99 protein-coding genes and 1 other RNA gene (2 of these 100 cut by a window edge) are annotated in these 115,343 nt (G+C 61.3%); 34 read left to right on the forward strand and 66 right to left on the reverse strand.

Features of this window, described 5'->3' with window-relative positions:
- A protein-coding gene (locus FHT70_RS12830) for a LysR family transcriptional regulator (protein ID WP_183701624.1) crosses the window boundary here: on the forward strand, positions 1-204 show its final stretch. The gene continues 702 nt to the left of window position 1, outside the view; the window shows 204 of its 906 coding nt (coding positions 703-906); its start codon lies beyond the left edge, outside the window; the stop codon is at positions 202-204.
- A 208-nt stretch (positions 205-412) separates the two neighbouring features.
- A complete protein-coding gene (locus FHT70_RS12835) occupies positions 413-1,507 on the forward strand; it encodes an AbrB family transcriptional regulator (RefSeq protein WP_183701626.1) in 1,095 nt (364 codons plus the stop codon).
- Here FHT70_RS12835 and FHT70_RS12840 read toward each other — a convergent pair.
- Positions 1,467-2,405, reverse strand: a complete 939-nt coding sequence (locus FHT70_RS12840) for an AraC family transcriptional regulator (RefSeq protein WP_183701628.1) — start codon at positions 2,403-2,405, stop codon at positions 1,467-1,469. The two genes, FHT70_RS12835 and FHT70_RS12840, sit on opposite strands and share 41 nt — an antisense overlap.
- Before the next feature lie 32 nt (positions 2,406-2,437).
- On the opposite strand from FHT70_RS12840, the gene FHT70_RS12845 reads away from it, so the two are divergent.
- Positions 2,438-2,845: a DUF2000 family protein gene (locus tag FHT70_RS12845; RefSeq protein ID WP_183701631.1), complete on the forward strand. Its 408-nt coding sequence runs from the start codon at positions 2,438-2,440 to the stop codon at positions 2,843-2,845.
- A 66-nt stretch (positions 2,846-2,911) separates the two neighbouring features.
- On the opposite strand, the gene FHT70_RS12850 is transcribed toward FHT70_RS12845, so the two are convergent.
- The 9 genes from FHT70_RS12850 to FHT70_RS12890 all read right to left on the reverse strand — a co-directional run bounded on the left by FHT70_RS12850 (position 2,912) and on the right by FHT70_RS12890 (position 16,520).
- Positions 2,912-3,577, reverse strand: coding sequence for an OmpA family protein (locus FHT70_RS12850; RefSeq protein ID WP_085778750.1), 666 nt, complete (start codon positions 3,575-3,577; stop codon positions 2,912-2,914).
- A 295-nt stretch (positions 3,578-3,872) separates the two neighbouring features.
- Positions 3,873-4,871 (reverse strand): flagellin, encoded by a 999-nt coding sequence (locus FHT70_RS12855; protein ID WP_097597983.1) that lies wholly within the window; start codon positions 4,869-4,871, stop codon positions 3,873-3,875.
- Between the two features lie 268 nt (positions 4,872-5,139).
- Positions 5,140-8,295, reverse strand: a complete 3,156-nt coding sequence (locus FHT70_RS12860; RefSeq protein ID WP_183701634.1) for an efflux RND transporter permease subunit — start codon at positions 8,293-8,295, stop codon at positions 5,140-5,142.
- On the reverse strand, positions 8,292-9,497 hold the full coding sequence (locus FHT70_RS12865; RefSeq protein WP_183701637.1) for an efflux RND transporter periplasmic adaptor subunit: 1,206 nt from the start codon (positions 9,495-9,497) through the stop codon (positions 8,292-8,294). The genes FHT70_RS12860 and FHT70_RS12865 overlap by 4 nt, the downstream gene beginning before the upstream one ends.
- Before the next feature lie 257 nt (positions 9,498-9,754).
- On the reverse strand, positions 9,755-10,663 hold the full coding sequence (locus FHT70_RS12870) for an adenylate/guanylate cyclase domain-containing protein (RefSeq protein WP_183701639.1): 909 nt from the start codon (positions 10,661-10,663) through the stop codon (positions 9,755-9,757).
- A gap of 202 nt (positions 10,664-10,865) precedes the next feature.
- Positions 10,866-12,416 (reverse strand): SpoVR family protein, encoded by a 1,551-nt coding sequence (locus tag FHT70_RS12875; protein WP_183701642.1) that lies wholly within the window; start codon positions 12,414-12,416, stop codon positions 10,866-10,868.
- Positions 12,413-13,687, reverse strand: a complete 1,275-nt coding sequence (locus tag FHT70_RS12880) for a YeaH/YhbH family protein (RefSeq protein ID WP_097597978.1) — start codon at positions 13,685-13,687, stop codon at positions 12,413-12,415. Before FHT70_RS12880 ends, FHT70_RS12875 begins: the two co-directional genes overlap by 4 nt.
- 12 nt (positions 13,688-13,699) lie before the next feature.
- Positions 13,700-15,643: a PrkA family serine protein kinase gene (locus FHT70_RS12885; protein ID WP_183701645.1), complete on the reverse strand. Its 1,944-nt coding sequence runs from the start codon at positions 15,641-15,643 to the stop codon at positions 13,700-13,702.
- Positions 15,644-16,043: 400 nt separating this feature from the next.
- Complete coding sequence (locus tag FHT70_RS12890) at positions 16,044-16,520, reverse strand: VOC family protein (protein WP_183701648.1); 477 nt, start codon at positions 16,518-16,520, stop codon at positions 16,044-16,046.
- A gap of 210 nt (positions 16,521-16,730) precedes the next feature.
- Here FHT70_RS12890 and FHT70_RS12895 point away from each other — a divergent pair, with 210 nt between their 5' ends.
- Positions 16,731-19,208, forward strand: coding sequence for a UvrD-helicase domain-containing protein (locus FHT70_RS12895; RefSeq protein WP_183701651.1), 2,478 nt, complete (start codon positions 16,731-16,733; stop codon positions 19,206-19,208).
- Between the two features lie 26 nt (positions 19,209-19,234).
- Here the strand turns inward: FHT70_RS12895 and FHT70_RS12900 are convergent, their stop codons facing one another.
- On the reverse strand, positions 19,235-19,582 hold the full coding sequence (locus tag FHT70_RS12900; protein ID WP_097598119.1) for a hypothetical protein: 348 nt from the start codon (positions 19,580-19,582) through the stop codon (positions 19,235-19,237).
- A gap of 363 nt (positions 19,583-19,945) precedes the next feature.
- Here FHT70_RS12900 and pncA point away from each other — a divergent pair, with 363 nt between their 5' ends.
- Positions 19,946-20,572: a bifunctional nicotinamidase/pyrazinamidase gene (gene pncA, locus FHT70_RS12905; protein WP_183701654.1), complete on the forward strand. Its 627-nt coding sequence runs from the start codon at positions 19,946-19,948 to the stop codon at positions 20,570-20,572.
- 15 nt (positions 20,573-20,587) lie between these two features.
- Here pncA and FHT70_RS12910 read toward each other — a convergent pair whose 3' ends face one another.
- Complete coding sequence (locus FHT70_RS12910) at positions 20,588-22,180, reverse strand: hypothetical protein (protein WP_183701656.1); 1,593 nt, start codon at positions 22,178-22,180, stop codon at positions 20,588-20,590.
- An 81-nt stretch (positions 22,181-22,261) separates the two neighbouring features.
- Complete coding sequence (locus tag FHT70_RS12915) at positions 22,262-22,513, reverse strand: DUF2164 domain-containing protein (RefSeq protein WP_183701659.1); 252 nt, start codon at positions 22,511-22,513, stop codon at positions 22,262-22,264.
- Between the two features lie 130 nt (positions 22,514-22,643).
- Between FHT70_RS12915 and FHT70_RS12920 the strand changes: the two genes are divergently transcribed.
- A complete protein-coding gene (locus tag FHT70_RS12920) occupies positions 22,644-23,375 on the forward strand; it encodes an AzlC family ABC transporter permease (RefSeq protein WP_183701662.1) in 732 nt (243 codons plus the stop codon).
- Positions 23,376-23,378: 3 nt separating this feature from the next.
- Positions 23,379-23,687 carry an AzlD family protein gene (locus tag FHT70_RS12925; protein ID WP_183701665.1) on the forward strand — a complete coding sequence of 103 codons (309 nt, stop codon included), beginning with the start codon at positions 23,379-23,381 and terminating at the stop codon, positions 23,685-23,687.
- Positions 23,688-23,753: 66 nt separating this feature from the next.
- Here FHT70_RS12925 and FHT70_RS12930 read toward each other — a convergent pair whose 3' ends face one another.
- Positions 23,754-25,586, reverse strand: coding sequence for an aminopeptidase P family protein (locus tag FHT70_RS12930; protein ID WP_183701668.1), 1,833 nt, complete (start codon positions 25,584-25,586; stop codon positions 23,754-23,756).
- Between the two features lie 278 nt (positions 25,587-25,864).
- Here FHT70_RS12930 and FHT70_RS12935 point away from each other — a divergent pair, with 278 nt between their 5' ends.
- Positions 25,865-26,038 (forward strand): hypothetical protein, encoded by a 174-nt coding sequence (locus tag FHT70_RS12935; protein WP_004668779.1) that lies wholly within the window; start codon positions 25,865-25,867, stop codon positions 26,036-26,038.
- A 266-nt stretch (positions 26,039-26,304) separates the two neighbouring features.
- Here the strand turns inward: FHT70_RS12935 and FHT70_RS12940 are convergent, their stop codons facing one another.
- Positions 26,305-27,183 (reverse strand): 50S ribosomal protein L11 methyltransferase, encoded by an 879-nt coding sequence (locus FHT70_RS12940; protein ID WP_183701671.1) that lies wholly within the window; start codon positions 27,181-27,183, stop codon positions 26,305-26,307.
- Positions 27,184-27,251: 68 nt separating this feature from the next.
- Positions 27,252-27,851 (reverse strand): SCO family protein, encoded by a 600-nt coding sequence (locus FHT70_RS12945; protein WP_183701674.1) that lies wholly within the window; start codon positions 27,849-27,851, stop codon positions 27,252-27,254.
- A gap of 385 nt (positions 27,852-28,236) precedes the next feature.
- On the opposite strand from FHT70_RS12945, the gene FHT70_RS12950 reads away from it, so the two are divergent.
- Both FHT70_RS12950 and FHT70_RS12955 read left to right on the forward strand, forming a co-directional pair.
- The gene (locus FHT70_RS12950; RefSeq protein ID WP_183701677.1) at positions 28,237-30,201 is read left to right on the forward strand and encodes a HAMP domain-containing methyl-accepting chemotaxis protein; all 1,965 of its coding nucleotides are present in this window, start codon (positions 28,237-28,239) and stop codon (positions 30,199-30,201) included.
- A 2-nt stretch (positions 30,202-30,203) separates the two neighbouring features.
- Positions 30,204-30,671, forward strand: a complete 468-nt coding sequence (locus FHT70_RS12955; protein WP_004668786.1) for a chemotaxis protein CheW — start codon at positions 30,204-30,206, stop codon at positions 30,669-30,671.
- A gap of 242 nt (positions 30,672-30,913) precedes the next feature.
- On the opposite strand, the gene FHT70_RS12960 is transcribed toward FHT70_RS12955, so the two are convergent.
- Both FHT70_RS12960 and FHT70_RS12965 read right to left on the reverse strand, forming a co-directional pair.
- Positions 30,914-31,405: a CreA family protein gene (locus FHT70_RS12960; protein ID WP_183701680.1), complete on the reverse strand. Its 492-nt coding sequence runs from the start codon at positions 31,403-31,405 to the stop codon at positions 30,914-30,916.
- A gap of 78 nt (positions 31,406-31,483) precedes the next feature.
- Positions 31,484-32,074, reverse strand: a complete 591-nt coding sequence (locus tag FHT70_RS12965; RefSeq protein WP_183701683.1) for a 3'-5' exonuclease — start codon at positions 32,072-32,074, stop codon at positions 31,484-31,486.
- A 273-nt stretch (positions 32,075-32,347) separates the two neighbouring features.
- On the opposite strand from FHT70_RS12965, the gene FHT70_RS12970 reads away from it, so the two are divergent.
- Positions 32,348-32,884: a GNAT family N-acetyltransferase gene (locus FHT70_RS12970; RefSeq protein ID WP_183701686.1), complete on the forward strand. Its 537-nt coding sequence runs from the start codon at positions 32,348-32,350 to the stop codon at positions 32,882-32,884.
- Between the two features lie 139 nt (positions 32,885-33,023).
- Here FHT70_RS12970 and ligA read toward each other — a convergent pair whose 3' ends face one another.
- The 9 genes from ligA to FHT70_RS13015 form a co-directional block, all read right to left on the reverse strand.
- Entirely contained in the window at positions 33,024-35,180 is a 2,157-nt protein-coding gene (gene ligA, locus FHT70_RS12975) for an NAD-dependent DNA ligase LigA (protein WP_183701689.1), read from the reverse strand.
- 109 nt (positions 35,181-35,289) lie between these two features.
- The gene (locus FHT70_RS12980; RefSeq protein ID WP_183701691.1) at positions 35,290-35,817 is read right to left on the reverse strand and encodes a DUF6886 family protein; all 528 of its coding nucleotides are present in this window, start codon (positions 35,815-35,817) and stop codon (positions 35,290-35,292) included.
- A 76-nt stretch (positions 35,818-35,893) separates the two neighbouring features.
- Positions 35,894-37,567, reverse strand: a complete 1,674-nt coding sequence (gene recN / locus FHT70_RS12985) for a DNA repair protein RecN (RefSeq protein WP_183701694.1) — start codon at positions 37,565-37,567, stop codon at positions 35,894-35,896.
- Between the two features lie 5 nt (positions 37,568-37,572).
- Positions 37,573-38,442, reverse strand: a complete 870-nt coding sequence (locus tag FHT70_RS12990) for an outer membrane protein assembly factor BamD (protein ID WP_170965882.1) — start codon at positions 38,440-38,442, stop codon at positions 37,573-37,575.
- Positions 38,443-38,709: 267 nt separating this feature from the next.
- A complete protein-coding gene (gene lpxC, locus FHT70_RS12995) occupies positions 38,710-39,666 on the reverse strand; it encodes a UDP-3-O-acyl-N-acetylglucosamine deacetylase (RefSeq protein ID WP_183701697.1) in 957 nt (318 codons plus the stop codon).
- A 264-nt stretch (positions 39,667-39,930) separates the two neighbouring features.
- Positions 39,931-41,676 (reverse strand): cell division protein FtsZ, encoded by a 1,746-nt coding sequence (gene ftsZ / locus FHT70_RS13000; protein WP_183701700.1) that lies wholly within the window; start codon positions 41,674-41,676, stop codon positions 39,931-39,933.
- A 56-nt stretch (positions 41,677-41,732) separates the two neighbouring features.
- Positions 41,733-43,064 (reverse strand): cell division protein FtsA, encoded by a 1,332-nt coding sequence (gene ftsA, locus FHT70_RS13005; protein WP_064803798.1) that lies wholly within the window; start codon positions 43,062-43,064, stop codon positions 41,733-41,735.
- A complete protein-coding gene (locus FHT70_RS13010) occupies positions 43,061-43,993 on the reverse strand; it encodes a cell division protein FtsQ/DivIB (RefSeq protein WP_183701704.1) in 933 nt (310 codons plus the stop codon). The genes ftsA and FHT70_RS13010 overlap by 4 nt, the downstream gene beginning before the upstream one ends.
- On the reverse strand, positions 43,981-44,907 hold the full coding sequence (locus tag FHT70_RS13015; RefSeq protein ID WP_183701707.1) for a D-alanine--D-alanine ligase: 927 nt from the start codon (positions 44,905-44,907) through the stop codon (positions 43,981-43,983). Before FHT70_RS13015 ends, FHT70_RS13010 begins: the two co-directional genes overlap by 13 nt.
- 445 nt (positions 44,908-45,352) lie before the next feature.
- Here FHT70_RS13015 and FHT70_RS13020 point away from each other — a divergent pair, with 445 nt between their 5' ends.
- Positions 45,353-46,282: an SDR family oxidoreductase gene (locus FHT70_RS13020; RefSeq protein WP_183701710.1), complete on the forward strand. Its 930-nt coding sequence runs from the start codon at positions 45,353-45,355 to the stop codon at positions 46,280-46,282.
- 1 nt (position 46,283) lies between these two features.
- Here FHT70_RS13020 and murB read toward each other — a convergent pair whose 3' ends face one another.
- From murB to FHT70_RS13110, 18 genes are all read right to left on the reverse strand, one after another.
- A complete protein-coding gene (gene murB, locus FHT70_RS13025; RefSeq protein ID WP_183701713.1) occupies positions 46,284-47,258 on the reverse strand; it encodes a UDP-N-acetylmuramate dehydrogenase in 975 nt (324 codons plus the stop codon).
- A complete protein-coding gene (gene murC / locus FHT70_RS13030) occupies positions 47,255-48,670 on the reverse strand; it encodes a UDP-N-acetylmuramate--L-alanine ligase (protein ID WP_183701716.1) in 1,416 nt (471 codons plus the stop codon). The genes murB and murC overlap by 4 nt, the downstream gene beginning before the upstream one ends.
- Entirely contained in the window at positions 48,667-49,791 is a 1,125-nt protein-coding gene (gene murG / locus FHT70_RS13035; RefSeq protein WP_183701719.1) for an undecaprenyldiphospho-muramoylpentapeptide beta-N-acetylglucosaminyltransferase, read from the reverse strand. The genes murC and murG overlap by 4 nt, the downstream gene beginning before the upstream one ends.
- A 5-nt stretch (positions 49,792-49,796) precedes the next feature.
- Positions 49,797-50,951, reverse strand: a complete 1,155-nt coding sequence (ftsW, locus tag FHT70_RS13040) for a putative lipid II flippase FtsW (RefSeq protein ID WP_085778779.1) — start codon at positions 50,949-50,951, stop codon at positions 49,797-49,799.
- A gap of 1 nt (position 50,952) precedes the next feature.
- The gene (murD, locus tag FHT70_RS13045) at positions 50,953-52,365 is read right to left on the reverse strand and encodes a UDP-N-acetylmuramoyl-L-alanine--D-glutamate ligase (RefSeq protein WP_183701722.1); all 1,413 of its coding nucleotides are present in this window, start codon (positions 52,363-52,365) and stop codon (positions 50,953-50,955) included.
- A 7-nt stretch (positions 52,366-52,372) separates the two neighbouring features.
- Positions 52,373-53,473, reverse strand: coding sequence for a phospho-N-acetylmuramoyl-pentapeptide-transferase (gene mraY / locus FHT70_RS13050; RefSeq protein WP_085778781.1), 1,101 nt, complete (start codon positions 53,471-53,473; stop codon positions 52,373-52,375).
- Between the two features lie 22 nt (positions 53,474-53,495).
- Positions 53,496-54,935, reverse strand: a complete 1,440-nt coding sequence (locus tag FHT70_RS13055; protein ID WP_183701725.1) for a UDP-N-acetylmuramoylalanyl-D-glutamyl-2,6-diaminopimelate--D-alanyl-D-alanine ligase — start codon at positions 54,933-54,935, stop codon at positions 53,496-53,498.
- On the reverse strand, positions 54,932-56,452 hold the full coding sequence (locus FHT70_RS13060) for a UDP-N-acetylmuramoyl-L-alanyl-D-glutamate--2,6-diaminopimelate ligase (RefSeq protein WP_183701728.1): 1,521 nt from the start codon (positions 56,450-56,452) through the stop codon (positions 54,932-54,934). The genes FHT70_RS13055 and FHT70_RS13060 overlap by 4 nt, the downstream gene beginning before the upstream one ends.
- Positions 56,453-56,458: 6 nt before the next feature.
- Positions 56,459-58,216, reverse strand: coding sequence for a penicillin-binding protein 2 (locus tag FHT70_RS13065; protein WP_085778783.1), 1,758 nt, complete (start codon positions 58,214-58,216; stop codon positions 56,459-56,461).
- Positions 58,216-58,704: a hypothetical protein gene (locus FHT70_RS13070; RefSeq protein WP_085778784.1), complete on the reverse strand. Its 489-nt coding sequence runs from the start codon at positions 58,702-58,704 to the stop codon at positions 58,216-58,218. The genes FHT70_RS13065 and FHT70_RS13070 overlap by 1 nt, the downstream gene beginning before the upstream one ends.
- 1 nt (position 58,705) lies before the next feature.
- Entirely contained in the window at positions 58,706-59,731 is a 1,026-nt protein-coding gene (gene rsmH / locus FHT70_RS13075; RefSeq protein WP_085778785.1) for a 16S rRNA (cytosine(1402)-N(4))-methyltransferase RsmH, read from the reverse strand.
- Positions 59,732-59,748: 17 nt separating this feature from the next.
- Complete coding sequence (mraZ, locus tag FHT70_RS13080; RefSeq protein ID WP_246721827.1) at positions 59,749-60,186, reverse strand: division/cell wall cluster transcriptional repressor MraZ; 438 nt, start codon at positions 60,184-60,186, stop codon at positions 59,749-59,751.
- A 411-nt stretch (positions 60,187-60,597) separates the two neighbouring features.
- An RNA gene (gene rnpB, locus FHT70_RS13085) (RNase P RNA component class A) lies at positions 60,598-60,995 on the reverse strand.
- Between the two features lie 56 nt (positions 60,996-61,051).
- The gene (locus tag FHT70_RS13090) at positions 61,052-62,227 is read right to left on the reverse strand and encodes an FAD-dependent oxidoreductase (RefSeq protein WP_183701732.1); all 1,176 of its coding nucleotides are present in this window, start codon (positions 62,225-62,227) and stop codon (positions 61,052-61,054) included.
- Between the two features lie 10 nt (positions 62,228-62,237).
- Positions 62,238-63,425, reverse strand: coding sequence for an FAD-binding oxidoreductase (locus FHT70_RS13095; RefSeq protein ID WP_183701734.1), 1,188 nt, complete (start codon positions 63,423-63,425; stop codon positions 62,238-62,240).
- Between the two features lie 116 nt (positions 63,426-63,541).
- On the reverse strand, positions 63,542-64,162 hold the full coding sequence (locus FHT70_RS13100) for a lytic transglycosylase domain-containing protein (protein WP_183701736.1): 621 nt from the start codon (positions 64,160-64,162) through the stop codon (positions 63,542-63,544).
- 261 nt (positions 64,163-64,423) lie between these two features.
- Complete coding sequence (locus tag FHT70_RS13105; protein WP_183701738.1) at positions 64,424-65,185, reverse strand: N-acetylmuramoyl-L-alanine amidase; 762 nt, start codon at positions 65,183-65,185, stop codon at positions 64,424-64,426.
- Positions 65,182-65,889, reverse strand: coding sequence for a DnaJ family molecular chaperone (locus FHT70_RS13110; RefSeq protein WP_085778791.1), 708 nt, complete (start codon positions 65,887-65,889; stop codon positions 65,182-65,184). Before FHT70_RS13110 ends, FHT70_RS13105 begins: the two co-directional genes overlap by 4 nt.
- 387 nt (positions 65,890-66,276) lie before the next feature.
- Between FHT70_RS13110 and FHT70_RS13115 the strand changes: the two genes are divergently transcribed.
- The 3 genes from FHT70_RS13115 to FHT70_RS13125 all read left to right on the forward strand — a co-directional run bounded on the left by FHT70_RS13115 (position 66,277) and on the right by FHT70_RS13125 (position 69,269).
- Positions 66,277-67,488, forward strand: a complete 1,212-nt coding sequence (locus FHT70_RS13115; RefSeq protein ID WP_183701740.1) for a pyrophosphate--fructose-6-phosphate 1-phosphotransferase — start codon at positions 66,277-66,279, stop codon at positions 67,486-67,488.
- Positions 67,489-67,546: 58 nt separating this feature from the next.
- Positions 67,547-68,182 (forward strand): LysE family translocator, encoded by a 636-nt coding sequence (locus FHT70_RS13120; protein WP_085778793.1) that lies wholly within the window; start codon positions 67,547-67,549, stop codon positions 68,180-68,182.
- A 145-nt stretch (positions 68,183-68,327) separates the two neighbouring features.
- On the forward strand, positions 68,328-69,269 hold the full coding sequence (locus FHT70_RS13125; protein WP_183701742.1) for a lytic transglycosylase domain-containing protein: 942 nt from the start codon (positions 68,328-68,330) through the stop codon (positions 69,267-69,269).
- Positions 69,270-69,315: 46 nt separating this feature from the next.
- Here FHT70_RS13125 and FHT70_RS13130 read toward each other — a convergent pair whose 3' ends face one another.
- Positions 69,316-70,737, reverse strand: coding sequence for a serine hydrolase (locus FHT70_RS13130; RefSeq protein WP_183701744.1), 1,422 nt, complete (start codon positions 70,735-70,737; stop codon positions 69,316-69,318).
- Here FHT70_RS13130 and FHT70_RS13135 point away from each other — a divergent pair.
- From FHT70_RS13135 to FHT70_RS13160, 6 genes are all read left to right on the forward strand, one after another.
- Positions 70,736-70,885 (forward strand): hypothetical protein, encoded by a 150-nt coding sequence (locus FHT70_RS13135; protein ID WP_157131411.1) that lies wholly within the window; start codon positions 70,736-70,738, stop codon positions 70,883-70,885. The two genes, FHT70_RS13130 and FHT70_RS13135, sit on opposite strands and share 2 nt — an antisense overlap.
- 45 nt (positions 70,886-70,930) lie before the next feature.
- On the forward strand, positions 70,931-72,175 hold the full coding sequence (locus tag FHT70_RS13140; RefSeq protein WP_183701746.1) for a DUF3419 family protein: 1,245 nt from the start codon (positions 70,931-70,933) through the stop codon (positions 72,173-72,175).
- Positions 72,172-72,846 carry a class I SAM-dependent methyltransferase gene (locus FHT70_RS13145; protein ID WP_183701748.1) on the forward strand — a complete coding sequence of 225 codons (675 nt, stop codon included), beginning with the start codon at positions 72,172-72,174 and terminating at the stop codon, positions 72,844-72,846. The genes FHT70_RS13140 and FHT70_RS13145 overlap by 4 nt, the downstream gene beginning before the upstream one ends.
- Before the next feature lie 127 nt (positions 72,847-72,973).
- Positions 72,974-73,771, forward strand: coding sequence for a GH25 family lysozyme (locus FHT70_RS13150; protein WP_085778798.1), 798 nt, complete (start codon positions 72,974-72,976; stop codon positions 73,769-73,771).
- An 81-nt stretch (positions 73,772-73,852) separates the two neighbouring features.
- Complete coding sequence (locus FHT70_RS13155) at positions 73,853-75,073, forward strand: lytic murein transglycosylase (RefSeq protein ID WP_085778799.1); 1,221 nt, start codon at positions 73,853-73,855, stop codon at positions 75,071-75,073.
- Between the two features lie 126 nt (positions 75,074-75,199).
- Positions 75,200-76,105 (forward strand): DMT family transporter, encoded by a 906-nt coding sequence (locus FHT70_RS13160; RefSeq protein ID WP_183701750.1) that lies wholly within the window; start codon positions 75,200-75,202, stop codon positions 76,103-76,105.
- Positions 76,106-76,559: 454 nt separating this feature from the next.
- Here FHT70_RS13160 and metF read toward each other — a convergent pair whose 3' ends face one another.
- The 4 genes from metF to FHT70_RS13180 form a co-directional block, all read right to left on the reverse strand.
- A complete protein-coding gene (metF, locus tag FHT70_RS13165) occupies positions 76,560-77,462 on the reverse strand; it encodes a methylenetetrahydrofolate reductase [NAD(P)H] (RefSeq protein WP_183701752.1) in 903 nt (300 codons plus the stop codon).
- A 2-nt stretch (positions 77,463-77,464) separates the two neighbouring features.
- Positions 77,465-78,490 carry a metalloregulator ArsR/SmtB family transcription factor gene (locus FHT70_RS13170; RefSeq protein WP_085780130.1) on the reverse strand — a complete coding sequence of 342 codons (1,026 nt, stop codon included), beginning with the start codon at positions 78,488-78,490 and terminating at the stop codon, positions 77,465-77,467.
- A gap of 163 nt (positions 78,491-78,653) precedes the next feature.
- Positions 78,654-80,303 (reverse strand): energy-dependent translational throttle protein EttA, encoded by a 1,650-nt coding sequence (gene ettA, locus FHT70_RS13175; RefSeq protein WP_011426118.1) that lies wholly within the window; start codon positions 80,301-80,303, stop codon positions 78,654-78,656.
- Between the two features lie 97 nt (positions 80,304-80,400).
- On the reverse strand, positions 80,401-81,141 hold the full coding sequence (locus tag FHT70_RS13180) for a ribonuclease (protein WP_183701754.1): 741 nt from the start codon (positions 81,139-81,141) through the stop codon (positions 80,401-80,403).
- Positions 81,142-81,398: 257 nt separating this feature from the next.
- On the opposite strand from FHT70_RS13180, the gene FHT70_RS13185 reads away from it, so the two are divergent.
- The 4 genes from FHT70_RS13185 to FHT70_RS13200 are packed head-to-tail and all read left to right on the forward strand — an operon-like array spanning position 81,399 to position 86,194.
- Positions 81,399-82,349 (forward strand): alpha/beta hydrolase, encoded by a 951-nt coding sequence (locus tag FHT70_RS13185; RefSeq protein WP_183701756.1) that lies wholly within the window; start codon positions 81,399-81,401, stop codon positions 82,347-82,349.
- On the forward strand, positions 82,346-83,302 hold the full coding sequence (locus tag FHT70_RS13190; protein ID WP_183701758.1) for a DMT family transporter: 957 nt from the start codon (positions 82,346-82,348) through the stop codon (positions 83,300-83,302). Before FHT70_RS13185 ends, FHT70_RS13190 begins: the two co-directional genes overlap by 4 nt.
- Positions 83,303-83,319: 17 nt before the next feature.
- Positions 83,320-84,522, forward strand: coding sequence for a CaiB/BaiF CoA-transferase family protein (locus FHT70_RS13195; protein WP_183701760.1), 1,203 nt, complete (start codon positions 83,320-83,322; stop codon positions 84,520-84,522).
- 13 nt (positions 84,523-84,535) lie between these two features.
- A complete protein-coding gene (locus FHT70_RS13200) occupies positions 84,536-86,194 on the forward strand; it encodes a thiamine pyrophosphate-binding protein (protein WP_183701762.1) in 1,659 nt (552 codons plus the stop codon).
- Positions 86,195-86,235: 41 nt separating this feature from the next.
- On the opposite strand, the gene FHT70_RS13205 is transcribed toward FHT70_RS13200, so the two are convergent.
- From FHT70_RS13205 to FHT70_RS13215, 3 genes are all read right to left on the reverse strand, one after another.
- A complete protein-coding gene (locus FHT70_RS13205; RefSeq protein ID WP_183701765.1) occupies positions 86,236-86,580 on the reverse strand; it encodes a RidA family protein in 345 nt (114 codons plus the stop codon).
- 72 nt (positions 86,581-86,652) lie between these two features.
- Positions 86,653-86,991, reverse strand: coding sequence for a TIGR01244 family sulfur transferase (locus tag FHT70_RS13210; RefSeq protein ID WP_085778809.1), 339 nt, complete (start codon positions 86,989-86,991; stop codon positions 86,653-86,655).
- A gap of 72 nt (positions 86,992-87,063) precedes the next feature.
- Complete coding sequence (locus FHT70_RS13215) at positions 87,064-87,897, reverse strand: DUF4432 family protein (protein ID WP_183701768.1); 834 nt, start codon at positions 87,895-87,897, stop codon at positions 87,064-87,066.
- A 255-nt stretch (positions 87,898-88,152) separates the two neighbouring features.
- Here FHT70_RS13215 and FHT70_RS13220 point away from each other — a divergent pair, with 255 nt between their 5' ends.
- On the forward strand, positions 88,153-89,553 hold the full coding sequence (locus tag FHT70_RS13220; RefSeq protein ID WP_183701770.1) for a L,D-transpeptidase: 1,401 nt from the start codon (positions 88,153-88,155) through the stop codon (positions 89,551-89,553).
- Positions 89,554-89,629: 76 nt separating this feature from the next.
- Here FHT70_RS13220 and FHT70_RS13225 read toward each other — a convergent pair whose 3' ends face one another.
- From FHT70_RS13225 to FHT70_RS13250, 6 genes are all read right to left on the reverse strand, one after another.
- Complete coding sequence (locus tag FHT70_RS13225) at positions 89,630-90,328, reverse strand: ParA family protein (RefSeq protein WP_183701773.1); 699 nt, start codon at positions 90,326-90,328, stop codon at positions 89,630-89,632.
- A gap of 228 nt (positions 90,329-90,556) precedes the next feature.
- Positions 90,557-91,711: an iron-containing alcohol dehydrogenase gene (locus tag FHT70_RS13230; protein ID WP_085778813.1), complete on the reverse strand. Its 1,155-nt coding sequence runs from the start codon at positions 91,709-91,711 to the stop codon at positions 90,557-90,559.
- A complete protein-coding gene (locus FHT70_RS13235; RefSeq protein ID WP_183701776.1) occupies positions 91,708-93,093 on the reverse strand; it encodes an aldehyde dehydrogenase family protein in 1,386 nt (461 codons plus the stop codon). Before FHT70_RS13235 ends, FHT70_RS13230 begins: the two co-directional genes overlap by 4 nt.
- A gap of 204 nt (positions 93,094-93,297) precedes the next feature.
- Entirely contained in the window at positions 93,298-94,665 is a 1,368-nt protein-coding gene (locus tag FHT70_RS13240) for a glutamine synthetase family protein (RefSeq protein WP_183701779.1), read from the reverse strand.
- A gap of 148 nt (positions 94,666-94,813) precedes the next feature.
- A complete protein-coding gene (locus FHT70_RS13245; protein WP_183701782.1) occupies positions 94,814-96,370 on the reverse strand; it encodes an amino acid permease in 1,557 nt (518 codons plus the stop codon).
- Positions 96,371-96,488: 118 nt separating this feature from the next.
- The gene (locus FHT70_RS13250; protein WP_183701786.1) at positions 96,489-97,259 is read right to left on the reverse strand and encodes an N-formylglutamate amidohydrolase; all 771 of its coding nucleotides are present in this window, start codon (positions 97,257-97,259) and stop codon (positions 96,489-96,491) included.
- A gap of 177 nt (positions 97,260-97,436) precedes the next feature.
- Between FHT70_RS13250 and FHT70_RS13255 the strand changes: the two genes are divergently transcribed.
- The 5 genes from FHT70_RS13255 to FHT70_RS13275 all read left to right on the forward strand — a co-directional run bounded on the left by FHT70_RS13255 (position 97,437) and on the right by FHT70_RS13275 (position 102,421).
- The gene (locus FHT70_RS13255) at positions 97,437-98,309 is read left to right on the forward strand and encodes a MurR/RpiR family transcriptional regulator (RefSeq protein WP_085778818.1); all 873 of its coding nucleotides are present in this window, start codon (positions 97,437-97,439) and stop codon (positions 98,307-98,309) included.
- Positions 98,310-98,497: 188 nt separating this feature from the next.
- The gene (locus FHT70_RS13260) at positions 98,498-99,601 is read left to right on the forward strand and encodes an ABC transporter substrate-binding protein (protein ID WP_097597929.1); all 1,104 of its coding nucleotides are present in this window, start codon (positions 98,498-98,500) and stop codon (positions 99,599-99,601) included.
- A gap of 67 nt (positions 99,602-99,668) precedes the next feature.
- Positions 99,669-100,562 (forward strand): ABC transporter permease subunit, encoded by an 894-nt coding sequence (locus tag FHT70_RS13265; RefSeq protein ID WP_183701789.1) that lies wholly within the window; start codon positions 99,669-99,671, stop codon positions 100,560-100,562.
- The gene (locus FHT70_RS13270; RefSeq protein ID WP_085778821.1) at positions 100,559-101,347 is read left to right on the forward strand and encodes an ABC transporter permease; all 789 of its coding nucleotides are present in this window, start codon (positions 100,559-100,561) and stop codon (positions 101,345-101,347) included. The genes FHT70_RS13265 and FHT70_RS13270 overlap by 4 nt, the downstream gene beginning before the upstream one ends.
- A 12-nt stretch (positions 101,348-101,359) precedes the next feature.
- Positions 101,360-102,421 carry an ABC transporter ATP-binding protein gene (locus tag FHT70_RS13275; protein WP_183701793.1) on the forward strand — a complete coding sequence of 354 codons (1,062 nt, stop codon included), beginning with the start codon at positions 101,360-101,362 and terminating at the stop codon, positions 102,419-102,421.
- A gap of 362 nt (positions 102,422-102,783) precedes the next feature.
- Here the strand turns inward: FHT70_RS13275 and FHT70_RS13280 are convergent, their stop codons facing one another.
- The 5 genes from FHT70_RS13280 to FHT70_RS13300 all read right to left on the reverse strand — a co-directional run bounded on the left by FHT70_RS13280 (position 102,784) and on the right by FHT70_RS13300 (position 108,128).
- Positions 102,784-103,785: an ABC transporter ATP-binding protein gene (locus tag FHT70_RS13280; RefSeq protein WP_183701796.1), complete on the reverse strand. Its 1,002-nt coding sequence runs from the start codon at positions 103,783-103,785 to the stop codon at positions 102,784-102,786.
- Between the two features lie 10 nt (positions 103,786-103,795).
- A complete protein-coding gene (locus tag FHT70_RS13285; RefSeq protein WP_183701799.1) occupies positions 103,796-104,857 on the reverse strand; it encodes a Gfo/Idh/MocA family oxidoreductase in 1,062 nt (353 codons plus the stop codon).
- Positions 104,854-105,693: a carbohydrate ABC transporter permease gene (locus tag FHT70_RS13290; RefSeq protein WP_097597924.1), complete on the reverse strand. Its 840-nt coding sequence runs from the start codon at positions 105,691-105,693 to the stop codon at positions 104,854-104,856. Before FHT70_RS13290 ends, FHT70_RS13285 begins: the two co-directional genes overlap by 4 nt.
- Positions 105,694-105,702: 9 nt before the next feature.
- Entirely contained in the window at positions 105,703-106,650 is a 948-nt protein-coding gene (locus FHT70_RS13295; protein WP_097597923.1) for a sugar ABC transporter permease, read from the reverse strand.
- A gap of 218 nt (positions 106,651-106,868) precedes the next feature.
- A complete protein-coding gene (locus FHT70_RS13300; protein ID WP_183701802.1) occupies positions 106,869-108,128 on the reverse strand; it encodes an ABC transporter substrate-binding protein in 1,260 nt (419 codons plus the stop codon).
- Between the two features lie 517 nt (positions 108,129-108,645).
- On the opposite strand from FHT70_RS13300, the gene FHT70_RS13305 reads away from it, so the two are divergent.
- Positions 108,646-109,530 (forward strand): N-acetylglucosamine kinase, encoded by an 885-nt coding sequence (locus FHT70_RS13305; protein WP_183701805.1) that lies wholly within the window; start codon positions 108,646-108,648, stop codon positions 109,528-109,530.
- Positions 109,527-110,291, forward strand: a complete 765-nt coding sequence (locus tag FHT70_RS13310) for a GntR family transcriptional regulator (protein WP_183701808.1) — start codon at positions 109,527-109,529, stop codon at positions 110,289-110,291. Before FHT70_RS13305 ends, FHT70_RS13310 begins: the two co-directional genes overlap by 4 nt.
- Before the next feature lie 73 nt (positions 110,292-110,364).
- On the opposite strand, the gene FHT70_RS13315 is transcribed toward FHT70_RS13310, so the two are convergent.
- Both FHT70_RS13315 and metH read right to left on the reverse strand, forming a co-directional pair.
- Positions 110,365-110,598: a type II toxin-antitoxin system prevent-host-death family antitoxin gene (locus FHT70_RS13315; RefSeq protein WP_183701811.1), complete on the reverse strand. Its 234-nt coding sequence runs from the start codon at positions 110,596-110,598 to the stop codon at positions 110,365-110,367.
- A 182-nt stretch (positions 110,599-110,780) separates the two neighbouring features.
- A complete protein-coding gene (metH, locus tag FHT70_RS13320) occupies positions 110,781-114,554 on the reverse strand; it encodes a methionine synthase (protein WP_183701814.1) in 3,774 nt (1,257 codons plus the stop codon).
- Between the two features lie 168 nt (positions 114,555-114,722).
- On the opposite strand from metH, the gene FHT70_RS13325 reads away from it, so the two are divergent.
- On the forward strand, positions 114,723-115,343 hold the beginning of the coding sequence (locus tag FHT70_RS13325) for an AGE family epimerase/isomerase (RefSeq protein ID WP_183701817.1). Its footprint extends 639 nt past the window's final position; 621 of the gene's 1,260 nt are visible here — the first part of the coding sequence; its start codon is at positions 114,723-114,725; the stop codon falls past the right edge of the window.

The following is a 115,343-nucleotide window of genomic DNA, read 5'->3' on the forward strand; positions in this document are numbered from 1 at the left end:
CTCGCCGGCGCAGGCCTTGCGCGGCTGGCCGCCTTCACCGTGCGCGCCGATATTGCTGCCGGCCGGCTGGTGCCGGTGTTGGAAGCGGCCGATCCCGGCGACATCGAGGAGTTCTACGCTCTTTATATAGGCCAGGGCGGACTGCTGCCGGCGCGTGCGCGCGCCCTGCTCGATTTCCTCGTCCAGCATGTTCGACTCAGATGAGATAACAAGGACTTGATGCGGCGGCTTGAATCAAATTCGCATGCTGCCTCGCCGGAAGCCAGATTTCGCAATTGACCGCGCTCGCGGCGCCCGCCTATACCGAAGCAGCACCGACCGGTCCTTGAGCCGGCCACTCTTCGTCATGCCGGAGCTTCCTCCCATCTTCAGCCTCAGGGCTTGGCACCTGCCGAGAAACATACGGGGATTCATGCCACTCAGCCACGCGCACCGCCTGCTGCGGGATGCCGGCCTGCCGAAATGGGCGTTGCTGCTCGCGCTTTCCACAGCCTTCACCATTTTCCTCGAACTCTTGGCCCTGCCCGCCTCGCTGCTGATCGGGCCGATGGTCGCCGCCATCGTGCTGGCGCTGACCGTCGGCAAGGGAAAGCTTCGCGTGCCGCTTCTGCCGCTGCAGTTCGGCCAAGTCCTCGTCGGCCTGATGATGGCGCGCACCATCACCCCTGATATTCTCGGCACGATGGCGAAGGACGCGCCGATCTTCCTGCTTTTCATCTTCTCGGTCATCGTCATCGCCACCGGCCTCGGCTGGCTCTTGACGCGCTGGCAGGTGCTGCCGGGAACGACCGCCGTCTGGGGCTCCTCGCCGGGCGGCGCTTCCGCCATGGTCATCATGTCCGAAGCCTATGGCGCCGATGCCCGCCTCGTCGCCTTCATGCAATATCTGCGCGTCGTCTTCGTCGCCGTCGGCGCATCGGTGGTATCGCGGCTGTGGGTGGCGGCCGATGGCGGCGAGCCACCGCCGCTCGTCCTCTTTCCCCCGGTAGACTGGGCAGCCTTTGCCGCGACGATCGCCTTTACCGGCTTTTGCGCCTATGGCGTGCGGCGCCTGCGCATACAGGGAGGCATGATCATCGTGCCGCTCTTTCTCGGCGCCTTCCTACAAGGCATCGGCCTTCTGAAGATCGAGCTGCCGATGTGGCTGCTTGCCACCGCCTATGCGCTGGTCGGCTGGAGCATTGGCCTGCGTTTCACCCGCTCGATCATCAGCCATGTGGCGCGGGCCCTGCCGCGGGTCGCGGCCTGCATTGTGCTGCTGATGGCGCTCTGCGGCTGCATGGCAGCGGCACTGCACGTCTTCGCCGGCATCGATCCCCTGACGGCCTATCTCGCCACCAGCCCCGGCGGCGCCGATTCCGTCGCCATCATCGCCGCATCAAGCGATGTCGACGTGCCCTTCGTGATGGCGATGCAGACCGGCCGTTTCCTGGTCATTCTGCTGATCGGGCCGGCGCTCGCCCGCTTCATCGCGCGCCGTTCCGGCCTTGCGGAAAACCCCGCATAGTGTGCCGCGCGGCACTATGCACAAGTGCCGCCCACTGCCCGGGCGTCATGCCGAAGGTCTTCTTGAAATGGCGGTTCAAATGGCTCTGATCGGCAAAGCCTGTTGCTGCCGCGACGCCGGCAAAGCTCTCGCCCTCGGCCATCAGCGCCTTCGCCCGCTGCAGCCGCCGCATCAACAGATAGCGGTGCGGGCTGGTGGCGAACGCGGCTCGGAAATGCCGCGACAGGGCGAAACGGTCGAGCCCGGTAACCGCCTCCAGTTCCAGGGAATGCACGGCCCGCGTCGCATGAGCTTCCAGATAATCCCGCGCCGCCTGCACCTGCCGCCAGGCGACGCCGCCGAGTGGCCGGCGCGGCAAGCGCGCATGCCGGGACAGCCAGCCACTCACCTGGCTGATGAAGTCGTCGACGAAAAGATCGTCCAGCTCGCGGTCGAGTTCGCCGAGCGCGGCAAGGAGCACCGCGGCCAGCGCGGGATCGCCGATAACGGGCTCGTCGACGAAAGGCAGGCCGAGGCCCTCCGCCTCCAGGCATTCGAGAAGCAGCGACGGCTCCAGATAGAGCATGCGGTATTGCAGCCCGTCCTCTGTTCCGGCCCCGCCGTCATGCTCCTCGTCCGGATGCAGCACAATCACCTGCCCCGGCAGGCTAAAGCGCTGTTCGCCGCGATAGGTAAAGGTCTGCACGCCGTGCAGCGTGACGCCGAGCGCATAGGTATCGTGCCGGTGCGGCTCGAAGATATTGCCGGAAAATCGCGCTTCGATACGCTCGATGCCCGGAAAGGCGGGCGCAGTCAGGATGCCGCCTCCGGCGGGCGCGGCCAGCATGCCGCTGCCCACCTGCGGCTCGCACAAACGTTCAAGACCCTCGAAGACCTGCGGCGTTAGATCCTGGCTCAACGCGTTTCGATACCCTGATGAGAGAGACTGGAATGTTTGATACCAAAATTGCGATCGTCCTGCGAAACAATCTTGCCGGCTGGCAGAAGCTGAACGTCACGGCTTTCCTTTCGACAGGCATCGCCGGGCAATATCCCGAGATCATCGGCGAGCCCTACAAGGATCGTGCCGGCAATCTCTACAACCCGCTATCGGTCCAGCCAATCATCGTGCTTTCCGCCGACGAAGCGACGATCTCGAGCATCCACCGCCGCGCGCTGGAGCGCGAGGTGACCTCTTCCATCTTCATCGAGGAAATGTTTGCGACCGGCCATGATGCCGCCAATCGCGCCGTCTTCGCCGAATACGCCCCCGACGACGCAAAGGTCGTCGGCATCGCGCTCAGAGCTGACAAGAAAATCGTCGACAAGATCACCAAGGGCGCGACGATGAAGCATTGAAGCAGGTACACACACAAAAGAGGCCGGGCGATGGCCCGACCTTCTATGTCTGGATGAGCTTCTGACTCAACCCTGCGTGATGGGCGCGATCTGGATCTCGACGCGGCGGTTCTGGGCGCGGCCGGCCTCAGTTGCGTTGGAGGCGACGGGCTGGGACGGGCCGAAGCCGACGGCGGAGACGCGGCGCTGGTCGATGCCCTGGCCGCCGAGATAATCGGCAACCGAAAGCGCGCGGCGCTGTGACAGGTCCTGGTTATGCTGCAGGCTGCCGGTCGAATCCGTATGGCCGTTGACGTCGATCAGGGTGCGGTTGAACTTGCGCAGCACGATCGCCACCGAATTCAGCGTCGGATAGAAGCCCGGCTTCACCGCGTCCTGGTCGACATCGAAAGTGATGTTCGAGGGCATGTTGAGAATGATGTTGTCGCCCTGGCGGGTGACGGAGATGCCGGTACCTTCGAGCTGGGCGCGAAGCTCGGCTTCCTGCTGGTCCATGTAGTTGCCGATCGCGCCGCCGGCCAGCGCGCCGATACCGGCGCCGATCAGCGCTGCGTTGCGCTTGCCATGCCCGCCGCCGCCAACGGCCACACCGACAAGAGCGCCACCGAGCGCGCCGAGCGCAGCACCGCCCGCGGTATTGGAAACCTTCTGCTCACCAGTATAGGGATCGGTCGTCGTGCAGGCGCTGAGATAGCTTGCTGCGACAGCCAGAAGTATGAATTTCTTGATCATGGACAGGACGGTCTCCGTTCAAAACTGATGCGAGCAAATGGCAAGGATTACGGCAAGAAAATGAAGATGTTCCCTTGATAGGGGAATTTCAGGCGCCGAAACAGCAGCCATGTTGCAGCAAGGCACGGATATCACCAGTTTTTACCGGGTCGGCGGGCGCGCTTCGTTCTCCTCCTCATTCCTGTGACGAGCACAGGAATGAGGAGGAGAAGTGGGCGCGCCAAATCTTCCTCCGAGATACTCGGACCTCAAACAACAAACATCGCAGTGCCGCTCCAAGCGACCAATCTCACCCTTAGAAATTCTGGAACAACTGCCTGACCGTGTCGTAGGTCGCATTGGCAATGTTCAGCGATTGGAGGCCGAGCTGCTGCTGCGTCTGCAGCGCCCTCAATCTGCTCGACTCCTCCTCCATGTCGGCATCAACGAGCCGGCCGATGCCGGCGGTGATGTTGTCGTGCAGCTGAGTGGCGAAGTCGTTCTGCAGCTCGATGCGTTTTTCCAGCGCGCCGAAGGCCGATCCGACCGTGGTCAGCTGCGTCAGGGCGGCATCGACCACGCTGATCATTTCGCTGAGCTGACCTTTCGTCGTGCTTGAAGAGACGGAAATCACCACCTGACCGGTGGTGGTGCCGTTCTTGCTGGTCATCAGCACGTAGTCCTGCGAAGCGCCGAGTTCCGTAGCGAAGTAGGCCGAGGTCAACACGCCGTATTCGCCGGAACCAGTGGCCCGGTCGTCGATCAGGTAGCGCGCATCCTTGGACGTGGTCGCCCCCACAGGCGTGTTGTCGATATGGTAGCTCAGCATGCCCACGGAGACCGTGCCGTCGGCATTGCGGATGAAGGAGGCCGGGATTTGGCGCGGCCGCGTCGGCGTCGCATCATTGGTGAGGATCACCCAGTTGTCGCTGTTGAAGGTCGCCGATTCCGAAACGCTGCGCAGTTGCTCCTGCAATTGCTTGAGTTCTTCGTTAATCTTGTTCTTGTCGACCCCGTCCTCGGTGGCGGCGACGAGCTTGGCCTTGATCTCGGAGACAACGTCGATGACGTTCTGGACACCGGTATAGGCCGTGCCCATTGTCGCAGCCGCCATGCCGAGCGCGTCCTGGACCGCCGAAATGGCCTTGTTGTCGGTGCGCGCGGTGGTGGCGATCGACCAGTAAACAGCATTGTCGGCCGCTTTGGCAACACGCATGCCTGTCGTGATGTGGTTCTGCGTGACCGTCATATTGCGATTGATATCACGCAGCACATGGAGCGCCGCATCAACGGAGACGCGCTGATAAATACTCACGGAACTAGACTCCAAAAACACAACAGAACGCAACTGAACAGGGATGAACCTTCCGCACAGACACTCATGTCCGGGGTCGCTGGGTCTCCAGCGCATTGCCTTCAAGAAACGAAGAAGGCCAGTCGGTTCCTGGCCACGATCATTGCGGCTTATGCTTAAAAAACGGCTAATCTTCAGAGGAAATTTATCTTATTCCGCAAGGCTTCATACACCATAAGAAACGCCGCCGAATGGCAATCCGGCGGCGTGTTCAATGCGCATGGAAGGCTTACTCGGCGGCCTGCAGCTGCTCCTCGTCGGGGGCCGGGGGCAGCCTCGTCGCGACCGACATCTCCTCGTGCAGGCGCGCCTCCTCGTGGGCATGCGGCTTGGCGAAGCGGGCAAGCAGGAGATAGGCGACCGGCGTGATGAACAGCGTCACCAGCGTCGCGAAGCCCAGGCCGCCGACGATCACCCAGCCGAGCGCCACGCGCGCTTCCGCACCCGCGCCGTGGGCAAAGACCAGCGGCACGCCGCCGAGGATGGTGGCGATCATCGTCATCATCACGGGGCGAAGGCGCAGCGCGCAGGCCTTCTCAATCGAAGAGCGCACGTTCTCGCCCCTGTCACGCAACTGATTGGCGAATTCGACGATCAGGATGCCGTTCTTAGCCATCACGCCGACGAGCAGCACCAGGCCGATCTGGCTGTAGATGTTCAGGCTGGAACCGGTGATGATCAAAGCGAAGACGGCGCAGGCAAGGCCGAGCGGCACCGTCGACATTATGATTACCGATGAGAGCACGCTTTCGAACTGGGCGGCGAGTACCAGGAAGATGATGACGATGGCAAAGCCGAAGGTCAGCGCCATGCCGCTCGAATTCTCTTCCAGCGTCGCGGCTTCCGCAAGCGGCAGCAAACGTGCGCCGGGCGGCAGCAGGGGCTCGGCAAGTTCCGTCACCTGTCTCACGGCATCGCCGAGCGACATGCCGTTCTTGAGGCCGGCGGTGATCGCGACGGAGGCGAGCTGCTGCTCGCGGTTCAGCTGCGGCGCGACCGATCCTTCCTTCATCGTGGCGATGACGGACATCGGCACGATCTTGCCGTCACCGGTTTTCAGGAACACGTTTTCGAGATCCGTGGGATCATCGATAGGCCGCGTCGTCGAAGTCAAAAGCACGGGATAGGATTCGCCGTCGACGAAGACATCGACCACCGAGCGCCCTTCGAGCAGCGACTGGATCGCCGTCGACAGCCCCGTGATGTCGATGCCGAGATCGGAAGCACGCTCGCGGTCGATCGCCACCGACACCTGCGCTTGACTGGGCTCGTTGGTGAGCCGCGGCGTATCGTATTGGCCGGTGGCGTCGAGCGCCTGCACCAGCTTGGCGGCCGCCGCCGTCAGCGCCTCGTGATCGTTACCAACAAGCGCCATCTGCACACCGCTGCCGGCGCCGCGGATGCGCAGGCTGTTGGAAGATATGGAGTTGCCGCGCAGCGCCGGCACCTTCGCCGCCGCCTGATTGATGTCGCCGACGATCTCGGACTGCGTCCGGTGACGCTCTCCCCAGGGAGCAAGCGTCAGCACCATGAAGCCGCTGTTCAGCGAGCCGCCCTGCCCGGAGATCGAGAAGACGTTGCGGATGTCGCCGCCATCGACCAGCGGCTGCAGATATTCCTCGACGAGCTGCATCTTGTCGCGGGTATATTCGAGGCTCGATCCCTGCGGCGACGTCAGCCGCATCATCACCAGTGACCGGTCTTCTTCCGGCGTGAGCTCGCTCTTGACCGTCGAGAAGGCGATGAGCGCCGCGCCGGCAAACATCACCGAAAACAGGATGACGACGAATGGCGCGTTGAGGCAGCCGTGCAGCGCCCATTTGTAGAGGCTGGCGAAAGCCCCGCCGACGCGGCCGAGCGCGCCGTGATCCTCAATCATCGGCTTCGTCAGCATGCGCGAGGCGAGCATCGGGCAGAGCGTCAGCGCCACGATTGACGATAGTCCGACCGAGAAGGCGAGCACGAAGCCGAATTCGCGGAAGAGACCGCCGACCTGCCCCGGCAGGAACGAAAGCGGGATGAAGACGGCCGCCAGCGTCGCTGTCGTGGCGATAACTGCGAAGAACACTTCGCGCGTGCCGAGCACGGCGGCCGCGCGCGGTCCCATGCCCTCGGCGCGCCGGCGCACGATGTTTTCGAGCACCACAATCGCGTCGTCGACGACGAGGCCGGTCGCCAGCACGATGGCGAGCAGCGTCAGGATGTTGATGGAGAAACCGACCATGTAAATTGCCGCCAGCGTGCCGATCAGCGCCACGGGCATGCTGACGGCCGGGATCAGCGTTGCCCGCCAGTCGCGCAGGAAGAGATAGATAACCGCGGTGACGATGACGGCGGCAAGCACCAGCGCCAGCACCACCTCATGGATCGCGCCCTGGATGAAGACCGCATCGTCGCTGGTGATGGCGATCGTCGTTCCCTCGGGCAGCGTCTTCGATAGTTGCTCGACGGCCGCCTTGATGCCGGTCGAAATATTGAGCGTATTCGACTGCGCCTGACGGATGATGCCAAGGCCGATGCCGGGCTTGCCGTTCGAGCGCAGCGCCGTATCGCCGTCGCGCGGCCCGAGCGTCACCGTCGCGACATCGCCCAGCCGGACGCGGTCTTGCAGCATGACATCGGAAAAATCCGCCGGCGTCTGCAGATTGGCGGTGGCACGCACGACGATATCCTGCGTCGCGCTCTTCAGCGAGCCGGCCGGCACGTCGAGCGCGGCATTGTCGAGCGCCTTGGTAAGGTCGCCAATGGTGAGCCCGCGGCTGGCGAGCGCCCCCTGATCGACATCGACGCGGAAGACCTTCTCCTGGTCGCCATATTCCTCGACATCCGCGACGCCATCGACGGAGGCGAGGCGATCGATCACCTCGTTCTCGACGAGCTGCGTCAGGTCGTCCATGTTGAGCTTGGTGGAGGTGACGGCAAGGCGCATGATCGGCGAAGAATCCGAATCCGCCTTGACGATCTGCGGCGCATCTGCCTCGTCTGGCAGGTTCTGCGTGATGCGGCCGATTGCATCGCGCACGTCGCTGGCGGCGACCGCGAGATCGATCGCATCGGAGAATTCGAGCGTCACCCGGCTCTGGCCGAAGGAAGAGGTCGAGGAGATCGACTTCAGGCCGCTGACGCGGGCGACTGCACCCTCGATCACCTTGGTCAGTTCCTGGTCGATCGTCTGCGGTGAAGCGCCGTCGAAAGTGGTGCGCACGGTGACGACCGGACGGTCGACATCAGGCAGCTCCCGCACCTCGACGCCGACATAGGCTGCAAGGCCGGCGACGACCATCAGCGTATTGAACACCAGCGCCAGGATCGGCCGGCGAACGAAAAGCGCGGTGAAACTCTGCTTGCCCGACGCTCGGTCCTGAGGCAGTTCCGTCACGTTCATTGGGTGGCGACCTCCCCACTCGCGGCAACATCGGCGGAAACACGCACCGCGCCACCCTCACGCACGCGCTGCAGGCCCTGCGTCACGATCTTGTCGCCGTCCTTGAGGTCGGCCTTGACGAGAATGAAGTCGGGATTGCGCTGCACGACACTCACGCGCACCTTGTGCGACTTGTCGTCGATCACGCGCCAGACGAAGGACCCTTGCGAATCCCACTGCACCGACTGCGGATCGACCGCCGGATATTTGTCGCCAGGGAATTTCATGCTGACGCTGAAGGACATGCCGGCGCGCAGCTCGTCGGAGGCATTGTCGATGCGGGCGCGCAGGCGCAGCGTGCGGCTTGCCGCATCAATGCGGTTGTCGACAGCCTCGATCACGCCGGAAAACATCTGCCCCGGTCTTGCCACCGACATCGCCTCAACCGGCTGGCCGACCGCAACCGTGTTGGCAAAGCGCTCCGGCACCCAGAAATCGACGAGGATTTCCGACCGATCGTCCAGTGTGACGATCGGCGTGGTTGTGGTGACATTGTCGCCGATATTGACGGGCACGATGCCGACGATGCCGTCGATCGGGGCCGTGATGTTGCGTCGGGCGAGATTGAGTTCGGCGGCCTGCAACTGCAGTCGCGCGCCCTGCTCGGCGATCTCGGAATCGAAGACGTCCATGCGCGACACGCTGGACTTGATGTTGTGATAGAGATTGGATTTCTCGACCGCGGCCTTCACCGCCACGTCCGCCTGGCCGCGGGCGATCACCTGCTCCTCGCTGTCGAGCTTGGCGAGCACCTGCCCGGCCTTCACCCTGTCGCCCGACTTGATGAGGATTTCGCGGATCGTGCCCGATGCCTGCGGCGTCACCGCGACGGAACGGATCGCATCGCCTGTACCGATGGCATTCAGCCGGTCGTTGATGACGCCCTGGACGACGGCTTCCGTCGCGACGAGAATGGCGCTGTTGCGCCCGCCGCCGCGGCGGTTTTGACCCTGTCCTTGTCCTTCGCGCCGTTGTCCCTCGGCCCCAGCGGAAGCACCGGCATCGGCTGTTTCAGGAGCCTGAGGCGCGATCATGGAAATGAGGCTATCCGGAATGCCTGCATCGCGCATCTTATCGCCGGCGCCGGGCGCAAAGAAAACCCACGCGGCAAAACCGGCAATGATGACGATGAGCGAAAGTATAAACTGCTTCCAAAAGGCCATTCACGTCTCCGGAGGGACTCGAGGTTGGACCAGGGTCGGTCGAAAGAGGCGCTGCGGGATCAAGCTTCCCATCTGATGCGACAATATCGCGCGTTTACAGCTTACCGACAAGCATAAGCGGCCGGCATTACGGATTTGTAATATCAGCGAAGATTGGAAATAACCCGGCCGCTCACTTTTGCTTGAACGAAACTCGAAAGCCTCTTGTCGCCGTCGTTACTGAAGCGAAAAGACCATCAAAACCAGTGAAGAACTAGCTATCGACGCAGCGACCACCGCAGGCCGATGGTCGCTGCGATCCCCAGTATCGGCCAAACCGCCCAGAAGGTCCCGCTCCAGGTGAGGACGTTGATGCCGACGATGCCGAGCGCCACAATCGCGAGCGTGGCCATCCTGCGGTCGAAACGCGTCTGTTCACGATTCCAGGCGAGCGCTGCAACAACGGCTATCGCAAGCAGTGGAAAGCGCGCCCAGAAAACACCCTGCCACGACAGGAGATTGATGAAGATCAGCACGACGGCGATGACGCCAAGCACGGCAAACAGCCTCCGTCCGCCGGACACCGGCCTTGCCTCGGCCGTGACGGCGGCGGCTGGCGGTTGCCGGGCGGTGGGTCGTTCGCCAGGCGGCGTTTCGTCGCCTCCCTCGCCGATCTTGACCGCGTAGCTCGGCACGCCCTCTTCGACGTTCTTCACTGTCAGCGGCCCGAGAAACTCGAAACCAACAGCCACCTTGTTGCGCACCTGATCGTAGACGGTGCTTGATATTACGATGCCTCCGGGCGAAGCCGACGTCTGCAGCCGCGCGGCGATATTGACGCCGTCGCCATAAATGTCATCGCCCTCGACGATCACGTCGCCGAGATTGATGCCGATGCGGAAGAGCATGCGCCCGTCGCTCGGGCGGCCGGCATTGAAGCCGGCAAGTTCGTTCTGGGTATCGACGGCCGCGCGCACGGCTTCGACGACGCTCGGAAACTCGGCGATCAGTCCGTCGCCCCAGGTGTTGACGACGCGGCCGCCATGGCACTCGATCAAATGTGCCATCGCGTCGCGGCAGCGCTTCAGCGTCGCAAGCGTCCCCTCCTCGTCGGCCCCCATCAGCCGTGTGTAGTCTTGCACGTCAGCACAGAAGATCGTCGTCAGCTTCCGCCGCGTTTCACTCATTGTCGCTCGCCTTTGCGCTATCCCGAAAGGTCGCTGCAAGGTGGAATTGGGTTGAGTGGAGACCAATATGAACGATTGCAGCGGCGTTAAATTACGCAGCCTTTGTGTTTGTTGCCATCGATAATTGCCGATCGCCGCCGGATGCAGACAAAGGATGGAGGCGTACGATGCGCTTTAGCCCGACACGTTGCAAAAAACCGGATCATCGAACGATCTTGCGCGGGCTTGCCGTGTGTTCCTTCGCCACGCTGCTCGAACCGTCGATTTCCTGAAGCAGCACATCGTAGCCCCAAAGATCGGCAAGATGTTGCAGGACGAGCTTCGTGTCACCTTCCTGCAGATAGCAGCCGTTCATGACGATATGCTGCAGCAACAGGCGACGGTCGCCGGCGAGATCGACATCGACGATATCGATTGCCGGATCGGTCCAGCCGATATCGTATTCGCGGGAGAGCTGGCGGCGAATGCGCAGATAGCCGCGTTCATTGTGAATTGCCGAAACCAGCACACCTTCGGTCTGTTCCGGGTCGTCGTAGAGATGAAACAGCCGAAACCGCCGGATCAGGTTCGGACTGAGGAACTGGCTGATGAAACTTTCATCGCGGTAATTCGCCCAGATGTCGCGTAGGACCCCCATCGCGTCGCCTCTTCCCGCGATATCGGGAAACCATGCCCGGTCCTCTTCCGTCGGCTTCGTGACGATCCTCTCAATGTCCTGCATCATCGCAAAACCAAGCGCATAGGGATTGAAACCCGAGAACCGCCGATCGTCATAGTTTGGCTGGAAGACGACATTGGCGTGCGACTTCAGGAATTCGAGGAAGTTGCCGTCGCTGATCTGCCCCCGCTCGTGAAGTCGGTTCATGATCTGATAGTGGACGAAGGTGGCGGTTCCCTCGTTCATCACCTTGGTCTGCCGCTGGGGATGGAAATATTGCGCGACGTGGCGCACGATGCGAAGGATCTCTCGCTGCCACGGCTGCAGCCGGGGCGCAGATTTCTCGAGAAAATAGAGGATATTATCCTGCGGGAGACCGAGCGCGGCGCGCCGCTTTTCCAAGCCTATGTCACCCGTCTTCTTCGCCTTCCCGACGGGAACCGTGCGCCACAGATCGTTGAACATCTGCTCCTCGTGGGCGCGACGCTCCTGTTCCCGCTTCTCCTCCTGGCGAAGGTCGATGGTGGTCTTGCCGGCATATCGATGCACCCCATGCGACATGAGCGCATGCGCCGCATCGAGCGTTCTTTCGACCGCCGTCTCGCCGTAGCGCTCTTCGCAGCGGGTAATATAGCCTTTGGCGAAATCGAGATAATCAAGAATTCCCTCGGCATCGGTCCAGAGCTTGAAGAGATAGTTGTTCTTGAAGAAGTGATTGTGGCCGAAGGCCGCATGGGCGGTGACGAGCGTCTGCATCGTCGCCGTGTTTTCCTCCATCAGATAGGAGATGCAGGGAGAGCTGTTGATGACGATCTCGTAGGCAAGATCACGCATCCCGCGGCGGTAGAAGGTCTCGTGATGCGCGAAGTGCTTTCCGAAGGACCAATGACGGTAAAAGAGCGGCATGCCGGTTGAGGAATAGGCATCCAGCATCTGCTCCGAGGTAATGACTTCGATCTGGTTCGGATAGACATCGAGGCCGAGTTCACCGAGCGCGATCTCTTCGCACGCATCGTGGATGCGCTGCAGCGTTGCAAAGTCCCAGTCGGCCCCCTCGAATAGGAGCCGCTCTCTTGGCCTCACCGTCATGGTCATGGCGTCACCTTCGACTGTGCCTCACGTTTCTGGAAGAGATCGTGGAAAACAGGGAATATTTCGCTTCGCCGGCAGACCTTGCGCATTGAAAGCGGCAGCGGTTCGGAACGGATCCCATCATAGAGCATCCACAGCGGCGATCGCGATATTGAAGAATCGCCGCCCTCCTCGCCGACTTCGATATAGGCGAAATACTGGCATAGCGGCAAAATCTCGCGCAGCAACTGCCCGGTCAGATTTCCGTCCGAATGGGCGTTGTCGCCATCCGAGGCCTGGGCACCATAAATATTCCACTCCGCCGGGTCGAAACGCGCTGCGATAATTGCCCGCATTGCGGCAAGCGCACTCGAAACCAGCGTGCCACCCGTCGCCGGGCCGTAGAAGAAGGTTTCCTCATCGACCTCCTCAGCCCTGTCGGTATGACGGATGAAGACGATTTCCACCTTCTTGTAGCGTTTCGACAGGAAAAGGTAGAGCAGCAGATAGAATCGCTTCGCGAGGTCCTTCATGTGCTCCGACATGGAGCCTGACACGTCCATCAGGCAGAACATCACCGCTTTCGCGACTGGCTTCGGCTCGTTTTCGAAGCGGCGATAGCGGACATCCAGCGGATCGATATAGGGAATGCGCCGGCTTTTTTCCGTCAGGGCTTTGAGTTTTGTCTCTAGCGCCAGACGGGTCTCCTCGTCCTCGCATTCCTCGATCTGCCGCTGCAGGGCTTCGATTTCTTCGCGGCGTGGGCGGCCAAGCGCAACGCGGCGCATCATTGCCAGCTTCGTCGTGCGGCCGACGGCAATGTTGGAAGGCGACCCTGATACGGAATAGCCGGCCCGGAACGGAGTTTCCTCCTCGGTTTCGGCTAGACGCCGCTTGGCGAGGTCTGGCAATTCGAGGTCGTCAAGGAACACATCGAGGAACTCCTCCCGCGTCAGTACGAAACGGAAGCCGTCCTCACCGTCGCCCTCGCCTGCATCTTTTGGTTTTCCGCCCTTCCCGCCCGGCGGCCGCGGAATGATGTCCCCCTCGACGAAAGCCCGGTTCCCGGGCAGGATGTGGTCGGCGATGCCGCCTTCACCCCTTCGAAAGCTTGGTTCTGCCATCCCATCTATCGGCAGGCTGATCTCCCCGCCGTCGAGCACGTCTCGAATGTTTCGATTTTGCAGCGAACGTTTCACCGCCTGCTGCACGGCTCCCTTCATGCGTCGAAGGAACCGCTGACGATTTTCCAGACTTTTACCGCGCGGATTTAGCCGCCGGTCGACAATGTGCATAATGGCTCCGCATTAACTTGCCTGTTTGACGCGCATGTACCATTCGACGAGGCGCCGAACCTGCCGTTCCGTGTAACCTCGCGCGGCCATGCGCGAGACGAATTCGCTATGCTTCTTTTCTGTTTCCGAATCCTTCTTCGATCCGAAGGAAATGACCGGCAAGAGATCTTCGACCTGCGAGAACATACGCTTCTCGATGACTTCCCGGATTTTCTCGTAGCTCGTCCATGACGGATTTTTTCCGCCATTCGCTGCCCGCGATCTCAGTGAGAACTTGACGATTTCGTTGCGGAAATCCTTCGGATTGGCGATTCCCGCCGGCTTTTCGATCTTCGTCAGCTCCTGATTGAGGAGCTCGCGGTCGAGAAGCTGACCAGTATCGGGATCCTTGAAGTCCACATCTTCGATCCAGGCATCGGCATAATCTACGTAGCGGTCGAACAGATTCTGTCCGTAGTCCGCATAAGATTCAAGATAGGCCTTCTGTATCTCGTTGCCAATGAACTCTGCGTAGCGTGGCGCAAGATCGGCCTTGATGAACTCCAGATAACGCTTCTCGACATCATCGGGAAACTGCTCGCGACGAATCGCCTGTTCCAGCACATACATCAGATGGACGGGATCAGCGCCAATGTCAGTCGTGTCGTGATTGAAGGTGGAGGCGAGCACTTTGAAGGCGAAGCGGGTCGATATTCCGTCCATGCCTTCGTCGATACCGGCAGCATCCCGGTATTCCTGGACGCTGCGGGCACGCGGATCGCTTTCCTTCAGGCTCTCGCCGTCATAGGTACGCATCTTCGAGAAGAAGGTCGAATTCTCGTGCTTGCGCAGACGCGAAAGAACGGAGAAACGCGCCAGCATTTCGAGCGTTGCCGGGGCGCATGGTGCGTCCACCAGTTCCGATCCCTCGATCAGCTTTTCGTAGATCCTCTGTTCTTCTGTCACCCGCAGGCAATAGGGCACTTTGATCACACAGATACGGTCGATGAAGGCCTCATTGTTCTTGTTGGCCTTGAAAGTCTGCCACTCCGCCTCATTCGAATGAGCAAGGACGATTCCGGAGAAAGGTATGGCGCCGATATTCTCCGAGCCGATATAGTTGCCCTCCTGCGTTGCCGTCAGCAACGGATGCAGCATCTTGATCGGCGCTTTGAACATCTCCACGAATTCGAGCACGCCTTGATTGGCGCGGTTCAGCCCGCCCGAATAGCTGTAGGCATCCGGATCGTTCTGAGAGTAGGTTTCCAATTTGCGGATATCTACCTTGCCGACCAACGAGGAGATGTCCTGGTTGTTCTCATCGCCTGGCTCGGTCTTGGCAATTGCGATCTGGCGCAATCGCGAGGGTTGTATCCTGACGACGCGGAATCGGGAGATATCGCCTCCGAAATCGTCGAGCCGCTTCAGGCACCACGGGCTCATCAATCCGTTCAGCCGCCGCTGCGGGATTCCGTATTGCTCCTGCAGGAGCGGGCCCATCGTCTCCGGATCGAAGAGATTGAGCGGGCTTTCGAACACGGGGCTGATCTCGTCACCCGCCTTCAGCACATAGATCGGATGCACTTCCATCAACTGCTTCAGCCGCTCAGCCAATGACGACTTGCCGCCCCCGACCGGACCGAGCAGATAAAGAATCTGCTTGCGCTCCTCGAGCCCCTGCGCTGCATGCCGAAAGAAGGAGACGATGCGTTCGATTGTCTCTTCCATGCCGTGAAAACCGGCAAAGGCCGGATAAACCCGGATCGTCCTGTTCATGAAGATCCTGCCGAGGCGCGCGTCCTTGGCGGTATCCACCATCTGTGGTTCGCCTATGGCAGCGAGCAGACGCTCGGTGGCGTTGGCATAGGCGATCGGATCGGTCTTGCAGAGATCAAGATATTCCGAGACCGACATGTCGCTTTCGCGACGCGCTTCATAACTGCGGGTAAACGCATCGAATACGGATTCACTCAGCATGGGACCTCCATTAAGGTTATGCCGCAGGCTCTAAGCCGTATAACCATCGAGATGGCCACGGCGTTCCTAAGAATCAATAGTTTCGTAGGTATATTCCACGCTGACCGGCCGTTTGTGACAATGCACAAAATTGTGCATGCACCGGTATTTTTTTACTCTACGAATCTGTTCTTATTGTAGTTGAGAAAAGGGGCGTCGCGATATCAGCACATTTAGCGACGTGACATGAAGGTCAAAAAGGTGTGCAATAGCGCCCGTGATTCGAGCCGTGGAAAATCGGCGATTTCCCGCCGGCAAGAGCAAGCCGGCTCTGATTGCGGGGCAGTGAGCGCGCCCCCGCAGGATGAAACCGGGCGAAGTCACCCCCGCCGGTTTATTGCGATCGTGCGCCTCCCGGCTCTCAGCCGTTGAACGCTTTCTCCAGCGCAGCCACATCGATCTTGACCATCCCGAGCATGACTTCGGTGACGCACCTTGCCCGCTCGCGGTCTTCGTCGGCGATCATCTCCGAGAGAGCGCGCGGCACGATCTGCCAGGACAGGCCCCAGCGGTCTTTCAGCCAGCCGCATGCCTCCGGCGTGCCGCCATTGGCGAGGAAGCCATCCCATATCCGGTCGATCTCCGCCTGGCTATCGAGAAGAACCGCGATCGAGAACGAGTGGTTGAAGCTATCGAGCGGGCCGGCCTTCATCGCCAGGAAAGCTTGGTCGCCGAGCGTGAATTCGATTAGCTCGACGCTGCCGGGAGGCCCACTCGGCGTTTCCGCCGGAAGTATGGTGGTGCGGCCGATCCTGGAATCCGGAATGATCGACACGTAGAATTCGACGGCTTCGCGTGCCTGCTCGGCGAACCAGAGATTTGAAATGACCTTCGGCATAGACAGCCTCCTTGTTGGCGAGTATCCCGGACTTCTGTCCGTGCTTCGAGGACGTCTGGTCGGCGCCGGTTCGACAGGCTGCGATCGGAATTTTTCGCCCGCTCACCCGCGGCAGCCTTGCCACCCGCACCCAGGCAATAGTGGTGGTTCGGGAATGAAAGCAGAACATCTTTTCTGGTCTTTCCTTCCCGAATCACTACATTACGCGCCATGAGCAATAGTTTCGACGATATTCCCTTCTTCGACGAAGAGCCCGGCGAAGTGGCGCGCAAGCCGCAGCCGTCCGTCGCTGCAGTCGGAAGACCCGCCGCTGGCGGCGGCATCGCCGCCCGCGCCATGGCGGCGCGCGACGGCGGCAAGCGGTCGGATTATCTCGCTGGACTGAACCCGGAACAGACTGAAGCCGTCGAAACGCTGGAAGGTCCTGTCCTCGTGCTCGCCGGCGCCGGCACCGGAAAGACACGCGTGCTGACGACCCGCATCGCCCACATCCTCAATACCGGCCGCGCCTTCCCGTCGCAGATCCTCGCCGTCACCTTTACCAACAAGGCCGCGCGCGAGATGAAGGAGCGCATCGCCCTGCTCGTCGGCGGCGCCGTCGAAGGCATGCCCTGGCTCGGCACCTTCCATTCAATCGGCGTCAAGCTTCTGCGCCGCCATGCCGAGTTGGTTGGCCTCAGTTCCGATTTCACCATCCTCGACACCGATGACGTCGTCCGCCTGATCAAGCAGTTGATCCAGGCCGAAGGTCTCGACGACAAGCGCTGGCCGGCAAAGCAGTTCGCCGGCATGATCGACACCTGGAAGAACAAGGGCCTCGGACCGGCCGACATTCCCGAAGGCGATGCCCGCGCCTTCGCCAATGGCCGCGGCCGCGATCTCTATTTCGCCTATCAGGCGCGCTTGTCGACGCTGAACGCCTGCGATTTCGGCGACCTGCTAATGCATCCGATCGCGATCTTCCGCAAGAATCCGGATCTCCTAAAGGAATATCACGGCCGCTTCCGCTATATCCTCGTCGACGAATATCAGGATACCAACACCGCCCAATATATGTGGCTGAGGCTGCTGGCCCAGCGCAGCAAGGGCGAGCCGCAGAATGTCTGCTGCGTCGGTGACGACGACCAGTCGATCTATGGCTGGCGCGGTGCGGAGGTCGACAATATTCTTCGCTTCGAGAAGGATTTCCCGGGCGCCAAAGTGATCAAGCTCGAGCGCAACTACCGATCGACCGAACATATCCTCGGTGCCGCCGCCCATCTGATCGCCCATAATGAAGGGCGCCTGGGCAAGACGCTGTTCACCGATCGCACCGATCCCGATGACGTCAAGGTGCAGGTTCACGCCTCCTGGGACTCCGAGGAGGAAGCCCGCGCCATTGGCGAGGAGATCGAGCAACTCCAGCGCAGCAAGCATCTGCTGAACGACATGGCAATCCTCGTGCGCGCCTCCTTCCAGATGCGCGAATTCGAAGATCGCTTCGTCACCCTTGGCCTCAACTACCGCGTCATTGGCGGCCCGCGCTTCTATGAGCGCCTCGAAATCCGCGATGCCATGGCCTATTTCAGGCTCGTCGCACAACCCGCTGACGACCTCGCCTTCGAGCGCATCATCAACACGCCGAAGCGTGGCCTCGGCGATACGACGGTGCGTGCGCTGCATGATTATGCCCGCGCCCGCGACATCCCGATGCTGGCGGCAGCGGCCGACATCATCGAAACGGACGAGCTGAAGCCAAAGGCGCGCAAAGCCCTCTTCGATGTGATTCAATCCTTCCGCCGATGGCAGGTGCTGCTTGAAAACACACCGCATACCGAACTTGCCGAGCAGATCCTCGAAGAGTCCGGCTATACCGACATGTGGAAGAACGACAAGAGCGCCGAAGCCCCGGGTCGACTGGAAAACCTGAAGGAACTGATCCGCTCGATGGAAAGCTTCGAGTCGATGCGCGGCTTCCTCGAGCACGTATCGCTCGTCATGGACGCCGAGACCAACGAGAACCTCGACGCCGTCTCGATCATGACGCTGCACTCGGCCAAAGGCCTGGAATTCGACACCGTCTTCCTGCCCGGCTGGGAGGAAGGCCTTTTTCCGCACCAGCGCTCGCTCGATGAAAGCGGCCGCGCCGGCCTGGAGGAGGAACGCCGTCTCGCCTATGTCGGCATTACCCGCGCCAAACGCCGCTGCCACATCTGGTTCGTCTCCAACCGCCGCATCCACGGTCTCTGGCAATCGACCCTGCCCTCGCGTTTCCTCGACGAACTGCCGGAGACCCATGTCGAGGTCGCCGAGATGGAACAGAGCTACGGCGCTTACGGCCGCGGCGGTTACGGCCAGTCCCGCTTCGACAAGGCCGAACCTTTCGCCAACTCCTATTCGACCCCCGGCTGGAAACGCGCGCAGGCCAACAGGACCGACGCCACGCGCGACAATTGGGGCACCCGCTCCGGCCACGCTGTCGAACGCATCGGTTACGGCGAAAGCGGCCCGAAGGGGCGCATGATCGACGGCGAGCTGGTGGCGAAGTCCACGTCCTCGGAGCCGTCGCGCTTCACCCTCGGCGACCGCGTGTTTCACCTGAAATTCGGCAACGGCAACATCACCGGCATCGAAGGCAACAAGCTGACGATCGATTTCGATCGCGCCGGCCAGAAACGGGTGCTGGACGGGTTCGTCGAGCGCGTGTGATTTGCGGTGATACCGCGTGGGAACCCTTACCCGAACATCCGCATACTGCTGAGTCCGAGAATATCGTTCAGCAGGGCGATCCCCATTCCGACGGCGACGATCGACAGCCCGATCAGGAACAGTCGCCGAGCCCGGTCATATTTTGCGGCGAGCAGGGAGTCGCGCGCGAGCAGATCGGCAAATACCTTCACCTGAATGGCGATACCGACAGTCAGGAACGACATCGGTAGCAGATCGACGCGGCTCCAGTCATTGGGATTGGACACCCAGAGACTGATGAAATTGAGGGAGAAACCAAGAATGATCCCGGTCGCAGTCAGCGAGCCATTGCGAAAGGTGGCATCGATCTTTTCATCTGCTTGAGGCTCGGACATAGCTTCAATCTCGATTGCTGATGAGCCAAGAAAGGCAGAAATCGCAGCGGCGGGCAAGATCGAGCGGACGTCGCCGTCGAAGACGGTGCTGCAGCACCCCAGCCGGTAAACCGATGAAGGCTGACACCGGGAAAATGAGGCTCTGCCGGGGAGATCCCGTAGCGTAGAACCTTCGCCTCCCGCCATTTCGAGAGGAGAGTCATCGCGACCAATATCCATGGTTGCATTAGCGTGTGCTTTTTCGACCAGCCACTACCGGAGGTACTAGAATTAACACTTGCGCACCCGCGCTGGGAAATCCACTAGTGGTGTGTTCGGTGCATTTGGCATTTGCATTGCAATAACGCGAAGGGATTGGCCTTGATGAAAGCGCTGCTGCTCGTCGATATCCAAAACGGCTTCTGTCCCGGCGGCAATCTGCCCGTGCCGGACGGCGACAAGGTGGTTCCCGTCGCAAACCGGCTGATCGACAGCGGCAAATATGATTTGATCGTCGCCTCGCAGGACTGGCATCCGCCCGGCCACGGCAGTTTCGCCTCCGCCCATCCGGGCGCCGCTCCCTTCGAGATGGGCGAATTGTCTGGCAAGCCACAGATGATGTGGCCCGACCACTGTATCCAGGGTACGCTCGACGCCGAACTGCATCCGGACCTGAGATCCGAAGAGATCGACCTGATCCAGCAGAAGGGCGAGGATCCCAGGATCGATAGCTATTCGGCATTCCGCGACAATGACCGGGATGCTTCGACCGGTCTTTCCAATTTTCTCCAGGAACAGGGTGTCACCGATCTCGACGTCTGCGGGCTGGCAACCGATTACTGTGTCAAGTTCTCGGCGCTCGACGCGCTCGAGATGATGCCTGGGGTGCGCGTGCGCTTCATCGAGGATGCAAGTCGCGGCATTACCCCCGAAGGTGTTGCCGCCGCTATCGACGAGATGCGGGCGCATGGCATCGCTGCGATTAAAAGCGCAGATGCCTTGCGCCAATGAGCTTGCGATCGCCGACTATTTCAACAAATAGGCGTCGAATGTCTCATCGCTGCCGGCAACGGGGCCGAAGCGCTTGACGAGGGTCGTCTCGCTCCGGAATGCGGAAATGTCCTCTGGCGTCAGGGACAGCAGCCAATTGTAACTTTCGCGCAATGAGACCGGCGCGGCAATTCGGTCAAGCCGCTGTGAGAGAAGAATGACGACGGGGGCATGCTCGCTTTGCTGCAACTGCCGCGCCGTCTGCAGAATGTCGGCAAGGCTGAGAGAAAGCCGCGCATTGCGGGTATAATGCACAATGGCACCGAACCGTTCCTCTCTTAGAAGATAGGTGCGATTGGAAACGTAATAGGGCAAGGCTTCAACAAGATAGTCGGGATCCGCCATGATGATCGCATCCTTGAGATCAGGACGAGATTCAATGAACGAGCCGAGATCCTGGGCTCGGCTGAGCGGCATGTCGGTGAAAAGGAATTGATGGACCCTCTCGATGCCGGAAGCGACCTGCAGTGCGAGCAATATCATGAAGCAAAGACGCCCGATCTTCACGACGACGCTGGCAGCTTCGGTGCCGGCAACATCGGCGAGGCCGGCCCGAGGCGGCTGGGTCAAAGCGGTGATTGCGATCATGAACACCAGCCACAGCGCCTGATGCCTGTAGCTACCTGGGTAAACGAGCGTAAAAAGCAGGGAAAGCCCGAGGAGAACCAGTGCTGCTGCGAACATCGCCGGTCGCCGGTTGGCCAGCCCCAACAGACTGCCATAGATGAGCACAGCCATGAGCGACGCGAAAATCCGGGCGAGCGATGGATCAGCCACGACCAGTTCAAGGACCCGGTCGGGGTACAATGCCATGAAATAGGAACTGGCCGCGGTAAAGGCAGAAAGGACAAGCAAAGCGAAATTCTTGTCCGCGAGATCGTTCTGCCCGGCATCGTTGAAGGTCGGATAGACCGTCATGACGCACAGAACAACGCCGACCGCGGCAATGGCAGCAGCTGTCACAAAGGCCCGATATGCGCTCAAACGGGGTCTTCGCCGCGCCAGAACCAGATCGAAAAACCAATAGGCGAGAAAGCCGCCGACGAGGACGACCGAGTGGACATTGGTATTTGCCAGCAAGGCAAACAAAAAGCCGAGCAATATCCCGTTGCGTACTCCCCTCTCCCAGCTCAGGACGATAAGGAAGACCACCAGCATGCTGATGCCGTAATTTCGCGACATTGCCGCGTAATCGAAAATCGAGAAGCTGCTGAACAGCGACAGCAGCATGATGGGAAGGGGCAGTTTCAACCGGAAAACAAGAAGGTAGGCGGCGGCCGCCGCAATCGTCAGTGCGACGATTTTCAAGACGACGGGTGAGCCGACTATGACATAGGCGGCGCGCAGCAGGATATACCACAGGGCAGGATGCCCCTCACCCTGCAGTTGGCGAAGCATAGCGGCGAAATTGTCTCCCTGAAGGGCCAGTGACAATGCGCGAACTTCGTCACGCCATACCGTTTCGGACCAGCAAAGCGCAGACGCCAGCGCAAGCCAGGCGAGGAAGAGCATCGCGTTGGCGAGCCTGGCGGATCGTGGTTCATCAATAACAGAGACAATCAGGGCCAAATGACACCAACCTGGTGAAGGAAAGCGCCGACCGTATCGCCGCAGCCATAATTTGGCGTTAAGCAGGCCTGCAGTCTGATTTTAGGCGCTGGACTTCTGCTCTCTCTCGAGAAGATGGATATCTTCGGCCACGTCTTCCATTCTCTTCAATAAGGCAGCCTGGGCATCTCTCAGCCCTCGATTGTAGAAGTAAGGCCCGATCTCCTCGGTAAAAAAATCGAGCAGTAATTCGGCCGGCAGGGTTCCGATGGGATCCAGTTCGCGGTCGAAATAAGCGCGGATGCGCGAAACGATCTCAGCCTTTTCTTCCCTGGAAAATTCAATTTTCTGCATGCCTGGTTCTCCGACAAATGCAATCACGACGTTGATGCTTCAGCGAAATCGATCGGTCAATCAACGAAATTCAATTGCCGCGGAAGACCGTAGCCCATAAGGAAAAACTGATTTCCAACAGGACACTCACATGAATCGCGCCGACTTTGTTGAAGGTTTGCGGGGCGGCTCGGCCGTTGCGCTGGCATCGGCGCCCTTTGGCGCGCTGTTCGGAGCACTGGCGGTTGAAAACGGCATGTCGCTTTCCGAGGCCGCCTTCATGAGCGCAACGGTCTATGCCGGTGCCAGCCAGATGGTCGGAATCGAACTCTTCGGCCACCAGGTTCATGCCTGGCTGATCGTGCTTTCGATCCTGGCCGTCAATTTTCGCCATGTGCTCTATTCGGCGGCCTTAGCACGCTACATCGGCCATTTCACCCCGGTGCAGAAGTTCTTCACCTTTTTCCTGCTCGTCGATCCGCAATTTGCCGAGGCGGTCAAGCGGGGCGAAGCCGGCAAACCGCTTACCTTCGCCTGGTATCTCGGCTTCGGCGTCATCATCTACATTCCCTGGGTGCTGATCAGCGTCGCCGGCGGCCTGCTCGGCGGCTTCATCGGCGATCCCAAGGCAATTGGACTCGATATCTTGCTGCCGGCCTATTTCCTCGGCATCGTCCTCGGCTTCCGCAAGCGCGACAACTTCCTGCCGGTGGCGCTCGTCAGCGCGGTAGCATCAGTGCTCGCCTACCGCTATGTCGGCTCGCCCTGGCATGTCAGCCTGGGTGCGGCCGCCGGCATCGTGCTGGCTGCCCTGCTGCCGCTGCCGCGCGAGGTGCCGGATCTCGAAGCCGACGCCTTTCAATCCGAAGTGCACGAGGTCTGAGCCATGGAATTCGATCTCCATATGGCGCTCGTCATACTCGCCGCAGCAGTCGCCACCTTCGCCACCCGCATCGGCGGTTATATCCTCATCACCCGAATGAAGAGCATTCCCCCGCGCATGGAAGCGGCGCTGAACGCCGTGCCGGCCGCCGTGCTGACCACTCTTGTCGCACCTGCCTTCTTCATTGGCGGCTGGGAATCGAAACTGGCGCTGGTCGTTGCCCTCTTCGTCGGCCTGCGCATTTCCCATACATGGATGCTGCTTGCCGCTTGGGTTGTCGTGATGGCATGGCGCTACACGATCGGCGCCTGAACCCCGGCCTTGCGCCTGAAAGTGCGCGGCCTTGCAGCCCGAAAGCAGTGTTCCGCCGCCTGTTGCCTAATATTCGAGCGGCAGCGTCGCGTTTTCGAGCCACGCCCTGACGTCCGGATCGTGGATCAGCGGCATCAGCGCCTCGCATGTGCGGCGGTGATAGTCGTTGAACCAATGCAGCTCATCATGGGTCAGAAGCTCGGGAATGACGAGGCTGCGGTCGATCGGGCAGAAGGTCAGCGTCTCGAAGCCGAGCATCGGCATGTCGCCGCCTTCGATCTCCTCGGCGCCGCGCACATAGATCAGGTTTTCGATACGGATGCCGAAGCTGCCGGGCCGGTAATAACCGGGCTCGTTCGAAAGGATCATCCCGGGCAGCAGCTCCTGCGTCGAAAGCCGGGAAATGCGTTGCGGCCCCTCATGCACAGAGAGATAGGAGCCGACCCCATGGCCTGTGCCATGGGCGAAGTCGGCGCCTGCCCTCCACAGCGCGATGCGCGCCAGCGGATCAAGGTCGCAGCCGCGTGTACCCTTCGGGAAACGTGCCGTGCTGATCTGGACCATGCCCTTGAGCACCATCGTGAAGAAACGGCGATGCTCCTCTGACACCGTGCCGATCCCGACCGTGCGGGTAATATCAGTCGTGCCGTTGATGTATTGCGCACCGGAATCGATCAAGAAAAGTTCGCCTGCTTCGATCATCCGGTTGGTCGCGGTGGTAACGCGATAATGCATGATCGCCGCATGTTCGCCGGCGCCCGAGATCGTATCGAAGGATATATCCTTCAGCGGATTCTGCATGCTCTGGCCGACTCGAGCGCGCACCGCCTCCAGATGTTCGGCAGCAGAAATCTCGCTTACGCTGCCCGGCTTCTCCTGCGACAGCCAATAAAGGAATTCCACCATCGCTGCTCCATCCTGCAGATGTGCAGCGGCCGAGCCGTTGATTTCCACGTCATTTTTCACCGCGCGCGGCAGCTTAGCGGGGTCGGCGCCCTCCACCACTTCGCCGCCCGCCTTGCGGATAATCTCCGCCAGCGCATGGGAGGCGATATCAGCATCGATCAGCACTCGGCGATCCCTGGAAACGGCAGCAAGCCTCTCTTCGAGCGCCGATGGCGGAAGTTGCGTGCATATCTGCCCGAGATAAGCCTCAGTCTCGATTCCAGTCTTGCGCTTGTCGAGGAAGAGTTCGGACCGCCCGTCGGCGTGGATGATGGCGCGCGCCAGCGGATGCGGCGTGTGCGGCACGTCGGCACCGCGGATATTGAAGATCCAGGCAACCGAGGAGGGATCCGCAATCAGCACCGCGGCGAGGTTCTTCTTCGAAAGCTCAGCGGCAATCGTCGCAATCTTATCGCTTGCCAGCACGCCGGCTTGGGCGACATTCTGGATGGTGACGGCGCCGAGCGGCTCGGCAGGCCGATCGCTCCACAACCTGTCGAGCGGATTGTACGGCAGGAAGACCAACCTCCCGCCGATCTCCGCGAGCGCTTTTTCCAGGCGCCGTACCTCCGCGCCGGCGTGAAGCCAGGGATCGATGCCGAGCCTCAGCCCCTTAGTTCCGTTTGCGGCAAGCCAGACATGCGGCGGCTCGTTCACCAGATCGCCGCCCGAAAACACCGAGCCGTCGACTTGTTCGGCGAGCTGCGTCACATAGCGCCCGTCGACGAAGACGATCGCCTGCGTCCGCAGGATCAGCGCGATGCCCGCCGAGCCGGTGAAACCCGTCAGCCATGCCAGCCGCTCGGAGCAGGCCGGAACATATTCGCCGTTGAACTCATCGGCGCGCGGCACGAGGAAAGCATCGATGCCTAGCGAATCGAAAGTAGCGCGCAGCGCCGAAACTCGTTCCTTGCCGAACTGCGGCGTGGAGGTGACTTCGAAAGACTGGAACATGCTGGAAATCCGAACGGTTGAAACGAATCTGGTTAGCGGGATGCCGGCCATGTTAGCGAAATTTAAATCGATGGGGAGAAAAAGCGACGAAACGAGGCGAAACCGTTGGGCCTGCTCGGCATTTTGACGGAACTGTGACGCCAAAAGTTAATTTGGCACGCTTTATGCATTGGCCGCATGGCTCCCATGATGAAAACCCTCTGCCTCCGCATTTCAGAATAGCTATATAGCCACCATCGAACGGTTCGGATGAGCCAGCAAACAAAGGAATTTTTGAAATGACCGCCTCTCTCTCGCGCTTCGCATACAGCAGCCCGGTGCAGGCTGGCGAACGCCAGACTGTGCGTCACGTGATCGGCGCCCGCCGCCCGCAGAACGAGGACAGCCTCAAGCTTCTCGGTGCCGGCCAGCGCGTCACGCGCCACCAGGGCGCGCCCAGCTACGCGTTCTAAGCTTAAAGCCTGTCCGCCTCCTCCCTCCCGGACCGGCCTATTGGAATGCAGTAGAGCCCGCTCGAGCGCTCCTCCTCCTTCGAGCTCGCGGGCATTGACCGGAAGACCGGTCCAAGGCGGTGCCATCGGCGCCGCCTTTTTCTTTTGAGAACGGCACGGAAACCGCACTATCCTGTGGGACAACTGACGTCACGACTTGTTCCCTCCTCTCCCCAGCGGGGAGAAGAGGGAGTAAGTCGCACCCGTCGCCCCGATCCTCTCCCTCCTCAAGGCCGATCGAAATGAATCGTCACCCAGCCGTTCCGCCAGATCGTCCTGACATGGCGGAGCCGCGCGCCGCTATAGGCGGCGATCACCTTCCACCGTTGTGACGCGAGAATGCCTGAAAGGATCACCGATCCGCCGGGCGCAAGATGCGTGACGAGCTTTGGCGCCATCCGAATCAAGGGCCGGGCGAGAATATTGGCGATGATGAGGTCGAAGGGGCCATTCTCCGAGAAGGCCGTCGAATGGAACCCCGGTGCGGTCTTCGTGACGATGCCAGACGCGATGCCATTGCGTCGTACGTTCTCAGCCGCGACCAGCGTTGCGATCGGATCGATATCGGTCGCAAGCACCGGGATGTTTTTGAGCTTACGCACCGCGATCGCCAGGACGCCACTGCCGGTGCCGAGATCAAGCGCATTGCGAACCCGGCGCGAACACATCACTGCATCGATCATCTCCAGGCAACCGGCCGTCGTTCCGTGATGGCCGGTACCGAAGGCTTGGCCGGCATCGATCTCGATGGCGATGTCACCGGAGCGGACCTTGTCTCGGTCATGCGAGCCATGCACCAGGAAGCGCCCCGCCCTGACCGGCTTCAGGCCCTCTAGCGATTTCGCCACCCAATCGACATCCGGGATGACTTCTCGCGACAGCTGAGCTTCGGGAAAAGCGACCTTCAGCGCCGCCTCGATGCGGGAGCGCACATCCGCCTCGTCCTCGGCCATCATATAGACCGAGGCCTCCCATATATCCTTCTTCTCATCGATTTCGGTGGTGCCGATGGCAAAGTCTTCTTCGCCGAAGACTTGGGTCAGGAGATCGAGGATCGCTTCGGCCTGGCTTTCGGTGGTCGACACGTAAAGGCGGATTTCACTCACGATAGGCGGTCTTTCCCGTTTCCGTTGCCCGCCATCGGTCGAGCCAACGTCCCATCACGCTGAAGCCATCACCCCTTATGGACGAGATTCTCCAGCTTCTTTACCGCCGTGTCCGGATTTTCGCCATAGGCGATCGTTCCGGAAAACCGCCCGGCGGAATCGAGCAGGAAGACCGACGCAGTATGATCCATCGTATAGTCGCCGTTTGGATCCTTCTCGTCGACCGGCACCTTCTTGGCATAGACGCGGAACCCCTTGATGACCTCGGCGATCTTGTCCGGTGGGCCCGAAATGCCGGTAATTCGCTTGGAAACGTTGGACACGTACTCGTTCATGATCTCAGGCGTATCGCGCTCCGGATCGACGGTCACAAAATAGGCTTGCAGCTTGTCGCCGTTGGGATCGACCTTCTCCATCCAGCCGTTCAGTTCGAACAGCGTTGTCGGGCAAACTTCCGGGCAATGGGTAAAGCCGAAGAACAGCGCCGTCGGCTTGCCGCGCAGCGCCTGCTCGGTGATCAGCTGGCCGCTCTGGGAAACCAACGTGAAAGGCACGCCGAAGGGAGCTTCCGCCACGACGTCCCGCGACTTCATGGAATAACTCACCGCGCCGAGAATCCCGGCAAGTATCAGAACACCGATCCAGACGGCGATGCGGAATCTCTTCATGGCGTGATCCTCGATCGGGCGGATGTGCCACCCGCCCCTGCCGGCGTGATTATCGTCTCGGCCGAAGGCGCGCAATTCAAGAATATGTTTTTTGACCCGTGATTAATTGTCTCTCACGAACCGCAGCCGTCGATCACCCGAAAGTCAGTCTGCCAGACTTGGCGTCCATCAAAAAAGCATTGCGCCTGAACGACTTCCCTTCTGCCCGAACCGACGGTCTCACAATAAACATCATTAGGAAAGGCTTAAGCCGTCACATCTATATTTAGCAGTGCGGCCCGGTCGAGCCGTTCTGACATGAAGTCTGCCGAGTGGCGAAACCTCCGGACGTCCGCATGAGGGTAAGAAAAACATAAACCCGAGCGGTTTGTGGAGGGGTCTTTTCATGACGAATTCATCGGTGCGCAAGAGCCTGTCGGTCAGCCAGCGGCTCTGGACACTGGGCGGTGCGGCCTTCATCGGTTTCGGAACGATGCTCGGCGTCGGCTGGTACGAGAACATGCGGGTCGACACGGCGTTGCGCCGCGCCGGCGAGATCCAGGCGAGCGTCAACCATATCGGCGACATGCGGCTTGCGAATCTGACGATGGTCTTGGCCGCGATGGACATCATCGTCGACAAGGACAGCAAGGCCGTCGAGCCCGAGCGCATCAAACTAATCGGTGATTCGCTGACTGCTCTTTCGGGTGGTTCGAAAGAGATGCACCTTCTTGCGAATGAAATGCAAGTCGACAGCCTGTTGAAGAGCTATGACGCCGATGTCGCCGCAATCGGCAAGGCAATACAGGTCGATCTCGTCGCGCTGGTTCAGCAGGGCGCGGCTGATGCGGAATTCGACAAAATCGACGACGCGATCGACGGCGCCGGCGAAGAGCTGACCGCGACGCTCGACAAGCTCGCCGCTGACGGCACCATTTTCGCCCAGCAGCATGTCGAGCTCGCCAATGCCGTGTCGCGAGAGGCCCTCATCCTGCAGATCGGCCTCGGCATCCTAGCCATCCTCGTCATGGGTGTCCTGCAATATGTCCATGGCGGCTCGATCCGGCGTGGCATCGGCGCCGTGCGCGAAAGCATGCAGCGCATCATGAACGGCGATCTCGCCAGCGACGTCGCTGAAAAGACCCGCGGCGACGAAATAGGCGAGATGGCTCGCGCCGCCGACGGCTTCCGCCTCGCCGCGATCGAGAAGCGCGACCTTGAAGCCCAAGCCCAGACAGACCGACAGCGCAGCGATGCTGAGCACCGTGCCCGCGAAGCCGCCAAGCTCGCCGACGCCGAAGCGCTCAGCGCCGCCGTCGCCGCTCTCGGCGCCGGCCTTACCCGCCTTTCGGGCGGCGACGTGACCGTGACCATCGACCAGCCGTTCCGCGAAGAGCTGGAGCGCTTGCGCCTGGACTTCAACCAGACGACCGCGACGCTGCGCAAGGCGATGAGTGACATCGCCATCAACAGCAGCTCGATCGAGGCGAACAGCCGCCAGATGCGCGCCGCCGCCGACGATCTCGCCAAGCGCACCGAGCAGCAGGCCGCTTCCCTGGAAGAAACCTCGGCAGCCCTCGACCAGATCACCGCCACCGTCCGTAACGCCACGAGCCGCGCCGAGGAAGTCGGCCACATGGTCTCTCACACCCGCGAGAATACCGCGAAGTCGGACATCGTTGTCGGTGATGCGATGGCCGCGATGGAGCGAATCGAGGGCGCCTCCCGCGAGATCGGCAAGATCATCAACGTCATCGACGAAATCGCATTCCAGACGAACCTCCTGGCGCTCAATGCCGGTGTCGAGGCAGCGCGCGCCGGCGAGGCCGGCAAGGGCTTCGCCGTCGTTGCCCAAGAAGTGCGCGAACTCGCCGGCCGTGCTGCGGGTGCTGCCAAGGATATCAAGACCTTGATCGGAAAATCCGGCGAGGAAGTGAAGATCGGCGGCGAACTGGTGACAGCCGCCGGTGAAGCGCTTCGCCAGATCGGCGAAGATGTTCTGCGCATCGACGAACATGTTAAATCAATCGTAACCTCTGCGCGCGAACAATCAGTCGGATTGAACGAAATCAATACTTCGATCAGCCAGATGGATCAGGTCACGCAGAAGAACGCGGCCATGGTGGAAGAGACGAATGCGGCAAGTCATACGCTCGCCGTCGACGCCGAAAATCTGACGCAATTGATCAAGCAGTTCAAAACCGGCGAGGGCATGAGCGCCCGGCAAACGCCGCGAGAGGCAACCGCCGCCTCGCATTCGAGACCTTCTCCCGCACGCAGCCTGATCGGCAAAGTCGCGGGCGCATTCAACGGCGGTTCTGCCGCCAAAGCCATCGCCGCTCCCGCCGGGGACAACTGGGAAGAATTCTGATCATGAACAACAACGCCATCAAGCAGTCGGGCGCCTATCTCGAAATCGTTTCGTTCCATCTGGGCGACCAGGAATTCTGCATCGACATCATGGCCATCCGCGAAATCCGCGGTTGGGCGCCGGTGACGCCGATGCCGCATACCCCGCCCTACGTGTTGGGCCTCATCAACCTGCGCGGCGCGGTGATCCCGGTCATCGACATGGCCTGCCGCCTCGGCATGAAGATGACCGAACCCTCCGAGCGCTCGGCGATCATTGTCACCGACATCGCCGGCAAGCTGGTCGGCCTGCTGGTCGAACAGGTTTCCGACATGATGACCATCAAGAGCGAAGACCTGCAGCCGCCGCCGGAAATCATCCCGGAAGCCCAGCGCGCCTTCTGCCGCGGCATCGTCGCACTCGAGAAGACCATGGTCTGCTTCCTCAACCTCGATACGGTCATCGCCGACGAGTTGAACCAAGCGGCTTGATATTCTTTTAGATACGAAATTCAAAGGCTCGGCTCGTCCGGGCCTTTCCTGTTTTTCGTCAGAAAGTACGCATGCTTTGCGCGAGCGGCTCCTCACCCCGACCGGCAGAGGGGACGTAGCACCCCAAGCCTTCAAGTATGCGGAGACGATGCGGCTTACCCCTTCTCCCCCGCGGAGAGAAGGTGGCGCGAAGGGTCGGATGAGGACGCGGACGGCACATCAGAAGAAAGGATCTCCAGCCCCTATGGCTTCCCATTCTTCCAAGTCACGCTCTGCCCATAAAGCGGAACGGTCGAGATCGACATCTTCGCCGAACCATCGGTCAATTGGCGCGAATGGGCGAGATAGATCAGCGTGTCGTTGGGCTTGTCGTAGATGCGGTTGACAACCAGCGTCTTCCAGATCAGCGACATGCCCTGGCGGAACACCTCGCTGCCGTCCTTGGAGAGGTCGATGTTGCCGATCTCGATCGGTCCGGTCTGGCGGCAAGCGATCGAATTGTTGGACGGATCTTCGAACCAGTTGCCGTTCTTGAACCGATCGATCAGGCTGCGATCGAAATAGGTGACGTGGCAAGTGATGCCCTTGACCTCCGGGTCGGAGAGTGCCTCGACGATGATGTCGTTGCCGATCCAGTCGACCCCGACCTTGCCTACGACTTCGGCCGAGGCGGCGCCCGCGGAAATAGCGGCGAAGGAAAATGCGGCGAGAAGAAACGTGCGAAGCTTGGTCATGGCGGCTCCCTGGATGATCCGCATTCTAGATAAGCATGCACCTGGGCTTTGCAAGAAATCGCTGTTGTTGCGGGGCGTTCAGGCCCTCCGGCAGGTGCAGGGCGCATAGCCACGCGCCGTCAGCCGCCCCGGCGTCATACCGATCAGCGCCGGGATTGCTTCCACGGCCTTCGCCTTGACCGCCCTTGCCATCTCGATCGCCGCAGCCGCGCAAACCGCCGCATCCTCGGCGGCATTATGGTGCATGAAGCGCAGCCCGAGATGCTCGGCGATCAGGTTCAGCCGATGCGAGAGGAAATGCGGCCAGATGCGCTGCGCCATCTTCAGGCTGCAGAGATAGGTCAGCTCAGGATAGGATTGCCGGTAGAGATCGAGGCTCGCCCGCCAGACGCTGAAATCGAATGCCGCATTGTGCGCGATCATCGTCGCGCCGCTGATATCGTCGTAGAACTCGTCCATCACCTCGGGAAATTCAGGCGCATCCTCGACGTGCTCCGGCCGAATTCCGTGGATTGCGATGTTCATGCCGGAAAAGCGCATATCTCTGGGTCGGATCAGCCGCTCCTCGACGCGCGTCACCCTACCCTCCTCGATCCAGGCAAGCCCGACAGAACAGGCGCTGCCGCGCTGCTCGTTGGCTGTCTCGAAATCGATGGCAATGGTCTTCAAGAGTAAAATCCGAATCGTCTGCCCTACCGGCATAATGTCAGCCGGAGGCGAAGGCAAATCCCGGCCTATTGACATCTGCACGCAGATGGGGAAGCTTTCGCGCATGATCAACTCTGTGACGCATACCATGCATCATATCGCCACGACCCCTCCAGGGTATGCGGGAGCGATGGTGCGTCACTAGCCGTCCGATCATCCCGAGAACCCTGCCGAGGCGAGCAGGGTTTTCCAAAAAATCCCGGCTCTCCTCGCTGTGACCCAAGGAGAGATGCCATGCCTGAAAACGAAGAGAATGAACCCCGCGGCCGGTCGCCCCTGCCCGACGGCGTCGTCGTGCGAGCCGTGCGTCTTTCCGACGCCGAAGAGATCACCGATCTTATAAATTTACCGGGCTATCGGGCCGGCACGCTGAGGCCGCCTTACCAGCGGATTGAGGAGGTCCGCAAGAACATGGAAAACCCGTCGGCGGGCGCGCTCAACCTTGTCGTGACTCTAAATGGCAAGATCGTCGGCAATTGCGGCCTCAATCGCCTTAGCGGCCGTCGCCAGCACGTCGCCAGCCTCGGCATGGGCGTGCACGACGATTTCACAGGTCGCGGTTTCGGCCGGATCCTGCTTGGCGCAATGGTCGACGCCGCCGACGACTGGCTCGACATCAAGCGGCTCGAACTGACCGTTTATACCGACAACGCGGCTGCGATCGCTCTCTATGAGAAGTTCGGCTTCGAAAAGGAAGGGCATCTGCGTGCTTTCGGATATCGCGCCGGACACTATGCCGATGCCTATACGATGGCGCGGCTGAGGACCTGAGTCGGACGGGTCTATCCGCATCCCTCGTCATGCTTGGGCTTGCCCGGCTTATCCCGAGCATTGGCAACGGACGCAGCAGATCCTCGCACAAGGCCGAGGCAACGCCGAACAGGATGCGGGCATTCTGACGCCGGCTTCCTCACCCGCCAATCAGCGCCAGCCACTCATCCTCATCCATCGTCTGGACGCCGAGTTCGCGCGCCTTGTCGAGCTTCGAGCCGGCGCCGGGACCGGCAACGACGATGTCGGTCTTCTTCGATACCGATCCCGCGACTTTGGCGCCGAGGCTTTCGGCCCTTGCCTTCGCCTCGTCGCGGGTGAATTTTTCGAGCGAGCCGGTGAAGACCACGGTCTTGCCAGCCACAGGACTGCCCGTCGTCACCGGTTGCTCGGCCGCTGCGGGCGTCACTTCTTCAAGCAGACGGCCGATCACTTCGATGTTGCGCGGCTCCTTGTAGAACTCGACAATCGCGCGCGCCACGACCTCACCGATACCCTCGATGGCGTTGAGATCGTTCCAGGCGTCGCCGGAAAGCGGTGCGGCCTCCTTCATCGCGGCCGCAAAGGCTTCATAGGTGCCGTAGGAGCGCGCCAAGAGTTTTGCCGTGGTTTCACCGACATGGCGAATGCCGAGCGCATAGATGAAACGGTGGAGCGCAATGCTGCGCCGCTCGTTGATCGCCGCATAGAGCTTGCCGACGCTGACCTTGCCGAAGCCGTCGATATTCTCCAGCTTGGTCAGCGACTGCGCCTGGCGCTTCTCCAAGGTGAAGATATCGGGCGCCGTGCGGATCTGCAGCGACGCATCTTCATTTTCGAAGAAGAAGTCGATCTGCTTCGAACCGAGCCCCTCGATATCGAAGGCGTTGCGCGAAACGAAATGCTTCAGATGCTCCGTCGCCTGCGCCCGGCAGATGAAGCCGCCCGTGCAGCGGCGCACCGAATCCATCTTGCCGGTCTTCTCATTGACGTCGCGTACCGCATGCGAACCGCAGACCGGGCAGGTCTTGGGAAAATCATATGGCTTCGCCTCTGCGAGACGCTTTTCCATCACCACGTCGAGGATCTGCGGAATGACATCGCCGGCGCGCTGGACGATGACGGTATCGCCCTCGCGAATATCGTGCTCCTTCGGTCGGATGCGCTCGCCGCTATTGCCGATGCCCTTGATGTAGTCCTCATTGTGCAGTGTCGCGTTGGTGACGACGACGCCGCCGACCGTGATCGGCTTCAGCCGGGCCACAGGCGTCAGCGCACCGGTCCGGCCGACCTGGATCTCGATCTTCTCGACCTCGGTGAAGGCCTGCTCGGCCGGGAATTTATGCGCCGTCGCCCACCGCGGGCTTCGCGAGCGGAAGCCGAGGCGCTGCTGCAGTTCCAGGCTGTCGACCTTGTAGACGACGCCGTCGATATCGTAATCGAGATCCGGGCGCTTGAGGCCGATCTCGTCGTAATGCGCCAGGATGTCGGCGACCGAATTCAGCCGCTTCATCAACGGATTGACCGGGAAGCCCCAGTCCTTGAAGGTCTGCACCATGCCGAATTGCGTGTCGGCCGGCATGTCCGACATCTCGCCCCAGGCATAGGCGAAGAATTTCAGCTTGCGGCTCGCCGTCACCTTGGCGTCGAGTTGGCGCAGCGATCCCGCCGCCGTGTTGCGCGGATTGACATAGGTCTGCTTGCCCTCCGCTTCCATCTGGCGGTTGAGCGCCAGGAAATCGCTCTTGGCCATATAAACCTCGCCGCGGATTTCCACGACTGCGGGGACACCCTTCGGCAGCTGGTTGGGAATTTCGGATATGGTGCGGATGTTGGCGGTGACGTTTTCCCCCGTGGTGCCGTCACCGCGCGTCGCAGCCGTCGTCAGTCTCCCGTTCTCGTAGCGGATCGACATCGATAGCCCATCGATCTTCGGTTCAGCGGTAAAAGCGATCGACTGGTCCGGCAGGCGGCCGAGGAAGCGATAGACGCTGGCAACGAAATCCCGCACGTCCTCCTGCGAGAACGTGTTGTCGAGCGACAGCATCGGCCGCGCGTGGACGACGGGCGAGAAGGTGACCGAGGGCGCAGCACCGACCCTTCGCGACGGGCTGTCCTCACGGATCAGCTCGGGAAACTGCGCTTCCAGCGCATCGTTGCGGCGCTTCAGCGCATCGTAATCGGCATCTGAAATCTCCGGCTGGTCCTTGCCGTGATAGAGCGCGTCGTGGTGCGCGATCTCCCTTGCCAGCCGCTCGAGCTCGGCGGCAGCCTCTTCTATCGTCAACGTGTCGATGGCGGAACCTTCGGTGGACATGGAACATCACTCCAGAGAATCTGGCCAGAAATCTGCATTGTTTTTAGAGCAAAATCGCCGGATGAAAAGAGAGCCTGCTTACCCTGACCAGTGAGGACTGCCTACCAGCCTATTTCCAATCCAAGGCGTTGCGCAGCCGGATGCCGCTGACATGCAGTCCGCTGTTCCACAGGCCTTTCAGCGGCTGAAAACTGTCGACCACCCGCAGTTCCACTCCGCGCGGCATGAATTCCCGGTCGAGCCGCGAAATGGCGGTGCATTCGATCGGAACTATACGCCGGCGAGCCACCCACATGCCCGCATCGCCGAGCTCCTCGAAACCTTCGGCCGGCAGCGCGTAACGATAAACTGTCACCGCCGAGAGCCGTTCCAGCCAACGACGCTCGACATAGGCTGCTGCCCGGCAACCTGCAAGCCAATGCCGCCTCTCGGCTTCCGGCGTCTCGGACGTGGCCCAGATCAGGATCCGCGGGCAATCTCGCGGAAAGAGATACATGAAGTCGTGATCGGCATCGATCGCCCAGACGAGCGGACCGTTCAGCCATTCCTGGCCGGCCGGGCGGATTGAGGGGATGCGAACGGCACGCGGCTCGAACGCTGCGATGCCGGAGTTATCGCTGAAATGGAAAAGGCGCATGGCAACGGATCGCCGCTAATCGGAGCAATCGGCATAGCGCGAAGCGGGGTATTTGTCAGCGTGCCGGCTGCGGCAATCAGCCGTTACCGGCCAGCAGCCGCTTCGCCGCCGCCCTCGCCTCTTCCGTTACCGAGGCGCCGGCGAGCATGCGGGCGATCTCCTCGGTGCGATCCTTGTGCGCCATCGTCGCGACGCGCGTGGCGATTTTTTCGGAACCCTCGGCCGCCGGCCCCTTGGAGATCAGCAGATGCGTTGCCGCCCGCGCCGCGACCTGCGGCGCATGTGTGACCGACAGCACCTGGACCCGCTCGGACAGCCGCTTCAGCCGCTGGCCGATCGCATCGGCCACAGCACCGCCGACACCGGTATCGATTTCGTCGAAAACGAGCGTTGGGGCTGAGCCGCGATCGGCGAGCGCCACCTTCAGCGCCAGCAGGAAACGCGACAGCTCACCGCCGGAGGCCACCTTCATGATCGAGCCGGGGCGCGTGCCGGGATTGGTCTGGACATGGAACTCGACGACGTCGATGCCTTCGGGAAGCGCCTCCTGCGCATCCGTGGTGATCTCGACCATGAAACGAGCGCGTTCGAGCTTCAGCGCCGGCAGTTCGGCCATTACGGCAGCAGCCAGCGCAGTGCCGGCTTGATGGCGCTTGTCGGAAAGCGAGCGCGCCGCCGAATCGTAATTCTCTCGCGCCAGACCGACCTCCGCTTCCAGATGCGCCAGCCGCTCCTCGCCTGCATCGACATCGGCGAGATCAGCGATCATGCGCATCGCCAACGCCGGCAGTTCGGTCACGGGCACGGAATATTTGCGCGACGCAGCTCTGAGCGCAAAAAGCCGCTCCTCCACCCGCTCCAGTTCTCTCGGATCGTATTCGGTCTTGCGCAGTGCTGCCTCGACTTCCATCTGCGCATTGGAAAGCTGGTCGAGCGCAGCATCGAGTAGCGTCACGGTGTCTTCGAGCAGCCCGGGCGCTTCATGGCTCTTGCGCTCCAGTCTGCGCACCAGCGAGGCGATATGCGGCACCGGCGAGGCATTGCCGTTCAGGAATTCGGAGGCTTCGGCGATGTCGCCGGCGATTCGCTCCGCCTTCATCATCCTCTGCCTGCTTTCGGCGAGTTCGTCCTCCTCGCCGTCCTGTGGCGAGAGTTTCTCAAGCTCTGCCACAGAGGAACGCAGATAGTCAGCCTCGCGCGCCGCACTTTCCACCTTCTCGCGATGCTTTTTCAGCGTCCGTTCGCTGTCGCGCCAAATACGATACAGGCGGGAGACCTCAGCAACCTCATCGGTGAGGCCGGCAAAGGCATCGAGCAGGTTGCGATGGGCATTCGTGTCGACAAGAGCGCGATCATCGTGCTGGCCGTGGATCTCGACCAGCATCTGGCCGGCCTGGCGCATCAGTTGCACACTCACCGGTTGATCGTTGACATAGGCCTTGGTGCGACCATCGGCCGATTGCTGACGGCGGAAGATCAGGTCGCCCTCGTCGTCGATGCCGTTTTCACGCAGGAGCACCCGCGCCCCGTGGTCCATACCGACGTCGAACACCGCCGTCACCTGGCCCCTGTCTTCGCCATGGCGCACCAGACCGCCATCGCCGCGCCCGCCGAGCGCCAGCGAAAGACTGTCGAGCAGGATGGATTTGCCCGCGCCGGTCTCGCCCGTCAGCACGGACAGACCAGTCTCGAAGGCAAGATCCAGCCGCTCGATCAGGACGATATCGCGGATCGAAAGCTGGATCAGCATGGGACTTAGGAACCGAGCAGGAGTTTCTTGCCTGCCGCAGCGATCCAGGAGCCCTTGTTCTCACGCGGCTCGGCGCCACCTGTCTGCAGCAGCTTGTAGGAATCGGCGTACCACTGGCTGTCCGGATAGTTGTGACCAAGAACGGCTGCCGCGGTCTGCGCCTCGTCGACGATACCCATGGCGTAATAAGCCTCGACGAGACGGGCCAAGGCTTCCTCGATCTGGTTCGTATTCGGATATTTCTCGACGACGATGCGGAAACGCGAGATTGCGGCGAGATATTCCTTCCGCTCCATATAGTAGCGGCCGATCTGCATTTCCTTGCCGGCGAGCTGATCACGGGCGTAGCGGATCTTCGCCTGCGCGTCATCAACATATTCGGAGTTCGGGTAGTTGTCGATCACAGCCTGCATCGCCTCGATCGTCTTGGCCGAGGCGCGCTGGTCCTGGGTCACGTCGACGATCTGTTTGGAATAGGTGAGACCGATGAGATACTGCACATAGGCAGCGTCCTGGGACTTCGGATATTGCGACATGTAGCGATTACCCGAGGCAAGCGCATCATCGAGCTTGCCCTGGCGGTATTTGACAAAGGTGCTCATGACCAGCGCCTTGCGCGCCCATTCGGAGAATGGGTTCTCGCGATCGATTGCATCGAACTTGCGCGCTGCTTCCGCCATGTTGCCCGCCTTCATATTGGCAAGGCCCTGGGTGTAGAGCACGTCAGGCGGATCGGTTTCGAGGCCAAGCTTGGTGATGTCGATATCGGGATCCGACTGGCAGCCGGAGATCGAGGCGCCTGCGCTCAGCACCAGAAGCGATGCGAACAAAGCGCGCGCTGTCTTCATCATACCTTCAGATCCTGCATATGCCATTCAAAAGAACCCCAATGCCGCCGCTCGCTCCACGACAGCCACGCCTCGCTGGCGTTTCTAGCCACAAATGTGCATCAAGAGCAACGCAATGATAAGGCATTAACGCATTTTTGTGGCAGCCGCCGCCGGATTGGCCGGCTTTTCACCTTCTTGCCGACCTGTGGCAGCTAAGCAACTGCGAGAAAATGCCTATCACCACAGACTCGGGCCGACATAAAAAAACCGCCTCCGGGAAGAGGCGGCCTGGTCTTGAGAATATGCTGGAGGTCATGCCGACCAGGGAGCGAATTCCGAAGCGTTGACGGCGATCAGTTCACGAGCGGCGACGCGCTGGCGCGGCGTCGAGGTCTCGACCACCTCGTAGGCGGAGGGATCGGCGAGCAGCGCCTTCAAAGCATTGGCATTCATCTTATGGCCGCCACGATAGGATCGGTAGCAACCGATGAACTGGACGCCAGCGAGAGACAGGTCGCCAACGGCATCAAGCGTCTTGTGGCGAACAAACTCGTCCTTGGTATATCGCAGGCCTTCGACATTGATGACGGTATTGTCGTCCGAGATGACGACGGAATTTTCAAGCGAAGAACCGAGCGCATGGCCCGATGCCCAGAGACGTTCAACATCACGCATGAAGCCGAAGGTGCGGGCGCGGGAAAGTTCGGATTTAAAGACGGCGGCGTTTAGGTCGCCGGCCCACTTTTGCCGGCCGATCAGCGGGCATTCGAAATCGATCTCGACTTCGAAGCGCGTGCCGTCATAGGGACGGAATTCGCTCCAGGAGCCGCCATGCTCGATCCGCACCGGCTTGGTGATGCGGATATAGCGACGCTTGACGCCGAGCGAGATGAGACCTGCCTGCTCGATCGCTTCGACGAAAGGCAGCGAACTGCCGTCCATGATGGGCATTTCTGCGCCCTGCACCTCAATGAGGACATTGTCGAGGCCGAGCGCATAGACGGCGGCCATGACATGTTCGATCGTCGCGATTGAATGCGTGGGTGAGAAGCCGAGCACCGTGCAGAGGTCTGTATTGCCGACCTGCGAGGAGACGGCCTTCAGTTCGGTGATGTCGCCATTATCATGCAGGCGCTGGAAAACGACGCCGGTGTCCGCTTCGGCCGGGTTCAGCGTAATCGAGACATTCGCGCCCGAATGAACGCCGATGCCCGAGAGCGTCACCGGACGCGATACCGTCGTTTGAAAACCCAGCAAGCCAATAGCCATAAAATCTGCCTTTATTTTTCCGCTCCAGCGGTTGGTGCCACGGCGCGGTTATCATTCTTTCTGCAGAAAGAGCCTCGTCTAGACGACTCCCAGCGCAGTTTTCTTGCGCCATATTTACGTGCGCCGGCGCTCCAATCCAAATCACTGTTTCTTTCGTTTTGTTACGAAGTCACACGATTGATATCGCTCAGGAATTCTCGGCCGAAAACAGCAATGCCCGGGACCTGGATCCCGGGCATGAACGGTGCCGAAGCCCGCGATATTTCAGTTCGACTGGCGGCGCAGGAATGCCGGAATTTCCAGCTGATCGTCTTCCTGCATCATGCGAGCCTGCGGAACTGCACGACCCTGATCGTCGAGATTGCCGCGGCGTGGCGCATAGAGGCTTGCCTCCGGCGACAACGGACGGCGCTGCTGTGATGCGGCCGGCGGTGCGGCGGTCATGTCGGCGGCAACCGCGTCATCGTCGCGGCGGCCAAGCGAATTGGTGATTCGCTTGAGCAAGCCCATTGGGCCGCGCTCTTCCTGCTGATGCGCCGAAGCCGGCTGCGTGCGGTGGTCGAGTTCAGCCTGGACGACCGGCGGGAAATCCTCGACCTTCGGCATGCGCACCGGTTCAGCCGCCTGCCGGATAATCGGCTCCTGTCGGATCGGCTGCTGCTGGATGGGCTGCTGCTGGACGGGCTGGCTCATCACCGGCTGGCTCATTGCCGGCTGGCTCATTACCGGCGCCGGAGCCTGCTGCTGCACCTGAGGACGCATGGCCGGAGCTTCCGGTGCAGGCGCGAAAATCTTGCTCTGCGGACGGAAGACTTCCTGCTGCGCAGCAGGCTGCTGGACGGGGGCGCTGGCACGCGGGGCCGGAATTTCGAGCTCACGTTCCATCTCGGATTGGCGGATGGTCTGCGCGATCGGATCGATGGCCTTCGGTGCCTGCATCACCGGCGCAGGCTGAACTGCGGCCGCTGCCGGAGCAACAGCCGCGGAGGGACGGATAGCGGGCCTGGCGGCCGGCTGGAAGTTGCGCTCGGCGGCTTCGCTGATCGCCCGGTCGATACCTGTCGCGACGACCGAGACGCGAATGATGCCTTCGAGCGATTCGTCGAAAGTGGCGCCCAGGATGATGTTGGCGTCCGGATCGACTTCTTCGCGGATGCGGGTCGCAGCTTCGTCGACTTCGAAGAGGGTGAGGTCGCGGCCGCCGGTGATGGAGATCAGCAGGCCCTGGGCACCCTTCATCGAGGTTTCGTCGAGCAACGGGTTGGCGATTGCCGCTTCGGCTGCCTGCAACGCGCGGCCGGCGCCGGAGGCCTCGCCGGTGCCCATCATCGCACGGCCCATTTCACGCATCACCGAGCGGACGTCGGCGAAGTCGAGGTTGATGAGGCCTTCCTTCACCATCAGGTCGGTGATGCAGGCAACGCCGGAATAGAGAACCTGGTCGGCCATGGCGAAAGCGTCGGCGAAGGTCGTCTTGTCGTTGGCAATGCGGAAGAGGTTCTGGTTCGGAATGACGATCAGCGTGTCGACAGACTTCTGCAGTTCCTGGATGCCCATCTCGGCCAGGCGCATGCGGCGGCCGCCTTCGAAATGGAACGGCTTGGTGACGACGCCGACCGTCAGGATGCCCTTGTTGCGGGCGGCCTGCGCGACGACGGGAGCAGCACCGGTGCCGGTGCCGCCGCCCATGCCGGCGGTGACGAAGCACATATGCGTGCCGTTCAGGTGATCGATGATCTCGTCGATGCACTCTTCAGCGGCCGCGCGGCCGACTTCCGGCTGCGAGCCGGCGCCGAGGCCTTCGGTGACGTTGGCGCCGAGCTGGATGATGCGCTCGGCCTTCGTCATCGTCAGCGCCTGCGCATCCGTGTTGGCAACGACGAAGTCGACGCCCTGGAGGCCTGCGGTGATCATATTGTTGACGGCGTTGCCGCCGCCGCCGCCGACGCCGAACACGGTGATGCGCGGCTTCAGCTCTGTGATGTCAGGCTTTTGCAGCTTGATGGTCATGGTACCTGTTCCTTCTCTCTCTGGCCGCATCGCCACGCCGGCCAATTACGCAAATTTCAGAAGCTTTCCTTCAGCCACTGGCCCATGCGGGCTATGCGGCTGTTATTTCCCCCAAGCGACATGAGCAGACCGCTCTGTGACGCATGTGTCTCCATGTCCGCGACCTGCGGATAGATCATCAGGCCGACGGCCGTCGAAAAGGCCGGGCCTTTGGCCGCCGTCGGCAGTCCCGAGACGCCCATCGGACGGCCGATGCGGACGTTGCGGGCCAGAATGCGCCGCGCCACCTCGGCAAGGCCGGTCAGCTGGCTCGCGCCTCCCGTCAGCACGACGCGTTTTCCGACGATCGGGCTGAAGCCGGAACGCTGGATACGGTCGCGGATCAGTTCCATCGTCTCTTCGATTCGGGCCGATACGATGCGCGAAACGAGCGCCCGCGGCACCTGCGACGGCTGGTCGCGATCGTCCTCGCCGATCGGCGGTATCGAGATCAGCTCGCGTTCATCGGAGGAATTCAAGAGCGCGGAGGCATGCACGACCTTCAGCCGCTCGGCATCCTCGATGCGGGTCGAAAGGCCGCGGGCGAGGTCGGTGGTGACATGATGGCCGCCGAGCCCGACGGCATCGGTATGAACGAGCTTGCCTTCGGCAAAGACCGAGATCGTCGTCGTGCCGCCGCCCATGTCGATCGCCGCACAGCCGAGCTCGACCTCGTCGTCGACGAGAGCGGCAAGGCCCGATGCATAAGGCGTCGCGACGATGCCTTCGACAGAAAGATGCGCGCGATTGACGCTAAGCTCGAGGTTCTTCAGTGCCGAGCGCTCCGCGGTCACGACATGCATGTCGACGCCGAGCGCATCGCCGTACATTGCCAGCGGGTCGCGAATGCCGCGCTCGCCGTCGAGCGAGAAGCCGGTCGCCAGCGAATGCAGCACCGAGCGGTCCTGGCGCAGCGATTGCTGGCAGGCAGCCGAGAGCACTTTCTTGAGGTCGTTAAGCTCGACTTCCTGACCGCCGAGATCAATCGTCGCGGTGTAGATGTCGCTGCCAAGGCGGCCGGCCGTCAGGTTGACGATCAGGCTCTCGACGGTCAGCCCCGCCATACGCTCCGCCGCATCGACGGCAAGACGGATGACGCCTTCCAGCGCATCGAGATCGGCGATGACGCCGGTCTTGATGCCGCGGGAGCGCTGATGGCCGATGCCGATGATTTCGATATTGTGCGTGCGGCCGGGCAGGATCTGGCTTTCCTCGCGCGGCGTCAGCCGGCCGATCATGCAGACGACCTTGGTCGAGCCGATGTCGAGCACCGAAACGACATGCGACCGCTTCGACGAAAGCGGCTTCAAGCGCGGCAATCCGAAATGGGATGAACCGAACAAGCTCATATATTCTGCCCCGCCTTCTTCAATTCCTTGGTACGCTCCGTTACCGCCGCCTGCCGGCGGACCGCCGCCTCCGGCGTCAGCTGGATAGCGGTCCTGTCGGGCAATCTCAGATCGACCGCGGCGATGTCCCGCTCCAGGAGCTGATGCTCCTTGTCGAACTTCGAAAGCGTCGCCAGCGCCTGATCGATGCCGTCTTCCGGCAGCTTGACTATGACGCCGTTATCCATGTGCAGATCCCAACGACGGCCCGATATCCAGACATAGGCCTTCACGCGGGCCTTCACGTCGGGCCACTTCGCGAAGGCGTCGCCGAGCGAAGCCGCCGCGGTCTCGGCGTCGCGGCCGACGACGAGCGGCAGCGACGAAAATTTGTTGTCGCGCAACGGCGCAATGACGCTGCCGTTCTTCTCGATCAGCGAAAGCTCCTGCCCGTGCTGCCAGATCGCGTAGGCCTCACGCTCCTTGAGCTTCACTTCGATCGTCCTCGGATAGATCTTTCGAACCTCGACATTCTCGACCCAGGGAAGGTGCGCGATCTTACGGCGGGCCGCATCGACGTCGAGCGCGACCAGTGAGGTCGTGCCGTCGAGGCCGATCAGCTGCAGGATCTCGATCTCGGAGGTTTCCGAATTGCCGGAGACCTTCACATTCTCGATCGCAAAACCTGCGGCCGTCGTCGTGGCCTGCGCGACGACTTCGGTGTGACCGCCGAGCGACATACCGTAGAGGCCGGTCGCAGCCAAAAAGGCAAGCGCCGACACCGTCCCGGTATGGGCCGGAATGTAGATGCGGCCGCTACCGAGGCTGATCAAGAAACGAGTGACGCGGCGCAGCGGACGCGGCAGCACGAATCGCTCTTCGGCTTCCACGATCGAAAGCACAGCATGATGGCTGGGGCGCCCTATCCTCTTGACCGTCAACGCAAACAAGACGCGTCCTCCACCATCCACCGGAGAAACTCACCAAAGGAATAGCCGGCATGACCGGCCATTTCGGGCACGAGCGAGGTAGGAGTCATGCCTGGCTGGGTATTGACCTCCAGCCAGATGATTTCGCCGTCTTCGGAGAAACGATCGTCGTAACGAAAGTCGGACCGACTGACGCCGCGACAACCGATTGCCTGATGCGCCCTTAGCGCCAATGTTTGTATTTTTTGGTAAATATTCGGTGAAATTTTCGCCGGGATGACGTGTTTTGAACCGCCCGCAGCATACTTGGAATCGTAATCATAAAAATTGTGTCCCTGCGGCACCACCTCCGTGACACCGAGCGCAGTCTCGCCCATGACACCGCAGGTGAGCTCGCGGCCGTAGACATAGCGCTCGACCAGCACCTCTTCGCCATAGCGCCATTCGGGCGAACTGACGACCTGCGGCGGATGCGTCTGATCTTCGGTGACGATCACGACGCCGAAGCTCGACCCTTCACGCACCGGCTTCACCACATAGGGCGGCTTCATCGGATGCACCGAAGGAAAAACGAAACGATTGATGACCTGCGATTCGGCGACCGGAATGTCGGCGGCAGCGGCAACAAGCTTCGCCTTGTCCTTGTCCATCGCCAGAGCCGAGGCCAGCACGCCCGAATGCGTATAGGGGATCTCGAGATATTCGAGGATACCCTGGATGGTGCCATCCTCCCCGAAGGGCCCATGCAGCGCATTGAAGATGACATCGGGCTTCAGCGCCGCGAGCCTCTCGGAGACGTCGCGCGCCACGTCGATGCACGTCACCTTGAAGCCTTCGGCTTCGAGGGCCTCTGCGCAAGCCTTTCCCGAGGAAAGGCTGACAGGCCTTTCCGAGGAAAATCCGCCCATCAGGACAGCGACATGCTTGCGACTCATCAACACCCCCAAAAATAACTTCCACTTTTGAAATCGACGCTTGCGCGAAGCTGTCTGCGTCGTTCGCCTTTGCCGGGCCTCACATGCATTAGAGCATCATTATGGTTAATGAAGTGTTTACTTTCGTTAACTGTTAGCCCGGAGTTTTGCGGCCTTTTAACTTTTGCTCATTGTGCAACCATTCCCTTCGCGCGCGGGAAATGAACCCGAGCGGAATCGAAAAAGTCCATCCATTCAACGACATACCCAATCGCGCTCAGCCGCGATGGAATCAGTCAACTGAATCGGGTGTCATCTCTCAGCCGGATACCGGCAACAGTGAGGCGGCGGCCAGCGTCTCGATTTGATTAATGCAAAGGGTCTCGGCGCGGGCGTCACCGCTTTTCTATTGATGCCGATATCACTTCCGGCTAGCGAAGACGCATGGGTGAGCAGGGAGAAAATCATGCGATGCCTCGTCACCGGCGCAGCCGGCTTCGTCGGTAGTCCGCTTGTCAAACGACTGCACATAGACAAGACTTGCGAGCTCGTGGCGACCACGAGATCCCAGGCCTCTCCCTTTCCGCCTGAGGTAGCGCATTTTCCGATTCAAATTACCGACGGAACCGATTGGACAGCCGCGCTTGAAGGCGTCGACGTCATCGTCCATCTCGCCGCCCGCGTTCACATCATGAACGACCGCGCAGCCGATCCGCTAGCGGAGTTCCGCCGGGTCAACACCGCCGCCGCGCTCAATCTCGCCGAACAAGCCGCCCACGCCGGCGTGCAGAGGTTCGTCTTCATCAGCACCATCAAGGTCAACGGAGAAGAGACCGACCGGCCGTTCCGGCACGACGACAGGCCGAACCCAATCGATCCCTACGGCATTTCGAAACTGGAATGCGAAATCGGCCTGCGCGAAATCGCAGCGCGCACCGGCATGGAACTCGTCATCATCCGCCCGCCGCTGGTTTATGGTCCCGGCGCACGCGGCAACTTCGCGCTGCTCGTCAATCTTGTCCGCAGGAAATTGCCGCTCCCCTTCGCTTCGCTAAAGAACCGCCGCACATTGGTCGCAGTGCAAAATCTCGTCGATCTGATCATCGCCTGCATGGACCATCCCGCCGCTGCGGGCGAGACCTTCCTTGCTGGAGATGGCGAGGACCTCTCGACGCCTGATCTCATCAGGGGAATTGCCACGAGGCTGGGCGTCAAGCCGATGCTGGTCCCCTTCCCGCCTGCACTGCTGCACATGGCGGCAAAGGCCCTCGGGAAGGAGGCCGTCTATCAGCGCCTCTGTGGTTCGCTGCAGGTCGACATATCCCGAGCGCGCGACGTTCTCGGCTGGTCACCCGTCGTCACCCCGCGCGAAGGCCTCAAACAGGCAATAGAATAGCTTATTCGCTCGTCACGCCCTGGAACGGGCGCACTTCCCGGCCGGGCATGAAGACGCCGAGGCGCTTGATTTCCCATTCGAGCTTGATGCCGTCTTTCTCGAAGACCTCACGGCGCACCTGCTCTCCGAGATATTCGAGATCGTAGCCCGTCGCCTGGCCCATGTTGATCATGAAGTTGCAGTGAAGCGACGACATCTGTGCGCCGCCGATCACGAGGCCGCGGCAGCCTGCCTCATCGATCAGCTTCCAGGCCGAATGGCCCGGCGGGTTCTTGAAGGTCGAGCCGCCGGTTTTCTCACGCACCGGCTGCACCGTCTCGCGGTGATTGCGCACAGCGTCCATTTCGGCGCGAATCTGGGCGCGATCTTCCGGATAGCCCTCGAACAGCACCGAAGTGAAGATCAGATCGGCGGGTGCCTTTGAATGCCGGTAGGAATAGCCCATCTCTGCATTGGAAAGCACATGCTTGTTGCCCTTGCGGTCGATGGCGTTAACCTCGATCAGCCGCTCACGCGTCTCGACGCCGTTCGCGCCGGCATTCATGCGCGCCGCGCCGCCGATGCCGCCGGGTATGCCATAGAAGAAATGAAAGCCGCCGATGCCATTGTCCATCGCCATCGCCGCGACATGCTTGTCCGGGCAGATGGCGCCGGCAAGGATGCGGTTTTCACCGGCCAGTTCGACGAAGCCGAAGCCCTTGGCCGACAGGCGCAGCACCACGCCGGGAATGCCGCCGTCGCGCACCAGGATATTGGAGCCAACGCCGACCACCGTCAGCGGCACCTCTTCCGGCAATATCTTCAGGAAGGCAATGAGATCGTCGACGTCATGCGGCTGGAACATCAGTTCGGCCAGACCCCCGGCCCTGAACCAGGTGACGCGATCCATGGGGGCATCCGGCGTGATCCGGCCGCGGATATCCTTTACACCGTCTCCGAGAGACGCGAGAAGCTTTTCCCCATTCACCTGTTTCATGCGGACTTTCCCGATAGGCCTTCCAGTTGCTTGGGCAGTGCTGCTGCCCATGATGTGATGCTCCCAGCCCCCAACAGAACCACGAAATCGCCAGGCTTTGCAACCTCCGCAACCATTTGCGGCAGAAGCTCCGCCGAAGCGAGGAAGCGGGCGTCGCGATGGCCGCCGGATTTGATGCGCGAGACGAGCGATATCGAGTCGATACCTTCGATCGCATCCTCGCCCGCCGCATAAACGGGCGCAAGGAAGATGCTGTCGGCGTCGTTGAAGCAGGCGGCGAATTCCTCGAACAGGCTCGCGAGACGCGTGTAACGGTGCGGCTGATGGACGGCGATGATGCGCCCCTTGCAGGCCTCGCGGGCCGCCTTCAGCACCGCCTTGATCTCGACTGGATGGTGGCCGTAATCGTCGAAGATCTGCACGCCGTTCCATTCGCCGGTCAGCGTGAAGCGGCGCTTGACGCCGCCGAAGGAGGCAAGCCCCTTGGCGATAGCCTCGCTCGATATGCCGAGCCGGTTGGCGACCGCGATCGCCGCCGTGGCGTTCGATATATTGTGGCGGCCGGGCATCGGCATGACCAGCCCCTTGAGCTCGGTCCTCTGGCCGGTGCGGCGGCGGCGGATCTCGACGTCGAAAATCGAGCGCGTGCCGTCGATGCGCACATTCTTGAAACGCACGTCGGCCTGCGGGTTCTCGCCATAGGTGATGATCTTGCGGTCCTCGATCCGGCCGACCAGCGACTGCACCTCGGGATGATCAAGGCACATGACGCCGAAGCCGTAGAACGGCACGTTTTCGACGAACTGCCGGAAGGCGGCGCGCACGGCGTCGAAACTGCCGTAATGGTCGAGATGTTCGGGATCGATATTGGTGATGACAGCGACATCGGCGGGCAGCTTCAGGAAGGTGCCGTCGGATTCGTCGGCCTCGACCACCATCCACTCGCCCTCGCCCATGCGGGCATTGGTGCCGTAGGCGTTGATGATGCCGCCATTGATGACTGTCGGATCGAGCCCGCCAGCCTCGAGCAGGGTGGCGACCAGCGAGGTGGTCGTCGTCTTGCCGTGCGTGCCGCCGATGGCGATCGCATTGCGGAAGCGCATCAGCTCGGCAAGCATTTCGGCGCGGCGCACCACCGGCAGCAGCTTTTCACGCGCGGCGATGAGTTCCGGATTGCTCTTCTTGATCGCCGTCGAAACGACGACGACTTCGGCATCGCCCAGATTTTCGGCGCGATGGCCGACGAAGACCTCAATGCCTTTGTCGCGCAGGCGCTGCACATTGGCGCTGTCTGATTGATCCGATCCCTGCACTTTGTGGCCGAGATTGTGCAGCACTTCGGCAATGCCGCTCATGCCGATGCCGCCAATGCCGATGAAATGGACGAGACCGATCGCCTTCGGCAGTTTCATGCGCGTGTCCTCTTGAATTCCGAGACTGTCTTGCCGGCGGCAATAGCCTCAACCATGTCGGCAAGCAAGTTCGCCGCATCCGGTTTACCGGCGAGCTTGGCCACCGCCGCCATGTGCGAAAGCTTGTCCGGATCGTTCATCACATGGCTTAGTATAGAGGCGATGCGTTCAGGCGAAAGCTCCGACTGAGGGATCACCTTCGCTCCGCCGGTCGCAGCCAGCGCGGCGGCGTTTGCCGCCTGATCATGGTCGAGCGCATGCGGATAAGGCACCAGAATGGCCGGGCGTCCGATGACGGAAATTTCCGAGACCGTGGAGGCGCCGGAGCGGCAGATCACCAGATGTGCCCGGGCAAGGCGTTCCGCCATATCGTTGAAAAATGGTGCGATTTCGGCTCCCATCTCGAGCTTGGCGACGCAGCCGCTGACCATCTCCATATCCTCAGGGCGCACTTGCTGAGTCACCCTGAGCCGTGCGCGCAGGCCGTCGTCGAGCAGGCTGATCGCCGTCGGCATGGCCTTGGAAAAATACTGCGCGCCCTGGCTGCCGCCGAAGACCACAAGGTTGAACGGCTCGCCGGGATGCGAGGGCAGGTAGGGCTGCTCGGCCGCGGCAAGGATCGCCGGGCGCACGGGATTGCCTGTTGCAACCGTCTTCTCGGAAAAAGCATCGCCGCTTTCCGGCAGAAAGCCGCCGGCAATCGCCTTGACGCGCGGAGCCAGCGCCTTGTTGGCCCGGCCCATGACCGCATTCTGCTCATGCAGCATCGAGGCAACGCCGAGCCGCGTGGCGGCCAGCAGCGGCGGCACGGTAGGGTAACCGCCGAAGCCGACGACAATCACCGGCTTCAGCCGCTGGATCAGCCTTTTGGCCGCTCGCATGCCGCTCCACAGCGTCCACAGCGAGCGGGCGACGGCGACCGGGTTCCTCGAGCCGATCGTCGCCGACGGCACGACATGGATCTGCTCGGCCGGGAACTTGCCGGCATAACGTTCGGCTCGGCTGTCGGTGACGAGATGCACCGAATAACCACGCTCCTTCAGCTTGAAGGCCAGCGCCTCCGCCGGGAACACGTGGCCGCCGGTCCCCCCGGCGGCAAGCAGCACGATGCCTTTGCTCATGACCTCTACTCCGCGGGCATTCCGTGCGGGACGCGGAAGAGGCTCCGGTCCTGCGCACGTTTTTCCGGGCGATGGCGCGTCAGCGCCAGAATAAAGCCGGCGGTGACGCAGATCGCCACCATGGACGAGCCGCCGTAGGAGATAAGCGGCAGCGTCATGCCCTTTGCCGGCAGCAGCTCGAGATTGACGCCGATGTTGATGATCGACTGGATGCCCATCTGCAGCACGAGACCGGCGACGGCGAAGCGGTTGAAATCGTTGCGCTCGCGATAGGCATGCGACAGGCCGCGCAGCACCAGCACGGAAAACAGCGCGACGAGCGCCATGCAGAAGACGATGCCGAATTCCTCGGCAGCGACGGAGAAGATAAAGTCGGTATGCGCGTCCGGGATGATGCGCTTCACAATGCCCTCGCCCGGTCCTTGACCAAACCAGCTGCCGCGGATGATCGCCTCGCGGGCCGTGTCGATCTGGAACGTGTCGCCCTCGCCGGTCATGAACTTGTCTATGCGCAGCGCAACGTGCGGAAAGACGTAGTAGGCGCCGAGCAGACCGCCGGCGCCGCCGATGCCGAGCAGCATGATCCAGATCCACGGCATGCCGGCCATGAAGAACATGCCACCCCAGACGGCGGTCGTCAGGATGGTCTGGCCGAGGTCGGGCTGCGCAACGAGCAGCGCGGCGACAATGCCGAACAAGATAATGGCAAAGAGATTGCCGGGGATTTCAGGCTGACGCGCATGCTCGGCAAACAGCCAGGCGCAGACGACGACGAAAGCGGGCTTCATGAATTCCGACGGCTGGATCGAAAGGCCGGCGATCCAGATCCAGCGCCTGCCGCCCTTGACCTCCTGCCCGACGAACAGCACCAGCACCATCATCGCAAGCGAGATGATCAAAAGCAGGATTGCGGTTCGCCGCACCTGGCGCGGCGTCAGGAAGGACAGCCCGAGCATGACGGCGATCGAGGGGATCATGAAGGCCGCATGACGCTTGACGAAGTGGAAGGGTTCGAGCCCGATGCGCTCGGCAACAGCTGGAGATGCCGCAAACGACAGCATGAAGCCGATGCCCATCAGGAAGATGAACATCGCCAGGAAGAAGCGGTCGATGGTCCAGAACCAATCGGCCAGAGGCCCACGTTCCGCGCGGCTTACCATGTCATTTCTCTCCTATTGCCGGATCGATCAGCATCGTCATTCCGTCAAGGGCGGCCACATGGCTGACGAAGGCATCGCCCCTGACTTCGAAATTCTTATACTGGTCGAAGCTTGCGCAAGCCGGGGATAGCATCACGGCGGAAGCAGCAGCTTCGTCGCGCTCCGCATCGGCCGCCGCATGTACGACTGCGCGCTCCAGCGTGCCGGAGATTTCGTAGGGCACGGCCTCGCCGAGGGTGGCAGCGAACTCCGCCGCCGCCTCGCCGATCAGATAGGCCTTGGCGATACGCGGGAAATAGGGCGCCAGCGTCGTGATGCCGCCCGCCTTCGGCAAGCCGCCGGCAATCCAGTAGATGCGATCGTAGCTTGAAAGCGCCGGTGCGGCCGCATCGGCATTCGTCGCCTTCGAATCGTTGACGAAGACGACGCGGCCTCGTTTGCCCACAGGCTGCATGCGATGCTTAAGGCCGGGGAAGGAGGCGAGGCCGGCGCGGATGGCGTCGTGGGAAACCCCGATGGCAAGGCAGGCGGCAACCGCCGCGGCGGCATTCTGTGCATTGTGGCTGCCACGCAGCGTCTGGATGCCGTCGAGATCGGCGAAAGGCAGCATAGCGCCGCCAGCGGCCTGAACGAGCTTGGTGCCCTCGGCATAAATACCGTCAGCCACCACACTCCGGCGCGAGATGCGGACCACTTTGACATTAGCCCGCTCGATGCGGTCCACGATCAATGCCGAATGGCTGTCGTCGATGCCAACAATCGCGACATCGCTGCCCGCAACCAGGCGTTCCTTAACGTCGGCGTAGTGCTGCATCGTGCCGTGACGATCGAGATGATCGGGCGTCAGATTGAGCAGGATGCCCGCGGAAGGGTTCAGCGTCGGCGCCAGATCGATCTGGTAGGAAGAGCATTCGACGACGTAAAAACGTCCCGCCTTCGGCGGATCGAGCGTCAGCACCGCCGTGCCGATATTGCCGCCAAGCTGGGTGTCGTAGCCTGCGGATTTCAGTATGTGGGCGATCAGCGCCGTCGTCGTCGATTTGCCGTTGGTGCCTGTTATGGCGATGAAGGGGCAATCCGGCGCATGGGCGCGGCGCTCGCGCACGAAGAGCTCGACGTCGCCGACGATGTCGACGCCGGCCGCCCGCGCAAGGTCCACTGTCCAGTGCGGCTTCGGATGGGTGAGTGGCACGCCGGGCGACAGCACGAACAGCGCCTGCTGGCTCCAGTCGATATTGTGCAGATCCTCCGTCCGGATGCCTTCCGCCGAGGCCTTGGCGACGCTGTCGGGATTGTCGTCCCAGGCCGTCACCTCGGCGCCGCCGGCGACCAGCGCGCGGGCAGTGGCAAAACCGGAGCCGCCGAGTCCGAAGAGCGCGACCTTCTTGTCCTTGAGCGTCGTGACCGGGATCATCGCCGCCTCACCGGAGTTTCAGCGTCGAGAGGCCGAGCAGAGCGAGGCCGACGGCAATGATCCAGAAACGGATCACCACCTGGCTCTCGGTCCAGCCCTTCTTCTCGAAGTGATGATGGATCGGCGCCATTAGGAAGACGCGCCGGCCGGTCATCTTGAAAAAGCCCACCTGGATGATGACCGACAGCGTCTCCATGACGAAAAGACCGCCGATGATTGCCATGACGATCTCATGTTTGGTGGCGACGGCAACGGTGCCGATGGTGCCGCCGAGCGCAAGCGAGCCCGTATCGCCCATGAAGATGGCGGCGGGAGGCGCGTTGAACCAAAGGAAGCCGAGGCCGGCGCCGATGACGGCGCCGAGCACGACGGCAAGCTCGCCGGTGCCAGGCACGAAATTGATCTGCAGGTAGTTCGCAAACACGACGTTGCCGGCGAGATAGGCGATGACGCCGAAAGAGGCGGCGGCGATCATCACAGGCACGATGGCGAGACCATCGAGGCCGTCAGTCAGGTTCACTGCATTGCCGGCACCGACGATAACGAATCCGCCGAAGACGACGAACATGATGCCGAGATTGATCAGGAAGTCCTTGAAGAATGGAAAGGCGATTGAAGAGCCAAAGGTCGAGCCCGCCGCCCCGGAGGCAAGGGCCGTGCGCATCATGAAATAGACCGCGATACCGGCAATGACGAACTCGATGCCGAGGCGCGCCTTGCCGGAGAAGCCCTTGTGACTCTGCTTGGTCACCTTGAGATAATCGTCATAGAAGCCGATTGCGCCGAAGCCCAGCGTCACCAGCAATGTCGCGACGACGTAGACGTTGGAAAGATCGGCCCAGAGCAGCGACGCGCCGACGATGCCGGCCAGGATCATCAGCCCGCCCATAGTCGGCGTTCCGGCCTTCTTGAAATGCGTCTGCGGCCCGTCGGCGCGGATCGGTTGGCCCTTGCCCTGGCGGATGCGCAGCGAATTGATGATCGTCGGCCCAAACAGGAAGACGATCAATGCGGAGGTGAAGAGAGCGGCCCCTGTGCGGAAAGTGATATATCTGAACAGATTCAGAAATTTGAAATATTCCGACAGTTCGACAAGCCAGATCAGCATTCAGGGCCCCTTGTTTACCCGATCAAAGTTCGCGTTGCGTGTCGGCAAATGCCGGGAACTTGTCAAGGAGCGCGGCGACGATCTTGCCGAAACCAATGCCCAGAGACGATTTCACCATCAACACGTCGCCCGGTGCGACCGAATTCAAGACATAGTCCGTCATTTCGTCCGTCTTTTCGCAATACTGGACCTGGACGCTTTCCGGCAGTGATTCCTTCAGCGCAGCCATTTCGGCGCCTGCGAGCCAGACATGTTCGATGCCGGCCGCAAGCAGCGGTCCGGCAAGATCGCTGTGGACCTTTTCGGCATACTCGCCCATCTCGAGCATGTCTCCAAGCACGGCGATACGACGTCCGCGCCCAGTCGGCTCGGCGGCTGCGAGCAACGCGATCGCCGCGCGCATAGAGGCGGGATTGGCATTGTAGCTCTCGTCGATCAGGGTGAAGCTGCCGTTACCGCCGCCGATCGACAGCCGGTGGCGTTTGCCCCTGCCCTTTTCCGGCTTCAGCGTCGCAAGTGCCGCAATCGCCTTGTCCAGATCGGCGCCGACGATCGTGACGACACCGAGGGCAGCGAGCGCATTTTCGGCAATATGGCGGCCCGGCGCACCGATCGCCACCTCCAGCGTCTCCCCGCCGATCGTCAGCCATAGTGTCGAATTCTCGTCCGCACCGTTGAATTCCGCGAGCCGGAATTCCGCCTTGGCATGCTGGCCGAAGGAATGAATATGCTCGATGCCGAGCGACTGCGCCGTTCGATCGAGGAAATTGAACTGGTCATTGTCCCGGTTGAGCACAACATGGCCGCCGGGCTCGAGCCCCTCGAAGATCTCTGCTTTCGCGGCAGCGATCTCCTTTATGCTCTTGAAATTGCCGAGATGCGCCGGTGCGATCGTCGTGATGACGGCGACATCGGGACGGATCATGGCCACCAGCGGTCGGATCTCGCCGGGATGATTCATTCCGACTTCGAAGACGCCGTAATCCGTGTCATCAGGCATCCGCGCCAGTGTCAGCGGCACGCCCCAGTGATTGTTGAAGGAAGCGACGGAGGCGTGCACCTTGCCCGATGGCGACAGCACGTGCCGCAGCATCTCCTTGGTGGTCGTCTTGCCGACGGAACCGGTGACGGCGATGATCTTTGCCCGCGAGCGCTCGCGAGAAGCCTGCCCCAGACGCCCGAGTGCCGCCAGCACGTCGTCGACGACGATCATCGGTACCGTCAGGCGGCCGAGGGCAGGAAGCCTCGCCTCGCTGACGACGAGAAGCGAAGCGCCGTTCGCCATCGCCATCGACGCATAGTCGTGACCGTCGACACGGTCACCCTTGATGGCGAAGAACGCTTCGCCTGATGTAATCGAGCGGCTGTCGATGGAAATGCCGGTGATGCCTTCGGGCAAAGTGCCGAAAGGGCGCCCCGCCATTGCTGCAATCATGTCCTCGGTCGTCCAGAGCCAGCTCAAGATTTCAGTTCCTCCAAGGCCTTGCGCACCTCCGCATGATCGGAGAACGGCAGTGTGACGCTCCCGATCGTCTGCCCTTCCTCGTGCCCCTTGCCGGCGACGATCAGCGTATCGCCGGATTTCAGCATGCCAACCGCCTCACGGATAGCCGTGGCGCGATCGCCGATCTCGGAGGCGCAACCTGCTGCCGCCATGATCTCGGCCCGGATCGCAGCCGGCTCCTCCGAACGCGGATTATCGTCGGTGACGATCACGACATCGGCAAGGCGGCAGGCGATTTCACCCATGATCGGCCGCTTGCCGCGGTCGCGGTCGCCGCCGCAGCCGAAGACGACGATGACGCGGCCGGTGGTGAAGGGCCTCACCGAATTCAGCACATTTTCCAACGCATCCGGTTTGTGGGCATAATCGACATAAGCGAGTGCACCATCTTTGGTATGGCCGACCAGTTCGAGGCGGCCGGACGCGCCGACCAGTTTTTCAAGCGCCGCCATCGCGACCTTCGGCTCGACCCCAGTGGACATGGCAAGGCCTGCCGCGACCAGCGCATTGGCGACCTGGAAATCGCCGGCCAGTGGAATATCCACCTCGAAGATCTCGTCACCGATATGGATCTCGGCCGTCTGCTTGTGGCGGAAATGCTCGACGCGTTTCAGTGACAGATATTGACCCTTGCGCCCGACGGTGCGGACGTCATGACCGGCATCGGCAGCCACCTTGACGGCCTGTGCCGACCACGCATCGTCCGCGAAGACGACCGCCGGCGCACCCTTCGGCAGCAGCGTATCGAACAGCCGCATCTTGGCGGACATGTAGGCCTCGATCGTGGGATGATAATCCATGTGATCGCGGCCGAGATTGGTGAAGGCTGCAGCGGCGAGCCTGACACCGTCGAGACGGCACTGGTCGAGGCCGTGACTGGAAGCCTCCATCGACGCATGCGTAACACCCTCGTCGGCGAGCTCGGCCAGCAGTTTGTGCAACGACACCGGATCCGGCGTCGTCAGCGCGCCATATTCATTGCGCGTCGGCGAAACGACACCTGTTGTGCCGATCATCGCGGCTGCATGACCGGCATGTGCCCAGATCTGGCGGGTAAAAGAGGCGACCGAAGTCTTGCCTGCCGTGCCGGTGACGGCGACCATGGTTTCAGGCTGCCTGCCGTAAAAGCGGGCGGCGGCGATGGAAAGAAAGCGGCGCGGTTCTTTGACCGCAAGCACCGGGATGGGAGCATCGACAGCCTGGGAGGTGATCGCGACGGCGGCCCCGCGGCCGGCGGCATCCGCGATGAAGCCCGCGCCATCCGCCTTGGTGCCGGCGACGGCGACAAAAGCAATGCCCGGTTCCACCTTGCGGCTATCCGAAGACAGGCCTGAGATATCAAGCAAGCCTGCCGGGCCTTCGAGCTGTGCTTCAAGTTCCGGAAACTGATCTCCGGCCAGGTCTCGCAATTTCATCGAACGCACTTTTCTCTCTTGAAGCCGGTTCACCCCTCGCGAATCGGCGTCGGTATTCATTCACACTCAATAAGACACCAGCAAGGCCGAACCGCCCTCCCCAAATTTCGGCTCGATGCCGAGAATGGGAGCCGCGCGGCGGATGATCTCACGAGCGATCGGGCCGGCAGTACCAGCGGAGATCGTTCCACCATATTGCTTTTCGCCTGTTTTCGGCTCGTCGCAGAAGGTGATGACGACATATTGGGGATTATCGATCGGGAAGGCGGAGATGAAGGAGTTGAAGTTGAGCGTCGAGGAATAACGCCCGTTCACCACCTTGTCCGCCGTACCGGTCTTGCTGCCGACGGCAAAGCCCGGCACGCGGGCGACGCGCCCCGACCCCTTGTAGCCATTGAAATCCAGAAGGTAGCGCACTTCGTCGCTGGTCGACTTCTTGAGCACCTGCTTGGCGATCTGATCGGCCTCTTCGCGGGTGCGCGGCAGGAATGTCGGCTCGATCAGTTTGCCGCCGTTCACCAGAGCAGCCGCCGCCACGCCCGTCTGCAGCGCGGTCGTCGAAACACCGTGACCGAAGGAAATCGTGATCGAATTGATTTTCTTCCAGACACGCGGCTGGCTCGGCATCTTCACTTCCGGCAACTCGGTCTGCATCTTCGTCAACAGGCCGAGTTTGGTCAGATAATCCTTCTGCGAGTCGATGCCGACGAGATCGATCACGCGTGCCGTGCCGATGTTCGAGGAATACTGGAAGATTTCGGGAACAGTCAGCCAGCGGCGCTGCCCGTGAAAGTCATGGATGGTGAAGCCGCCGATATAGATCGGCTTGCTGGCGTCGAATGTGTCCGACATCTTCACCTTACCGCTGTCGAGCGCCATCGCCAGCGAGAAGGTCTTGAACGTCGACCCCATTTCGAAGGTGCCATTCGTCATCCGGTTGAGCCAGCCTTCCTTGGCGCCCTCCTGCGGATTGTTCGGATCGAAGTCGGGGGCCGATGCCATGCCGAGCACTTCCCCGGTGTGCACGTCGATAACAGCCGCGCCGGCCCCCTTGGACTGGAAATTGTTGACGGCGTTAACAACCGCATCGCGAACGATGTTCTGCACGCGCAGGTCGATCGACAGCCGCACCGGCTCCAGCGGCTGGTCGCTCGTCATCCCGACCGAGGCGAGATCGGCGAGCCCTTGGTCGTCGATAAACTTCTCCATGCCGGCCACGCCGCGGTTGTCGATGTTGACATAGCCGAGGATGTGCGCCGCGGTCGAGCCGCCGGGATAGAAGCGGCGCTTCTCCGGCCGGAAGCCGATGCCGGGAATGCCGAGCGCCAGGATCTGGCTCTGCTGCTTCGGCGTCAGCTGCCGGCGCAGCCAGGCGAAATGCGAGCTCTTGACGGAAAGCTTCTTGTAGGTGTCCTTGACGTCGAGCTCCGGCAGAACAGTTGCAAGCTTCTCCACCGCCTCGTCGACGTCAACGATCTTGTTCGGCTCGGCAAACAGCGAGACCGTTCGGATGTCGGTCGCCAGCACCTCGCCGTTGCGATCGAGAATGTCGGGCCGCGAGGCCATCAGCCGGTCGGGCGGCAGGATGCTGGAGACGACCTCCTGATCCTTCATGGCATATTCGACCAGACGGCCACCGATGACGACATAGACACCCATGAAGCCAAGGATCAGCAGCCCTACGCGGCTTTTTGCCTGCCCCGTCTTCTTCTTGCGCGACCCCTCGATGGCCACGCCGGCAGAAGGGCCGCCGAAGCGGTTATAGACGCCGGCGGAGAAATGCGCCTGGCTCTTCAGGACCATGATGCGGGAAAGAAACGACATTATTCCACCGACCCCGTTTCGATCTCGTCTGCTTCATCCGCCACCACACCACGCTGCTCGACAGCGTCGCGCTGCTGTGCCGCGCCGCGTGGCACGGGCATCGGCGGGGGCTGCGCTTTGCCGGTCGCGCCTTTGGCGCTGGCCACGGTCGCACCCTTGGCACCGGCTTTGGCCTCCGTTACGTCGGGTACCGGAACCTCGGATTTCAGCATCGGCAGCTCCTTCGCATGCACGAGCGCCGTCGAATCCGTCGGCTGCAGCTGCAATTCCGCATTGTAGGCGTTGACCAGCCGCTCCAGCCGGTTCGGCTGCGATTGCAGCGCCCAATCGGCCTTGAGAAGATCGATTGTGTCCTTCTCGAGTTTGATCTCGGCTTCGAGGCGATGAACCTCCTCGAGCTTCAATTCGGCGCGATGCTTGATCGTGTAGGTGACGGCGGCAGTCGCCGTCATGACGCCGATGAGCACGAGATCGAACGTTTTCAGCATATCAACCTCCGAGCTTTCCGAGAGAGGCAAGATTGGGAAACCCGAAGAGCGACATATCCGCCGCCTCGGCGGCCGCCTCCGTCCGCAGGCCTGCGCGCAGCTTGGCGGAGCGGGCGCGCGGATTGGCTTCGGCCTCCGCCTCGCTCGCCGAAACCATCGGCTTGCCGATCGCCGTGAAGGTCGCCGCCCGCTCATGTGCGGCCGGCAGGTGCCGCGAGCCCGTCGCCTTGCCGGCGCGGTCGGAGAAGAATTTCTTGACGATGCGGTCTTCAAGCGAATGAAAGGTCACGACGACGAGCCGGCCGCCGGGCTTCAGAGCTCGTTCCGCCGCAAACAATGCCTGCGCCAGTTCCCCGAGTTCGTCATTGACGAAAATGCGCAAGGCCTGGAAGACGCGCGTCGCGGGATGGATCTTGTCCTTCATCTTGCGCGGGGTGACCAGCTCGATGAGGCCGGCAAGATCGCGGGTCGTTTCGAAGGGCTTTTCCTCGCGCCGCTTCTCAATCGCATGTGCGATTCGCGGCGCCTGGTTTTCCTCACCGAGAAAATGGAAGATGCGGATCAGATCCGCGACCTTGGCGCGATTGACGACATCGGCGGCCGAAACACCTGTTGCCGACATGCGCATGTCGAGCGGCCCGCTCTTCTGGAAGGAGAAGCCGCGCTCGGGCTCATCGATCTGCATGGAAGAGACGCCGATATCGAGCACGACGCCGTCGAGCCCGCCCCGCGGCGCATGATCGGCGAGATTCGAGAACTGCGAGTGAATGAGCGTGAGACGACCGGCATGGGCGGCAACCATGGCCTGGCCTGCGGCAATTGCGCTGGGATCGCGATCGAGCGCGATCACCTCGGCGCCGGCCGCAAGAATGGCCGCGCTATAACCACCCGCGCCGAATGTACCGTCGAGAATCAGCTTGCCGGGTGCGGGCGAGAGCGCCGCGAGGACTTCATTGAGAAGAACAGGAATGTGACGAACCGGTCCGCCACCGGCATCAGCTGAACCTCCGCCAGGATTCGTCACCATTCCGTTCCCTCGTTCCTTCAGGAACGCTTGCCCGCCAGCTTGCGCTCCCCTCGTGCCTGCGACTGCGCAGCCAAGAATACCTGCGGCTGCCAGAGCTGAAAATGATCCGCCCGACCGACGAAGGTCACTTCGTCCGAGACGCCGGTGAAGTCGCGGATGAAATCCGTGACCATTAGCCGCCCCTCGGCATCGAGCTTCATGAAGACCCCGCCTCCGTGGATCAGAAGCGACATCGCGTTCGCGTCCGGCGAAAACGGATCTTCCGCAGCAATCTGCCGCTCGAATCTTTCGAGAAGATCCGGGCCGCCGACGCTGATCGCCGGAAACACAAAGTCCTGGAAACAGTAGAGCTCCTGGACGTTGCGCTGCGCCAGCACGGAACGGAATGCCGAAGGCACGGAAACCCTGCCCTTGGCGTCGATCCTGTTGGTCGCGTTCGAAAGGAAGCGGCTCATGACTCGAAACATCCGTTTCCGCAGGGAGCCGGACAAAAAGACGCCCGAAAGTCCCAATATCAGGCACAGCTCCGCAAGCCGGATGAGCCAAATCCCACCCGACGCATCCGGAAAGGAAGACGCCTTTGCTTTGCGATGAATGGGCAAATGATTGCCCTGATGCAGTGCGCATTTGGGATAGCATGGGACCATATGGGCGTCAATGGGATACGCCCGTTTTGCAACGGACGCATGATCAAACATTTATAAGCTGTTAAGTTTAACAAAGGGTTAGCGGCGTCATTTTCAGCATGGCGCGCAATGGTAGCGTGACACAAGCAAACAGCCATAACGTGCATTAATATTGGTTTGAAAACAGCTGGTTTCAGCAGCTTAGGGTGAAATCCCGGCCCTGCCGTAGCACGGATGTTAATCGCCAGTTGGCCTGTAAGCCGGGTTCTGTATGGCTCCGGCGTGAACCGGAACGTGGCAGCCATTCCTCTGGGGCAGCGCTCGCACGCTGCCTCACGCAACCCACCCGGATGACTGGCCTGGAAACCGGCCGGAGAGCCTTTCGGCCCGCCGCGTCATCCCTATTCGGTCTTGCTCCCGGTGGGGTTTACCGTGCCATATCCGTTGCCGGAGATGCGGTGGGCTCTTACCCCACCCTTTCACCCTTACCTGTCATGACAGGCGGTTTGCTTTCTGTGGCACTTTCCCTGAGGTCGCCCTCGCCGGACGTTATCCGGCACCGTGTTTCCGTGGAGCCCGGACTTTCCTCACCTTACCGCCTTTCGGCATTGGTAAAGCGCGGCTGCCCGGCCAACTGGCAGGGCTCCCATAAACGAGAGAGCCCGTAATTGCTACTGAAATATAGGGGACAGGCTTAACGGAAATTAGGTGTGAAATCCGTGGAGTAGCCCTGTTCGTTGATTCTGCCTGACAAAAGCAGCTCCGCGCCGAGCCTGCCGATTTCGTCCGAACTCTTGGCCGAGGTGCCGGCGCAGCCCGTCAGCACCGCAATCCTGGGCGAAGAGGTATAGCCGATCATCGGATAGCTGCTTTCCGTAAACGAGACGACGCAGGCGGCCGTCGAAATCGACAGCGGCGTCATATCAGGCACGAGGTCGGCGATGATGCGCTGCAGATGCGAGCGCACGCTCTCGCGCCCTTCGGTCCTGAACCAGGCCCGCATCTCGATGTCGTTGTGTAAAATCAGATCGTCGGGATCGCCGCCGATCTTCAGGTAGAGTTTGCCATCGGGATAACGGATCGGCGGCAGCAGATAGATGTGGATGCCGGGCACGTCGAGAATGAGTGACGGCATCGCTCCAAGGCGGAGCGCATCAGCCTCGCCGACCTGGAATAGCGTGACGGTCCGGCCATAAACCGTCATGGCAACTGGCCGTGGCAACAGATTCTCGGCAATGGAAAATCCGCCCGCCGCCAGCAGCACCTTTTCACCGCGATAGGTGAGGCCTCCGGCAGTCTTGACGGTCGCCAGCCCGCCCTCCTCGCGGATCGAGACCACATGATCCCGGATGACAGTCGCGCCTGCCCTTTCTGCCAGCAGTGATTGCGCATTCACCAGTTTGCGCGGACTGATATGTCCGGCGCCCCTCGCCTCGAACACACCTGCACTGCCGGCGGGAAAGGCAAAGAAGGGAAATGAAGTCTTCAATCCGCCCACGTCCAGAAGCCTGGTCTCGACGCCGAGCGAAACGGCGGCCTGCCGAGTCCTTGCAAGATAATCGCTTCCATCAGGCGCGACGACGACGCAGCCTGCCTCCCGATAGAAGTCGATGCCGCTCTCGTTCGCGATCTCCCGGTAGCGACCGATCGAGCGATTGGCGAGCAGCGCCCAGTTGCGGTCGGGATCGATGGTGCGGGTAATGCGCCCCTCGTCGTAATGGCTGGCGAAAACGCCTTGATGCACCTTGCGATCACCAGGCTCGTCCGGGCCGATCACCGCGACACCATCCGTCTGCCGCGCCAGATGCCGCGCGGCAGCGGCTCCCATCAGCCCGCGGCCGACGACGATATATTTGAAATCGACTGCCATGATATTCCTCTCAAGTGAAGACTGGCGTCAGCTCGCGGCCGAAATCCTCATCCCCGAGCCGCCCTTCCCTGAGAAGCACGGCGCCGAGACGCCCGAGTTCATCGGAGGATTTGGCCGCGACGAAATTGCCGCCGGTCAGCACTGCGACCCGCGGCGACGGCGTGAAGCCGACGTAGGGATAACCGGTCGGCGTGAAATTCGCCACGCACGGAGCCGACGTGGCCGGACAGCCGGCAAGCTCCGGCATCAGTTGCAGGGCGATGCGCGAGAGATGATCGCGCTCGGCCACACTGCCGTCGGAACGGAACCACGTGCCGGCCTCTTCCAGCCGGCTGAAGGAAAGCGCTTCGGTATCGCCGCCAAGCTTCAGATAGGTCTTGCCGTCGGGATAACGCACCGGCGGCAGGATATAGATGTGGTCCTCCTCCCGGTCGCCAAGCACGATGGTCGACGGCATGTCGCCGAAAACCACCATCTCGCGCTCGCCGATTTCGTAGAAGACAACGGTGCGCGCCATCACTCTCAAATCGACGGGACGCGGCAGCAGGGCATGGAAATTGCTGAAAGCCCCGGCCGCGACCAACACGCGCTCGGCGCTGTAGCTTCTGTCGCCGGCCGTCACCTCGACATGGAAGCCTGTATCGCGCACCGATGTCACGGTCGCGTCGATCAGCGAGACGCCGCCCTCCTCGGCAAGCTTGGTTTGCGCGCACACTAGGGCCCGCGGATTGATGTGCCCGGCGCGCTTGCGCTCGAAATACCCACTGAAATCAGGACCGACGGTAAGATAGGGAAAACGCTGCCCGAGCTCCGCCGGCGCGACGATCTCGATATCGCTGCCGAGCGTCCCGCTGACGGTCAGCGCCCTCGGAAGAAAGTCCTGCTCGTCCTTGGGTGGAGGACCGGCAAAAAGGCAGCCGACTTCTGAAAAGAAGGAAATGCCGCTTTTCGCCTCGATGTCGCGGTAGCGCCCGAGCGCCCGCGCGGCGAAGGTTCCCCAGGCAAGATTGCCGTCGAAGGTGCGGGTAATGCGTGCTTCGTCATAATGGCTGGCAAAGACGCCGTGATGGACCTTGCGCTCCTCGGGCTCCGGCGGGCCGATCAGCGCGATGCCGTCGGCCATGGAGGAGAGGTGCCGTGCCGCCGCCGCCCCCATCATGCCGCGCCCGATGACGACGAACCTGAAATCGACTGCCATATCTCACCTCATCTCGAGGTGGCCCACCTCGTTTCGAGCTGAGATATCATGGCGCGCGTGCCGATTCATATCGCAAAAACAGCGGCGGAGGATTTTCCTCCGGTCCGCTCGGCGGCTCAGTCGAGCATTGCCAGGACCTTACCGCAATAGGTCTTCGAGACCGGGTTCATGCGCGTTGCGCCGTGGCCGGCATTATACTTGAGGATGGTGTTGCAGGTCTCTCCACCACCGAGATCATGAGCAGCAGCCAGATATTTCATGCCGTACTTGATGTTGGTTTCCGGATCGAACAGGCCCTTGGCGCTGCCGGAATAACCCATCATGCGGGCCGTTGCAGGCTTTATCTGCATCAGGCCGATTTCACCGTGGCTGCCGCGTGCATTCGGATTGAAATTGCTTTCGACGCGGATGACCGCGGTCGCAAGCGCAACCGGTACAGCATATTGGTTCGCATATTTGCTGATCAGCGCGGAATAGGAATTGCCGGAAACATTGGCGACGGGATAACCGCTCTGGCGCTCGACCGTCTTCAGCGGGCGTTCCGCCGTCTTGAGCGGACTCGCCGGCTTGACCGAACGTTCCGCTTTCTTCAACGGACGCTCTGCCTTCTTCGAAGGACGCTCGACTTTCTTCACCGGCGCATCGGCTCGCACACCCCAATCATTCGCAAACGCAAAGCCATTTCCCGCCAGCACCATGCCAACGCATGTTGCAGCAACAACAATCAGTTTTCTCATGTAGTCTTGAACACTCCGACCCAAAGAATTTCCGGACGCGCGCCTCGCTGTCATAATGAATACCAGATCAAGGACCGATCGGGATTCACGGTAATTCTTATCGTTTCACATATCGCCCGTGGTTTAACTCGAAAAACAACCCCGAGCACCGCTTGGCGGACGTTCTTAGACCATCGCAATGAGGAGATAATAGGGAAATGATGTGGCAGGCCGAATTTCGCGCTGCAATGCGAAATTTCGTGTTTCAGCAATTGCAGAGAATCAGGAGTAACGCGGTAGCGCCGACAGCAGCCGGTGCAGCGTGTCGATTGTCGAGAAATCGGCGATCCCGTCCACCCGTTCGGGCCGGAAATGTCGCTGGAAGGCTTCGACGTCGCCGGCCGTCTTTTGGGAGAATTCGCCCGTGATTTCAGTGCCGTAACCATAGAGCGACAGCATCGACTGCAGCGCCTCCACCGGCTGACCGGCATCGCCACGCTGGAAGAAGCGACCACCGGTGATCCTCGCCGGCTCCACCCAATGCCCGACGCCTGCTCTGTAAAGCTCGGCCCATGGGAATTTTTCCCCCGGATCCACCTTGCGAATCGGCGCGACATCGGAATGCCCGAGCACTCTTTCCGGCGCAATCGACCAACGTTTGACACAGTCGCGACACAATTCGATGACTGCTGCGATCTGCTCCTTCGGATAGTCGGGAAGGCCGCCGGGATGACCGGCATTGGCTATTTCGATGCCAATCGACAGCGAATTGATATCGCTCTCGCCGTGCCAGCTGCTCTTGCCCGCATGCCAGGCGCGCCGCGCCTCCGGCACGAGCTGAATCACCTGGCCATTCTCGTGCACGAAATAATGGCTGGAAACCTGGCTCTCGTCCCGACAGAGCCAGTCGAGCGCACCATCGGCCGTCGGCATACCCGTATAGTGCAGTAGGATCATATCGGGACGGCGCCCGTCCGCCCGCTCGCCGTGGTTGGGAGACGGCCGCACGTAAGCGCCTCGGTAATCGGCCTCGAAAGAGGTCATGCGGCGCGGCGTTCCTTCTCGATCGCCGCATAGGCTGCGTTCAGCGCGGCCATGCGCTCATTGGCGATCAAATGAAACTCCTTCGGCACCCCGCGCGAGATCAGTCGATCTGGGTGGTGCTCGCTGACGAGGCCACGGTAACGGCGGCGGATCGTCGGAAAATCATCGGAAGGCGACACGCCGAGCACCTTGTAGGGATCGCCGCCGGACGAGACGTGGCGAGCGGCGATCTGCTCGAAACGTGTCTCGCTCATCTGGAAGATCTCGGCGATATGGCTGAGGAAATTCAGCTCCTTCTCGTGAATCAGCCCATCGGCCTTGGCAATGTGGAACAGGCCGTCGAGCACGTCTTCCAGCACCGGGCAATTGGCCGCGCAGGTAACGCAGAGCGTCGAAAGCCGCTCGGCATAAGCTTCGTAGCCGGCGACATCCTGGCGTGCGAGATTATAGAGCCTGGCAACATTCTTGGCCTGATCTTCGGGAAATTCGAAGATCTCGCGGAAGGCCTCGACCTCTTTCTCGCTGACGACGCCGTCGGCCTTGGCCATCTTGGCCGAAAGCGCAATGATCGCCACGGAAAACGCCACTTTGCGCCGGGTTTCGGGATCTCCTTCGAAAACCGTTCGGATCGCCTCGACGACCGCGGAAAGCGCATTGCCCGCGGTAGTGCCAATGGCATTCAACAGTTTTTCCCAGAAGGACATCGAAATCTCTCGCACGCTTGTCAAGTATGAGCAATCAGCTTGACCAAAGAATCTGAGCCTTTGCAAGGCGACGATTGGTCGTAGGATCGAAAACAGTTTTCACAATTCGGTAATTATTGCATCGCAGCAAGCGGTCGGTCGCTTTCGCCGGATCTGCCGGAAGAGAGTGCCGCACGATTCCACTCGATACTTAGCCGCCGATTTCCACAAATAGTTCCGGACAAGCAAAGCAGGCTTGAAACGATTATATCGATACTTCGCGCCACCTTCGCCGTTCAACCCGGCAAAAAGCCGCTTTTTTCGTAAATTCTTTACTTTACAGAGCCCTTTCCCTGCCGCATCCATGCGCTAGCTAACGCTGCCGCACTGAACACCATAGGAGGGATCATGGCCAAACAGAAAGTCGCAATGCTGACCGCCGGAGGCCTGGCGCCCTGTCTTTCCTCCGCAGTTGGCGGCCTCATCGAACGCTACAGTGACGTCGCGCCCGAAATCGACATCGTCGCCTATAAGTCCGGTTATCAGGGCGTGTTGCTCGGTGACCGCATCGAGATCACCAGTCAAATGCGGGAAACGGCGCCGCTACTGCACCGCTATGGCGGCTCACCGATCGGCAATAGCCGCGTCAAGCTCACCAATGCCGCGGACTGCGTCAAGCGCGGCCTTGTCAAGGAAGGCGAGAACCCGCTGAGGGTCGCCGCCGAGCGTCTTGCCGATGACGGCATTACCATTCTCCATACGATCGGGGGCGACGACACCAATACCACCGCCGCCGACCTTGCAGCCTACCTCGCCGCCAACGGCTACGACCTGACGGTCGTCGGTCTGCCGAAGACGGTCGACAACGATGTCGTCCCCATCCGCCAGTCGCTCGGCGCCTGGACGGCCGCCGAAGTCGGCGCGCATTTCTTCGACAATGTCAGCAACGAGCAGACGGCCGCGCCGCGCACGCTCGTCATCCATGAGGTGATGGGCCGCCATTGCGGCTGGCTGACGGCAGCCACCGCCCATGCCTATCTTCAGCGCACCAGTCGCAACCAATATGTCGACGGCCTGATGATGGACGCGCATCTGAAGAGCATCGACGCCGTTTATCTGCCCGAAATAGCCTTCGACCTCGACGCCGAGGCCGCCCGCCTGAAGGACATCATGGACCGCACCGGCCATGCCACCGTCTTCGTCTCGGAAGGCGCCTGCCTCGACGCCATCGTCGCCGAGCGCGAAGCTGCGGGTGAGACCGTCAAGCGTGACGCTTTCGGCCACGTGAAGATCGACACGATCAATGTCGGCGCCTGGTTCCAGAAACAATTCGCCAACTTGCTGAACGCAGAGCGTTCGCTGGTACAGAAATCGGGCTATTTCGCTCGATCGGCCCCGGCCAATGCCGACGACCTCAGGCTGATCCAGAGCATGGTCGATCTCGCTGTCGAAAGCGCGCTCAATAAGGTCTCCGGCGTCACCGGCCATGACGAAGCGCAGAACGGTAAGTTGCGCACTATAGAATTTCCCCGCATCAAAGGTGGCAAAGCTTTTGACCTGTCGACGGCATGGTTTGCTGAAGTCATGGACAATATAGGCCAGAAATACAAAGAAGCATGATTGACGGACGGTTAATATGGTGTCTTTGCTTGTTCCCGACGGAATAGGAGGAGATTCCATGTCGCTTGAAGCCTGGCTCGCTTTTGCTGCCGCATCCGCCATCATGCTGGCCATACCGGGACCGACGATACTGCTCGTCGTCTCCTATGCGCTCGGTCATGGCCGCCGGACGGCCTTTGCGACGGTGAGCGGAGTGGCGCTTGGCGACTTCACCGCAATGACCGCGTCCCTGTTCGGTCTCGGCGCGGTGCTCGCCACCTCCGCCGCCCTCTTCACCCTCTTGAAGTGGATCGGCGGCGCCTACCTGATATGGCTGGGAATCAAGCTCTGGCGGGCTCCGGTGATTGGCGAGCCGGTCGCCGACAACGACAATCTGCCGGAGGAAAAGTCGCTTAAGATCTTCCTCCACGCCTATATCGTCACCGCCCTCAATCCGAAGAGTATCGTCTTCTTCGTCGCCTTCGTGCCGCAGTTCCTCAACCCGGCCCTGCCCTTCTTCGGGCAGATGACGATCATGGAAGCAACCTTCCTGGTGCTGGCGATCCTCAACGCCGCCACCTACGCTTTTCTGGCCCATTCCGCTCGCGGACTGATTCGCAAGGCGAGCGTTCAGCGCGCCGTGAACCGCACCGGCGGCACCCTGCTGATCGCTGCAGGCGCCGTCACGGCTGGGTATCGCCGTATTGCGGCTTAGAAATCCGCGTATCGCGCTATTGCAGCTTAGAAATATTCCGTGGTTGCCGGAATGCAACGAATAGGTTAATGGGGTCATCGGGTTTAAGCTTTTTAGTAACTTTTATAACGCTGCCGGGGCGGCGCGATTTCACGAAAGTGACGGAATGGTAGCGATCGGATTGTCCGGCCTGAAACGCAGTCTTGTCGTTTCTACGGTGCTCTGCTGCGGCGTGATCACCGGCTGCACGAGCGTCGAATATACCTCTCAGGCCGAACTGACAGCCGCTCAGACCGTGGTGCCGACGCCGAAGCCTGGCGAAGATGCGATGCTTGCCGCAGTCCCGACAGCTGAAAGTGCTGCCGGCCAGGCGATCGCCGGCAGCGTTCTTCCCCAGGCAGCTCCGTCGCTCACCGCAACCGCGATGCCGACCGCGCCGGGCTCCCAGCCTGCCGATCTGACCATGCAGGCCGGCATACAGCCGGCGGCCTACGCGCAGATCCCCCTGACGCCCGAGATGACAGCGATCCAATCCGTCGTGCCGACGCCGCGCCCGGGAACGCCGTCACAGCCGGCGACGCAGCTTGCCTTTGCCGCCACCCCGCAGAACAGCGCGCTTGCAGCACTTGCCGCAGTCGACACCACGCCGCGTTCCATGGATTACGGCTTCGACGAGTCAGGACCGATCGATCCGCCGACGGCTCCCCCGATGTTCAGCGACGACGACAGGGACGATGCGCCGACCGTCGAGAAGAGCTTCGTCACTAAGCTCATCCAGAAATATTCGAAGATCTATGAAATTCCCGAGACGCTGCTCCACCGCATCGTTCATCGCGAGAGCCGCTACAATCCGAAGGCTTACAACAAGCGCGGCTATTTCGGCCTCATGCAAATCAAATACAACACCGCCAAATCTATGGGCTATGACGGTGCGCCGGGCGGCCTCTTCGACGCCGAGACCAACATCAAATATGCCGCAAAATATCTGCGCGGCGCCTGGCTCGTCTCCGACAACAAAGAAGACGACGCTGTCCGCCTCTATGCGCGCGGCTATTACTACGACGCCAAGCGCAAGGGCATGAATGATGTCGCCCAGGGTAATTACTGAAACCTGGCAGCTACCAAAACAAACCAATTGAAACAGCGGTCGTAGCCTACGGCTGCGGCTGAGCCTGCCGGTGTGATTCGGCTTGCTGTTGCGGCGCTCGCGCTTGCGGCAACGCCGCCAGAACTGCCTTCAGCAGCGTCTGCGGTTGATAGCCGAGCCAGCCCGGCGTCAGGCCGAGCCGGACGACGATCAGATTGGCGGAAGGCACGATCGCCATGCTCTGCCCGTCATGCCCCGTGAGCCAGAACGTATCCTCAGGCAGCCCGAACGCGGCGCTTGAGCCACCGGGCGCAAGCCAGGCCTGACCTTGCGTATACCGGCCGTTCGACGCCGCCGTCGGCGTGCGCATGGCGCCGACGAAGCCCTCCGGCAACAGCCGCTGGCCCTTCCACACGCCATCCTGCAACAGGAACTGCCCGAAGCGGGCCCAATCATGCGCCGTCGCGTAGAGATAGGAGCTTCCGACAAAGGTGCCGCGCGCGTCGAGTTCGAAGACGGCACTCGTCATGCCGAGAGGGGAGAAGAGCGCGTCGTGCGGATAGAAAAAGGCTGCCGGCGCATTGCCTACCCTGTCCATCCAGATACGCGACAAGAGCACCGCAGTGCCGCTCGAATAGCGGAAGCGCTGCCCCGGCGGCGCCTCTATCGGGGCATTGGCCGGCAACGACACCATGTCGGGGTCGAGATAGAGCATGCGCGTCACATCCGCGACATCGCCATAATTCTCATTGAAGGCGAGGCCGCTCTCCATGCCGAGCAGGTCGGAAACCTTGATATTGGCCCGCGCATCGTCCTTCCACTGCGCCAGAAGATGATCGTCGTCGAAGGAGATCTTGCCGTCGAGCATCAGCCGTCCCAGGATCGCGGCATTCACCGTCTTCGTCATCGACCAGCCGATCAGCGGCGTCTTCGCCGAGAATCCGGCGCCATAGGCTTCGGCGACGATGCGGCCGTCACGCACGACCACGATCGCCCGCATCGCCGGGCCGGAAAGTCCGGCATCGCCCAGCAGCGCGGCGATCTTCTCGTCGGGATCACCTACGCCCTCGCCCTGCGGCCATAAGGCATCATTCGTCTCCGCTTTGACCGTCGCATCGAAGGGCACGGCATTCGCCGCCGCCTCGAAGTCGCCGTCCGGCACGCTCGTACAACCGAGACCGCTGCGATAGAAGGCGTAACCTGGCGCGAACAGCCCCATGAAGCGCGCCGTCACACGGCTGTTTTCGCGATCGACGCTTACACTCATCAGCCGAAGCAACGGATTTCCGGGCGCCTGGACATCGTCATGGAGCACATCATCCGCCTCCCGGCCGGCAATGAAGACATTGGAGCAGACGATCTTGGCGGCATAGCCGCCGCCGACGCGCAGAAGCTCCGGCGGCCGGACGAACAGCCAGGCGGCGCCGGCAACGACGATGAGAACGACAAGGAGAGCAAGCGCCTTCAGGACACGCAGGACAAATCGCATGGCATTCCTCCGAATGCTTGGAGAGAAGCAGGAATTCCGCCTGCCGGAAAGGGCGCGGCGCGAAGAATATTCCGTCACCCAATCACTTTCCGAGGAGGGCGATGTTCTCGAACGGCGCAGGCCCACAGCCCACGTCATCAAACTGTAGCAGTGGCGCGCTACACGCCCTGAACGCTAAAAAGGTGACAGACTCATGTCAGAATTTGCACCGGATGCCGGCTTCCGCAAGAACCGGAAACTCAAGGACGCCCTTCTCCGCCACAAGCCTTTTTCGAAGGAGGGCTTCTCCGAGCGGCTCTTCGGTCTTCTCTTCTCCGGCCTCGTCTATCCGCAGATCTGGGAGGATCCGGATCTCGACATGCAGGCGATGGAGTTGAAGCCCAATCACCGTATCGTCACCATCGGTTCGGGCGGCTGCAACATGCTCGCCTATCTCTCCAAGGCGCCGGCTTCGATCGACGTCGTCGACCTCAACCCGCACCATATCGCGCTGAACCGCCTGAAGCTTGCCGCCTTCAAGCACCTTCCCTGTCACGCCGATCTCATCCGCTTCCTGGCGATGCCGAACGAGAAATCGAACAGCCGCGCTTATGATCAGCATCTCGCTGCCAAACTCGACGAGGCGACGCGCAGTTACTGGAACGGCCGCAAGTTCGGCCGCCGCCGCGTCACCGTCTTCGACCGCAACATCTATGAAACCGGCCTACTCGGCCGCTTCATCGGTGCTGCCCACCTCCTTGCCCGTCTGCACGGCGTCAAGCTACGCGAAATGACCAAAACCCGTTCGATCCGCGAGCAGCGCCAGTTCTTCGACGAGCAGATCGCACCCCTGTTCGAAAAGCCGGTCGTACGCTGGATCACCGGCCGCAAAAGTTCGCTCTTCGGCCTCGGCATTCCGCCGCAGCAATATGATGAGCTCGCAAGTCTTGCTGACGATCATTCGATCGCGCCGGTGCTGAAGCATCGCCTGGAAAAGCTCGCCTGTCATTTCCCGATGCGCGACAACTATTTCGCCTGGCAGGCCTTCGGTCGCCGCTACGGCACCGAAGAAGAAGGCCCGTTGCCAACCTATCTGAAGCCGGAGCACTACGAGGTGATCCGCGCCAATATCGACCGCGTCAACGTCCACCACGCAAGCTTCACCGAACTTCTGGCCCGCGAGCCGGCGGCTTCCCGCGACCGTTATATCCTGCTCGACGCGCAGGATTGGATGACCGACGGACAGCTGAACGACGTCTGGCGGGAGATCACCCGCACGGCGCGCGAAGGCGCTCGCGTAATCTTCCGTACCGCCGCCGAAAGAAGCATCATCGAAGGCCGTCTGTCACCTTCGATCCGCGACCAATGGGATTATTTCGAAGAGAAGTCGCGAGAGCTGACCGCGCTCGATCGCTCGGCGATCTACGGCGGCTTCCACATTTACGGGAAGAAGGCGTGAGAAAGATCGGAGCCGAGACGGCAGGAAAGAGCGCTCAACATGCCAGCCTGATGGATGGCATGTACCGCTACCAGCGCCATATCTACGACCTGACCCGCAAATATTACCTCCTCGGCCGCGACAGCACGATTCGCAATCTCGACGTGCCAGACAGCGGCACCCTGCTCGAAGTCGGCTGCGGTACCGGCCGCAACATGGCTTTGGCTCACAGGCATTTCCCGAGCGCCAAGCTGTTCGGCCTCGACATTTCCCAAGAAATGCTGATCTCGGCTCGCAAGACCTTCGCCACCAAGGCGACGCTTCCAGAATTCCGCGTCGCCGATGCCACGGCGTTTACCCCGCGCGAATTCGGCGTCAGCGGCTTCGACCGTATCCTGATCTCCTATGCCCTGTCGATGATCCCTGACTGGGAACGCGCCGTCGATGCGTCGATCGCCGCACTCAATCCCGGCGGCCAGCTGCATATCGTCGATTTCGGCCAGCAGGAAGGCCTGCCGCCTTGGTTCCGCCGCATGCTGCAGGCCTGGCTTGCTAAATTCCATGTCACTCCGCGCGCCGATTTGCAGGAGGTCCTGGAAGCGCAAGCCGAGGAACACAATGCGCGATTTTCCTTTGAAACAGTCGGCGGCGGTTACGCCTGGCGGGCGGCCATTATCAGCAGGCGCTCATAATTCGCTTGAAACTAACCGATTTTTTACGTTGATATGATGAAAAGAGGGTTATTCCTCTGCTGGGCTCGTCATTTTCGAAGGTCAGGCTGTGGGGCAAAGAGATCATTCGGTTCACGACGGGATACCCATGCGCCGGCTTTTGTTTTGCGTTCTGCCCCTGGCCATCCTGCTGGCGGGCTGCTCCTCCTCCGGTCATGACTATCTCGAAACCGCATCGATAAAGCCAAAGACGCGCTTCCAGGACACCGATCCTCAGGATTTCGGCTCGAAGCATCCGCAACAGAACGCGATCCACGGCATCGACATTTCCAAATGGCAGGGTGACATCGACTGGGCGACGGTGAGGAATTCCGGCGTCGGCTTCGCCTTCATCAAGGCGACGGAAGGCAAGGACAGGGTCGATCCGCGCTTCGACGAATATTGGCGCGAGGCGCGCGCCGCCGGCATCCCGCACGCCCCCTACCATTTCTATTATTTCTGCTCCTCGGCCGATGAGCAGGCCGACTGGTTCATCCGCAACGTGCCCAAGGAGGCCATGCGCCTGCCGCCGGTGCTCGACGTCGAGTGGAACGCCGAATCGAAGACCTGCCGCTATCGTCCCGACCCGGTAACGGTGCGCTCCGAAATGCAGCGCTTCATGGACCGGCTGGAGGCCTATTACGGCAAGCGCCCGATCATCTATACTTCGGTGGATTTCCACCGCGACAATCTCGCCGGCTATTTCCAGGATTATCATTTCTGGGTCCGCTCGGTGGCGAAACATCCCGAAGTGACCTATTCCGACCGCCGCTGGGCCTTCTGGCAATATACCTCGACCGGCGTTATTCCCGGCATCAAGGGGCCGACCGACATCAACGTCTTTGCCGGCAGCGCAAAGAACTGGAACAATTGGGTCGCGGCCGTTTCCAAGGATAGAAATTCTTAGTAACGTCTTTCAATCTTTCTTGCTTCCGTCACATTCCTCTGTGAAAGCGACGGATATCCATTTGCTATAAGGACCACCTTCATGCACCGCTCGCTCGCAAGCCGCTCTGCACTCGCCCTCCTGTTTGGCCTTGCTTTTGCAGGCGGCGCGGCCGCCCAGCAGGCGCCCACGGCCTCGGCTCCGGCAGCTCCCTGCGGCGGCGATCTGTCGGCCTTCCTCCAGGGCGTCAAGGCTGATGCGGTCGCCGCAGGCGCCAGCGCCGCGGCCGCCGACGAGGCGCTGGCCGGCGCCGAAATCGATCCCAAGGTCCTGAGCCGGGACCGCGCCCAAGGCGTCTTCAAGCAGACCTTCCTCGAATTCTCGCAGCGCACTGTTAGCCAGGCCCGCCTCGACATCGGCCGCCAGAAGATGAAGCAATATGCCGACGTCTTTGCCCGGGCCGAGCAGGAATTCGGCGTTCCCCCAGGCGTGATCACTGCATTCTGGGCGATGGAAACCGATTTCGGTGCCGTCCAGGGCGATTTCAACACCCGCAATGCCCTGGTGACGCTGTCGCACGACTGCCGCCGCCCGGAGCTCTTCCGCCCGCAGCTGATCGCCTTGATCGAGATGGTCGAGCACGGCGACCTCGACCCCGCCACCAACACCGGCGCCTGGGCCGGCGAGATAGGCCAGGTTCAGATGCTGCCGCGCGACATCATCGCCTATGGCATGGATGGCGACGGCGACGGCCATGTCCGCCTGAAGCAGAGCGGCCCGGACGCCATCCTGACGGCAGCGAAATTCATCCAGCATCTCGGCTTCGAGCGCGGTCAGCCCTGGCTGCAGGAAGTCACCCTCCCCGACAACCTGCCTTGGGAGAAATCCGGCCTTGGCGGCGCAATGAAGGCGAGCGAGTGGTTCGCGCTCGGCGTCAAGCCGCGCGACGGAAACACGGCCTTCGGTGAGTTGGAGGGTGATCTGGTCCTGCCGCAGGGCCGCATGGGACCGGCCTTCATCGCCTATCCCAATTTCAAGATCTATCTCGAATGGAACAAATCGTTCATCTACACGACGTCGGCCGCCTATTTCGCCACCCGCCTTTCCGGCGCCCCGACCTATCTCAAGGGCACACCGGAACAGGGTCTTGCCAACGACCAGATGAAGACGCTGCAGACCAAGCTGCAGTCACTCGGCCACGATGTCGGCGAGATCGACGGTATTCTCGGTTCCGGCACGCGTATCGCAATCCAGAAGGAACAGCAGCGCTTGGGCATACCGGCCGACGGCTGGGCGACGCCTGCCCTTCTCAACGCTCTCTGATCGCCTCTGGCACTCCCCGCCGCTCGTTTCGCAAGAAACGGGTGGCGCCGCTCACCGTCCGCGTTAAAGCATAATGCTGAGGAGCGACGCCGGGTCTAGAGATGCGGCTTTTTGGAGGACGAGGGCATGGACAGCAGAATGAGTGCCTGGATCTGGAGCCTGCTGCTCCTGCTTGGTCTTATCTGGGGCGGCTCCTTTTTCTTCGCGCGCATCGCCGTCCAGCATATCCCGCCGCTGACGCTCGTCTTCCTCCGTCTGCTGCTGGCCGGGCTGGCGCTGCACGTCTATATCGCCGGCCGTTTCGATATCTATTCGACCCTGAAAGCCCGCTGGCGCGAATTCCTGATCCTAGGGCTGATCAACAATGCCCTGCCGCATGCGCTGATCTTCTTCGGTCAAACCCGCATCGGCGCCGGCCTTGCGGCGATCTTGAACGCAACGACGCCGATCTGGACCGTGCTGATCGCCAATTATCTCACCTCCGACGAAAAGCTGTCCTCGGCCAAGATCGCCGGCTGCCTCGTCGGCCTCGCCGGAACGATTGTGCTGGTCAGCCCTGGCCTGTCGGCCAGCGGCCAAGCCCCCCTCTGGGCGCTGCTGCTCCCTGTGCTTGCCGCCATCTCCTACGGGTTCGCAGCCACCTACGGCAAGCGATTCAAGGACGTTCCGGCACCGGTCACCGCAGCCGGCCAGTTGACCGCGTCCTCGCTGATCACTTTGCCGCTGTCGCTGCTGGCCGATCGCCCCTGGACGCTCTCCTTGCCGCCGCTCGATATCCTGCTCGCCGTCCTGGCACTGGCGCTGGTGTCGACCGCTTTCGCCTACATTCTCTATTTCCGGATCATGGCGGCGGCGGGCGCCACCAACGCCTCGCTTGTCACCCTGCTGGTGCCGCCAAGCGCCATCCTGCTCGGCGTGCTTTTCCTCGGAGAACGGCTGGCGGTTGGCGAATTCGCGGGCATGGCGCTGATCGGTTTCGGCCTTGTCATCCTCGATGGCCGCGCCTACCGCCTGGTGGTGAAAGCTGCCTGAAGGATGGTTGCATATTCCCTATGTTTTCAACTGATTGCCGAGCCGCCATGTTTCGGGCGCATAGGTAAATCCTCAATCGCCCGATTTAACGCGGCGTTAAAATCTGTGAACAAAAATAAGCACGAAATTATCCTGTGATATCAATAATTTGTGAAAACGCTATTCGCCTTATCCGCCGACCGCTTCGGCAGCGCAGCATAAAATCCGCTTTTCAACCGACATATTTCAGACATAATATCGGTCGGTTAACGCGAGGAGACAGACATGGGACTCACGCAATCCTTGAATGTTCTGTTGGTCAGTGCAGCGTTTGCTTTCGTCCTGTCCATGCTCTTTATTTGAGCTGGCGGGCTGGTAGCGCTGATAGTGCCTAAACTCCCCTGATCAATCCGCCAACGAAAAAGCGCATGTCCCGCCCGACATGCGCTTTTTCACTTTTGAACGTCTGAAAGGATCAGGCGGCGGCGCCCGCGCTCTTTGCCGCCCGACGGGAGTAGCCGAGGTTGTCGAGCACCGCGGAAACCAGCGGCGCGCGGTTCATCGTATAGAGATGGAAATCACCGATGCCGCGCCGGACGAGATCCTCGATCTGCTCGGCAGCAACTTCGGCCGCCACCTTTGCCCGATCCTCAGGCTTGTCGTCGAAGCCCGCGAAACGCTCATCGAGGAAGGCCGGGATGACCGCGCCACAGGCGCCGGCGAAACGCTTCAGTTGCGTCAGGTTCTGGATCGGCATGATGCCGGGCACGATCGGGATCGAAATGCCGGCGGCGCGCACCCGCTCCAGGTAGCGCTCGAAATTGTCGTTGTCGAAGAAGAACTGCGTCAACGCCCGGTCAGCGCCGTTATCGGCCTTGCGCTTCAGCATCTCGATATCGGCGGCCGTATCACGGCTTTCCGGGTGTTTTTCAGGATAGGCGGAGACCGAAATCTCGAAATCACCGACCGACTTGAGACCGGCCACCAGTTCCGCGGCATTGGCGTAACCGCCGGGATGCGGCTGATAGGGCGCACCGACGCCGCCAGGCGCATCGCCGCGCAACGCCACGAAATGCTTTACGCCGACCTTGCGAAACGTATCGATCATCTGATGCGTTTCCTCCTTCGTCGCACCGACGCAGGTCAGGTGCGAAGCGGTGGCAAGCGGCGTCTGCGACAGGAAGCGCGTGACCGCCGACAGCGTCGGCGCCTTGGTGGTGCCGCCGGCGCCATAGGTCACCGACACGAAATCCGGATCCCAGTCCTGCAGCTTAGCGACGGCATCCCAGAGCTGCGCCTCCATTTCTTCCGATTTCGGTGGAAAGAACTCGAAGGAGATCCCGAAGTTGCGCCCGCGTCCTTCGCTTTTCAAAGCCATGTTCATACTCTCCCGGCAAATGTAGCTTCGGCGCCTTCGCTGGTCTGCGAAGCCATGAGGCGCCTCGGATCGCGCGCGAGCCAGACGGTGACCGTCAACCCCTGCCCGCCCTGCTGACCCGGATGAAGATCGACGACCTGCTCGACGTCGAGCCCGGCTTTGCGCAGCCAGTCGGACATCGCCTGGTGCGAAAAGCCGAGACGGACATGGGCATGTTCGTCGCGGAGATATTCGAGCGTGTGCGGTGCGAGATCGATGACCACGAGCCGCCCGCCCGGCCGCAGCATGCGCGCCGCTTCCGCGATCGCAATCTCCGGCTGGTCGAAGAAATGCAGCACCTGATGGATCGTCACCAGGTCGAAATCCTGCCCCTCGAACGGAAGGTTGAGGATATCGGCGTGGCGCACCGTCGCCTTGGTGATACGCGATTTGTCGAGATTGGCGCGCGCCACGCTCAGCATGTCGCGGCTGGCGTCGACACCGACAGCGCGGCGATAGAGCCCGGACAGGAGTTCGAGGATGCGGCCGGTGCCGGTGCCGAGATCCAGCAGCGAATCGATCGGCTGGTTGCCGAGCAGCCGAATGACGGCGGCGTCGACCTCCTCATCGGCCGCGTGCAGGCGACGAAGCTCGTCCCATTCGGCGGCATTGCGGCTGAAATAGGCCTGCGCCCGCTCGGCCCGCTGGCGCTTGACTTGCGAAAGCCGCTCGCCGTCGCGAAGGATGGTCGGATCATTCTCGGAGACGTGTCTCAGCAATGCCCGCACCAGCATGGCCGCCTTGCCGTCCTGTTTGAGGCGGAAATAGGCCCAGGCCCCTTCCTGATAACGTTCGATCAGTTCAGCCTCGCCGAGCAGCTTCAGGTGGCGGGAGATTCGCGGCTGCGATTGGCCGAGGATTTCGGTAAGATCGGTCACCGTCAGGTCGCCGCCGTCGAGAAGCGCCAGAAGACGCAGACGCGTGGGTTCGCCGGCCGCCTTCAAGACGTCCACCAGCCCATCCAGTCCCAGCTTCAAAGGTTCGCTCATCATCAGCCCAATCAAGATATAAAGATATCTTTATGTGATTTGAAAAGCGGTGGCAAGCGGCAATTCACACTGTTCGCGAAACTGCCTGCGCAAATTGCGACAGGGCCTGAGATGAAAAAGCCCCGGTCGAACCGGGGCCTTTGCAAGCAGAAATAATGCAGGATCAGCGCGTCAGGCGCTTGTGAGCCTGACTGCCAGGATTGAGGGCGTCGGGGCCGAGGCGGCGGATCTTGTCCTGCTCGTAATCCTCGAAATTGCCTTCGAACCATTCGACATGGCCCTCGCCTTCGAAAGCCAGGATGTGCGTCGCCAGACGGTCGAGGAACATGCGGTCGTGGCTGATGATGATGGCGCAGCCGGCGAAATTCTCGAGCGCGTTTTCGAGAGCGCCGAGCGTTTCCGTATCGAGGTCGTTGGTGGGTTCGTCGAGCAGCAGAACATTGCCCCCGGCCTTCAGCATCTTGGCGAGGTGCACGCGGTTGCGCTGACCGCCCGAGAGATTGCCGACCTTCTGCTGCTGATCACCACCCTTGAAGTTGAAGGCGCCGCAGTAGGCACGCGAGTTCATGTCGAACTTGCCGAGCTTGATGATTTCGGCGCCACCGGAGATTTCCTCCCAGACCGTCTTGTCGGCGGCCAGCGCGTCGCGGCTCTGGTCGACATAACCGAGATGCACGGTCTCGCCGATGCGGATCGAGCCGCTATCCGGCTTTTCCTGGCCGGTGATCATCTTGAACAGGGTCGTCTTGCCGGCGCCGTTCGGGCCGATGATGCCGACAATGCCGCCCGGCGGCAGCTTGATCGACAGGTCGTTGATCAGCGTGCGACCCTCGAAGCCCTTGGTGATGCCTTCCAACTCGATGACCACCTGGCCGAGCCGTTCGCTGACCGGGATGATGATCTGCGCGTCGCCGGGACGCTGCTTCTCGGCCGCCTCCACCAACTGCTCGTAGGATTTGATACGCGCCTTCGACTTGGCCTGGCGAGCCTTCGGGCTGGAGGCAATCCATTCCTGCTCGCGGCTGATCGCCTTCTGGCGCGATGCCTCTTCGCGGTTTTCCTGCAGCATGCGCTTGGCCTTGGCCTGCAAATAGGCGGAGTAGTTGCCTTCGTAAGGGATGCCGCGGCCGCGATCGAGTTCGAGGATCCAGCCGGTGACGTTATCCAGGAAGTAGCGGTCGTGGGTGATCATCATCACGGCGCCGGGATAGTCGCGCAGATGCTTTTCGAGCCAGGCGATGGTTTCGGCGTCCAGATGGTTAGTCGGCTCGTCGAGCAGCAACAGATCCGGCTGCGAGAGCAGCAGGCGGCAGAGTGCGATGCGGCGGCGCTCACCACCGGACAGGCTGGTGACCTCGGCATCGCGCGGCGGGCAGCGCAGGGCTTCCATCGCCATCTCGACTTGGCTTTCCAGATCCCAGAGGTTCTGGCTGTCGATGATGTCCTGGAGCTTCGCACCCTCTTCCGCTGTCTCGTCCGAGTAATTCATCATCAATTCGTTGTAACGATCGACGATCGCCGTCTTCGCGGCAACACCTTCCATGACGTTCTCGAAAACAGTCTTGGTAGGGTCGAGTTTCGGCTCCTGCTCGAGATAGCCGACTGTGGCACCCTCGGCGAGCCAGGCTTCGCCGGTATACTCCTTGTCCTGGCCGGCGATGATGCGCAGCACAGTGGATTTACCGGCGCCGTTCGGTCCGAGGATGCCGATCTTGGCATCCGGGTAGAACGAAAGGTGGATGTTCTCCAGGATCTTCTTGTTGCCATAGGCCTTGTTGAGGCCGGACATATGATAGATGAATTGACGTGCCATGCTGCGCTGCTCCGGGCGGGAAACTTCGTTTCGTGCCGCTATGTAGGCGAAACAGCGCCTATGAGCAACGCCGAAACCCGTTTACGCCGGATTCCGGTCAGAAGCCCGCCGCATCGACAACGCCCTCGTCACAGCCGAACGAGGTTTTTCCCGCTCCCTGGATCAGATCGGCAAGGCCCGCGCTTTTTGCCGATGCCGTTCCCGCATCAGCAGACAGGCCGATCGTCAACTCGCTGATCACCCTGACATTGCCGGCTCGCCGGCAGCTCATCTTGACGCGCTCGCCCGCACCCGGTCCGAAGCTCTTGTCGAAAGCAGCCTTGATCGCCTCGGCCCTGACCGTCTTGCCGATATTGGCGGCGAAGAGATCGCGCACGGCCGATGTATTGAGCGCATCCACCAGATGGACGCCGACGCCGAAATAATCTTCCACGCTCATTTTCGTGCAGGTGCCATGCTTTATCCATTCGTGCCGTTCGAGGCCGGACTGCGTGCCGGGCATCGCCTTTGCAAGCGACGCCTTCGTCTCGGCCGAAAGCGCGACATCAGGCAAAGTATCCCATTTGCCGTCCTTGTCGGCAGCCTTCTGATCGTCGCTGACGCCGCAATAATCCTGCCGCATCGGCCACAGGCCATGCAGGGAGAAATTCGTCGCGTCATGGCGCTCGCCGGTCTGGCTGGCGCATTCGGGCTTCTTCTGGTTCGTCTGGCAGAAGGCGGGCTGCCAGCTCGCAGCAAGAATGAAACGGGTACGGCCCTCGGCCTCCTGCGCCACGGCAGCGCCGGCAAGGATCATCGACGCGACGAATGTAAAGGTACGCAACTGCATGCTGCTCATTTCAACCCCCAAAAGAAGAACAATGCAGGAACAGATAAGCACAAAGCATAAACGGCAGCAACCCTGAATCGCAACTATCCTGGAATTTGTTCTCGACTGCGTCGTCGGAAACAGTCGGCTGTTCCGGGAAGCTCCCTGTTCTTGAGTTACGCACGGACGCTGTCGCACTTATAGTTGCAGAATATTCTGCCCAAATCGATTCCGCTTTAAGGAATTATGCAGTAGCGATCTGCTCTGCTGCGGCAGGGAGGATCCGGATGTTTTCTGATACGCAAAGGCTCGCCATAGGGGAAGCGTCTCTGGCCTATCACCATGCCGAAGCCGCCGCTCCGGCACGCGGCATCCTGTTGATATCGCACGGCCTGGCGGAGCACTCGAAGCGCTATGGCCGCTTTGCCGAGGCGATGGCGGGGCGCGGCTATCACGTCTATGCCCATGATCACCGTGGCCACGGCGAGACGACCGCGCCCGACGCGCCGATTGGCCGCTTCGCCCGCTGGAATGGCGTCGATCGGGTGATCGGCGACGTCATTGCCATGCGCGCCCATGCGGCCTCGCGCAATCCCGGCCTGAAGGTGATCCTATTTGGCCATTCGATGGGCGGCCTCATCGCGCTCAATGCCGCTGTCACCGCTCCCTCCGACTTCGATGCTGTCGCCGTCTGGAATTCGAATTTCGCAGTCGGCCTTGCCGGCCGAGCCGCCCAGGCGATCCTCCTTGCGGAACGTATGCTGAAGGGCTCCGACGTCCCGAGCGGCCTCTTGCCGAAGCTCACCTTCGGAGCTTGGGGAAAATCGATCCCGGACCGCCGCACCGAGTTCGACTGGCTGTCGCGCCACGCCGATGAAGTCGACAAATATATCGCCGATCCGCTCTGCGGCTTTGACGCATCAGTCTCGCTCTGGCTCGATCTCTTCGAGCTGACTTTTCGCGCGCCGCAGAAACTCCATCTGGATCGGCTGCCGCGTGATATGCCAATCCATCTCGTCGGCGGCGCCAATGATCCCGCGACGGAGAGTGGAAAAGCCGTGCGCTGGCTGTCAAACAATTTGAAAGCCAGAGGCTTCTCTCGTATCAGTACAGTGATATATCAGGGTATGCGGCATGAGACGCTGAACGAAATTGGCGCCGACGCGGCGATCGCAGCCTTCGCGGACTGGTGCGAAGAGGCACTCGCGACATCCAAAGCCAGAAAGAATCCGTCATGAGTAGCCCCTCCGCCCGCGCCGCTTCGTCCGCCTCCGAAGTGACGATAGGGCTGGCGCTGATGTTTCTGTCGGTGATGGTCTCGCCGCTCATCGATATCTTCGCCAAGCTTGCCGTCGTAACCGTCCCGTCAGCCGAGATCACCGCCGGCCGCTTCGTCGTGCAGGCGCTCTGCATGCTGCCGATCGTGCTATGGAGGCGCAGCTTTGCCGATTTCTCTTGGCGTCAGAGCCTGTTCCACGCCATCCGCGGCTTCATCATCACCGTCTCGATGATCTCTTTCGTCACCACGTTGAAATACATGGCGGTCGCCGACGCGATCGCGATCTTCTTCATCGAGCCGATCATCGTGACCATCTTCGGCGGCATTTTCCTCAAGGAGACGATCGGCTGGCGGCGTTACACCGCCTGCGGCGTCGGCTTCTTCGGGGCGATGCTGATCATTCAGCCGAGTTTCGAAGAGGTCGGCTACATCGCGCTCCTGCCCATCCTGACGGCGCTCTGCGTCGCGACCTTCGTGTTGATGACCCGCGTCCTCTCACACAGCGAGGACCCTTGGTCGATGCAGTTTCAGATGGGCATCTGGGGCTTGCTCTTCTGCACCCTCCTGCTTTTTATCGGTGAAGGAAGCGGCTCCGATCTCTTCGATCCCGTCATGCCCGCAGGCAGCGCCTGGTTCTATGTCGCCGGCGTCGGGGCCATGGCCGCCACAGCCGGAATCCTCGGCGTCTACGCCTATCGGGCAGCACCGGCGTCGACGCTGGCACCTTTGCAATATTTCGAGATCGTCTCAGCTACGATCTTCGCCTGGCTTGTTTTCGGTGACTTTCCGGATGCGATCAAATGGCTCGGCATCACGATCATCATGGCCTCGGGCTTCTACATCCTATGGCGCGAGCGCCGCTTTGCTTCAAAGCCCGTATCCGATACATCTGAGGTGACGCTGGCGCCGTAGACACCGACGGGAGGAACATGACCGAGACCGCGACGAACAAACCGCCGCTTGCCGGCATCCGGGTAATCGAGCTTGCCCGCGTGCTCGCCGGCCCCTGGGCGGGTCAGATGCTTGCCGATCTCGGCGCCGACGTCATCAAGGTCGAAAATCCCGACGGTGGCGACGACACCCGCCAATGGGGACCGCCCTTCGTCGAAGGTGCGGACGGCGAAAATCTCTCGGCCGCCTATTACCACGCCACCAATCGCGGCAAACGCTCCATCACCGCCGACCTCAAGAGCCCTGAGGGCCAGCAGCTCGTCCGTCGTCTCATAGCCACTGCCGACGTGGTAATCGAGAATTTCAAGGTCGACGGCCTCGTCAAATACGGGCTCGATTACGACAGCGTTCGCGAGGTGAACCCGAGGCTCGTTTATTGCTCGATCACAGGCTTCGGCCAGACCGGCCCCTATGCCGGATTCGCCGGCTACGATTACATCGTTCAGGGCATGTCCGGCTTCATGTCGATCACCGGCGAGCCGGACGGCCAGCCGATGAAGGCGGGCGTGGCGATCGCCGACATCTTTACCGGCATCTATGCCGTCTCGGCGATCGAGGCCGCCCTGATCCATGCCTTGAAAACCGGCGAAGGCCAGTTGATAGACATGGCCCTGCTTGACGTGCAATCGGCCGTGCTCGCCAATCAGAACATGAATTACCTCGTCTCCGGCGCCGCACCGACCCGCCTCGGCAACGCCCATCCGAACATCTCGCCCTATGAAGTCGTACCGACGGCCGACGGTTATCTCATCCTGGCCGTCGGCAACGACGGCCAGTTCCGCCGCCTCTCTACCATCCTCGGCCTGGAGACGATCGCGGATGACGAGCGTTTCGCCACCAACAAAGCCCGCGTCGCCAACCGCGGCGAGGTGCGCCGCCTGATCTCCACCGAGACGCTGAAATGGCAGAAAGCGGATCTCCTGAAGGCCTGCGAGCAGAACGCGGTTCCATCAGGCGCGATCAACACGATCGAGGAAATGTTCGCCGACCCGCAGGTGAAAGCTCGCGGTCTGCGCATCGACCTTGCCGATTCCGCTGGCACCGTCATCCCCGGGGTCAGGACGCCAGTCGTGCTGTCGGAAACACCTTTGCGCTACGCCAGGCCCAGCCCGCGTCTCGGCGAGCATAGAGAGGAAATTCTGGCGGAACTGGCCGAGCTTGAGAGGAAGGCATCGTCATGATGAAGGTATCATTATGAAAAAGACGGGCGGGGAGTTGATTGTCGAGGCGCTGAAGGCAAATGGCGTCAAACGTCTCTCCTGCGTGCCTGGCGAGAGTTTCCTCGCCGTTCTCGACGCATTGCGCGACAGCGATATCGACGTCCTCGTCTGCCGGCAGGAAGGCGGGGCGGCGATGATGGCCGATTGCTGGGGCCGGCTCACCGGCGAGCCGGGCATCTGCATGGTGACCCGCGGCCCCGGCGCCACCAACGCCTCCGCCGGCCTGCATATAGCCAAGCAGGATTCGATCCCGATGATCCTCCTGATCGGCCAGGTGCAGCGAGAGGCGCGCGAACGGGAGGCTTTTCAAGAAGTCGAATTCCGCCGCGCCTTCACCGAATTCGCCAAATGGGTTGGTGAGATCGACGACGCCGCCCGCATTCCCGAATTCGTCACCCGCGCCTTTGCGGTCGCAACCTCCGGCCGTCCCGGCCCCGTGGTGCTCACCCTGCCGGAAGACATGCTGCGCGACGAGGTCGAAGCACCCCGCGCCAGGCGTTATGCCAGCGTCGAGGCCCATCCCGGCCGCAGCCAGATCGACGACCTTTATGTAAGACTCTTGAAGGCCGAACGGCCGATGGTAATCCTCGGCGGCACGCGATGGGATGCCGATGCCGTCGCCGATTTCACAACCTTCGCCGAACGTTTTCAGCTGCCGGTAGGCTGTTCATTCCGCCGACAGATGCTGTTCGATCATCTTCACCCCTGTTATGCCGGCGATGTCGGCATCGGCATCAATCCAGGGCTCGCCAAGGAGATCAAGGAGAGCGACCTCTTGATCCTGCTCGGCGGCCGCATGTCGGAAATGCCGTCCTCCGGCTATACGCTGCTCGACATCCCCTACCCGGCCCAGTCGCTCGTTCATATTTATCCGGACCCGTCGGAGCTCGGCCGCGTCTATCGTCCCGATCTTGCCATCTGCGCCAGCCCCGCCGATTTTGTCGAAGCACTCGCCGATCTCGAAGCCCCGGCCGAGCCGCGCTGGGCGGAGCGGACCGCGCATATGCATCAGGCCTATCTCGCCTGGTCGAAGCCGCCGGCCACGGGTCCTGGCGCCGTCCATATGGGACCGATCATGGAGTGGCTGGAAGACAATATCGGGCCGGAAACGATCTTCACCAATGGCGCAGGCAACTACGCCACCTGGCTGCACCGGTTCCACCGGTTCCGCCGCTTCAACACCCAGGCCGCTCCCACCTCCGGCTCGATGGGTTACGGCCTGCCGGCGGCAGTGGCTGCCAAGCGGCTCTTTCCCGAGCGCGAGGTCATCTGTTTTGCCGGCGACGGCTGCTTCCTGATGCACGGTCAGGAATTCGCAACCGCCATCCGCTACGATCTGCCGATCATCGCAATCGTTATCAACAACGGCATGTACGGCACGATCCGCATGCACCAGGAGCGTGAATATCCCGGTCGCGTCAGCAGCACCGATCTGACCAACCCCGACTTCGCAGCCCTTGCCCGCGCCTATGGCGGCCACGGCGAGACGGTGGAAAGCACAGAGGAATTCGCTCCCGCCTTCGAGCGCGCACGCGCAAGCGGCAAACCGGCGATCATCGAAGTGAAGCTCGATCCGGAAGCGATCACACCGACCAGAACGCTTTCGGAAATCGCGCAAACAAAAAGCCGGTAAGGTTGCCCCACCGGCTTTACAGAGACGGAACTGCGGCGACCTTAGCCGAGCGCAGCCGTGACGATGAACTCGACCTTGTATTTCGGCGCGGCGAGCTTGGCTTCGCTGGTGGCGCGTGCCGGCGGATTGGCCGGATCGATCCAGGCTTCCCAGGCTGCGTTCATCTCGCCGAAATAAGCAATGTCGGAAAGATAGACGAGGGTCTGCAGGATCTTCGACTTGCTGCTGCCGGCGGCCGCCAGCAGACGGTCGACTTCGGCGAGCGCCGACTTGCATTGATCGGTGACGCTTTCGCCCTCGCCCACCTGGCCTGCGAGGTAGACCGTGTTGCCGTGAATGACGGCGCCGCTCATACGTGCGCCGACGTCGATACGCTTAATGCTCATTATCGTCTCCTGGGTGATTGGAAGTGGCGGCGCTGCGGAGCAGCGCCTGAAAATCAGCGTCCCACACAACGCTCAACTGCGGATATGGTGGGTTTTCTGGTAGATCGCCGTCGAGCGCGCCCCCGAGCGGCAGTAGCCGAGCATTGGCCGCGGGAATTCATCGAGCGCGTCAACCATTCCCTGCACCGCCTCTTCGGTCACGCCCATCGGTCCAACCGGGACGTGGGCGATATCGAGTCCGAGCTCTTTGGCACGCGCCTCGATGACGGAGAATGATGTCTGGTCGGGGCTTTCATGGTCGGGGCGATGGCAGACGATCGATTTGAAGCCGAGCGCCTTGATCTCGTCGAGGTCCTCAAGCGTGATCTGCCCCGAAACCGAATATTCATCGTCGATCTGGCGAATATCCATCGTCTTGTCTCCTCAAAGATCGTGGGCTGATGGTCTACGACGGGAGGCCCGCAAGCGTCAACAACACTTCACTCACAGGAACGCAAAGGTCAGCGCATAGCTGCGGCTTTCGCCTGGGGCGAGCATGTTGAATTCACCGGCCGCCTGAAGCTCGTCGCGCGATACCCAGCGATGCGACACCGGCTCGATGCCGATAATATGAGCGGGCGCCTTCTGGTTTCGCCAGACCTGCAGATAAGGCAGCGTATCGGCGCGGAAGCGCACGCTGAGCGTCCTGCCGCCGATTGCGGCGATCGGCCCGAGCCGGACTTCCGCCAAGCCCTCCACCGTCGCCGGCACACAGAAGATGCCGCCCGGCTCCTCGCCGAATGTCCAGGGGAAGCCGCCATTCTCCAGCATCCGGCCTTCGAGCCGCGTGCCGTCGTCCAGCCATTTGCCGCCGACATTCATATGGTACATCAGGAAGGTCGGCACCACCTGATCGCTGGTATTGATAACCCGGTCTTCGAGCCGCACCTCGCCGTTCACGCCGTCGATCCGCCACAGCCGCTCGATGCGCTGCGGCAATCCCTCGACGGTGATGATGTCGATATCGGCGCGGCATTCGGCATTGCCATTCTCGTATTTCGTCCACAGGATCTTGGCGGCGTGGCCGGAGGCCGATCCGTGCAGCGGATAGACCTTGCCGTCGGCACGGCCGGCGATCGGCTGGCGATGGCGGATATGATCCGGCCCGCAGGTGAAGAGAAAACCTTCGAGCGAGTGGTCGATTCGCGGATCCCCATCGTCGGGAATGGCGCGCTTTGGCGCGATATCGACGCCGTCGACGATGCATCCGCCGATATCCAGCACCGATGTTTCATCGAGCATCAGGCGCGGCCCGTTTGCAGCGGCAAATTCGATCATCTCGGGTCTCCTCAAGGATTTATCGGCCGCCGTAGCGTTAGGTTTCGCACTGGCCTTCGTCAATCGGCGCCGTTCTCCTCTTGCGCTTTTGCCGCAACCGTGGATTTTGCGGAACGGACACAAGGATGCAAACGTTTATGAGTAAAAGGAAATCTTAGGGATTTTCATATTTTGTTCAGCACGCTTTCATAAATTCCACACTAGCGTCAAAATTCGCGGGTGTGTGTCGGCCAGTCACTGTTCGAGGTGTGAGACGTGAATCGCTTTTTGAAGTCGGCATTTTCGCTTGCGGCCCTGCTGGCAGCCGTTGCGGCTGCAGCACCGCAGGCTGGCGCGCAGCAGTTTCGTGACCGCCGCCAGAGCGACGTCGTGCTGGTCACGCCAAACGGCGAAATCCTCGATTATGTCCCCCGCGGCTTTGCCTATGCCCGCGACCGCAGCGGCAACCGCGTGCTGATCGACGCCTACGGCAACGTCGTCGCCACCGAAATGCGCGCCCGCGGTTATTACCCGCCGCCGCCCGCCTCACGCGATGTCTATGCCGACCAAGGCGGCAACGACCCTTATTACGCCGACGACAACCCCTATGGCGACACGCGTTATTCTGAGCGGGGCGCCGTCACCGGCGGCATTCCGCGCGAAGCAGCGATCGAGCGCCTGCCGCTCGGGGAGGAGCCCTATCCGGACGATAACAGCATCGGCAATCCGCAGTCGGGCGACGATTACGCCTCGATCGATCCCGATCAGCAGATCCCGCCCGCCGATGCGCCGAAGGCAGCACCCGACGAGCCCGTGATCACGCTGAAAAACAAATCGAAGTCCGAGATCGTCGCGCTGCAGGTCTTCCTCGACCGCGCCGGCATCTCTCCCGGCGTCATCGACGGGCACATGGGTTCGAACGTCACCAAGGGCATTTATGCCTATAATCAGATGACGGGGTCAAATCTCGATCCCAATGACACCGATGCCATTCTGGAAGAGCTGCGCATGAACGGCGGCCTGCCCGTCGTCAGCTATACGATCACGCCGGCCGATGCCGCCGGCCCCTTCGTCGCGGAGATCCCGGAAGATTATTCGCATAAGGCGCTGCTGCCGTCGCTCGCCTATACCTCGACCACTGAAATGCTGGCCGAGCGTTTCCATATGGACGAGGCCTTCCTTAAGGAGATGAACCCCGGCGCCGATTTCAGCGTTCCCGGCACGGTGATCAAGGTCGTCAATCCAGGCGAGATGAAGACCGGCGAGGTCGCCCGCATCATCGCCGACAAGGGGCGCAAACAGGTTTTCGCCTATGACGGCGCCGGCAATCTCATCGCCGCCTACCCCGCATCGATCGGCTCAACCGACACCCCCTCCCCGTCCGGCACGGTGACGGTCGAGCGCGTCGCGTTCGATCCCGGTTATACCTACAACCCGAAGATCAACTTTCAGCAGGGCGCCAACGACAAGATCCTCAACATCCCCCCAGGCCCGAACGGCCCGGTCGGCACCGTCTGGATGGCGCTTTCCAAGCCGACCTACGGCATCCACGGCACGCCAGAGCCCTCCAAGATCGGGCGCACCCAGAGCCACGGTTGCATTCGCCTGACCAACTGGGATGCAACCGAGCTTGCGAAAATGGTCAAGCCCGGTGTGACGGTCGAGTTCGTCGACTGAGCCAAAGCCAAACTGGTCACAAACGATAAGGCCGCCGGATCGCTCCGACAGCCTTTCTGTTTCAATGCTTGGGTATTCAGGCCGCTGTCGCCATGCGAGCCGAGGCGGTCAACCGAACAGGCACCTTGCGCATGATTTCCTCGGCGAAACAGGTGGCGTTCTCACGCGCCTTGTCGAGATTGCTGACGCGCGTGGGGTCCATGGTCTGCAGCGTGCCGCCACAGTCGAAGATGTCGCGGAAGGCCGAACGTTCGATGATCGCCGTGTCCAGCACCGGCACGTGCCGCTCGCTGAGCAGCGACTTGACGAGCTGCAGCGCCCGCGTCGTCACCATCGAGTTGACCCGGGTCAGCACCACCGAATGACCGATCTTCATGCCCGCCTTCTCGTCCAGATACTGCAGCAGTTCGAGCACCTGCGCGCCGCCGCGCGCATCCATGGCACAGCCTTGGATCGGGATCAGCACGTGATCGGAAAGGCCGACGGCGGTGGCAAGCAGCGGATTGCGGGCGCCCGGCAGATCCACAATGAAATAGTCGGTATTATGCTTGTTCTCGCTGATATGCTGCGGCAGCGAGGCGGTCGTCACGAAATCGATCACCGAAATATTGGGCACGTGCCCCGATATCTCGTGCCAGCGTGAAATCCAATGCTGCGGATCGGCATCCAGAATGGTCACGCGATAGCCCTGACGGGCAAGCTCGGTCGCGAGCAGCAGAACAGCGGTCGTCTTGCCGGCGCCGCCCTTGGTATTTGCGAATGTAATGACTGGCATGTTCGGTCCTCGGAGGAAATGGCGCGAGTCGGCATCGCTCTTTTGCGCACTGTCGGAGCATCGTGCGGTTAACCCATCCTTTACAATCATGGTTAACAAATTGCGAACGCGCGCGGCGAAATTGCAGCCTGTATTTTTCACATCCCTAAAATTCAGGATGTTTCCGAGACGAAAAGGCCCGGAAAGCAAGAGCTTTCCGGGCCGGTCTGCAGGTCCGCCGCGATCTTGTCAGAAGCAATCCTTGAAAAGCGCCTTGGTATTTTCGAGCGTCATCGCCACCGGATTGCCGCCGGCGCTCGGATCCTCGATCGCCATGGCCGACAATTCGTCGATGCGGTCGGGCGCGATTCCCATCGCCGTCAGCGTCTCCGGCACGCCGAGCTCGGAACGAAGCGTCAGCACATAGTCGTAGAAGCCGTCAAAGCCGCCCGATATGCCGAGATAGGCGGCTGCGCGGCCGATCTTCTCCTCGATCGCGGCGCGGTTGAAGCGCAGCACCGCCGGCATCACGACGGCATTGGTCATGCCGTGATGAGTGTTGTAGACGGCGCCGATTGGGTGCGACAGCGCATGGATGGCGCCGAGCCCCTTCTGGAAGGCGACGGCACCCATGGCGGCGGCCGACATCATGTTGGCGCGGGCTTCGAGGTCGGTGCCTTCCCGATAGGCGCGCGGCAGGAATTCCTTGACGAGACGCATGCCTTCGAGGGCGATTCCGGCAGACATCGGGTGATAGAAAGGCGAGGAATAGGCCTCCAGGCAATGCGCGAAAGCGTCCATGCCGGTGCCGGCAGTAATGATCTTCGGCATGCCGACGGTCAGTTCCGGATCGGAAATGACCACACCCGGCAGGAACTTCGGATGGAAGATGATCTTCTTCACATGCGTGACGGAATTGGTGATGACGCTGGCGCGCCCGACCTCCGAACCGGTGCCCGCCGTCGTCGGCACCGCGACGATCGGGGCGATGCCTTCGAGGCTCGCACGCGTCCACCAGTCGCCGATATCCTCGAAATCCCAGACCGGCCGCGTCTGGCCGGCCATGAACGCAACGCACTTGCCGAGATCGAGACCTGAGCCGCCGCCGAAGGCGACGACGCCGTCATGGCCGCCATCCTTGAAAGCCTTGACGCCTGCATCGAGGTTCTTCTCGTTCGGGTTCGGGTCGACGTCAGCGAAGATCGCCCGGCCGAGGCCGGCATCTTCGAGGATATCAAGCGCGGTTTTGGTGATCGCCATCGAGGCCAGGCCGCGGTCAGTGACGAGCAGCGGCTTTTTGATGCCGAGGCTCTTGCAGGCGTCGGCCAGCTCCTTGATGCGGCCCCGGCCGAGCTTGACCGATGTCGGATAGCTCCAGTTTGCGGTGATGTTGCTGCTGCTCATGCTGTGACTTTCTTCAGGTGGAAGGATTTCGGACGCGTCAGATTCTGGAAGCCGATGATCGACAGCGAGCCGCCGCGGCCGGTCTCCTTGACGCCGGTCCAGCAGAGCGCCGGATCAAGATAATCCGCGCGGTTCATGAAGACGGTGCCGGTTTCGATCTCGCGGCCGAGACGTGCTGCCCGCTCGGCATCTTTGGTCCAGAGCGAGGCCGTCAGCCCATACTGGCTGTCGTTCATCAAAGCGAGCGCTTCCTCGTCGCTCTTCACCTTCATGATGCCGACCGCCGGGCCGAAGGTCTCCTCGCGCATGAAGGCCATGGAATGGTCGACATCGACGAGGACCTGCGGTGCGAGATAGGCGCCGCCGTCGTCCTGGGGAAAAAGCTTGGGGTCGACAAGCGCCTTGGCGCCCCTGGAAACCGCCTCGGCGATCTGCTCGCGCACCACCTTGGCGAAACGCTTGTTCGCCATCGGCCCGAGCGACGTCTCGGGATCGAGCGGATTGCCGAGCTTGTAGTTTGAAACCCAGGCTACTGATTTCTCGACGAAGGCGTCATAGAGCGATTCATGCACATAGATGCGCTCGATGCCGCAGCAGCACTGGCCGGAATTGTAGGTCGCGCCGTCCATCAGGGTGTCGACGGCCGCATCGAGATCGGCGTCTTCCATGACGTAACCCGGGTCCTTGCCGCCGAGTTCGAGGCCGAGGCCGGTAAAGGTGCCGGCAGCGGCCCGCTCCATCGAGCGGCCGCCTTCGACCGATCCGGTAAAGTTGACGAAGTTGAAGCTGCTGGCGGCAATCAGCGCCGACGTCGTTTCATGGTCGAGGAAGACATTCTGGAACACGTCTTCGGGAACGCCGGCTTCGATGAAGGCCTGCACCAGCCGCTCGCCGACGAGCAATGTCTGCGAGGCATGTTTCAGCACCACCGTATTGCCGGCCATCAGCGCCGGAGCGATCGTGTTGATCGCCGTCATATAGGGATAGTTCCAAGGTGCGACGACGAAGACGACGCCGTGCGGCTCGCGCTCGATACGGCGCTCGAAACGATCGCTCTCTTCGACGACGAGCGGGGCCAGCGCATCCGCCGCAATCGATGCGACATAGTTGGAGCGCTCGTTAAAGCCCTTATATTCGCCGCCATACTTGATCGGCCTGCCCATCTGCCAGGCAAGCTCCGGCACGACGACGTCGGACATCTCGTTCAGCCGGGCAGCGCCCTTCAGGACAAGCTGAACGCGTTCTTCAAGCGGCCGTTTCGCCCAGGCCTTCTGCGCCTTGCGGGCGCGCGCCACCACGTCCTTGGCGGCGTCGAGCGAAAGTGCTGCGCGCTCCGCGTAAACCGATCCATCGACCGGTGAAATGCATTGGATCATTGCCATGATCGATTTCCTGTCCTCGTATCATTCAAAATGTGGGTGGGCGACCGCCCCTCATCCGCCTGCCTGCACCTTCTCCCCGCTCGCGGGGAGAAGGGATATGCCGCACCATTTTCCGAACTCTCAAGCGATCCGCGTGGCAAGTCCCCTCTCCCACCAAGCGGGGAGAAGTTTAGGGTGAGGGGCAAGCAAACCCGCAAATGCCTATTAAGCTCTTTCAAAACCCCGCGCCACTTCCCAATCGGTGATGCGGCGGTCGTATTCTTCCTGCTCCCATTCGGCAGCACGAGTGTAATGGTCGATGACGTCGTCGCCGAAGGCTTTGCGTAGCATCGCCGATTCCGTCATTTCAGTCGTTGCCGCGCGTAGCGTGCGCGGGATTTCGCGAATGTCCTTGCCGCCATAGGCGTCGCCGACGAAGGGAGCTTCGAGTTCCAGCTTGTTCTCGATCCCGTCGATACCAGCGGCAAGCAGCGCGGCGAAGGCGAGATAGGGATTGAGATCGGAGCCTCCGACCCGGCATTCGATGCGGATACCCTTTGTCTCCTCGCCGCAGAGACGGTAGCCGGCAGTGCGGTTGTCCTTGCTCCAGATCGCCTTGGTCGGAGCGAAGGTGCCGGCCATGAAGCGCTTGTAGGAATTGATGTAGGGAGCCAGGAAATAGGTGATCTCGCTCGCATGGGCGAGAAGCCCGGCAACGTACTTGTGCATCAGCGGCGACATGCCGTATTTCCCGGCATGGTCGAAGAACAGCGGCTTTTCCTCGAGGCTCCAGAGCGACTGGTGGATGTGCGAAGAGCTGCCGGCCGCATTGTAGTTCCACTTCGCCAGGAAGGTGATGGCCTTGCCTTTCGACCAGGCAATCTCCTTGCAGCCGTTCTTGATGATCGCGTGCCTGTCGGCCATGGCGAGCGCATCGGCATACCGCACGTTGATCTCCTCCTGGCCGGCGGAAGCCTCGCCCTTGGAGTTCTCGACCGGAATGCCGGCGCCCTGCAGGCCGGTGCGGATCGCCCGCATCACCTCTTCCTCCTTGGTGGTCTGGAAGATGTGGTAGTCCTCGTTATAGGCACTGGCGAGCTTGAGATTGCGGTAGCCCGAGGCATGCGCCGCCTCGTAGCTCTGGTCGAACAGGAAGAATTCGAGCTCGGAAGCCATATAGGCCTTCATGCCCATGTCTTCGAGCCGCTTCACCTGCTTCTTCAGGATCGCCCGCGGCGAATGGGCAACCTCTTCATGGGTGTGATGGTCGAGCACGTCGCAGAGTACCAGGGCCGTGCCTTCGAGCCAGGGAATGCGGCGCAGCGTCGAAAGATCCGGCTTCATCGTATAGTCGCCGTATCCCTTCTCCCAGCTCGTCGCCTTGTAGCCGGAGACGGTTTCCATCTCCATGTCGGTCGCCTGCAGGTAGTTGCAGCTGTGCGTTTCTTTCCAGGCGCTCTCGACGAAATATTCCCCCTGGAAACGCTTTCCCATCAGCCGGCCCTGCATATCCACCTGGCAGGCGAGAACCGTATCGATGCGCCCTTCGGCAACATCCTTCCTAAGATCGTCGATTGTGTAGCTGCTGCTCATGATTGATCCGCCTGAACTGGAATTGAAGAAAATCGGGGCAATGAAATCGCATGCGCTCGGCCTGGTATCACGGCCCGATGCCTTTTCCTTGATCCGGTGATGGGGCCGCAGGATGCGGCCCCGCCACTTGAGAGGGAAGCCTCGATGCTTAACGTTCGCCGCTTTCGCCGACGGCCGCCTCGGCCGCCGCAATTTCAGCCTGACGCTTCGCCACTTCGGCACCGATCGGCGGCCCCTTGAAGCGGCGGCTCTCGAAGCCGAACCAGACGATCCCAGTGACCACGAGGAAACCGACGGTGATATAGAGCGCCCACTCATTCGGCGGCTGAATGCCGAGAATGAAGATCAGGATCATCGCGATGATCGTCAGCACCGCAAAGAGCTTGAAGACGCCTTCGCCGAGGTTCCATGGACCCATCTTGTCCCACTTCGACGTGCCCCAGGCGAAGAGGCCGAGCGTGATCGGGATCGCGAAGGAGAAGAACAGGAAGATGACGGTGCACGAGACGACAATCGTGTAAACCGGCGTATCCCCGATCGTAACGAGCGACGAGCCCCAGACGAACAGCACCGACAGGATCGAGCCCGTCCAGATCGCGGCTACCGGGGTACGATACTGCGGGCTGACCTTCGACAGCGCCTTGGAGGCCGGCAGACCGCCGTCACGCGAGAAGGCGAAGATCATGCGGGAGACCGAGGTGACGGTCGCAAGGCCGCACAGCCATTGGCTGACGAAGATCGCAAGATAAAGGAGGTCCTTGACGACCGGGTTCACCTGGCTGTCCATCGCCCAGAAGAACACGTTCCAGCCCTGTTTTGCCGCCTCATCCATGTTCGGCAGCATCAGCACGAAGGCGCACAGCATGATATAGCCGAACAGCGCCGACCATAGAACCGAGGCCACCATGCCGCGCGGGACCGAATGGGCGGCCTTGACCGTCTCCTCAGATGTATGCGCCGAGGCGTCATAGCCGGTGATGGTGTAGATCGGCAGCAGCAGACCGAGAAGGAAGACCCAGGCGCCCGAGGTGGACGGCCAGACGTTGCCACCGACTTCGCCGGAATAATTGGCGAAGGTGAAGAGACGGTCGAATTCATAGGAGGGCGCCGCGAGAAGGCATACGACCGCCAGCGCGATCGAAGTCGCGAAGATCAGGTAGCCCGAAAAGTCGGTCAGCTTCGCGGTCAATCCGATGCCCATGTGGTTCACCAGCGCCTGCGCACCGGTGATGATCACCAGGAAGATGATGCGCACCGTCGTTGTGTCAGTCAGCCCGAGATAGGTCGTGCCGAAGGAGCCCATGAAGAAGTAATAGGTGCCGACATTGATCGCGCCGAGCACGGTGACGAGACCGAGCAGGTTGAACCAGGCGGTCAGCCAGCCGGTGAAGCGGTTGCCGAGGATCGAGCCCCAGTGATATAGGCCGCCGGCCGTCGGATAGGCGGAGCTGATCTGCGCCATGGCGACGGCGAAGACGAGCGAGATGAAGCATCCCACGGGCCAGCCGATGCCGATCGCCGCTCCGCCGGCGCCCGAGGTCGCCTGGGCCAGCGAATTGATGCCGCCGGAAAGGATGCAGATGATGGAGAATGATACGGCGAAATTCGAGAACGAACTCATCCGTCGTTCGAGTTCCTGGGCATAGCCCATCGAATGCAGGATGTGCACATCCTGCTTCTTATCAAGTTCGGTATAGTCCGACATGACTTCCCCCTGTTCACGATCGGCCGCAGGATTGCGGCCATTCAGTGCCAATTGCCCGCGACATTTGCGCCGTGCGGACGTCCGCAGATAGACTGCTCCCTCGGGTCTTCTTTTTATGTCAGGCTTCCAGGCTTTGCTGGAGAAGTCCTGTCAGATAGTCGGCCATGACCCCTTGGCCGCCATCGTCTGCGATGAGGTCGTTGCGGACCTCGATCATTACATTGCGCAAGCCGTTCGAAAGCCCGTGCAGGATCAGCGTGTGGGTCACGCCGTCCGCAGGCCCGTAAGGCTGGTTGCGTTCAGTCCTGTAAAGCGGCGCGCCGGCCGCAGCCTCCAGCATGCGGTCGGCGAGCCGGCTGTCCTCATCGTGCAATATGCCGAGTTCGACGGCGCGTTGCCGTCCATGATAGACCGGCGTGAAGCTGTGCATCGTCACGATGACGGTATCCTGCCCCCTCGCCCGACGATCGTGGATCAGTCCGCGGATGGCATCATGGAAAGGCACGTAAAGCGCATCGGTGCGCGCCAGACGCTCCTCGGCGCTCAAATCCTTGTTGCCGGGAATGGCATAGATCTCGCTGGTTTCCGGCATGGCGCCCAATGAACTTGGCGGCCGGTTGCAGTCGTAGATCAGCCGGGAGAAGCGCTGGAAGACGAGAGTCGCGTCGAGTGCCTGCGACACGCCGCGGGCAACCGCGAGCGCACCCGGATCCCAGGCGATATGGCTCGACAGCGCTTCGTTGGGCAGGCCGAGATCGCCGAACCGGGCAGGAAGCGTCTTCGAAGCGTGTTCGCAGACGAGCAACACCGGGCTCCGGCCTTCGATGCGTTCGATCCCGACGCAATCGCCATCCGCTTCGCTGAGGATTTTTGGCCGGGCCAGCACCAACGGCGCCACTCCTATCCCTTAATAAAAGCTTTATAGAAAAGAATTCTTCAGCTTTTGGCGACTGTCAAGCAGTCGCTGAAAATTTCTTTTCATGACAGTGGTTGACATGGATTGTGACAGCGTTGTTAACTTTGGTCGGAGGAGTGGCGCCAGACCACCCCCGGGGAGCAAGATCAAGTGACCACTGCGTCGAAGACGGTTTCGGACGTCATACATTCGCATCTCGGCGTGTTGACACGTGCCGAGAAACAATTGGCGGAAAGCCTTCTCGACAATTATCCGGTTTCCGGCCTCGGCAGCATCACCACGATCGCAGAGAACGCCGGCGTTTCGACACCGACCGTCGTGCGGATGGTGCAGAAGCTCGGTTTCAAGGGCTATCCCGATTTTCAGGCGCGCCTGCATCAGGAGGTCGAAGCGACGATTTCCAATCCCATCACCAAGCACGATCGCTGGGCGCAAAACGCGCCGGGCACTCATATCCTCAACCGTTTCGCCGATGCCATCATGGGCAATCTGCGCCAGACACTGACCGATCTCGATACGGCGACCTTCGACAGCGTCGCCTCGCTGCTGTCGGATCGCAAGCGCGGCCTCTATTTCGTCGGCGGCCGCATCACCGGCGCGCTGGCCGAGTATTTCTTCACCCATATGCAGGTCATCCGGCCGGCCACGACACTGCTGTCGTCCAATTCCAGCAGCTGGCCGCAATATGCCCTCAACATGAACGCCGGCGACATCCTGATCATCTTCGATATCCGCCGCTATGAGCAGGAAATGGTCAGCCTTGCCACCGCCGCCCGCAAGCGCGGTGCCGAAATCGTCGTCTTCACCGACCAATGGGCCTCGCCCGCTGCCAAACTCGCGCGGCACGCTTTCCGCGTCCGCATCGAAGCGCCATCGGCCTGGGATTCGTCGGTCGTCACTCTTTTCATCGTCGAGGCTCTGATCGAGGCCGTCCAGAATTCCACCTGGGACGAGACGAAGGAGCGCATGAAGACGCTGGAAGGGCTGTTCGAGCAGAGCAGGCTTTTCCGCAAACCGGGTTAAGAGGGAAAGGCTAAAAGAGAGGGAAAAACAAACGCGGACTTGGCGGAAGTGAACGATGCCGTCGCAAATGAAACATCAGTCACAAGCGCCTGCTGTTCCGGCAAAACTAACGTCATCCAACCGTCACACAAGCTTCATGTAAGCTGATTAACAGCATCGCCAGACACTGAAACCGAAGGAGAACAACAGTGATCTCTAACATTTCTCGACTCCTGTCGCTTTCTACTGCGATGATCGTGGCTTCGACCGCGATTGCCGCCGCAGAACCGAGCGCAGAACTGATCGCCGCCGCCAAAAAGGAAGGCACGCTGACCACGATCGCTCTCCCGCACGACTGGTGCGGCTACGGCGAGGTCATTGCGGGCTTCAAGGCCAAGTACGGCCTCGAGGTCAACGAGCTGAACCCGGATGCCGGCTCGGGTGACGAAATCGAAGCGATCAAGGCCAACAAGGGCAACACCGGTCCGCAGGCCCCCGACGTCATCGACGTCGGCCTCTCCTTCGGCCCGTCCGCCAAGAAGGACGGTCTGATCCAGCCTTACAAGGTCTCCACCTGGGATTCGATCCCGGATACAGCAAAGGATCCGGAAGGCTACTGGTACGGCGACTACTACGGCGTTCTCTCGTTTCTCGTGAACAAGGACCTCGTCAAGGAATCGCCGGCCGACTGGGCCGACCTGAAGAAGAGCGACTACGCGAACAGTGTCGCGCTGGCAGGTGACCCGCGCACCGCCAACCAGGCTGTCCAGGGCGTCTATGCTGCTGGTCTTTCGGCATCTGGCGGCGACGCCGCAAAGGCAGGCGAAGAAGGCCTGAAATTCTTCGCCGAACTCAACAAGAACGGCAACTTCGTCCCCGTCGTCGGCAAGGCCGCTCCCTTCGCACAGGGATCCACGCCGATCATCGTCGCCTGGGACTACAACGCGCTCTCTTGGGGTGAAAGCCTGAAGGGCAATCCTCCGTTCGAAGTCGTCGTTCCGAAGACGGGTGTCGTCGCCGGCGTTTATGTCCAGGCAATCTCCGCCTTCGCTCCGCACCCGAATGCTGCCAAGCTCTGGATGGAATATCTCTATTCCGACGAAGGTCAGCTCGGCTGGCTGAAGGGCTATTGCCACCCGATCCGCTTCAACGATCTTGCCAAGAACAACAAGATCCCGAAGGAACTGCTCGATAAGCTGCCGCCGGCAGCAGCCTATGAAAAGGCCGTCTTCCCGACGCTCGAAGAGCAAGCGGCAGGCAAGGAAACCATCACCAAGAACTGGGATTCCGTCGTCGGCGCCAACGTTAAGTAAACTCCGATCCGGCCTCCCCGCCCCAAGGGCGGGGAGGCTTTCTCACTCCGATGCCCAGGATGAGCTCATGAGTACCGTTTCAACGCCGATGGTGAGCAGCGCCCCCTTGATCAACAAAGACCGCGTGATCGACTGGCTGGGCATTGCGCCCTTCATCATTTTTTCTCTGCTGTTCCTGATCGTCCCCACGCTCTATCTTGTGGCGGGCGCATTCCTGACGCCCGAGGGCGATTTCACGCTGAAGAATATCGGCGATCTTTTTACTCCATCGATCATGAGCGCCTACTGGATCAGTATCAAGGTCTCGGTGGCATCCGCCCTTGGCGGCGCGCTGATCGGATTTTTTCTCGCCTGGGCCGTCGTGCTCGGTGGTCTGCCCGCCTCGGTGCGCTCGACGCTTTTGACCTTTTCCGGCGTAGCCTCGAATTTCGCCGGCGTGCCGCTTGCCTTCGCCTTCCTGGCGACGCTCGGCCGCACCGGCCTCGTGACGGTATTCCTGCGGGAATGGTTCGGCTTCAATCTCTACGGCACCGGCTTCAACCTTCTGTCCTTCTTCGGCCTAACCATCACCTATATGTATTTTCAGATCCCGCTGATGGTGCTGATCCTGACGCCGGCGCTCGACGGCATGAAGAAGGAATGGCGCGAGGCCTCCGAGATTCTAGGCGCCACCAACCGCCAATATTGGATGATGGTCGCCCTGCCGATCCTGTGGCCGAGCCTGCTCGGCACCACGCTGCTTCTCTTCGCCAACGCCTTCGGCGCCATTGCCACCGCCTTCGCGCTGACTGGCAGCTCGCTCAACATCGTGCCGATCCTGCTCTACGCGCAGATCCGGGGCGACGTTCTGCACAATGCCAATCTTGGTTACGCCATTGCGCTCGGCATGATCGTCATCACAGGCGTCTCCAACGTCCTTTACCTCATGCTGCGCATGCGCGCCGAGCGGTGGCAGAAATGAAAACACAACGTCTTGGAGCCTGGATCGCCATCATTCTCGGCGCATCCTATTTCATCATTCCGCTGATCGGCACGATCGAATTTTCGCTGCGCATGCGCCGCGGCGAATACAGCCTCGACGCCTATCAGTCGGTTTTCTCGGACATACAATTTCGCGAGACCTTCGGCTACTCCATGCTGATGGCATTGCTCACCATCGTCTTCGGCATGCTGCTCGTGGTGCCGACGGCCTACTGGGTGCGGCTGCGCCTGCCGCAGATGCGTCCCGTCGTCGAGTTCATCACGCTGCTGCCGCTCGTCATTCCGGCGATCGTCATCGTCTTCGGCTACCTCAGAATGTACAATTCGTCATCCTACTTGCCGCTGACGGGTTCGACGACCGGGACCAACGCCCTGCTGGTCTTCTCCTATATCACGCTGTCCCTGCCCTACATGTACCGCGCCGTCGATACTGCCATGCGCGCCATCGATGTCCGTACGTTGACGGAAGCGGCCGAAAGCCTCGGCGCCCGCTGGACGACCATCATGTTCCGCTGCATCTTCCCGAATGTCATGAGCGGCGTACTCTCCGGCGCCTTCATCACATTGGCGATCGTCATGGGCGAGTTCACCTTCGCCGCATTGCTCAACCGTCCGGCCTTCGGCCCCTATTTGCAGCTCGTCGGCGCCAACAAGGCCTATGAACCTTCGGCGCTCGCCGTCATTGCTTTCTCGATCACCTGGCTCAGCATGGGCCTGCTCAATCTCGTTTCCCGCTTCGGCAAAGCCCGCCCGGCAAAGGCTTAAGGTAACCGGCTCATGTCTTTCCTCACTCTGAATAACATCCAGAAATCCTTCGGCCCGGTTCAGGTCGTCAAGAATTTCAACATGAACATCGAGAAGGGCGAATTCATCTCCTTCCTCGGCCCGTCAGGCTGCGGCAAGACCACCGTCCTGCGCATGATCGCCGGCTTCGAAACCCCGACCGGCGGCACGCTGACCATCAACGGCAAGGATCAGAGCGCGCTGAAGCCGAACCAGCGCAATATCGGCATGGTCTTCCAGGCCTATGCCCTGTTCCCCAACATGTCGGTGCACGACAACGTCGCCTTCGGCCTCAAGGTTGCCGGCGCGCCGAAGCCGGAGATCGACGCCCGCGTCAAGGAAATGCTCGGCCTGATCAAGCTTGATCATCTCGCCGACCGTTACCCGTATCAGCTATCGGGCGGCCAGCAACAGCGCGTGGCACTTGCCCGCGCGCTCGCCGTTAAACCGCAGGTGCTGCTGCTCGACGAACCCCTCTCCGCCCTCGATGCCAAAATTCGCGTGTCACTGCGCGAGGAAATCCGCCAGATCCAGCAGCAGCTCGGCATCACCACTGTCTTCGTCACCCACGACCAGGAAGAGGCGCTGTCGATTTCCGATCGCATCGTCGTCATGAATGCCGGCAAGGCCGACCAGATCGGCTCGCCCTTCGACATCTACAACAAGCCGGCCACGCGCTTCGTCGCCTCCTTCGTCGGCACGCTGAACCTGATTGAGGCCAAAGTCGTCGATCCGGATACCAACCTCATCCAGATCGGCGATCAGAAGATCACCCTGAAACAGTCGGTCGCAGCCCACAAGGCGGGCGAGACCATCTCGCTGGCGCTGCGCCCGGAAGCAGGCTCGCTCTCCGACACTGCCAGAAGCGATACGGCGCTCACCGGCCAGGTCGTCTCCGCCCACTTCCTCGGTTCGGTCATCCGCACCCGCATGAATGTCGGCGGCAACGTCATTTCCTTCGACATGTTCAACAGCCCCGGCGTCACTCCACCGCAGGCCGGCGAAACCGTGACGCTGCGCTTCATGGCTGCCGATTTGCTGATCATCCGCGACTGAGTTCACCAATATAGCTCACCCAAGAGGCGCCGCGAAACGGCGCCTTTTCATTGTTTGGAATATCGAGGAGAGGTCGTGACCGCCTGAAACACCCGGCGCGGTGTACCTCTCTACGCCGGGGGCAGGTTTGGCTTGAGCGCCAACCCCACTCTCCGTCATCCCAGGCCTTGAGCTGCCTTTGAGCCTGGGGTCCATGCCCGTAGCTGCTGATGGATGCGGTTTGGATGCTCGGCTCAAGGCCGAGCATGCCGGAGTGTGGGGTTGGCTGGTGGAACAATCGCGCGCAGACCCTCATGTCAGGCATGCCACCTGTCAGTGAACCCACAATGCCGGCTATCGCCAAACGATTGACAATGCCGCTCTCACCGAATCGCCCGGTCGTCCGCGTCAAAGCGATGCACACGCGCTTGATCCGGCGTCGCATAGACGATCTCATCGGGCTCATACTGGTGCTCGCCGAAAAGGCGCGCAGTCAGCAGGCCGCACTGCTCGGATTCCAGATAGATGATCGTGTCGGCGCCGAGATGCTCGACATGCACGACCTTCGCACGCCACGTCCCCTGCTCGCGCGACAGCGTCATGTGTTCGGGACGCACACCGATCGTCTTGGCGCTATGATCGCCCACCTTGTCGCCGGGGACGAAATTCATCTGCGGCGAGCCGATGAAGCCGGCGACGAAGACGTTGGCCGGGCGGTTGTAAAGCTCCATCGGCGAGCCGATCTGCTCGATCGAGCCGGCATTCAGCACGACGATCTTGTCGGCAAGCGTCATCGCCTCCACCTGGTCGTGGGTGACGTAGATCATCGTCGCCTTCAGGCCGCGGTGCAGCCGGGCGATTTCGAGCCGGGTCTGGACACGCAGCGCCGCGTCAAGGTTGGACAGCGGCTCATCGAACAGGAAGAGTTCCGGTTCGCGCACGATGGCGCGGCCGATCGCGACGCGCTGCCGCTGACCGCCGGAGAGCTCGGCTGGCCGCCGCCCTAGATAAGGCGCAAGCGAGAGCATGCCGGACGCCTTGCCGACCCGCTTGTCGATCTCGTCCTTGGCCGTTCCCGCCTGTTTGAGGCCGAGTCCCATATTGTCCTTGACCGTCAGGTGCGGATAGAGCGCATAGGACTGGAACACCATGGCGATGCCGCGCTTGGCCGGCGGCGTCAGCGTCTCGTCGCGGCCGTTGATGACGACGGCGCCCGAGGTCACGTCCTCGAGGCCGGCGATGCTGCGCAACAGCGTTGATTTTCCGCAGCCGGACGGCCCGACGAAGATGACGAATTCGCCGTCCTTTACTTCGAGATCAATGCCTTTCAGCACCTCATGCGTGCCATAGGTCTTGCGGATGGATTTGAGTTGAAGCGATCCCACTATCTTTCCCTTACAATCTGACCGGCTGGCCGGTACGCACGCTCTCGTCGGCGGCAAGGCAGATGCGCAGCGACGCCACCGCATCCGCCATATGGCGATCGAGGTTCAGATCCTCGCGGATCGCCCTCAGCATGAAGGCCTGTTCCAGGTCGCAGAGCGCCTGATGACCAGGCTCGCCTGTCATCCTCATATCCTGGTCGGGCCTGATGAATTTGCCGTCCGGGCCGGTTTCAGCCGTGTGCAGACGGATCACCGAGGTCTTGGTGTGCGTGTCTATATCGTCGGACTTGGCATTCGGATCCATGACGATCGACACCGCGCCCTTCGGCGACATTACATCCTTCACGAAAAAGGCTGTCTCGGAGATCATCGGTCCCCAGCCGGCCTCATACCAGCCGACCGAACCGTCCTCGAAAAGCACCTGTAGGTGGCCGTAATTATACATGTCGGCGGCGATTTCATCGGAGAGACGCAGCCCCATGCCGCGCACCTCGACGGCTCTCGCATCGGTGATCTGGCACATGACGTCGACATAATGCACGCCGCAATCGACGATCGGCGGGGTCGTGCGCATCAGCGACTTGTGCGTCGCCCAGGTCGGACCGCTGGACTGCTGGTTGAGGTTCATGCGGAAGACGTAAGGCGGGCCGAGCTTGCGCGCCTCTGCTATCAGCTTCATCCAGGACGGATGATGGCGGAGGATATAGCCGATCACCAGCTTTCGCCCCGCCTTCTCCGCTGCCGCAACGACCCGCTCGGCATCGGCGACGGTGGTCGCCAGCGGCTTTTCCACGAAGACATGACAACCGGCCTCGAAGGCGGCGACGGCATAATCGGCATGGCTGTCGGAATAGGTGTTGATCGAGCAGAGATCCGGCTTCAGCTCCGCAAGCGCCGTCGCGAAGTCGGGATGAACAGTATAGCCCTGCAGCGCGGGCTCCAACTCCGGTGTCGAGCGATTGACGAGACCGACGATTTCGAAGCCGGGATTGTTGTGATAGGCGAGCGCGTGGCTGCGGCCCATATTGCCGAGGCCCGCAACGACGACGCGGATCGGTTTCTCCTGGCTCATTTGACGGCTCCCGACGTGATGCCGCGGATCAGCTGCCGCGAGAAGATGACGTAAAGGATCAGGATCGGCAGGATGGCTAGCGACAGGGCCGCCAGCACCGCATTCCAGTTGGTGACGAACTGGCCGATGAAGATCTGCGAACCGAGCGTCACCGTCTTGGTGCTTTCGGCAGGCGCCAGGATCAGCGGGAACCAGAGGTCGTTCCAGATCGGAATCATGGTGAAGACGGCGACTGTCGCCATGGCCGGGCGCACCAGCGGCAGCACCAGGCGGAAGAAGATCGCATATTCGGAAAGCCCGTCGATGCGCCCGGCATTCTTCAGATCGTCCGAAACCGTGCGCATGAATTCCGACAGGATGAAGATCGCCAGCGGTATGCCCTGCGCGGTATAGACGAGGACGAGCGCCGTCAGCGTATTGACGAGACCGGCCGCCACCATGCCCTGCAGGATCGCCACCGTGCCGAGGCGGATCGGGATCATGATGCCAATCGCCATGTAGAGCCCGAGCAGCAGATTGCCGCGGAAGCGGTATTCAGACAGAGCGAAGGCGGCCATGGCGCCGAACAGCAGCACCAGCAGGATCGAAACAACAGTCACAACGAAGCTGTTCTGGAAATAGGTGGCGAAATCGCCTTGCCCCAGCACCGTCTGGTAGCCGACGAGACTGAAGGTCGACGGCGTCGGGATCATCAGCGGTTCGCGGAAGATCGAGTTGCGATCCTTGAACGAGTTGACGATGGTCAGGAACACCGGAAACAGCGCGACCAGCGTATAGGCGCCGAGCGCCAAGTGCACGAGGCCGGTGCGGATCGGAGATGTGCGTGCCTTGGACATGCGCGCTCCTCAGAACTGGTAGCGACGCATGCGCCGCTGGATGACGAAGAGATAAAGCGAGACGCCGGCGAGAATGATGAGGAACATCACGGTCGCGATCGTCGCACCCATCGAGCGGTCACCGAGCTGCAGCTGGAAACCGAAGAAGGTGCGGTAAAGCAGTGTGCCGAGAATGTCGGTCGACATGTCGGGTCCGGCAAGCGCGCCCTGCACCGTGTAGATCAGGTCAAAGGCGTTGAAATTGCCGACGAAGGTCAGGATCGAGATGATGCCGATCGCCGGCAGGATGAGCGGCAGCTTGATCTTCCAGAACTGGGCCCAGCCGGTGACGCCGTCACATTCGGCCGCCTCGATCACCTCTTCGGGAATGCTAAGCAGCGCTGCATAGATCAGCATCATCGGAATGCCGATGTACTGCCAATTGGAGATCAGCGACACGGCGATCAGCGCCGAACCCGGCTTGCCGAGCCACGGCGCGAACAGGAATTTCAAGCCGATGAGGTCGAGCATCCAGGGCGCCACACCCCAGATCGGCGACAGGATCAGCTTCCAGATGAAGCCGACGATGACGAAGGAGAGCAGCGTCGGCAGGAATATCGCCGTGCGGTAGAAGGCGACGCCTCGCAGCTTCGGTACCGAAAGAAGGGCTGCGAGCGCAATGCCGATCGGGTTCTGCACGCACATGTGGATGGCGAAGAAGATCACGTTGTTGACGAGGGCGTTCCAGAAATCATGCGCCCAGCGGGGATCGCCGAACAGCACCTTGAAATTCGCAAGCCCGACGAAGGCCGGCTGCCCGTCGACAGTGTTATAGAGCGAGAGCCTCAGCGTTTCGATGAGCGGCAGCACCATGACAGCGGAGTAGACGATCACCGCAGGCAGCATGAAAATGAAGATGTGCCAGCGCACCGGGCGCTTGATCGGGACGATATCGGCCGCGTTGTCGGTTTCGCTCATGGCTTTTGCCTGTTCTTGTCGCCTCGCCGCAATCTTGCTGGCGCAGATGGAAAATGTTGCGCCTCACCCGAACTCTCTGCGCTTGGCAAGAGAGGAAACGCCTGCTGGGGATGCGATAACGGGCTGGGAGGTCGCTGCGAGTCTCCTTCTCCCCGCAAGCGGGGAGAAGGTGGCCGGCAGGCCGGATGAGGGGCCGCAAACGCCACCCCTGATCACATTCACTTGGCCGGCTTGTACCAGCTATCGAGGCCCTTCTGCAGCTTCTCGGCGGCGACCTGCGGCGTATCCGTGCCGTTGATCACATTGGCCGATTCGACCCAGGTCTCGTTCTCGAGGTTCGGCGTGCCGCGCGACAGGATCTGGTAGGTCGAGCGGACGGTCGACTTGTAGGGGCCGCGCCAGGAAACGAACTCCTGAGCGAGCGGATCGGACATCTTCACCGGGCTGGAGTTCAGGCTGAAGAAGCCCGGCAGCGCGTTCGCATAGATATCGGCGAATTCGGGCGAAGCGATCCAGCTGAGGAACTTCTTGGCTTCCTCAGGATGCGTGCTCTTCGCGTTCAGGGCGACGCCGATATCAGGATGATCGGAAATATAGCCCTGGTCGCCTGCCTTCGGAACCGGCGGCGGGAAAGCGCCCATCTTGAACTGCGCCTGCGTGTTGAAGAGCGCGATCTCCCACGAACCGGCCGGGTAGATGGCGGCGCGGCCCAGCGTGAAGAGGTTCTGGCTGTCCGAATAGGTCTGGGCCTCGAAACCATCGCCGAGATAAGGCTTCCACTTGGCAAGCTCTTCAAAGGGCTTGACCCATGCGGGATCGGTCAGTTTCTGCTTGCCTGCGATCAGGGCTAGGCGGCCCTCTTCACCCTTCCAGTAGTTCGGGCCGATGTTCTGGTAGCCCATGGTAGCGGCTTCCCAGAGATCCTTCGTGCCCATGGCGAGCGGAATATAGGTGCCATCGGCCTTGATCTTGTCGAGGGCTGCGTAGAATTCGTCCTGCGTCTTCGGCACGGAGATGCCGAGCTTGTCGAAGGCATCCTTGTTGTAGATGAAGCCGTGGATGACCGAAGCCATCGGCACGCAGAAGGTGGACTTGCCGTCGTCGGTCGTCCAAGCAGCCTTGGCGACCGGCGAGAAGTTCTCCATACCCGACAGGCTGGTGATGTCGACGAGCTGCTTCTTGTTGAAGAGTTCGAGCGAGGCGTCGAACGGACGGCAGGTAATAATATCGCCTGCGGAGCCGGCATCGAGCTTGGCGTTCAGCGAAGCGTTGTATTCGGTCGGCGCTGTCGGCGAGAAGACGATCTTGATGCCCGGGTTTTTCGCTTCGAACGCCGGAATGATCTTCTCCTGCCAGATCTGCAGGTCGTCGTTACGCCAGCTTTCGACGGTCAGCGTGACATCGGCGGCATGGACGAGACCTGCCGAGGTCAGCAGGCTTGAGGCAAGCAGCAGGCTTTTCAGAGCAGTGTTTTTCATTTCCCTCTCCTGTTTTTAGCGCCGAGGCGCCGTTTTCGATCTGAAACAAGCAATTGGCGCGCCTGAGGAAACGCCCAATGCCCCTTGGAGGGCCGCCAGCAACTGCCGGCCCCGAAAGCTCGATAGGCCGAAGGCGATCGCCTGCGGTCCGGCTGCGCACCTGCAGATAATCTGCACCGCGCGATGACTGAGGGGAAAGCTATGGATCCTAAATTATCCGACAGCCGACCAAGCCGGCGGATCATTCTCCGATCATCTTCGAAGCGGGTCCGGCTTGGCTTTGCTGCCGGGTTTCGTAGGCTTCGAAATGCTGTTCCCTTTTTCCGAATTAAGGCCAAAAAAATACCAATTGTCCAGATGAAATTTAACTTTTCGGCCTTCAAAAGTTCATTGAAAAATTTTGCTGAACAAAATCAACGCGATAAAAAGATAAATTTTTGCCGCCGCCCCCACTTGGTAAATGGTATTTTTTTGGTATTGTAAGAAAAACCAGGGAGAACGGCATATCGGAGGCCCGATGACGGAGCTTGCAATCGGCATAGACGGCGGCGGGACGAGCTGCCGGGCAGCGGTCGCGGATAGAAACGGCAACGTCCTTGGCCGCGGTAAGGCAGGCCCTGCCAATATCCTGTCCGACCTGAAAAACTCCCTGCTCAACATCGTCGAATCCGCCCGGCAGGCGCTCAGCGACGCTGGTCTCAACGCTGAAGCCCTATCCTCCGTTGTATCGGTCGTCGGCGTCGCGGGCGCCAACGTCTTGGACTACGGCAAACGAATCGAAAGAGCCCTGCCCTTTGCCCAAGGCTGTGTCGTCACCGATGCCTTGATCTCCCTACAGGGCGCGCTCGGCGATGCCGACGGCATCGTCGGCGCCTTCGGCACCGGTTCGGTCTATAATGCGCGAAGGGATGGCCGGCTGAAGGGCATCGGCGGCTGGGGCTTCGTTGTCGGCGACCAGGCAAGCGGCGCCCGCCTCGGCCGTGACCTCATGGAACGGTCGCTACTCGCCCGTGACGGGGTGCGCCCGGCATCGCCGATCACCGAAGCGGTCATGACCGAATACGGCAACGACCCGGAGCAGATCGTCAATTTCGCCCATACGGCACGTCCAACGGATTTTGCCCGTTACGCGCCCATGGTCTTCAAACATGCGGCAGAAGGCGACGTCGTCGCGGTCGGTATCGTCAGGGACGCCGCAACGGCGATCGGCGAAAGCCTCGACGCGCTGCTCTGGCCGGAATGCCCGTCGATCTGCCTGCTCGGCGGTCTTGCGGAAGCCTACGAGCCCTGGCTTTCCGAACGCTACAAGCCGCTGCTCGCCAGGCCGAAGAACGATGCCCTGCAGGGCGCGGTGGAACTCGCGGTCAAGCTCCTCAACAATCAGCGGAGAGGTGCGGCATGACCGACGATCTCGCCACCCTCCTGTCTTTGCAGCGCCTGCAGGCGGCGGGTACCGGCCCGCTCTATGTCAAGCTGCGCCGCACGCTCGAAGAAGCCGTGCGCACCGGCACGCTCGGCCACGGCGATGCGCTGCCGCCGGAACGCGACATCGCCGAATTTGCCGCCGTCAGCCGCGTCACCGTCCGCAAGGCGATCGACGACCTCGTCGCCGATGGCCTGCTGGTGCGCCGCCACGGCTCGGGCACCTTCGTCGCCAAACCAGTCTCCAAGGTCGAGCAGCGCCTGTCGCAGCTCACCTCTTTCACCGAGGACATGGCGCGCCGCGGCATGTCCTCCCGCTCCGAATGGCTGCACAAGGGCGTGCATACCCCATCGCCCGACGAAATGATGATCCTAGGCCTACCCGCCGGCATGAAGGTGTCGCGACTCTCGCGCCTGCGCATCGCCGACGACCAGCCATTGGCAATCGAAAACGCCAGCGTCTCCGGCGAATTCCTGCCGGACCCCTCCGCCGTCACCAATTCGCTCTATGCAGAACTGGAACGCCTCAACGTCCGCCCGGTACGCGCCGTACAGCGCATTTCGGCGACGAACATGAAGGAGACCGACGCCCAGCTTCTCGGCGTTCCTGTCGGTGCGGCCGGCCTGTCGATCGAGCGTATCTCCTACCTCGGCTCCGGCCGCGCCGTGGAATTCACCCGCTCGCTCTATCGCGGCGATGCCTATGACTTCGTGGCCGAGCTGACGATCGGCGTGAGCTGACGGCTTGAGGCTATCCAAATTATACGGATAATTCGGGCATCGAAGGCTGGAAACCTATCAAGCAGAAGCAAACTCAACCGATCCCTTTCCAGAGAGCGAGGGCGCCCTCGTCGATCGGCTCAAAGAAATCCGGCCCGTCTCCTAAGACTTGCCCTTTGAGCAGGCCAATTTTGAAGGAGGATCGTACAACCGGAACAAGCTTCACCACGGGCTTCCGCCCTTTGGTGATCACCACCTCCTCACCGGAAAGAGCGGCATCGATCAATTTCGACAGACTGGCCTTTGCGGCTCGGATGGTTACTTGCACTGCGGCCTCATTCCCTCACCTAGCTAAGGATGCATTCCATCGTCATTTCCGCTATCGAATTCGAACCGCCTGACCACGGGAAATTATCGCGCCACATCAAAAGCATGAAGCCGGAAAGTGAATCATTTTCCGGCTTCATCATCTGTTGATTCATTGCATTAAGAACGGCAACGAGCGCACCTCTACGCCGCGTCGTCGATCTCCTCGTCCGTCTTGCGCGGCACGTAGTTCAGTACCGGCCCGAGCCAGCGCTCGACTTCGGCAATCTCCATGCCCTTGCGCTTGGCATAGTCTTCCACCTGATCCCGCTCCACCTTGGCGACGCCGAAATAATAGGAGTCGGGGTGGCCGATATAGAGGCCGGATACGGACGAGCCGGGCCACATCGCATAGCTCTCGGTCAGCTTCACACCAGCCGCCTTTTCCGCATCGAGCAGCTTGAAGAGCGTTGCCTTTTCCGTGTGGTCGGGCTGAGCGGGGTAACCCGGCGCCGGGCGGATACCGGCATAGGCTTCGCCGATGAGATCCTCGTTGCTGAGCTGCTCATCCCTCGCGTAACCCCAATATTCGCGCCGCACCTCTTCGTGCATGCGCTCGGCGAAGGCTTCGGCGAAGCGATCTGCCAGCGCCTTGACGAGAATCGAGGAGTAATCGTCGTTCGACCGCTCGAAGCGTTCGGCGATGGCGATTTCCTCGATTCCGGCTGTCACCACGAAACCGCCGACATAATCCTGGACCCCGCTCGTGACAGGTGCGACGAAGTCCGAAAGCGCGACATTCGCCCGTCCGTCCCGCTTCGAAAGCTGCTGTCGCAAGGTGTAGAAGGTGGCAAGCTCCTTGCTGCGGCTTTCGTCGGTGAAGAGGCGGATATCGTCGCCGACGGCGCCGGCCGGCCAGAAGCCGATGACGGCGCGCGGCCGGAACCACTTTTCGTCGATGATCTTTCTCAGCATGGCCTGGGCATCGGCCCAGAGCGCACGCGCCGCCTCGCCCTGCTTCTCGTCTTCGAGAATGGCGGGGAAACGGCCGCGCAATTCCCAAGTCTGGAAGAACGGCGTCCAGTCGATATATCTCGCGAGTTCGGCCAGATCGTAATCCTCGAACACCCGCGTACCGAAGAATTGCGGCTTCGTCGGCTGATAGGCCGACCAGTCGGTCTTGTGCGCGTTTTCGCGAGCCCGCGCCAAAGGCAGGCGCACCTTCTCCGCTTCGCTGCGGGCATGGGCAGCCGCCACCTTGGCATATTCGGCTCTTACATCGTCGACATAGCCCTGCCGGGTTTCCGGCGAGAGCAGCGCCGAGACGACGCCGACCGCGCGGCTCGCATCGGTGACATAGACCGCCTGGCCCTTGTTATAGCCCGGATGGATCTTCACGGCCGTATGCACGCGGCTGGTCGTGGCGCCGCCGATCAGCAGCGGGATCTCGAAGCCCTGCCGCTCCATCTCCGCCGCGACATGCACCATCTCGTCCAGCGACGGCGTGATCAGGCCGGAAAGACCGATGACATCGACCTTTTCGGCGATCGCCGTTTCGAGGATCTTCGTTGCCGGCACCATGACGCCGAGATCGACGATCTCATAGTTGTTGCAGGCGAGCACGACGCCGACGATGTTCTTGCCGATATCGTGCACGTCGCCCTTGACGGTCGCCATCAGGATCTTGCCGGCCGACTGTCGGTCGTCGCCGCCGTTGAGGCGCTTTTCCTCTTCCATGTAGGGAAGCAGGACGGCGACGGCCTGCTTCATGACCCGCGCCGACTTGACCACCTGCGGCAGGAACATCTTGCCCGAGCCGAACAGGTCGCCGACGACATTCATGCCGGCCATCAGCGGCCCTTCGATGACGTGCAGCGGACGGGCCGCCTGCCGGCGCGCTTCTTCGGTATCGGCCTCGATATATTCGGTGATGCCGTTGACAAGCGCATGTTCGAGACGCTTCTCCACGCTCCATTCGCGCCAGGAGAGATCCTGAACACGACCCTCCTTTGCCCCGGCGCCACGGAAACGCTCGGCCACTTCGAGCAGCCGCTCGGTGCTGTCGGGACGGCGGTTCAGCACCACGTCCTCGCAGGCTTCGCGCAGCTCGGGATCGATGTTGTCATAGACCGCGAGCTGGCCGGCATTGACGATGCCCATGTCCATGCCCGCCTGGATGGCGTGATAGAGGAACACGGCATGCATCGCCTCGCGCACCGGCTCGTTGCCGCGGAAGGAGAAGGACAGGTTGGAGACACCGCCCGAGATATGCACGAGCGGCATGCGCTCACGGATCGTCCGCGTCGCCTCGATGAAGTCGACGCCGTAATTATTGTGCTCTTCGATGCCGGTCGCGACCGCGAAGATGTTCGGGTCGAAAATAATGTCCTCGGGCGGGAACCCGATCTTCTGGGTCAGCAGCTTATAGGCGCGCTCGCAGATTTCCACCTTGCGCTCATAACTGTCGGCTTGTCCCGTTTCGTCGAAGGCCATGACGACGACGGCCGCGCCGTAATTGCGCAGGAGCCGCGCCTGGGCGAGGAAATTCTCCTCGCCTTCCTTCAGCGAGATCGAGTTGACGATCGGCTTGCCCTGCACGCGCTTCAGGCCGGATTCGATGATCGAGAACTTGGAAGAGTCGATCATCACGGGCACGCGGGCGATGTCGGGCTCGGCAGCGATCAGGTTGAGGAATTCGACCATCGCCTTTTCGGAATCGATCAGGCCTTCGTCCATGTTGATGTCGATCACCTGCGCGCCGTTTTCCACCTGGTCGCGGGCGACATCTAGGGCTGCCGTGTAATCGGCATTGGTGATCAGCTTGCGGAACCTCGCCGAGCCGGTGACGTTGGTGCGCTCGCCGACATTGACGAAGGGAATGTCCTTGGTCAGCTCGAAGGGCTCGAGGCCCGACAACGACATGAAAGGACGATGCTCCGGGATCGGCCGCGGCTTGTATTTGGCGACAGTCTCGGCGATCGCCCGGATATGCTCCGGCGTCGAGCCGCAGCAGCCGCCGACAATATTGACCAGGCCTTCACGCGCGAAACTGTCGATCTGCGCCGCCATCAACTCCGGCGTTTCGTCATACTGGCCGAACTCGTTCGGCAGGCCGGCATTCGGATAGGCGCAGATGAAAGTATCGGCAACGCCCGAAAGCTCCTGCAGATGCGGACGCATCGCGTTCGCCCCGAGGGCGCAGTTCAACCCGATCGTAAAAGGATTGGCGTGGCGCACCGAGTTCCAGAAGGCTGACGGCGTCTGGCCGGAGAGCGTGCGGCCGGAAAGGTCGGTGATCGTGCCGGAGATCATCACCGGCAGGCGCACGCCCTTGGCCTCGAAGCGTTCCTCGCAGGCGAAGATCGCCGCCTTGGCATTCAGCGTGTCGAAGATCGTCTCGATCAGGATGATGTCGGCGCCGCCGTCGATCAGCCCGTCGATCTGCTCGCCATAGGCGTCCCTGAGATCGTCGAAGGTGACGGCGCGGAAACCGGGATTGTTGACGTCGGGCGAGATCGATGCGGTGCGGTTGGTCGGACCGATGGCGCCGGCGACGAAGCGGCGGCGGCCGTCCTCGCGTTCGGCGCGGATCGCCGCGCGGCGCACGATCTCGGCACCCTCCTTATTGAGGTCGTAGACGGCACCTTCCATCTGGTAATCGGCCTGGGCGATGCGGGTCGAGGAGAAGGTGTTGGTCTCCAGAATATCGGCGCCGGCCTTGGCATATTTGTAATGGATCTCTTCGATCGCATCCGGCTGGGTCAGGATCAGAAGATCGTTATTGCCCTTCTGATGGCAGGCGCAGCCGATGAAGCGGGTGCCGCGGAACTGGTCTTCGTCATAACCGAGCCCCTGGATCTGCGTGCCCATGGCGCCGTCGAGAACAAGGATGCGCTCGCTCGCGGCTTTCTTCAAAGCGGCGAAAACTTCACTGCCGTCACGCTTGCCCGTTTCCGGACCAAAGAGAGTATCAAACACGGGAGGGCTCCTTGACGTCGTAAGACCAGACTTCCAGATCACATAAAGATATCTTTATGTCAATATATGCCTGTCGATTTCGTGCTTTGCAAAGCTTCGCCGATGACAGGCTCGCACGAGCTCTATATAGGCCATTGCTAGGCTTGTGCACGAAATCGGAGGAGTATCATGGCACCCGCAACCGGCAACGCCGCGCTTGGAAACTGGACAAGCCGCGCCTATCACCGCAGCTGGCTGCTGGCGCAGGCAAATGGCCTCTTCGATTTCTTTCAGCACGATTCGATCAATCCCAAGGGTGGCTTCTACGATCTCGACGACACCGGCAGGCCGCTCGATGCCGAGGGCCAGGTGCGCGGCATCCATATTGCGGCGCGCGCGGTCCATTGTTTCTCGATAGGCGCCCTGCTCGGGCGTCCCGGCGCCTCCGACGTCGTCGATCACGGCATGGACTATCTCTGGAACCACCATCGTGACCGCAAGAACGGCGGCTACTTCTGGTCGCTCGACAATGACGGTCCGGTCGATTCCAACAAGCAGGGCTACGGCCACGCTTTCGTCCTGCTCGCCGCCTCCTCGGCAAAGACAATCGGGCATCCGCTGGCCGACGGTATGCTGGCCGATATCACCGAGATCCTGAACAAGAAGTTCTGGGAACCGCGCCACGGCGCGATCGCCGAGGAATTCACCGCCGACTGGCAGCCGCTCGACGGCGGCGCCTATCGCGGCCAGAATTCCAACATGCACCTGACCGAGGCGCTGATGGCGGCCTTTGAAGCCACCGGCGACAGG

Origin of the sequence: Rhizobium sp. BK049 (assembly GCF_014193135.1) — a bacterium.
Taxonomy (GTDB): Bacteria; Pseudomonadota; Alphaproteobacteria; order Rhizobiales; family Rhizobiaceae; genus Rhizobium.

Excerpts from the sequence above, each read along its gene's own strand:
- FHT70_RS13095 (WP_183701734.1), bottom strand. The coding sequence starts at position 63,425 with ATGGCAGTCGATTTCAGGTTCGTCGTCATCGGGCGCGGCATGATGGGG.
- FHT70_RS13130 (WP_183701744.1), bottom strand. The coding sequence starts at position 70,737 with ATGCGATTTGTCCTGCGTGTCCTGAAGGCGCTTGCTCTCCTTGTCGTT.
- FHT70_RS13020 (WP_183701710.1), top strand. The coding sequence starts at position 45,353 with ATGCGATGCCTCGTCACCGGCGCAGCCGGCTTCGTCGGTAGTCCGCTT.
- FHT70_RS13190 (WP_183701758.1), top strand. The coding sequence starts at position 82,346 with ATGAGTAGCCCCTCCGCCCGCGCCGCTTCGTCCGCCTCCGAAGTGACG.
- FHT70_RS13200 (WP_183701762.1), top strand. The coding sequence starts at position 84,536 with ATGAAAAAGACGGGCGGGGAGTTGATTGTCGAGGCGCTGAAGGCAAAT.
- FHT70_RS12990 (WP_170965882.1), bottom strand. The coding sequence starts at position 38,442 with ATGGCATATGCAGGATCTGAAGGTATGATGAAGACAGCGCGCGCTTTG.
- FHT70_RS12915 (WP_183701659.1), bottom strand. The coding sequence starts at position 22,513 with ATGCAGAAAATTGAATTTTCCAGGGAAGAAAAGGCTGAGATCGTTTCG.
- FHT70_RS13110 (WP_085778791.1), bottom strand. The coding sequence starts at position 65,889 with ATGTCCTTCTGGGAAAAACTGTTGAATGCCATTGGCACTACCGCGGGC.
- FHT70_RS13305 (WP_183701805.1), top strand. The coding sequence starts at position 108,646 with ATGACGGAGCTTGCAATCGGCATAGACGGCGGCGGGACGAGCTGCCGG.
- FHT70_RS13125 (WP_183701742.1), top strand. The coding sequence starts at position 68,328 with ATGGTAGCGATCGGATTGTCCGGCCTGAAACGCAGTCTTGTCGTTTCT.
- FHT70_RS13135 (WP_157131411.1), top strand. The coding sequence starts at position 70,736 with ATGGCATTCCTCCGAATGCTTGGAGAGAAGCAGGAATTCCGCCTGCCG.
- FHT70_RS12895 (WP_183701651.1), top strand. The coding sequence starts at position 16,731 with ATGAGCAATAGTTTCGACGATATTCCCTTCTTCGACGAAGAGCCCGGC.
- ftsW (WP_085778779.1), bottom strand. The coding sequence starts at position 50,951 with ATGGTAAGCCGCGCGGAACGTGGGCCTCTGGCCGATTGGTTCTGGACC.
- FHT70_RS13060 (WP_183701728.1), bottom strand. The coding sequence starts at position 56,452 with ATGAATACCGACGCCGATTCGCGAGGGGTGAACCGGCTTCAAGAGAGA.
- FHT70_RS13160 (WP_183701750.1), top strand. The coding sequence starts at position 75,200 with ATGGACAGCAGAATGAGTGCCTGGATCTGGAGCCTGCTGCTCCTGCTT.
- metF (WP_183701752.1), bottom strand. The coding sequence starts at position 77,462 with ATGGCTTTGAAAAGCGAAGGACGCGGGCGCAACTTCGGGATCTCCTTC.
- recN (WP_183701694.1), bottom strand. The coding sequence starts at position 37,567 with ATGCTGATCCAGCTTTCGATCCGCGATATCGTCCTGATCGAGCGGCTG.
- murC (WP_183701716.1), bottom strand. The coding sequence starts at position 48,670 with ATGAAACTGCCGAAGGCGATCGGTCTCGTCCATTTCATCGGCATTGGC.
- FHT70_RS12980 (WP_183701691.1), bottom strand. The coding sequence starts at position 35,817 with ATGCGCCTTTTCCATTTCAGCGATAACTCCGGCATCGCAGCGTTCGAG.
- mraY (WP_085778781.1), bottom strand. The coding sequence starts at position 53,473 with ATGCTGATCTGGCTTGTCGAACTGTCGGAATATTTCAAATTTCTGAAT.
- ftsZ (WP_183701700.1), bottom strand. The coding sequence starts at position 41,676 with ATGACCATCAAGCTGCAAAAGCCTGACATCACAGAGCTGAAGCCGCGC.
- FHT70_RS13240 (WP_183701779.1), bottom strand. The coding sequence starts at position 94,665 with ATGAGCAGCAGCTACACAATCGACGATCTTAGGAAGGATGTTGCCGAA.
- FHT70_RS13120 (WP_085778793.1), top strand. The coding sequence starts at position 67,547 with ATGTCGCTTGAAGCCTGGCTCGCTTTTGCTGCCGCATCCGCCATCATG.
- ligA (WP_183701689.1), bottom strand. The coding sequence starts at position 35,180 with ATGTCCACCGAAGGTTCCGCCATCGACACGTTGACGATAGAAGAGGCT.
- ftsA (WP_064803798.1), bottom strand. The coding sequence starts at position 43,064 with ATGAGCTTGTTCGGTTCATCCCATTTCGGATTGCCGCGCTTGAAGCCG.
- rsmH (WP_085778785.1), bottom strand. The coding sequence starts at position 59,731 with ATGGTGACGAATCCTGGCGGAGGTTCAGCTGATGCCGGTGGCGGACCG.
- FHT70_RS13170 (WP_085780130.1), bottom strand. The coding sequence starts at position 78,490 with ATGAGCGAACCTTTGAAGCTGGGACTGGATGGGCTGGTGGACGTCTTG.
- FHT70_RS12885 (WP_183701645.1), bottom strand. The coding sequence starts at position 15,643 with ATGCTGAGTGAATCCGTATTCGATGCGTTTACCCGCAGTTATGAAGCG.
- FHT70_RS12935 (WP_004668779.1), top strand. The coding sequence starts at position 25,865 with ATGACCGCCTCTCTCTCGCGCTTCGCATACAGCAGCCCGGTGCAGGCT.
- FHT70_RS12845 (WP_183701631.1), top strand. The coding sequence starts at position 2,438 with ATGTTTGATACCAAAATTGCGATCGTCCTGCGAAACAATCTTGCCGGC.
- FHT70_RS13070 (WP_085778784.1), bottom strand. The coding sequence starts at position 58,704 with ATGCTGAAAACGTTCGATCTCGTGCTCATCGGCGTCATGACGGCGACT.
- lpxC (WP_183701697.1), bottom strand. The coding sequence starts at position 39,666 with ATGGCTATTGGCTTGCTGGGTTTTCAAACGACGGTATCGCGTCCGGTG.
- FHT70_RS12960 (WP_183701680.1), bottom strand. The coding sequence starts at position 31,405 with ATGACCAAGCTTCGCACGTTTCTTCTCGCCGCATTTTCCTTCGCCGCT.
- FHT70_RS12890 (WP_183701648.1), bottom strand. The coding sequence starts at position 16,520 with ATGCCGAAGGTCATTTCAAATCTCTGGTTCGCCGAGCAGGCACGCGAA.
- FHT70_RS13100 (WP_183701736.1), bottom strand. The coding sequence starts at position 64,162 with ATGAGAAAACTGATTGTTGTTGCTGCAACATGCGTTGGCATGGTGCTG.
- FHT70_RS12970 (WP_183701686.1), top strand. The coding sequence starts at position 32,348 with ATGCCTGAAAACGAAGAGAATGAACCCCGCGGCCGGTCGCCCCTGCCC.
- FHT70_RS13245 (WP_183701782.1), bottom strand. The coding sequence starts at position 96,370 with ATGTCGGACTATACCGAACTTGATAAGAAGCAGGATGTGCACATCCTG.
- FHT70_RS13205 (WP_183701765.1), bottom strand. The coding sequence starts at position 86,580 with ATGAGCATTAAGCGTATCGACGTCGGCGCACGTATGAGCGGCGCCGTC.
- FHT70_RS13150 (WP_085778798.1), top strand. The coding sequence starts at position 72,974 with ATGCGCCGGCTTTTGTTTTGCGTTCTGCCCCTGGCCATCCTGCTGGCG.
- FHT70_RS13290 (WP_097597924.1), bottom strand. The coding sequence starts at position 105,693 with ATGTCCAAGGCACGCACATCTCCGATCCGCACCGGCCTCGTGCACTTG.
- FHT70_RS12870 (WP_183701639.1), bottom strand. The coding sequence starts at position 10,663 with ATGAGTGAAACGCGGCGGAAGCTGACGACGATCTTCTGTGCTGACGTG.
- FHT70_RS13300 (WP_183701802.1), bottom strand. The coding sequence starts at position 108,128 with ATGAAAAACACTGCTCTGAAAAGCCTGCTGCTTGCCTCAAGCCTGCTG.
- FHT70_RS13275 (WP_183701793.1), top strand. The coding sequence starts at position 101,360 with ATGTCTTTCCTCACTCTGAATAACATCCAGAAATCCTTCGGCCCGGTT.
- FHT70_RS13065 (WP_085778783.1), bottom strand. The coding sequence starts at position 58,216 with ATGTCGTTTCTTTCCCGCATCATGGTCCTGAAGAGCCAGGCGCATTTC.
- FHT70_RS12835 (WP_183701626.1), top strand. The coding sequence starts at position 413 with ATGCCACTCAGCCACGCGCACCGCCTGCTGCGGGATGCCGGCCTGCCG.
- FHT70_RS13230 (WP_085778813.1), bottom strand. The coding sequence starts at position 91,711 with ATGAGCAGCAGCAACATCACCGCAAACTGGAGCTATCCGACATCGGTC.
- FHT70_RS13210 (WP_085778809.1), bottom strand. The coding sequence starts at position 86,991 with ATGGATATTCGCCAGATCGACGATGAATATTCGGTTTCGGGGCAGATC.
- FHT70_RS13185 (WP_183701756.1), top strand. The coding sequence starts at position 81,399 with ATGTTTTCTGATACGCAAAGGCTCGCCATAGGGGAAGCGTCTCTGGCC.
- FHT70_RS13155 (WP_085778799.1), top strand. The coding sequence starts at position 73,853 with ATGCACCGCTCGCTCGCAAGCCGCTCTGCACTCGCCCTCCTGTTTGGC.
- ettA (WP_011426118.1), bottom strand. The coding sequence starts at position 80,303 with ATGGCACGTCAATTCATCTATCATATGTCCGGCCTCAACAAGGCCTAT.
- FHT70_RS12950 (WP_183701677.1), top strand. The coding sequence starts at position 28,237 with ATGACGAATTCATCGGTGCGCAAGAGCCTGTCGGTCAGCCAGCGGCTC.
- FHT70_RS12925 (WP_183701665.1), top strand. The coding sequence starts at position 23,379 with ATGGAATTCGATCTCCATATGGCGCTCGTCATACTCGCCGCAGCAGTC.
- FHT70_RS12955 (WP_004668786.1), top strand. The coding sequence starts at position 30,204 with ATGAACAACAACGCCATCAAGCAGTCGGGCGCCTATCTCGAAATCGTT.
- FHT70_RS13215 (WP_183701768.1), bottom strand. The coding sequence starts at position 87,897 with ATGATCGAATTTGCCGCTGCAAACGGGCCGCGCCTGATGCTCGATGAA.
- mraZ (WP_246721827.1), bottom strand. The coding sequence starts at position 60,186 with ATGAGCCGCTTCCTTTCGAACGCGACCAACAGGATCGACGCCAAGGGC.
- FHT70_RS13265 (WP_183701789.1), top strand. The coding sequence starts at position 99,669 with ATGAGTACCGTTTCAACGCCGATGGTGAGCAGCGCCCCCTTGATCAAC.
- FHT70_RS13225 (WP_183701773.1), bottom strand. The coding sequence starts at position 90,328 with ATGCCAGTCATTACATTCGCAAATACCAAGGGCGGCGCCGGCAAGACG.
- murG (WP_183701719.1), bottom strand. The coding sequence starts at position 49,791 with ATGAGCAAAGGCATCGTGCTGCTTGCCGCCGGGGGGACCGGCGGCCAC.
- FHT70_RS12865 (WP_183701637.1), bottom strand. The coding sequence starts at position 9,497 with ATGGCCTTTTGGAAGCAGTTTATACTTTCGCTCATCGTCATCATTGCC.
- FHT70_RS13105 (WP_183701738.1), bottom strand. The coding sequence starts at position 65,185 with ATGACCTCTTTCGAGGCCGATTACCGAGGCGCTTACGTGCGGCCGTCT.
- murB (WP_183701713.1), bottom strand. The coding sequence starts at position 47,258 with ATGAAACAGGTGAATGGGGAAAAGCTTCTCGCGTCTCTCGGAGACGGT.
- FHT70_RS13180 (WP_183701754.1), bottom strand. The coding sequence starts at position 81,141 with ATGAGCAGCATGCAGTTGCGTACCTTTACATTCGTCGCGTCGATGATC.
- FHT70_RS13295 (WP_097597923.1), bottom strand. The coding sequence starts at position 106,650 with ATGAGCGAAACCGACAACGCGGCCGATATCGTCCCGATCAAGCGCCCG.
- FHT70_RS12860 (WP_183701634.1), bottom strand. The coding sequence starts at position 8,295 with ATGAACGTGACGGAACTGCCTCAGGACCGAGCGTCGGGCAAGCAGAGT.
- FHT70_RS13285 (WP_183701799.1), bottom strand. The coding sequence starts at position 104,857 with ATGAGCCAGGAGAAACCGATCCGCGTCGTCGTTGCGGGCCTCGGCAAT.
- FHT70_RS12920 (WP_183701662.1), top strand. The coding sequence starts at position 22,644 with ATGAATCGCGCCGACTTTGTTGAAGGTTTGCGGGGCGGCTCGGCCGTT.
- FHT70_RS13090 (WP_183701732.1), bottom strand. The coding sequence starts at position 62,227 with ATGGCAGTCGATTTCAAATATATCGTCGTCGGCCGCGGGCTGATGGGA.
- FHT70_RS13015 (WP_183701707.1), bottom strand. The coding sequence starts at position 44,907 with ATGAGTCGCAAGCATGTCGCTGTCCTGATGGGCGGATTTTCCTCGGAA.
- FHT70_RS12930 (WP_183701668.1), bottom strand. The coding sequence starts at position 25,586 with ATGTTCCAGTCTTTCGAAGTCACCTCCACGCCGCAGTTCGGCAAGGAA.
- FHT70_RS13270 (WP_085778821.1), top strand. The coding sequence starts at position 100,559 with ATGAAAACACAACGTCTTGGAGCCTGGATCGCCATCATTCTCGGCGCA.
- pncA (WP_183701654.1), top strand. The coding sequence starts at position 19,946 with ATGAAAGCGCTGCTGCTCGTCGATATCCAAAACGGCTTCTGTCCCGGC.
- FHT70_RS12900 (WP_097598119.1), bottom strand. The coding sequence starts at position 19,582 with ATGTCCGAGCCTCAAGCAGATGAAAAGATCGATGCCACCTTTCGCAAT.
- murD (WP_183701722.1), bottom strand. The coding sequence starts at position 52,365 with ATGATCCCGGTCACGACGCTCAAGGACAAGAAGGTCGCGCTCTTCGGA.
- FHT70_RS12850 (WP_085778750.1), bottom strand. The coding sequence starts at position 3,577 with ATGATCAAGAAATTCATACTTCTGGCTGTCGCAGCAAGCTATCTCAGC.
- FHT70_RS13235 (WP_183701776.1), bottom strand. The coding sequence starts at position 93,093 with ATGGCAATGATCCAATGCATTTCACCGGTCGATGGATCGGTTTACGCG.
- FHT70_RS13115 (WP_183701740.1), top strand. The coding sequence starts at position 66,277 with ATGGCCAAACAGAAAGTCGCAATGCTGACCGCCGGAGGCCTGGCGCCC.
- FHT70_RS12875 (WP_183701642.1), bottom strand. The coding sequence starts at position 12,416 with ATGACCATGACGGTGAGGCCAAGAGAGCGGCTCCTATTCGAGGGGGCC.
- FHT70_RS13310 (WP_183701808.1), top strand. The coding sequence starts at position 109,527 with ATGACCGACGATCTCGCCACCCTCCTGTCTTTGCAGCGCCTGCAGGCG.
- FHT70_RS12880 (WP_097597978.1), bottom strand. The coding sequence starts at position 13,687 with ATGCACATTGTCGACCGGCGGCTAAATCCGCGCGGTAAAAGTCTGGAA.
- FHT70_RS13140 (WP_183701746.1), top strand. The coding sequence starts at position 70,931 with ATGTCAGAATTTGCACCGGATGCCGGCTTCCGCAAGAACCGGAAACTC.
- FHT70_RS13195 (WP_183701760.1), top strand. The coding sequence starts at position 83,320 with ATGACCGAGACCGCGACGAACAAACCGCCGCTTGCCGGCATCCGGGTA.
- FHT70_RS12945 (WP_183701674.1), bottom strand. The coding sequence starts at position 27,851 with ATGAAGAGATTCCGCATCGCCGTCTGGATCGGTGTTCTGATACTTGCC.